At 69.6% G+C, this 115,343-nt stretch carries 98 protein-coding genes, 1 tRNA gene and 2 pseudogenes (2 of these 101 cut by a window edge); 75 read left to right on the top strand and 26 right to left on the bottom strand.

Annotated elements, in window-relative coordinates:
- Positions 1–25, bottom strand: the 5' portion of a protein-coding gene (locus tag JGR64_RS10925) for an ATP-binding protein (RefSeq protein ID WP_199373404.1). Its footprint begins 1,565 nt before the window's first position; the window shows 25 of its 1,590 coding nt (coding positions 1–25); it begins with the start codon at positions 23–25; its stop codon lies off the left edge, out of view.
- A gap of 174 nt (positions 26–199) precedes the next feature.
- Between JGR64_RS10925 and sucC the strand changes: the two genes are divergently transcribed.
- From sucC to JGR64_RS10900, 5 genes are all read left to right on the top strand, one after another.
- Positions 200–1,366, top strand: a complete 1,167-nt coding sequence (gene sucC / locus JGR64_RS10920; protein WP_199373403.1) for an ADP-forming succinate--CoA ligase subunit beta — start codon at positions 200–202, stop codon at positions 1,364–1,366.
- Between the two features lie 53 nt (positions 1,367–1,419).
- Complete coding sequence (gene sucD, locus JGR64_RS10915) at positions 1,420–2,298, top strand: succinate--CoA ligase subunit alpha (protein ID WP_199373402.1); 879 nt, start codon at positions 1,420–1,422, stop codon at positions 2,296–2,298.
- 201 nt (positions 2,299–2,499) lie between these two features.
- Complete coding sequence (locus JGR64_RS10910; protein WP_199373401.1) at positions 2,500–2,766, top strand: type II toxin-antitoxin system CcdA family antitoxin; 267 nt, start codon at positions 2,500–2,502, stop codon at positions 2,764–2,766.
- Complete coding sequence (locus JGR64_RS10905) at positions 2,763–3,077, top strand: CcdB family protein (protein ID WP_199373400.1); 315 nt, start codon at positions 2,763–2,765, stop codon at positions 3,075–3,077. The genes JGR64_RS10910 and JGR64_RS10905 overlap by 4 nt, the downstream gene beginning before the upstream one ends.
- Before the next feature lies 1 nt (position 3,078).
- Complete coding sequence (locus JGR64_RS10900; RefSeq protein ID WP_199373399.1) at positions 3,079–4,716, top strand: NAD+ synthase; 1,638 nt, start codon at positions 3,079–3,081, stop codon at positions 4,714–4,716.
- Positions 4,717–4,847: 131 nt separating this feature from the next.
- Here the strand turns inward: JGR64_RS10900 and JGR64_RS10895 are convergent, their stop codons facing one another.
- Positions 4,848–5,702, bottom strand: a complete 855-nt coding sequence (locus JGR64_RS10895; RefSeq protein WP_199373398.1) for an outer membrane protein assembly factor BamD — start codon at positions 5,700–5,702, stop codon at positions 4,848–4,850.
- A 91-nt stretch (positions 5,703–5,793) separates the two neighbouring features.
- On the opposite strand from JGR64_RS10895, the gene rluD reads away from it, so the two are divergent.
- The 6 genes from rluD (at position 5,794) to clpB (ending at position 14,864) form a co-directional block, all read left to right on the top strand.
- Positions 5,794–6,807 carry a 23S rRNA pseudouridine(1911/1915/1917) synthase RluD gene (rluD, locus tag JGR64_RS10890; RefSeq protein ID WP_199373397.1) on the top strand — a complete coding sequence of 338 codons (1,014 nt, stop codon included), beginning with the start codon at positions 5,794–5,796 and terminating at the stop codon, positions 6,805–6,807.
- Positions 6,804–7,601 (top strand): peptidoglycan editing factor PgeF, encoded by a 798-nt coding sequence (pgeF, locus tag JGR64_RS10885; RefSeq protein ID WP_199373396.1) that lies wholly within the window; start codon positions 6,804–6,806, stop codon positions 7,599–7,601. Before rluD ends, pgeF begins: the two co-directional genes overlap by 4 nt.
- A gap of 83 nt (positions 7,602–7,684) precedes the next feature.
- Positions 7,685–8,212: a lactoylglutathione lyase gene (gene gloA, locus JGR64_RS10880; RefSeq protein WP_199373395.1), complete on the top strand. Its 528-nt coding sequence runs from the start codon at positions 7,685–7,687 to the stop codon at positions 8,210–8,212.
- 75 nt (positions 8,213–8,287) lie between these two features.
- Positions 8,288–10,582 carry a TonB-dependent receptor gene (locus JGR64_RS10875; protein WP_199373394.1) on the top strand — a complete coding sequence of 765 codons (2,295 nt, stop codon included), beginning with the start codon at positions 8,288–8,290 and terminating at the stop codon, positions 10,580–10,582.
- A 7-nt stretch (positions 10,583–10,589) separates the two neighbouring features.
- A complete protein-coding gene (locus tag JGR64_RS10870; protein WP_199373393.1) occupies positions 10,590–12,203 on the top strand; it encodes a hypothetical protein in 1,614 nt (537 codons plus the stop codon).
- Positions 12,204–12,278: 75 nt separating this feature from the next.
- The gene (gene clpB / locus JGR64_RS10865; RefSeq protein WP_199373392.1) at positions 12,279–14,864 is read left to right on the top strand and encodes an ATP-dependent chaperone ClpB; all 2,586 of its coding nucleotides are present in this window, start codon (positions 12,279–12,281) and stop codon (positions 14,862–14,864) included.
- A gap of 28 nt (positions 14,865–14,892) precedes the next feature.
- Here clpB and ybaL read toward each other — a convergent pair whose 3' ends face one another.
- From ybaL to JGR64_RS10850, 3 genes are all read right to left on the bottom strand, one after another.
- A complete protein-coding gene (gene ybaL, locus JGR64_RS10860) occupies positions 14,893–16,605 on the bottom strand; it encodes a YbaL family putative K(+) efflux transporter (protein WP_199373391.1) in 1,713 nt (570 codons plus the stop codon).
- Positions 16,606–16,641: 36 nt separating this feature from the next.
- A complete protein-coding gene (locus JGR64_RS10855) occupies positions 16,642–19,047 on the bottom strand; it encodes a TonB-dependent receptor (RefSeq protein ID WP_199373390.1) in 2,406 nt (801 codons plus the stop codon).
- A 119-nt stretch (positions 19,048–19,166) separates the two neighbouring features.
- Positions 19,167–20,123 carry a 2OG-Fe(II) oxygenase gene (locus JGR64_RS10850; RefSeq protein WP_199373389.1) on the bottom strand — a complete coding sequence of 319 codons (957 nt, stop codon included), beginning with the start codon at positions 20,121–20,123 and terminating at the stop codon, positions 19,167–19,169.
- Positions 20,124–20,205: 82 nt separating this feature from the next.
- Here JGR64_RS10850 and JGR64_RS10845 point away from each other — a divergent pair, with 82 nt between their 5' ends.
- The 26 genes and pseudogenes from JGR64_RS10845 (at position 20,206) to JGR64_RS10725 (ending at position 44,794) form a co-directional block, all read left to right on the top strand.
- Complete coding sequence (locus JGR64_RS10845; RefSeq protein WP_199373388.1) at positions 20,206–22,068, top strand: ABC-F family ATP-binding cassette domain-containing protein; 1,863 nt, start codon at positions 20,206–20,208, stop codon at positions 22,066–22,068.
- An 88-nt stretch (positions 22,069–22,156) separates the two neighbouring features.
- Positions 22,157–22,609, top strand: a complete 453-nt coding sequence (locus tag JGR64_RS10840; RefSeq protein WP_199373387.1) for a universal stress protein — start codon at positions 22,157–22,159, stop codon at positions 22,607–22,609.
- A 113-nt stretch (positions 22,610–22,722) separates the two neighbouring features.
- Positions 22,723–24,120: an RHS repeat-associated core domain-containing protein gene (locus tag JGR64_RS10835; protein WP_234446945.1), complete on the top strand. Its 1,398-nt coding sequence runs from the start codon at positions 22,723–22,725 to the stop codon at positions 24,118–24,120.
- A 482-nt stretch (positions 24,121–24,602) separates the two neighbouring features.
- Positions 24,603–24,713, top strand: a pseudogene (locus JGR64_RS13965) (Rhs family protein); the annotation flags it as partial.
- A 15-nt stretch (positions 24,714–24,728) separates the two neighbouring features.
- On the top strand, positions 24,729–25,709 hold the full coding sequence (locus tag JGR64_RS10830; RefSeq protein ID WP_233348284.1) for a hypothetical protein: 981 nt from the start codon (positions 24,729–24,731) through the stop codon (positions 25,707–25,709).
- A gap of 607 nt (positions 25,710–26,316) precedes the next feature.
- The gene (locus JGR64_RS10825) at positions 26,317–26,991 is read left to right on the top strand and encodes a hypothetical protein (RefSeq protein WP_199373386.1); all 675 of its coding nucleotides are present in this window, start codon (positions 26,317–26,319) and stop codon (positions 26,989–26,991) included.
- A gap of 77 nt (positions 26,992–27,068) precedes the next feature.
- Positions 27,069–29,153 carry a hypothetical protein gene (locus tag JGR64_RS10820; RefSeq protein WP_199373385.1) on the top strand — a complete coding sequence of 695 codons (2,085 nt, stop codon included), beginning with the start codon at positions 27,069–27,071 and terminating at the stop codon, positions 29,151–29,153.
- 137 nt (positions 29,154–29,290) lie between these two features.
- Positions 29,291–29,623 carry a zinc ribbon domain-containing protein gene (locus JGR64_RS10815; protein WP_199373384.1) on the top strand — a complete coding sequence of 111 codons (333 nt, stop codon included), beginning with the start codon at positions 29,291–29,293 and terminating at the stop codon, positions 29,621–29,623.
- A 103-nt stretch (positions 29,624–29,726) separates the two neighbouring features.
- Positions 29,727–31,493, top strand: coding sequence for an aspartate--tRNA ligase (gene aspS, locus JGR64_RS10810; RefSeq protein ID WP_199373383.1), 1,767 nt, complete (start codon positions 29,727–29,729; stop codon positions 31,491–31,493).
- 25 nt (positions 31,494–31,518) lie between these two features.
- Positions 31,519–32,046 carry a GNAT family N-acetyltransferase gene (locus JGR64_RS10805; RefSeq protein WP_199373382.1) on the top strand — a complete coding sequence of 176 codons (528 nt, stop codon included), beginning with the start codon at positions 31,519–31,521 and terminating at the stop codon, positions 32,044–32,046.
- Position 32,047: 1 nt separating this feature from the next.
- Positions 32,048–32,671 carry an alpha/beta hydrolase gene (locus tag JGR64_RS10800; protein ID WP_199373381.1) on the top strand — a complete coding sequence of 208 codons (624 nt, stop codon included), beginning with the start codon at positions 32,048–32,050 and terminating at the stop codon, positions 32,669–32,671.
- Positions 32,672–32,745: 74 nt separating this feature from the next.
- Positions 32,746–33,477 (top strand): YebC/PmpR family DNA-binding transcriptional regulator, encoded by a 732-nt coding sequence (locus tag JGR64_RS10795; protein ID WP_199373380.1) that lies wholly within the window; start codon positions 32,746–32,748, stop codon positions 33,475–33,477.
- Positions 33,478–33,486: 9 nt separating this feature from the next.
- The gene (ruvC, locus tag JGR64_RS10790) at positions 33,487–34,023 is read left to right on the top strand and encodes a crossover junction endodeoxyribonuclease RuvC (RefSeq protein ID WP_199373379.1); all 537 of its coding nucleotides are present in this window, start codon (positions 33,487–33,489) and stop codon (positions 34,021–34,023) included.
- Entirely contained in the window at positions 34,020–34,610 is a 591-nt protein-coding gene (gene ruvA, locus JGR64_RS10785) for a Holliday junction branch migration protein RuvA (protein WP_199373378.1), read from the top strand. The genes ruvC and ruvA overlap by 4 nt, the downstream gene beginning before the upstream one ends.
- A gap of 21 nt (positions 34,611–34,631) precedes the next feature.
- A complete protein-coding gene (locus JGR64_RS10780; protein ID WP_199373377.1) occupies positions 34,632–36,557 on the top strand; it encodes a potassium transporter Kup in 1,926 nt (641 codons plus the stop codon).
- A gap of 55 nt (positions 36,558–36,612) precedes the next feature.
- Positions 36,613–37,635: a Holliday junction branch migration DNA helicase RuvB gene (gene ruvB, locus JGR64_RS10775; protein WP_199373376.1), complete on the top strand. Its 1,023-nt coding sequence runs from the start codon at positions 36,613–36,615 to the stop codon at positions 37,633–37,635.
- Positions 37,632–38,072 (top strand): tol-pal system-associated acyl-CoA thioesterase, encoded by a 441-nt coding sequence (gene ybgC / locus JGR64_RS10770; protein WP_199373375.1) that lies wholly within the window; start codon positions 37,632–37,634, stop codon positions 38,070–38,072. The genes ruvB and ybgC overlap by 4 nt, the downstream gene beginning before the upstream one ends.
- Positions 38,069–38,869, top strand: a complete 801-nt coding sequence (gene tolQ, locus JGR64_RS10765) for a protein TolQ (protein ID WP_199373374.1) — start codon at positions 38,069–38,071, stop codon at positions 38,867–38,869. The genes ybgC and tolQ overlap by 4 nt, the downstream gene beginning before the upstream one ends.
- A 3-nt stretch (positions 38,870–38,872) precedes the next feature.
- Entirely contained in the window at positions 38,873–39,313 is a 441-nt protein-coding gene (gene tolR, locus JGR64_RS10760; RefSeq protein WP_199373373.1) for a protein TolR, read from the top strand.
- Entirely contained in the window at positions 39,313–40,278 is a 966-nt protein-coding gene (locus JGR64_RS10755) for a cell envelope integrity protein TolA (protein WP_199373372.1), read from the top strand. Before tolR ends, JGR64_RS10755 begins: the two co-directional genes overlap by 1 nt.
- Before the next feature lie 88 nt (positions 40,279–40,366).
- Positions 40,367–41,704, top strand: a complete 1,338-nt coding sequence (tolB, locus tag JGR64_RS10750) for a Tol-Pal system beta propeller repeat protein TolB (RefSeq protein WP_199373371.1) — start codon at positions 40,367–40,369, stop codon at positions 41,702–41,704.
- Positions 41,705–41,768: 64 nt separating this feature from the next.
- Positions 41,769–42,281: a peptidoglycan-associated lipoprotein Pal gene (gene pal / locus JGR64_RS10745; protein WP_199373370.1), complete on the top strand. Its 513-nt coding sequence runs from the start codon at positions 41,769–41,771 to the stop codon at positions 42,279–42,281.
- A 92-nt stretch (positions 42,282–42,373) separates the two neighbouring features.
- Complete coding sequence (gene ybgF / locus JGR64_RS10740; protein WP_199373369.1) at positions 42,374–43,201, top strand: tol-pal system protein YbgF; 828 nt, start codon at positions 42,374–42,376, stop codon at positions 43,199–43,201.
- 60 nt (positions 43,202–43,261) lie between these two features.
- Positions 43,262–43,948, top strand: coding sequence for a 7-carboxy-7-deazaguanine synthase QueE (queE, locus tag JGR64_RS10735; RefSeq protein ID WP_199373368.1), 687 nt, complete (start codon positions 43,262–43,264; stop codon positions 43,946–43,948).
- Between the two features lie 34 nt (positions 43,949–43,982).
- Positions 43,983–44,705, top strand: coding sequence for a 7-cyano-7-deazaguanine synthase QueC (gene queC / locus JGR64_RS10730; protein WP_199373367.1), 723 nt, complete (start codon positions 43,983–43,985; stop codon positions 44,703–44,705).
- 13 nt (positions 44,706–44,718) lie between these two features.
- Positions 44,719–44,794: transfer RNA gene (locus JGR64_RS10725), tRNA-Lys, on the top strand.
- 279 nt (positions 44,795–45,073) lie between these two features.
- On the opposite strand, the gene JGR64_RS10720 is transcribed toward JGR64_RS10725, so the two are convergent.
- The 3 genes from JGR64_RS10720 to JGR64_RS10710 form a co-directional block, all read right to left on the bottom strand.
- On the bottom strand, positions 45,074–45,571 hold the full coding sequence (locus tag JGR64_RS10720) for a ferritin-like domain-containing protein (protein WP_199373366.1): 498 nt from the start codon (positions 45,569–45,571) through the stop codon (positions 45,074–45,076).
- A 110-nt stretch (positions 45,572–45,681) separates the two neighbouring features.
- Positions 45,682–46,845, bottom strand: coding sequence for a zinc-dependent alcohol dehydrogenase (locus tag JGR64_RS10715; protein WP_199373365.1), 1,164 nt, complete (start codon positions 46,843–46,845; stop codon positions 45,682–45,684).
- Between the two features lie 36 nt (positions 46,846–46,881).
- Positions 46,882–47,778: a manganese catalase family protein gene (locus tag JGR64_RS10710; protein ID WP_199373364.1), complete on the bottom strand. Its 897-nt coding sequence runs from the start codon at positions 47,776–47,778 to the stop codon at positions 46,882–46,884.
- A 329-nt stretch (positions 47,779–48,107) separates the two neighbouring features.
- On the opposite strand from JGR64_RS10710, the gene JGR64_RS10705 reads away from it, so the two are divergent.
- From JGR64_RS10705 to JGR64_RS10695, 3 genes are read left to right on the top strand one after another with little or no spacing between them, the layout of a single operon-like run.
- Positions 48,108–49,403 (top strand): glycosyltransferase, encoded by a 1,296-nt coding sequence (locus tag JGR64_RS10705; RefSeq protein ID WP_199373363.1) that lies wholly within the window; start codon positions 48,108–48,110, stop codon positions 49,401–49,403.
- Positions 49,400–50,566, top strand: a complete 1,167-nt coding sequence (gene glf, locus JGR64_RS10700; protein WP_234446944.1) for a UDP-galactopyranose mutase — start codon at positions 49,400–49,402, stop codon at positions 50,564–50,566. Before JGR64_RS10705 ends, glf begins: the two co-directional genes overlap by 4 nt.
- A gap of 4 nt (positions 50,567–50,570) precedes the next feature.
- Positions 50,571–52,790, top strand: a complete 2,220-nt coding sequence (locus tag JGR64_RS10695) for a sugar nucleotide-binding protein (protein ID WP_199373362.1) — start codon at positions 50,571–50,573, stop codon at positions 52,788–52,790.
- A gap of 89 nt (positions 52,791–52,879) precedes the next feature.
- Here the strand turns inward: JGR64_RS10695 and recQ are convergent, their stop codons facing one another.
- Positions 52,880–54,700, bottom strand: a complete 1,821-nt coding sequence (recQ, locus tag JGR64_RS10690; protein WP_199373361.1) for a DNA helicase RecQ — start codon at positions 54,698–54,700, stop codon at positions 52,880–52,882.
- Between the two features lie 106 nt (positions 54,701–54,806).
- A complete protein-coding gene (locus JGR64_RS10685; protein WP_199373360.1) occupies positions 54,807–55,379 on the bottom strand; it encodes a Dps family protein in 573 nt (190 codons plus the stop codon).
- Positions 55,380–55,505: 126 nt separating this feature from the next.
- On the opposite strand from JGR64_RS10685, the gene hrpA reads away from it, so the two are divergent.
- Positions 55,506–59,441 (top strand): ATP-dependent RNA helicase HrpA, encoded by a 3,936-nt coding sequence (gene hrpA, locus JGR64_RS10680; protein WP_233348191.1) that lies wholly within the window; start codon positions 55,506–55,508, stop codon positions 59,439–59,441.
- Here the strand turns inward: hrpA and JGR64_RS10675 are convergent.
- Entirely contained in the window at positions 59,434–59,916 is a 483-nt protein-coding gene (locus JGR64_RS10675) for a hypothetical protein (protein ID WP_199374292.1), read from the bottom strand. The two genes, hrpA and JGR64_RS10675, sit on opposite strands and share 8 nt — an antisense overlap.
- A 64-nt stretch (positions 59,917–59,980) precedes the next feature.
- On the opposite strand from JGR64_RS10675, the gene JGR64_RS10670 reads away from it, so the two are divergent.
- Entirely contained in the window at positions 59,981–62,164 is a 2,184-nt protein-coding gene (locus JGR64_RS10670) for a bifunctional (p)ppGpp synthetase/guanosine-3',5'-bis(diphosphate) 3'-pyrophosphohydrolase (protein ID WP_199373358.1), read from the top strand.
- A gap of 54 nt (positions 62,165–62,218) precedes the next feature.
- Positions 62,219–63,814 (top strand): hypothetical protein, encoded by a 1,596-nt coding sequence (locus JGR64_RS10665; protein WP_199373357.1) that lies wholly within the window; start codon positions 62,219–62,221, stop codon positions 63,812–63,814.
- A gap of 6 nt (positions 63,815–63,820) precedes the next feature.
- Here JGR64_RS10665 and JGR64_RS10660 read toward each other — a convergent pair whose 3' ends face one another.
- Positions 63,821–65,914, bottom strand: coding sequence for a glycosyltransferase (locus JGR64_RS10660; protein ID WP_199373356.1), 2,094 nt, complete (start codon positions 65,912–65,914; stop codon positions 63,821–63,823).
- A 147-nt stretch (positions 65,915–66,061) separates the two neighbouring features.
- Between JGR64_RS10660 and mrcB the strand changes: the two genes are divergently transcribed.
- The 5 genes from mrcB (at position 66,062) to lepB (ending at position 72,569) form a co-directional block, all read left to right on the top strand.
- Positions 66,062–68,473 (top strand): penicillin-binding protein 1B, encoded by a 2,412-nt coding sequence (gene mrcB / locus JGR64_RS10655; RefSeq protein ID WP_199373355.1) that lies wholly within the window; start codon positions 66,062–66,064, stop codon positions 68,471–68,473.
- 2 nt (positions 68,474–68,475) lie between these two features.
- Positions 68,476–69,018, top strand: a complete 543-nt coding sequence (locus JGR64_RS10650; RefSeq protein ID WP_199373354.1) for a hypothetical protein — start codon at positions 68,476–68,478, stop codon at positions 69,016–69,018.
- Positions 69,019–69,112: 94 nt separating this feature from the next.
- On the top strand, positions 69,113–71,095 hold the full coding sequence (locus JGR64_RS10645) for an ATP-dependent DNA helicase (protein ID WP_199373353.1): 1,983 nt from the start codon (positions 69,113–69,115) through the stop codon (positions 71,093–71,095).
- A 54-nt stretch (positions 71,096–71,149) separates the two neighbouring features.
- Complete coding sequence (gene tsaB, locus JGR64_RS10640) at positions 71,150–71,872, top strand: tRNA (adenosine(37)-N6)-threonylcarbamoyltransferase complex dimerization subunit type 1 TsaB (protein ID WP_199373352.1); 723 nt, start codon at positions 71,150–71,152, stop codon at positions 71,870–71,872.
- 70 nt (positions 71,873–71,942) lie between these two features.
- Complete coding sequence (gene lepB / locus JGR64_RS10635) at positions 71,943–72,569, top strand: signal peptidase I (protein ID WP_199373351.1); 627 nt, start codon at positions 71,943–71,945, stop codon at positions 72,567–72,569.
- Positions 72,570–72,599: 30 nt separating this feature from the next.
- Here the strand turns inward: lepB and JGR64_RS10630 are convergent, their stop codons facing one another.
- Complete coding sequence (locus JGR64_RS10630) at positions 72,600–73,388, bottom strand: energy transducer TonB (RefSeq protein WP_199374290.1); 789 nt, start codon at positions 73,386–73,388, stop codon at positions 72,600–72,602.
- 99 nt (positions 73,389–73,487) lie between these two features.
- The gene (gene gshB, locus JGR64_RS10625) at positions 73,488–74,426 is read right to left on the bottom strand and encodes a glutathione synthase (RefSeq protein ID WP_199373350.1); all 939 of its coding nucleotides are present in this window, start codon (positions 74,424–74,426) and stop codon (positions 73,488–73,490) included.
- A 180-nt stretch (positions 74,427–74,606) separates the two neighbouring features.
- On the opposite strand from gshB, the gene pilG reads away from it, so the two are divergent.
- From pilG to JGR64_RS10590, 7 genes are read left to right on the top strand one after another with little or no spacing between them, the layout of a single operon-like run.
- Positions 74,607–75,008, top strand: coding sequence for a twitching motility response regulator PilG (gene pilG, locus JGR64_RS10620; protein ID WP_182825315.1), 402 nt, complete (start codon positions 74,607–74,609; stop codon positions 75,006–75,008).
- 19 nt (positions 75,009–75,027) lie between these two features.
- Entirely contained in the window at positions 75,028–75,393 is a 366-nt protein-coding gene (locus tag JGR64_RS10615; protein ID WP_199373349.1) for a response regulator, read from the top strand.
- A gap of 31 nt (positions 75,394–75,424) precedes the next feature.
- Positions 75,425–75,952 (top strand): chemotaxis protein CheW, encoded by a 528-nt coding sequence (locus JGR64_RS10610; RefSeq protein WP_199374288.1) that lies wholly within the window; start codon positions 75,425–75,427, stop codon positions 75,950–75,952.
- 31 nt (positions 75,953–75,983) lie between these two features.
- Positions 75,984–78,005: a methyl-accepting chemotaxis protein gene (locus JGR64_RS10605; RefSeq protein WP_199373348.1), complete on the top strand. Its 2,022-nt coding sequence runs from the start codon at positions 75,984–75,986 to the stop codon at positions 78,003–78,005.
- An 11-nt stretch (positions 78,006–78,016) separates the two neighbouring features.
- On the top strand, positions 78,017–84,373 hold the full coding sequence (locus JGR64_RS10600; RefSeq protein ID WP_199373347.1) for an Hpt domain-containing protein: 6,357 nt from the start codon (positions 78,017–78,019) through the stop codon (positions 84,371–84,373).
- Positions 84,366–85,829 (top strand): chemotaxis protein CheB, encoded by a 1,464-nt coding sequence (locus tag JGR64_RS10595; RefSeq protein WP_199373346.1) that lies wholly within the window; start codon positions 84,366–84,368, stop codon positions 85,827–85,829. The genes JGR64_RS10600 and JGR64_RS10595 overlap by 8 nt, the downstream gene beginning before the upstream one ends.
- Before the next feature lie 8 nt (positions 85,830–85,837).
- Positions 85,838–86,317: a chemotaxis protein CheW gene (locus JGR64_RS10590; protein ID WP_199373345.1), complete on the top strand. Its 480-nt coding sequence runs from the start codon at positions 85,838–85,840 to the stop codon at positions 86,315–86,317.
- 35 nt (positions 86,318–86,352) lie between these two features.
- Here the strand turns inward: JGR64_RS10590 and JGR64_RS10585 are convergent, their stop codons facing one another.
- Together JGR64_RS10585 and bioA are read right to left on the bottom strand one after the other, a co-directional pair.
- Positions 86,353–87,090 carry a 16S rRNA (uracil(1498)-N(3))-methyltransferase gene (locus JGR64_RS10585; protein WP_199373344.1) on the bottom strand — a complete coding sequence of 246 codons (738 nt, stop codon included), beginning with the start codon at positions 87,088–87,090 and terminating at the stop codon, positions 86,353–86,355.
- Complete coding sequence (bioA, locus tag JGR64_RS10580; protein WP_199373343.1) at positions 87,081–88,475, bottom strand: adenosylmethionine--8-amino-7-oxononanoate transaminase; 1,395 nt, start codon at positions 88,473–88,475, stop codon at positions 87,081–87,083. The genes JGR64_RS10585 and bioA overlap by 10 nt, the downstream gene beginning before the upstream one ends.
- Positions 88,476–88,522: 47 nt before the next feature.
- Here bioA and nudE point away from each other — a divergent pair, with 47 nt between their 5' ends.
- The 11 genes from nudE (at position 88,523) to JGR64_RS10525 (ending at position 98,559) form a co-directional block, all read left to right on the top strand.
- The gene (nudE, locus tag JGR64_RS10575; RefSeq protein ID WP_199373342.1) at positions 88,523–89,077 is read left to right on the top strand and encodes an ADP compounds hydrolase NudE; all 555 of its coding nucleotides are present in this window, start codon (positions 88,523–88,525) and stop codon (positions 89,075–89,077) included.
- The gene (gene cysQ, locus JGR64_RS10570) at positions 89,064–89,855 is read left to right on the top strand and encodes a 3'(2'),5'-bisphosphate nucleotidase CysQ (RefSeq protein ID WP_199373341.1); all 792 of its coding nucleotides are present in this window, start codon (positions 89,064–89,066) and stop codon (positions 89,853–89,855) included. The genes nudE and cysQ overlap by 14 nt, the downstream gene beginning before the upstream one ends.
- Before the next feature lie 42 nt (positions 89,856–89,897).
- A complete protein-coding gene (mazG, locus tag JGR64_RS10565) occupies positions 89,898–90,701 on the top strand; it encodes a nucleoside triphosphate pyrophosphohydrolase (RefSeq protein ID WP_199374286.1) in 804 nt (267 codons plus the stop codon).
- 14 nt (positions 90,702–90,715) lie between these two features.
- On the top strand, positions 90,716–91,018 hold the full coding sequence (locus tag JGR64_RS10560) for a DUF962 domain-containing protein (protein WP_199373340.1): 303 nt from the start codon (positions 90,716–90,718) through the stop codon (positions 91,016–91,018).
- Positions 91,019–91,118: 100 nt separating this feature from the next.
- Positions 91,119–91,832 carry a response regulator transcription factor gene (locus JGR64_RS10555; RefSeq protein WP_199373339.1) on the top strand — a complete coding sequence of 238 codons (714 nt, stop codon included), beginning with the start codon at positions 91,119–91,121 and terminating at the stop codon, positions 91,830–91,832.
- Positions 91,833–91,845: 13 nt separating this feature from the next.
- Positions 91,846–93,141, top strand: coding sequence for a HAMP domain-containing sensor histidine kinase (locus JGR64_RS10550; protein ID WP_199373338.1), 1,296 nt, complete (start codon positions 91,846–91,848; stop codon positions 93,139–93,141).
- Between the two features lie 96 nt (positions 93,142–93,237).
- Positions 93,238–94,758 (top strand): efflux RND transporter periplasmic adaptor subunit, encoded by a 1,521-nt coding sequence (locus JGR64_RS10545; RefSeq protein WP_199373337.1) that lies wholly within the window; start codon positions 93,238–93,240, stop codon positions 94,756–94,758.
- Positions 94,755–95,459 carry an ABC transporter ATP-binding protein gene (locus tag JGR64_RS10540; RefSeq protein ID WP_199373336.1) on the top strand — a complete coding sequence of 235 codons (705 nt, stop codon included), beginning with the start codon at positions 94,755–94,757 and terminating at the stop codon, positions 95,457–95,459. Before JGR64_RS10545 ends, JGR64_RS10540 begins: the two co-directional genes overlap by 4 nt.
- Positions 95,456–96,691: an ABC transporter permease gene (locus JGR64_RS10535; protein WP_199373335.1), complete on the top strand. Its 1,236-nt coding sequence runs from the start codon at positions 95,456–95,458 to the stop codon at positions 96,689–96,691. Before JGR64_RS10540 ends, JGR64_RS10535 begins: the two co-directional genes overlap by 4 nt.
- Positions 96,692–96,778: 87 nt before the next feature.
- Positions 96,779–97,753, top strand: coding sequence for an isoaspartyl peptidase/L-asparaginase (locus JGR64_RS10530; protein WP_233348225.1), 975 nt, complete (start codon positions 96,779–96,781; stop codon positions 97,751–97,753).
- A 146-nt stretch (positions 97,754–97,899) separates the two neighbouring features.
- Positions 97,900–98,559, top strand: a complete 660-nt coding sequence (locus JGR64_RS10525) for a LysM peptidoglycan-binding domain-containing protein (protein ID WP_199373333.1) — start codon at positions 97,900–97,902, stop codon at positions 98,557–98,559.
- Positions 98,560–98,628: 69 nt separating this feature from the next.
- Here the strand turns inward: JGR64_RS10525 and JGR64_RS10520 are convergent, their stop codons facing one another.
- Positions 98,629–99,114 carry a hypothetical protein gene (locus JGR64_RS10520; RefSeq protein ID WP_199373332.1) on the bottom strand — a complete coding sequence of 162 codons (486 nt, stop codon included), beginning with the start codon at positions 99,112–99,114 and terminating at the stop codon, positions 98,629–98,631.
- 296 nt (positions 99,115–99,410) lie between these two features.
- Here JGR64_RS10520 and JGR64_RS10515 point away from each other — a divergent pair, with 296 nt between their 5' ends.
- The 7 genes from JGR64_RS10515 (at position 99,411) to JGR64_RS10485 (ending at position 104,340) form a co-directional block, all read left to right on the top strand.
- On the top strand, positions 99,411–99,791 hold the full coding sequence (locus tag JGR64_RS10515) for a diacylglycerol kinase (protein WP_199373331.1): 381 nt from the start codon (positions 99,411–99,413) through the stop codon (positions 99,789–99,791).
- Positions 99,792–99,828: 37 nt separating this feature from the next.
- The gene (locus JGR64_RS10510; protein ID WP_182825101.1) at positions 99,829–100,566 is read left to right on the top strand and encodes a TerC family protein; all 738 of its coding nucleotides are present in this window, start codon (positions 99,829–99,831) and stop codon (positions 100,564–100,566) included.
- A 7-nt stretch (positions 100,567–100,573) separates the two neighbouring features.
- A complete protein-coding gene (lgt, locus tag JGR64_RS10505; protein ID WP_199373330.1) occupies positions 100,574–101,497 on the top strand; it encodes a prolipoprotein diacylglyceryl transferase in 924 nt (307 codons plus the stop codon).
- A gap of 15 nt (positions 101,498–101,512) precedes the next feature.
- Positions 101,513–102,307, top strand: coding sequence for a thymidylate synthase (locus tag JGR64_RS10500; RefSeq protein WP_199373329.1), 795 nt, complete (start codon positions 101,513–101,515; stop codon positions 102,305–102,307).
- 10 nt (positions 102,308–102,317) lie between these two features.
- The gene (locus JGR64_RS10495) at positions 102,318–102,827 is read left to right on the top strand and encodes a dihydrofolate reductase (protein WP_233348190.1); all 510 of its coding nucleotides are present in this window, start codon (positions 102,318–102,320) and stop codon (positions 102,825–102,827) included.
- A 108-nt stretch (positions 102,828–102,935) separates the two neighbouring features.
- On the top strand, positions 102,936–103,637 hold the full coding sequence (locus JGR64_RS10490; protein ID WP_199373328.1) for a hypothetical protein: 702 nt from the start codon (positions 102,936–102,938) through the stop codon (positions 103,635–103,637).
- Positions 103,638–103,644: 7 nt separating this feature from the next.
- Positions 103,645–104,340, top strand: coding sequence for a hypothetical protein (locus tag JGR64_RS10485; RefSeq protein ID WP_199373327.1), 696 nt, complete (start codon positions 103,645–103,647; stop codon positions 104,338–104,340).
- Here JGR64_RS10485 and JGR64_RS10480 read toward each other — a convergent pair.
- The 9 genes and pseudogenes from JGR64_RS10480 to JGR64_RS10440 form a co-directional block, all read right to left on the bottom strand.
- Positions 104,261–105,097, bottom strand: a pseudogene (locus JGR64_RS10480) (symmetrical bis(5'-nucleosyl)-tetraphosphatase); the annotation flags it as partial. The gene JGR64_RS10485 and the pseudogene JGR64_RS10480 overlap by 80 nt on opposite strands.
- A complete protein-coding gene (apaG, locus tag JGR64_RS10475) occupies positions 105,097–105,480 on the bottom strand; it encodes a Co2+/Mg2+ efflux protein ApaG (protein WP_199373325.1) in 384 nt (127 codons plus the stop codon). The pseudogene JGR64_RS10480 and the gene apaG, both read right to left, overlap by 1 nt.
- A 35-nt stretch (positions 105,481–105,515) precedes the next feature.
- A complete protein-coding gene (rsmA, locus tag JGR64_RS10470; protein ID WP_199373324.1) occupies positions 105,516–106,325 on the bottom strand; it encodes a 16S rRNA (adenine(1518)-N(6)/adenine(1519)-N(6))-dimethyltransferase RsmA in 810 nt (269 codons plus the stop codon).
- Positions 106,322–107,329 (bottom strand): 4-hydroxythreonine-4-phosphate dehydrogenase PdxA, encoded by a 1,008-nt coding sequence (gene pdxA / locus JGR64_RS10465; protein ID WP_199373323.1) that lies wholly within the window; start codon positions 107,327–107,329, stop codon positions 106,322–106,324. The genes rsmA and pdxA overlap by 4 nt, the downstream gene beginning before the upstream one ends.
- 1 nt (position 107,330) lies before the next feature.
- A complete protein-coding gene (locus JGR64_RS10460; RefSeq protein WP_199373322.1) occupies positions 107,331–108,632 on the bottom strand; it encodes a peptidylprolyl isomerase in 1,302 nt (433 codons plus the stop codon).
- Positions 108,629–111,046, bottom strand: coding sequence for an LPS assembly protein LptD (lptD, locus tag JGR64_RS10455; protein WP_199373321.1), 2,418 nt, complete (start codon positions 111,044–111,046; stop codon positions 108,629–108,631). The genes JGR64_RS10460 and lptD overlap by 4 nt, the downstream gene beginning before the upstream one ends.
- A gap of 120 nt (positions 111,047–111,166) precedes the next feature.
- Positions 111,167–112,087, bottom strand: coding sequence for a histone deacetylase family protein (locus JGR64_RS10450; RefSeq protein WP_199374282.1), 921 nt, complete (start codon positions 112,085–112,087; stop codon positions 111,167–111,169).
- Between the two features lie 53 nt (positions 112,088–112,140).
- On the bottom strand, positions 112,141–112,695 hold the full coding sequence (locus tag JGR64_RS10445) for a cob(I)yrinic acid a,c-diamide adenosyltransferase (protein WP_199373320.1): 555 nt from the start codon (positions 112,693–112,695) through the stop codon (positions 112,141–112,143).
- Between the two features lie 4 nt (positions 112,696–112,699).
- The gene (locus tag JGR64_RS10440) at positions 112,700–113,302 is read right to left on the bottom strand and encodes a hypothetical protein (protein ID WP_199373319.1); all 603 of its coding nucleotides are present in this window, start codon (positions 113,300–113,302) and stop codon (positions 112,700–112,702) included.
- A gap of 81 nt (positions 113,303–113,383) precedes the next feature.
- Between JGR64_RS10440 and ubiH the strand changes: the two genes are divergently transcribed.
- A complete protein-coding gene (ubiH, locus tag JGR64_RS10435; RefSeq protein WP_199373318.1) occupies positions 113,384–114,601 on the top strand; it encodes a 2-octaprenyl-6-methoxyphenyl hydroxylase in 1,218 nt (405 codons plus the stop codon).
- Positions 114,601–115,343: the 5' portion of an FAD-dependent oxidoreductase gene (locus JGR64_RS10430; protein ID WP_199373317.1), read on the top strand. The gene runs 451 nt beyond the window's last position; 743 of the gene's 1,194 nt are visible here — the first part of the coding sequence; the start codon lies at positions 114,601–114,603; the stop codon falls past the right edge of the window. The genes ubiH and JGR64_RS10430 overlap by 1 nt, the downstream gene beginning before the upstream one ends.

Raw genomic sequence — 115,343 nt, 5'->3', positions numbered from 1 at the left:
CAAGCAGGTAGAGCTCGCGGCGCATGGCGCGATCGGCGGTTGGGCTTGGCAAGGACCGTGGCTCCCCCCTGGGTGTCCACGCACTATATAGGTGCCGGACGCAGTGTCCGCCGGGTCGGGGGGAGGAGTTTTTGGCGTGGGGCGGCCGGATCGGCGAGAATGGCGGGCGCTGTCCCATCCTCCCACCACGGATCCCCACATGAACTTCCACGAGTACCAGGCGAAGCAGTTGTTTGCCGATTACGGCATTGCAGTCCCGGCCGGGCGCGTTGCGCATACCGCCGAGGAGGCTGTTGACGCGGCCAAGGCCATCGGCGGCGACTTCTGGGTGGTCAAGGCCCAGATCCACGCGGGCGGCCGCGGCAAGGCCGGTGGCGTGAAGCTCGCCAAGACGCTCGAGCAGGTCAAGGAGTACGCCACGGCGATGCTCGGCACCAGGATGGAGACCTACCAGACGGCCGGCATCAAGCTGCCGATCGACGCGGTGCTGGTCACCCAGGCCACCGATATCGCCAAGGAGCTCTACCTCTCCGTGCTGGTGGACCGCAGCACGCAGTCGGTGACCTTCATCGCCTCCAGCGAAGGCGGCGTGGACATCGAGCAGGTGGCGGCGGAAACGCCGGAGAAGATCCAGTCGCTCAACGTGAACTTCGTGCAGGGCCTGCAGCCCTACCAGTGCCGCGACATGGGCTTCGGCCTGGGCCTGACCGCCAAGCAGGTCAACCAGCTCACCAAGATCATGATGGGGCTCTACAAGCTGTTCAACGAGAAGGACCTGGCGCTGGTGGAGCTCAATCCGCTCGCCATCCTCACCGACGGCAACCTCGCGGTGCTCGACGGCAAGGTCGACTCCGACGACAACGCCGGCTTCCGCCATCCCGAGCTGGTCGCCATGCGCGACATCCGCCAGGAAGACGAGACCGAGGTCAAGGCCAGCCAGCACGACCTCAACTACGTGACCATGGACGGCAACATCGGCTGCATGGTCAACGGCGCGGGCCTGGCCATGGCCACCATGGACGTGATCCAGCTCGAAGGCGGCTCGCCGGCCAACTTCCTGGACGTGGGCGGCGGCGCCACCAAGGCGCGCGTGACCGAGGCGTTCAAGCTGATCCTGTCGTCGGACGACGTGAAGGCGATCTTCGTCAACATCTTCGGCGGCATCGTGCGCTGCGACATGATTGCCGAGGGCATCATCGCCGCGGTCAAGGAAGTGGACGTCAAGGTGCCGGTGATCGTGCGCCTGGAGGGCACCAACGTGGAGGAAGGCAAGGCGCTGCTGAAGTCGAGCGGCCTGGCCATCACCCCGGCCGACGACATCAACGACGGCGCCCGCAAGGCCGTCCAAGCCGCCAAGGCCGCCTGACCCGCGCAGCGCGCGGCAGCCCCCACTTCCTACTTTTCCAGGATCCAATTCGAATGAGCGTTCTGATCAACAAGGACACCAAGGTCATCGTGCAGGGCTTCACCGGCACGCAGGGCACCTTCCACGCCGAGCAGATGCTCGACTACGGCACCAAGGTCGTCGGTGGCGTGACCCCCGGCAAGGGCGGCACCGAGCACCTGGGCCTGCCGGTGTTCAACACCGTGGCCGATGCCGTGGGCGAGACCGGCGCCAATGCGTCGGTGATCTACGTGCCGCCACCGTTCGCGGCCGACGCGATCCTCGAAGCCGCCGATGCCGGCATCAAGGTGATCGTGTGCATTACCGAGGGCATCCCGGTGCTCGACATGCTGCGCGTCAAGAAGACCCTGGTCGGCACCTATCCGGACACCGTGCTGGTGGGCCCGAACTGCCCCGGTGTGATCACCCCGGGCGAGTGCAAGATCGGCATCATGCCGGGCCACATCCACATGCCGGGCAAGATCGCGATCGTGTCGCGCTCGGGCACGCTGACCTATGAAGCGGTCAAGCAGACCACCGACGCCGGCCTCGGCCAGTCGACGGTGATCGGCATCGGCGGCGACCCGATCAACGGCCTGAACTTCATCGACTGCCTGAAGCTGTTCCAGGACGATGCGCAGACCGAGGGCATCATCATGGTCGGCGAGATCGGCGGTTCGGCCGAGGAAGAAGCGGCCGAGTTCATCGCCGAGTACGTGACCAAGCCGGTGGTCGGCTTCATCGCCGGTGCGAGCGCGCCGAAGGGCAAGCGCATGGGCCATGCCGGTGCGATCGCTTCGGGCGGTTCGGGCACGGCGGAAGGCAAGTTCGCGGCGATGGAGAAGGCCGGCGTGACCACGGTGAAGTCGCCGGGTGACCTCGGTGCCGCCATCGCCAAGCGCCTGGCTGGCTGAGTTTCGTCCGCTGCTTCGCGTTGAGAGGAACCCCGCATTCGTGCGGGGTTTTTTCTTTGTGCTGTCGGGTGCCGGGTACCAAGGCCCTAGAGGACTCATGTCCCCCGACGATGGCCTCCCGGCCACGCACCCGGGCCCCAGCTGATTGACTGCACAAGTCATCTATGCGCATCATTCATGCGCATATTTTGGAGAGCCGCAATGCGCATTCGCGACGACTACGCCGGCTTTGGCAAGCGCGCCACCAATGTCAGCATCAACCTGGGGCTGCTGGAGGCCGCCAAGGCCCTGGACATCAACCTGTCCGCCACGCTGGAGCGCGCGCTGGAGGCCGAGGTGCGGGCACGCAAGCGCGAGAAATGGCTGGATGAGAACCGCGCGGCGATCGAGGCCTACAACCTCCGCATCGAGCGCGACGGCATGTTGAGCGAGCACGTGAGCGCATTCACGGCCAGGGCGGGCGAATGAGCCAGTTCGTCGCGTATGCCAATGCCGATCCGGTTTCGGAGAAGTTGATTCCGTACTTTCTCGACGTACAGAGCAACCTGATCGAGACCATCGGCTCGCGCGTGGTCGTGCCGCTGGTGACGGTCGAGCGCGCCGGTGGCGTGATGGAGCGACTGATGCCCAGCCTGCTGGTGGGCGATCGACACATGGTGATGGATACGCCGCAGGTCATGGGCGTCCCCATGCGAATGCTGGGCAAGCAGGCGGCCGACCTGTCACACGAACGTGATGCCATCCTCGCCGCCATCGACATGCTGACGCATGGAATCTGACATGACCCCAACGCTCCGCATCGCACTCGCCCAGTTCGACTTCCCTGTGGGTGATGTCGAAGGCAACGCGACCCGCATTGCGGCGATGATCGCCGAGGCGCGCGACGAATACGGCGCCGACATCGTGCTGTTCCCCGAACTCGCCATCAGCGGCTATCCGCCCGAAGACCTGCTGTTGCGGCCGTCGTTCCTTGCGGACTGCGAGCGCGCGCTGCAGCGGGTGGCCGCGGCGGCGACCGGTATCGTGGCCGTCGTCGGCTGGCCGGAGTCGGCCGGCAGCATCCTCTACAACGCGGCGAGCGTGCTGCGCGACGGCCGCGTCGAGCGCACCTACCGCAAGCGCGAACTGCCCAACTACAACGTGTTCGACGAGCGCCGCTACTTCCACGTCGATCCGGATGGCGGGTCGTGCGTGTTCGACGTTCGGGGCGTGCCGGTGGGCCTGCTGGTCTGCGAGGACCTGTGGTTTCCCGAGCCGATTGCCGACACCGTGGCGCAGGGTGCGCAGCTGGTGCTCGTGCCCAACGCGTCGCCTTTCGAGCGCGGCAAGCACGCGCAGCGCGATGCCATGCTGGCCGCGCTCACGCGCGACAACGGCGCGGCCATCGCCTACCTCAACGTGGTGGGCGGCCAGGACGCGCTGGTGTTCGATGGCGCCTCGGTGGTGGCCGACGGCGACGGCACGGTGCATCCGGCCGCGGCCGCGTTCACCGACCAGTGGCTGGTGGTGGACTACGACGCCGCGAGTCGCGCGTTCACGCCCATCACGTGGATGGACGATGGTGACGAGAGCATGGACGCGCTGGCCTGGCGCGCCGTGGTGCGCGGCATCCGCGACTACTTCGCCAAGAACGGGTTCACGCGCGCATGGCTGGGGCTGTCGGGCGGGATCGACTCGTCGATCGTGCTGGCGATGGCGGTGGATGCGCTGGGTGCCGGCAACGTCACCGCCGTGCGCATGCCGTCGCGCTACACCGCCAACCTCAGCAACGACCTGGCCGACGAGCAGTGCCGCGCGCTGGGCGTGGAGCTGATGACGGTGCCGATCGAGGCACCGTTCGAAGGCTACCTGTCGGTGCTGCGCGAGGCCTTTGCCGGGCGCGAGGTGGATACCGCCGAGGAGAACCTGCAGTCGCGCGCGCGCGGCGCGATCCTGATGGCGCTGTCCAACAAGCTGGGTGGCCTGGTGCTGACCACCGGCAACAAGAGCGAGTACGCGGTGGGCTACGCCACCATCTACGGCGACATGTGCGGCGGCTACGCGCCCATCAAGGATCTCTACAAGACCGAGGTCTACGGCCTGTCGAAGTGGCGCAACACGGTTGGCGGCGCGCCGGTCATCCCGCCAGCGGTCATCGCGCGCGCGCCGTCGGCGGAGCTGCGCGACAACCAGCTCGACCAGGATTCATTGCCACCCTACGACGTGCTGGACGCCATCCTGCGCCGGTTCGTCGACCAGGAGCAGTCACGCGAGGAGATCACCGCCGCCGGGTTCGACGTGGCGGTGGTGGACCGCGTGGTGAAGCTGGTGCGCACCAGCGAGTGGAAGCGCCAGCAGTCGGCGCCAGGGCCGAAGATCTCGCGCCGCGCCTTCGGGCGCGAACGCCGCTACCCGATCAGCAACAAGTACACGCACTAGGCGAACAGCGGGCGGTGCGCCCCGAAGTGGCCGTGAGGCCTTCGCGGGGAAGTCAAGGAGGAGGCATCCGCCGCCAGGCGGATCCGGGGGACATGAGCCGCGAAGGCCTCACGGCCACCGCGGCCGCGCCATCAATCCAGCGCGGACTTTTCCGACGCGAACGGGTTGAGCTTGCGGATGGTCCAGGGGTAGTTCGGCCACTTGCCGGTCAGGTATGGATGCGCCGGCTCGTTGAGCTCCAGCACGCGCCGGGCGTCGGCGGCCAGGGTGGTGTTGCCCAGCTCGGTGTACGCGGCGGCCAGCACGGCGACGGCATCGTTCTGGTATTCGCTCTGCGGGTAGGTTTCCAGCAGGTAGGTGGCGCGCTCGCTGGCCGCCACCCAGGCCTCGCGGCGCATGTAATACAGCGCCGTCTCGATCTCGTGGCGCGCGAACAGGTTGCGCAGCGCCACCATGCGCAGGCGCGCGTCGGCGGCGTAGCGGCTGTTGGGGTAGCGGTCGGCGACGATGGACAGGTCGTTGAAGCCCTGCGTCGGCGTGGCCAGGTCGCGACGGCTGGCATCGAGCGACCAGACGCGCTGCAGGAAGACGGTGTCGCGGTTGGAGTTCACCAGGCCGCGCAGGTAGTACATGTACGCCACGTTGCGGTGCGTGGGGTAGGTGCGGATGAAGCGGTCGATGGACGAGATGGCTTCCTCGTTGTTGCCCATCTTGTAGTGCGCGTAGGCGGTTTCCATCATCGCCTGTTCGGTGTGCGTGCCGTAGGGGTATTGCGCCACCAGGCGCCTGAAGGTGTTGGCGGCGGCGCTCCAGTTGCCGCGGCGCATCATCCCGTGGCCCTTGTCATAGAGGGTCTCGACCGCGACGCCCTCGTTGGCATCTTCATCCTTGAACATGCCCTTCATGCGGGCACATCCGGAGGTGGTGAGCACCGCCAGCAGCACGAGCAGCAGGGCGCGGCGGAACAGGGTCGGGCGAGCGGTCATGGGCATCTGGGGCAGCTGAGGCGTGAACCGGGGATAATAGCAGCCAGTCCCGGCCTGCCGCCGGGCGCGCCTGAACCCGAGCCCCTCCCCCATGTCCGACCACGAATCCGCTGCCGGTGCCGCCGACGGCACCCCCGAAGCCCCGCTGACCGCGCGTGTTCCCGATGCGCTGTCCGGACGCCGCTTCGACGCGGTGCTGGCCGAGCTGTTTCCCGAATTCTCGCGCTCCAGGCTGACCACCTGGATCAAGTCCGGCGACGTGCTGCTCGATGGCGCAGTCGTGCGTCCGCGCGACCCCGTGCGCGGTGGCGAGGAAGTGGTGCTGGCCGCCACGTTCGACACCCAGGTGCGCGCCGAGCCCGAGGACATCCCGCTTTCCGTGCTGTACGAGGACGCCGACGTGCTGGTGGTCGACAAGCCCGCGGGCCTGGTCGTCCATCCCGGCGCCGGCAATCCCACCGGCACCATGGTCAACGCGTTGCTGTTCCGCGATCCGGCGCTGGCGCTGGTGCCGCGCGCGGGCATCGTGCACCGCCTGGACAAGGACACCTCGGGCGTCATGGTGATCGCACGTACCGTGCAGGCGCAGACCGCGCTGGTGGCGCAGCTGTCGGCGCGCGAGGTGCACCGCCAGTACCTGGCCGTGGTGGTCGGGGCGCTGGTGTCGGGCGGCACGGTGAACGCCGCGATCGACCGCCACCCGCGCGACCGCATCCGCATGGCGGTGCGCGAGGACGGCCGCGAGGCGACCACGCACTACCGCCTGCAGGAGCGCTTCCGCGCGCACACCGCGCTGGAGTGCCGCCTGGAAACCGGGCGCACGCACCAGATCCGCGTGCACATGATGCACATGAAGCACCCGATCCTCGGCGACCCGATGTATGGCGGCCCGCTCAAGCTCCCGCGCGGCGCGACCGACGAACTGGTCACGGCGCTGCGCGGGTTCCGCCGCCAGGCGCTGCATGCGCAGGTGCTGGAATTCGTGCACCCGACGACGGGCGAGTCCATCCGCTGCGAGGCGCCGCTGCCCGCCGACATGCAGGGGCTGCTGCGCGCCCTGCGCGACGACAGCCGCGCCCACGCGCACGCCCAGCCGCGGCGATGAGCGCCGCGCCGTGGCTGGATGCGGACTGGCCCGCGCCGCCCGGCGTGCGCGCGCTGGTGACACTGCGCCACGGCGCAGGCGCGTCGGAGGCGCCGTTCGACAGCTTCAACCTCGGCAATGCGCGCGCTGACGCCGGCGACGATCCGGCCACGGTGTCGGCCAATCGCGCCAGGCTGGTCTCGCTCATGGACCTGCCCTCCGCGCCGCGCTGGCTGCGCCAGGTGCATGGCACGCGCGTGCTGCGCGTGGACGCGGCCTTGCCACCGGGCGACGCGACCGCGGAGCGCGCGCGGATGGCCGCCGAGCCGGAAGCCGATGCCGCGGTGACCGCGCGCGTGGGCACCGTGCTCGCCATCCTCACCGCCGACTGCCTGCCCGTGGTGCTGGCCGCGCGCAATGGCGGCGAGGTGGGCGCGGCGCATGCGGGCTGGCGCGGACTGGCGGCGGGCGTGCTGGAGCGCGCGGTCGCTGCGATGCGCACGGCGCCGGGTGGTCTTGTCGCGTGGCTGGGTCCCGCCGCAGGGCCGCAGGCGTATGAAGTGGGTGCCGAGGTCCGCGAGGCCTTCGTGGCCACCGACGCCGACGCGGATGCGGCGTTCGCCGCCACCCGGCCCGGCCACTGGCGCGTTGACCTTTACGCCCTCGCACGCCGCCGGCTGCAGGCCGCCGGGCTTGCCGCGCACGACATCCACGGCGGCGGCCTGTGCACGATCAGCGAGCCGGCGCACTTCTATTCGCATCGTCGAGACGCGCGCACCGGTCGCATGGCGACGCTGGCGTGGCTGGAACGCTGAGACCCGGCCGCGTTCCCGCGTCGCACGGGGGCGCCAGCGCCGAGGCGCGATAATGACCGGCACTCCCCCACAGGATGCCGACCATGACCGACACCACTTCCGCGCCAGGCGTGGCCGCGACGCGCGACGCCGCGACCGCCGGCTTCGTCTTCAACCACACCATGCTGCGCGTCAAGGACGCGCGCGCCTCGCTGGACTTCTATACGCGCGTGCTCGGCTTCAGCCTGCTGCGCAGCAACGATTTCCCCGAGGCCGCGTTCTCGCTGTATTTCCTGGCGCTGGTCGATGACCTGTCGGCGATGCCCGAGGAGCCCGCGGCACGCCAGCACTGGATCGCCGGCCTGCAGGGCGTGCTGGAGCTGACCCACAACCACGGCACCGAGCTCCACGACGGGCCCGTGTATCACGACGGCAACAGCGAGCCGCGCGGCTTCGGCCACATCTGCCTGAGCGTGCCCGACCTGCGCGCCACCTGCGCGCGCCTGGAGGCGCTCGGCGTGCCGTTCCAGAAGCGGTTGCAGGACGGGCGCATGAAGCACCTCGCCTTCATCAAGGACCCGGACGGGTACTGGATCGAACTGATCCAGCAGTCGGCGCTGGTCGAGGCCTGACGCGCGGAGACTATCCCTTCATCCGGATGTGGAGATATAGTCGCCCGACCTGTTCCGCAGCCGAGGATTCCCCGCATGCCGTCGCCTGCTTTCCGTCAGTTCCCCCTTCGCCGCCACCGCCTCGCCGTGGCCCTGCTCACCGCACTTCCATTCGTGGCTGTCGCACAGGACGCGCCGACGGCGCAGCGCGAGTCCGCGACCACGCTCGACGCGATCCAGGTCACCGCGCAGCGTCGGGTGGAGAACATCCAGGACGTTCCGGTTTCGATCACCGCGGTTGGCGGCGAGAAGCTCGACGTGCTCGGATCGGGCGGTGGTGACGTGAGGTTCCTTTCGGGACGCGTGCCGAGCCTCAACATCGAATCGTCCTACGGCCGCGCCTTCCCGCGCTTCTATATCCGCGGCCTGGGCAACACCGACTTCGACCTCAATGCCTCGCAGCCGGTATCGCTGGTGTATGACGAGGTGGTGCAGGAAAGCCCGCTGCTGAAGGGCTTTCCGGTCTTCGACCTGGAGCGCGTGGAGGTGCTGCGCGGCCCGCAGGGCACGCTGTTCGGGCGCAACACGCCGGCCGGCGTGGTCAAGTTCGAGTCGGCCAAGCCCTCGCAGGATGCCGACGGCTACCTGCAGTTCGCGCTCGGCAACGACGGCATGTTCAATTTCGAGGGCGCGTACGGTGGCCCGCTGACCGAGCGCTGGTCGGCGCGTGCATCCGCGCTCTACCAGCGCCGCGAGGATTCGGTCGACAACGCCTTCCCCGGTCCCAACGACGGCTTCGAGGGTTATGACGAATCCGCCGCGCGCGTGCAGTTCCTGTACGAGGGCGACGAATTCGAGGCGCTGTTCAACCTGCACAAGCGGCACATGAACGGCACCGCGCGGCTGTTCCGCGCCAACATCATCCAGCCCGGCACCAACGACCTGGTGCCGGGCTTCGACCGCGACGTGGTTGCCAACGACGGCGTCAATTTCTCCGACCTCGAGACCTGGGGCGGAAGCGCGCGCCTGCGCTGGGACCTCGGCAGCGTGAGCCTGTACTCCATCACCGGCTACGAGACCGCGGAGTCGCTCAATCGCGGCGACATCGACGGCGGCTTCGGCGCGGCCTTCCTCGGCCCCGGCAACTCCGGCCCGGGCTTCATTCCGTTCGCGTCCGAGTCGGCAGACGGCCTGCCGGACCATCGGCAGATCACCCAGGAATTCCGCGTCGAGTCCAACGAATGGGGCCGCTTCGACTGGCAGGCAGGCCTGTTCTGGTACGACGAGGACATCGCGATCGACAGCTTCAACTACGACTCGCTGTCGCCGGGCAATCCACAGGCGGGCTATGCGATCCAGGCGCAGCGCAACAAGGCCTGGGCGGTGTTCGCTTCCGGCGAATACGACATCACCGACCGCTTCGCGCTGCGCGGCGGCGTGCGCTACACCCAGGACCAGAAGGACTTCTCGGCCAGCGTGCTGGAGGCCGCACCGTTCTCGGCCGCTCCCGTTGGCGGGCCGTACACCGTGCACACCGATGTCAACGACATCAGCTGGGACCTGTCCGGCACCTTCGCGCTCAACGACGACATCAACCTGTATGCGCGCGTCGCGAAGGGGTTCCGCGCGCCGTCGGTGCAGGGGCGATTGCTGTTCGCTTCGGCTGCGGCGGTCGCCGACAACGGCGGCGTGTCGACCGCGGGTTCGGAGGAGGTGCTGTCGTGGGAGGCCGGCATCAAGGCGGAGCTGTGGGACCGCCGCGCGCGCCTGGGCTTCAACGTGTTCCGCTACGACGTCGACGACCAGCAGATCATCGCGGTCGGCGGCGGCGGCAATACCGCGACGCTGCTCAACGCCGACAAGACCCGCGGCCAGGGCTTCGAGCTCGACCTCGAGGCCTACCTGGCGGAGAACCTGCTGGTGACGCTGGGCTCGAGCTACAACGACACCGAGATCCAGGACGCCGCTCTGGCCGTGCCGGGTTGCGGTGGCGGCTGCACTGTTACAGATCCGGAAACCGCGCCCGGTTCCGGCCTGTACCTGATCGACGGCAACCGCCTGCCGCAGGCGCCGAAGTGGGTGCATGCGGTCACCGCGCGCTACGCGATCCCGGTGGGCGACGGCGCCGAGTTCTACGTCTACACCGACTGGGCCTACCGCAGCGAAGTCGACTTCTTCCTGTACGACGCGGTGGAGTTCACCGGCAAGTCGATGGTCGAGGGTGGCCTGCGCCTGGGCTACCTGTGGAACCAGGGCGACTACGAAGTGGCGCTGTTCGGACGCAACATCACCGACACCACGCGCGTGGTCGGCGCCATCGACTTCAACAACCTGACCGGCTTCCTCAACGAACCGCGCACCTACGGGATCGAGTTCACGGCGCGGTTCTGAGGCCGTGATGCGCATCGACCACGCCGCGGGCGCGCGGCCACGGTGGTTCGTGGCCGGCGACCTCAACGGCTTCTTTGGCCTGGCGATCGACAACCTGTCGATCCTGGGCTTCATCGCCGCGGCGCTGGTCGGCATCTACGGCATGCCCGCGGACATCGTGTTCGCACGCATGTTCCCGGGCACGGCGCTCGGCGTGCTGGTCGGCAACCTGCTTTACACGTGGATGGGGCGGCGGCTGGCCGCGCGCACCGGGCGCGACGACGTCACCGCGATGCCGCTGGGCCTGGACGCTCCGACCAGCATCGGCATGGCGCTGCTGGTGCTGGGGCCGGCGTATGCCGGGCTGCGCGAGCAGGGCATGGCGCCCGAGGCCGCCGGCATCGCCACCTGGCAGTTGGGGATGGCATCGCTGGTGGTGATGGGCCTGCTGAAGCTGGTGCTGTCGTTCGCCGGCGATGCGGTCACCCGCGCGGTGCCGCGCGCGGCGCTGCTGGGCGCGATCGGTGGCGCCGCGCTGATGCTGCTGGGCTTCCTGCCGCTCTTGGAAACGCTGCGCCAGCCGATGGTGGGGCTGCCGGTGCTGGGCCTGCTGCTGTACGTGCTGGTGGGCAAGGGCAGGGTGCCGCTGCGCATCCCCGGCGTGCTGTTCGCGCTGCTGGTGGGCGTGGCGGCGTATTACGGGCTGGGCTTGTCGGGCGCACTCACCGGCTTCGCGCTGCCTCGGGCGGAATGGCCGGGTGTGGCGCTGCCCTGGCCAGGCCTCGGCTTCATCGAGGGACTGCCGGCCACCGTGCCCTACCTGTCGCTGCTGCTGCCGTTCGGCCTGCTGATGGTGGTGGGCGGCATCAACGTCGCCGAAAGCGCGCGCGCGGCCGGGGACGATTTCCGCACCCGCGACGTGCTGCTGGTCGAAGCGGTGGCCACGCTGGTGGCCGGCGTCTGCGGCGGCGTGGCGCAGACCACGCCCTACATCGGCCAGCCCGCGTACAAGCACATGGGCGCGCGCACCGGCTACACGCTGCTGACCGGATTGTTCATCGGACTGGGCGGCGTGCTGGGCCTGGTCTCGGGCCTGGTGCAGTGGCTGCCGATGGCGGTGCTCGCGCCGATCCTGGTGTTCGTCGGCATCGACATCGCCGTGCAGGCCTTCCAGAGCACGAAACGCGAGCACACCATCGCGGTGGCGCTGGCGTTCCTGCCGGCGATCGCCTACCTGCTGGCGATCCGCTTCGGCAATCCGCAGTGGATGGCGCCGCAGCGTTACGCGGAACTGTTCACCACGGTCGCGGTGCACGGACTGCCCGAGCTGGCGGTGATCGTGGCGCTGGGCAACGGCTTCATCATCATCGCCATGCTGTGGGCGACGATGCTGGTGGCGCTGGTCGACGGTCGGCCGGGGCGCGCGGCCGGCGTGCTGCTGCTGGCGGCGGCACTCACCCTGTTCGGCCTGATCCATTCGGTGCATCCGCAGGGCGCGGTGTACTGGACGTGGGCGCTGGATGGCCTGCGGCGGGCGATGGTGCTGCAGTTCGCCGGTGGCTACGCGCTGCTGGCGCTCGCGCTCGGGCTGCTGGCGCTGCAGCGGCCGGGCGCGCCGGCAGCCCCGGGGGCCGACCGCTGACTTGAATCACGTCCTGGGAACCTCATTTCCGGAGTATTGCCGGCAGCGCCGGCTCCCGATATCCGAGGCTTCCTCATGCGAATGGACAAGCTCACCTCGCGTTTCCAGCAGGCGCTGGCCGACGCGCAGTCGTTGGCCGTCGGCCGCGACCACAACCTCATCGAACCCGCGCACCTGATGCTGGCGCTCGTCGACCAGGCGGGCGGCGGCACGCGCCCGCTGCTGGCGCAGGCCGGCGTGAACGTGCCGGTGCTGCGCGAGCGCCTGGCGGAAGCGCTGGGCAAGCTGCCGGCCGTGTCGGGACAGGATGGCGCGGTGTCGGTCGGCAACGACCTGGGCCGCCTGCTCAACGTCACCGACAAGCTGGCGCAGCAGCGTGGCGACGGCTTCATCGCATCCGAACTGTTCGTGCTCGCCGCGCTCGACGACCGCGGCGACACCGGGCGCGCGTTGAAGGCCGCGGGCGCAGACAAGGCGCGCCTGGAGGCCGCCATCGACGCGATGCGCGGCGGCGAGACGGTCGCCGATGCCAGCGCCGAGGAAGCGCGACAGGCGCTGGAGAAGTACACGATCGACCTCACCGAGCGCGCCGAGCGCGGCAAGCTCGACCCGGTGATCGGCCGCGACGAGGAGATCCGCCGCACCATCCAGGTGCTGCAGCGGCGCACCAAGAACAACCCGGTGCTGATCGGCGAACCCGGCGTCGGCAAGACCGCGATCGTCGAAGGCCTCGCGCAGCGCATCATCAACAACGAGGTGCCGGAGGGCCTGCGCGGGCGGCGCGTGCTGTCGCTGGACATGGGCGCGCTGATCGCCGGCGCGAAGTTCCGCGGCGAGTTCGAAGAGCGGCTGAAAGCGGTGTTGAACGACCTCGCGAAGCAGGAAGGCAACGTCATCCTGTTCATCGACGAGCTGCACACCATGGTCGGCGCCGGCAAGGCGGAAGGCTCGATGGACGCCGGCAACATGCTCAAGCCGGCCCTTGCGCGCGGCGAGCTGCACTGCATCGGCGCCACCACGCTCGACGAGTACCGCAAGTACGTCGAGAAGGATGCCGCGCTGGAGCGGCGCTTCCAGAAGGTGTTCGTGGGCGAGCCCAGCGTCGAGGACACCATCGCCATCCTGCGCGGCCTGAAGGAGCGCTACGCCGTGCACCACGGCGTCGAGATCACCGACCCGGCGATCGTCGCCGCGGCCACGCTCTCGCACCGCTACATCGCCGACCGCCAGCTGCCCGACAAGGCGATCGACCTGATGGACGAAGCGGCGAGCCGCATCCGCATGGAGATCGACTCCAAGCCCGAGGAGCTCGACCGCAAGGAGCGCCGGCTGATCCAGCTCAAGATCCAGCGCGAGGCGCTGAAGAAGGAGAAGGACGCCGAATCGAAGAAGCGGCTGGCTGACCTGGAAGCCGAGATCGCCACGCTCGAGCGCGACTACAACGACCTCGAGGAAGTGTGGAAGGCCGAAAAGGCAATGCTGCAGGGCGCGACGAAGGTCAAGGAACAGATCGAGCAGGCGCGGCTTGAGCTCGAAGCCGCGCAGCGCAGGCAGGACTATGCGCGCATGAGCGAGATCCAGTACGGCCAGCTGCCGGAACTCGAGAAACAGCTCAAGGCCGCGCAGGAAGTCGAGACGCAGGGCTTCACCCTGCTGCAGGACAAGGTCACCGCCGAGGAGATCGCGCAGGTGGTCGCGCGCTGGACCGGCATCCCGGTCAGCAAGATGCTGGAAGGCGAGCGCGAGAAACTGCTGGCGATGGAGTCGCAGCTGCACACGCGCGTGGTCGGCCAGCATGAAGCGATCAAGGTGGTGTCGGATTCGATCCGGCGGTCGCGCGCGGGCCTGTCCGATCCCGGCCGTCCGACCGGATCGTTCCTGTTCCTCGGCCCCACCGGCGTGGGCAAGACCGAGCTGTGCAAGGCACTCGCGGAATTCCTGTTCGACTCCAGCGACGCCATGGTGCGCATCGACATGAGCGAGTTCATGGAGAAGCACTCGGTTGCGCGGCTGATCGGCGCGCCGCCGGGCTATGTCGGCTACGAGGAAGGCGGGTATCTCACCGAGGCGGTGCGCCGCCGCCCGTACAGCGTGATCCTGCTCGACGAGGTGGAGAAGGCGCACCCGGACGTGTTCAACATCCTGCTGCAGGTGCTCGATGACGGCCGCCTCACCGACGGCCAGGGGCGCACGGTCGACTTCCGCAATGCGGTGATCGTGATGACGTCGAACCTCGGCTCGCACCAGATCCAGGAGCTCGGCGGCGATGATTCGGCCGAGGCCTATACGCAGATGAAGGCCGGGGTGATGGCGGTGGTGCAGGCGCACTTCCGGCCCGAGTTCATCAACCGGCTCGACGACATCGTGGTCTTCCACGCGCTCGACAAGGTGCAGATCAAGGAGATCGCGCGCATCCAGATGCGTGGCCTGGAGAAGCGGCTGGCCGAACGCGGCATGCGCATCGAGGTGAGTGACAGGGCCTTCGACCTGCTGGCCAACGTGGGCTTCGATCCGGTCTACGGTGCGCGGCCGCTGAAGCGCGCCATCCAGCAGCAGCTGGAGAACCCGCTGGCGACGAAGATCCTTTCCGGCGACTTCGCCGGCGGCGACACCGTGCAGGTGGATGCCGAGGGCGGGCACCTGGAGTTCACGAAGGGCTGACCTCGCACGGCGGGCCGCGCGCCGCGCTTCAGGTGGCGACGCGCGCCGGCCGGTACGGCGGCGTGGACATCACCATCTCCGCCAGCGAGTAGGCAAGCTCGCGTTCGGCGAGCACCGCGCCATCGGCGCCGTGATGCAGCAGGTGTTTCACTTCCGCATCGCTGTGCGCGCGCGCGAGCACGGTGATGGCGGGGCTGAGTGCCTTGAGCCGCGCGATGGTTTCGCCGGCTTCGAGCGCATTGGGAATGGCGAATACGGCGAGCTTGGCGCGGTCGGGAGCGGCTTCGAGCATCACCGGTTCCGACGCCGCGTTGCCGCGCACCGCGTGCACGCCGGCCTCGCGTGCCAGCGCGACCAGGTCGGCATCGTCCTCGATCACGACCACCGGCACGCCGCGCTGCTGCAGCAGCGTGACGAGCTGGCGGCCGACGCGGCCGTAGCCGACCACGATGGTGTGGTCGGTGACCGATTCCGGAAGGTGGTGGCTCGCCGCATCCTCGGCCAATGCGCGCGCGGCGTGGTTCGCGGTTTCCGCCGCCTGCTTCGCGTCCTGGCGCGCCTGCCAGCGGTCGACCAGCCCGAACACCAGCGGGTTGAGCATGATCGACAGCAGCGCCGCGGCCAGCACCAGGTCCTTGCCCTGCTCGGGCAGGATGCCGAGCGTCACGCCGAGCGCGGCGATGATGAAGGCGAACTCGCCGATCTGCGCCAGGCTGGCGGAAATGGTCAGTGCGGTGGCCTTGGGCCGCCCGAATGCGCGCACGATCAGGTAGGCCGCGGCGGACTTGCCGAACATGACGATGAACGTGGTGGCCAGCACCAGCTGCGGCTGTTCGACCAGGATCGCCGGGTCGAACAGCATGCCCACCGAAACAAAGAACAGCACCGCGAACGCATCGCGCATCGGCAGCGAGTCCTGCGCCGCCTTCTGGCTGAGCTCCGACTCGTTGAGCAGCATGCCGGCGAAGAACGCGCCGAGCGCGAACGACACGCCGAACAGCTCCGCCGAGCCCAGCGCGATGCCGAGCGCGATCGACAGCACCGCCAGCGTGAACAGCTCGCGCGAGCCGGTGCCGGCGGTGCGCTCCAGCATCCACGGGATCACCCTCCGCCCGAGCACCAGCATCACCGCCACGAACAGGCCCACCTGCACCAGTGTCTTGCCGATCGCCACCGCCAGCGCGCCCAGGCTTATGTCGCCATCGCCGGCATTGACCATCAGCCTGGCCAGCACCGGCATCAGCACCAGCGCCAGCACGCAGGCCAGGTCCTCGACGATCAGCCAGCCGACGGCGATCCGGCCGCGCTGGGTTTCCAGCAGGCGGCGTTGCTCCATGGCGCGCAGCAGCACCACCGTGCTGGCCGTGGCCAGCGCGAAGCCGAACACCACGCCATGCAGCGTCGGCCAGCCCAGCATGGTCGCCAGCCCCCAGCCGAGCAGGGTGGCGACCGTGATCTGCACCACCGCGCCGGGGATGGCGATGGCCTTCACCGCCATCAGGTCCTTCAGCGAGAAATGCAGGCCCACGCCGAACATCAGCAGGATCACGCCGATCTCGGCGAGCTGCGGGGCCAGCGCCTGGTCGCCGACGAAGCCCGGCGTGAACGGTCCGGCGATGATGCCGGCGACCAGGTAACCCACCAGCGGCGACAGGCGCAGGCGATGCGCCGCCAGGCCCAGGACGTAGGCCAGCACGAATCCAACCGTCAGGATCGTGATGAGCTCGGTGTGGTGGGGCATGGGGGGATCCACCGCGCCATCAGCGCCGCTGGGTCGTTACCACCGGTAGTCGATCTTGCCGTACACGAACGCACCGTTGAACCCGAAGGGCGCCGCGGAACTGGCATACGGAAACTGGCCGCCGGTCGAGTTGGCGAACACGTTCTCGTCCGGATACTCGTTCAGCACGTTGTCGCCGCCCAGGGTGAAGCTCCAGCGGTCAAGCTTGAGCGTTGCGGCAAGCGCGAGCGTCCACTTGGGGTCGAAGGTCTGGTCCTGCGCCGGGTTGGCGTTGCGCACGGTGATCTCGCCGTAACGCACCGCATTGGCGGAAAAGCCCCAGCGATCGGAGCTCCAGTCGCCGCCGACCAGGAACTTGTCACGCGGCGCGCCCACCTCGAAGCGGCCGATCTCGACCCTGCCGAATCGCAGGGCGGTGGGATCGATGGCATTGAGCGACGCGGGATTGGGCGCGATCCGGTCGATGCTGGTCTTGTTGTGGTTGTAGCCCACGGTCACGTCCAGGTCGCCGTTGCCCACCTGCCAGCCGTACGTGCCGATCACGTCGATGCCGTCGGTGGTGGTGTCGATGGCATTGGTGAAGTAGCGGCCGCCGCCGACGCCCGGGAAGCCGTTGGCATTGAGGAAGTTGCGTACCGCGGCACTCGTCAGGTTCTCCGACAGGGTGATGCGGTCCTCAAGCTCGATCCGGTAGGCATCGATGGTGATGTACATGCGATCGATCGGCTGCAACACCAGGCCGACGCTGAAGTTGGTGGACTCCTCCGCCCGCAGTGGCTCCGCTCCCAGCGCAATGCCGGCGGGGTTGGTCACCCGGAAGGTGACGATGTCGAACGGGGTGTTGCCCTGGGGCGGCGGAAGAACGATGAAATTGGTGGCCGTCGACTGGAAATACTGCTGCTGCAGTGACGGCGCGTGGAAGCCGGTCGACAGCGTGCCGCGCAGCGCAACCCTTGGCGTGAAGTCGTAGCGTGCGGTCAGCTTGCCGGTCGAGGTATCGCCAAAGTCGCTGTAGTCCTCGTAGCGTGCGGCGACGCCCGCCGACAGCTTTTCCGTCACCTTGCCTTCGAGCGACACGTACAGCGAGATGTTGTCGCGCTTGAACTCTCCGCCGTCGCCGGGCTTGAAGCCGGCAAAGACCTGCGACCCGGGGATGTTCGCGAACGGGCCCAGTGCGTATGAATCCGGTTCGCCGGGCGACTGCTCGAACTCGTCCTCGCGGTACTCCGCGCCGTAGGCGAGGATCAGCGGCGAGGACAGTCCCAGGTCGAGCGGGGTGCTCATGTCGAGGTTCAGGATGTGCTGCCTGACTTCCAGCGCACCCGCGTAGAACTGCGTGGGCGAGGTCGGGCCCAGGCTGCGGTTGAGCGTGTTCTTGATGTCGAAGGTCAGCTCGTTCGAGCCGTAGGTGTAGCTGAGGTCGAGCGCCGTGGCGCCGGCGAACAGCTTGCGCAGCCCGCCCACGAAACTGTAGTCGGTCGAGTTGTTGTTGATCTGCGGCAGGAAGCCGTCGGGGTAGATCGACGGGATGTTGCGTGAATCACCCGCCGGCCGGAAAAAGCCGTTGGACAGGATGTCGCGCTTGGTGTGCAGGCCATGGGAGTAGAGCGTCAGGCTGTCGCTCGCGGCGAGCTCCGCGTTGTAGCTGCCCGAATAGCTGTCGATCTCCGGATCGCCCTGCCGCTGCACCACGCGGCCCAGCGGCGCGGAGGTCGGGGTCACGGGGCCGAGGAACGGCCGGGCGCGGTCGGTCTGGTCCTGCTTGTCGCCCTGGACGGCCAGGTGCACGAACCCGCCGTTGGCGCCCAGCGGGAAACCGGCATCTGCAAGCAGGTTGGTCTGCGCCCCGTCGCCCGCGCTGGTCTGGCCGTGGCGCAGGCTGACGTTGCCGCCTTCCGGGCTGCCCTTGAGCACGATATTGATGACGCCGGCGATGGCGTCGGAGCCGTACTGCGCCGACGCGCCATCACGCAGCACCTCGACCCGCGCGATGGCGGCGATGGGAATGGTGTTGAGGTCGACCGGCGAGGAACTGCGCCCCTGGGTTCCGTTGACGTTGACCAGGGCGCCGGTGTGGTACCGCTTGCCGTTGACCAGCACCAGGGTGTGGTCCGGGGAAAGTCCACGCAACTGGGCGGGGCGAACCGCATCGGTGCCATCGGAGACTGCAGGCCGGGGGAAGTTGAGCGAAGGCAGCAGCCGCCCGAGTGCGGTCGCGAGTTCGGTGGTGCCGGAGGACTGCAGCGCCTCCGGTGTGATGAGGTCGATCGGCGCCGTGGATTCAGCCGCGGTGCGGTCGCTGGCGCGCGTGCCGGTCACGATCAGCGTGTCCAGGCGGGTGGCCTTGCGCTCGGTGGGGGTGGTGGGGTCCTGCGCATGGGCGGGCAGGGCGGAGGCGGCCAATGCGGCGATCAGTGCGAGAGCGAGCGGGTGTGGCGTCATGGCAGGCGACCTCGTTGGATGGACGGCGGCGCAGCGGGTTCACGCTCAACCGCTTTAACATCCGCTGAACAACCGCGTCAATCGGCACGAATCCCTGCGCGCCGCGCATCCCCTGGCACTCAGGTGAAGGCGCGCTCGCGCATCCAGCGCGTGGCGATCCATTTTTCGCCGCGCAGCACCGGCGCACCGGCATGGAACGACAGTGGATCGCAGCGCGACTGCGCATCGGTGTAGGCGAAATACACCGCGCTGCCCTTGGCCGGCGCGACCGACAGGCCCACTTCCGGAAACACGGTTTCGCCGCCGGCCTCGACGTCGTTGAGGTAGATCACCAGGCTTGAGATGCGCTGACCCCCATTGGCCAGGTGCAGGGCCTGGCCCGGCCGGTCGAGGTTGAAGTAGTCGAAGTGCGGCGTGTATTCGGCACCCACGCCGTAGCGCATCACCTGCAGATCCTCGCCCTGCGCGACCGGCACGCCGGTGATGCGGGTGATGCGCGCGTCGATCCGCGCCAGCAGCGGAGTGGTCCCGCGCATGAGCACGGTCAGCTCGCTGGTGCGGCGGTCATCGACCTTGGAGCCGCCCCTTTCCGAATCGATCACCTTGGCGCGCTCAAGCGCGGGCTTCGCCTCGGCGATCAGCTGGTCGCACTCGTCATGGGTGAGCACGTTGTTAAACAGCACCACGTACGGCCGGACGCTGTGGAAGGCCACGCGCACGTCGCCATGCTCGCAGGTGATCGCGTGGCCGGCGGCCAGCGCGATCGGCGCCACCGGCACGAAGCTGCTGCCCGCGCGCGCCCCGGCACCGACTTCCGCCCGCGCCTGCGCGCGCTGGGCCTGGCTGTCGGGCGCCTTGGGTGCGGCGTGCGCAACCTTCGGCTGGCTCGGGCTCAGCCGCGAGAAGCCCGCCTTGAACCCGTCCGGGTCGCGCAGCGCGGCGTCGTAGATGCGCCGGATCTGGAACTCGTCATAGCCACGGCGGCCAAGCACCTCGTGGATTTCGCTGAACGGCGCCTGCGCCACCACGCGGGCATGCACCCAGGTGGCCGTTTCGAGATTGATCGAGATCGCCATCACGCCTCCAAGCCGTTCATTTCCCGGCTGCCGACACTACCGCAATCCCCGGCGCGGCGGCCGCGGCCCGGTACAATGGCGGATGATTTCCTTCCGCAATTTCGCCCTCCGGCGCGGCGAACGCCTGCTGCTGTCCGATCTCGACCTGTCCCTGCACGCCGGATGGCGGGTGGGCGTGGTGGGCCGCAACGGCACCGGCAAGTCCTCCCTGTTCGCCGCCGTGCGTGGCGAGGTGGAGGCCGACCGTGGCGACCTCGACCTGCCGTCGCGCCTGCGCATCGCCAGCATCGCCCAGGAAATGCCCTCGCTGCCCGATCCGGCGGTCGACTTCGTGCTCGCCGGCGATGCCGCCGTGCACGACGCCCTGCAGGCCGAGGCCAATGCCTTCGCCAACGAGGATTGGGAAGCGGTCGCCATGGCCCACCACCGGCTGGAAGAAGTGGGCGGCTACGACGGCGCCGCGCGCGCGGCCAAGCTGCTGCACGGCCTCGGGTTCCCGGCGGAAACCCAGCAGCGCCCGGTCGCGTCGTTTTCCGGCGGCTGGCGCGTGCGCCTGAACCTGGCGCGCGCGCTGATGACGCCATCCGACGTGCTGCTGCTCGACGAGCCCACCAACCACCTCGACCTCGACGCGGTGCTGTGGCTTGAGCAGTGGCTGCTGAAGTACGCCGGCACGCTGCTGCTGATCTCGCATGACCGCGAGTTCCTCGACAACGTCAACACCCACACCCTGCACCTGCACGGCGGCAAGGCCAAGCTGTACACCGGCAACTACACGGCGTTCGAGCGCCAGCGCTCCGAGCAGCTGCGCCTGCAGCAGATCACCCACGAGAAGGCGCAGGCCGAGCGCGCCCACCTGCAGAGCTTCATCGACCGCTTCAGCGCCAGCGCGGCCAAGGCCAAGCAGGCGCAGTCGCGGGTCAAGCGCCTGGCCAAGATGGCCAACACCGAAGCGGTGCGTGCCGAGCGCGAAGTGCGCATCGATTTCCCGGCGCCGCTGAAGCTGCCGCATGCGCTGCTGCGGCTCAACCACGCGGATTGCGGCTACGGCACCGCGACCATCCTGCACGACGCCAACTTCGGCCTGGAGGCCGGCGACCGCATCGGCCTGCTCGGCCCCAACGGCGCGGGCAAGTCGACGCTGGTGAAGAGCCTGGTCGGTGAACTGCCGCTGCTCACCGGCGAGCGCTATGCACACCCGGACCTGCGCATCGGCTACTTCGCCCAGCACACGGTGGAAGCACTGGTGGCCGGCACCTCGCCCATCGACCACCTGCGCGAGATCTCGCCGGAAGCGTCGGTGCAGGATTTCCGCAATTTCCTCGGCAAGTGGAGCTTCCCCGGCGACCGCGCGTTCGAATCGATCGACGGTTTTTCGGGCGGCGAGCGCGCGCGCCTGGCGCTGTCGCTGATCGCCTGGCGCCAGCCCAACGTGCTGCTGCTCGACGAACCCACCAACCACCTCGACCTCGAAATGCGCGAAGCGCTGGCCGAGGCGCTGAGCGATTTCCCGGGCGCGATCGTGCTGGTCTCGCACGACCGCCACCTGATCGGCCTGGTCAGCGACACCTTCTGGCGCGTCGCCGAAGGCGTGGTCACGCCGTTCGACGGCGACCTCGACGAATACGCGGCGTGGCTGCGTTCGCGGCCGCAGGACGTGCGGCCGGCGGCAGGGGCTGCAGCGGCACCGCCCGCACCGCCGGCGCCCCCGCCGGCGCAACCCAGGGCCAAGGTCAACCCGCACAAGCTGGCGCAGGCCGAAGCCCAGGTGGCGACGCTGGAAGCCGACATCGCGGCCATCGACGCCTGCCTGGCCGATCCCGGTTTCCACGCCGGCGCCGATGCGTCCAACCGCGTGGCCGACGCCGCCCAGCGCCGCGCCGCGCTGGCCGCCCGCCTGTCGGAGGCCGAGTCCGCGCTGCTGGCCCTCTACGAAGCGGCCTGACCGAACCGGCGCCACGACCTGGCTTGACCTGGGTCAACGTTTTCTCCTGTGGGGCGGAGCACGCTGGGACGACCACAGGAGAAATGCCATGTACAAGCGGATCCTGATCCCGACCGATGGTTCGGAACTCTCCCTTGCGGCAATCGAGCAGGGCCTGGCCTTTGCCAAGGGCATCGGCGCGTCGGTCACCTTCCTGACCGTGACCGAGCCGTTCCAGGTCTTCGCCATCAGTGGCGCCCAGCTGGTCGACAGCCGCGCCACGTATGCCGAGAGTGCGAAGGAGGAGGGCACGCGCCGCCTGCGCGAAGCCGAGACGCGTGCAAGCGCCCTCGGTGTGCCATGCCGGACGCGCCTGGTGGAAAACGACGCGCCGTACCGCGCGATCATCGAAGCCGCCAGTGACGATGGCTGCGACCTGATCGCGATGGCCTCCCACGGCCGCCGCGGCATCGGCGCGCTGATGCTCGGCAGCGAAACGCTCAAGGTACTGACGTACTCGACCATCCCGGTGCTGGTGTACCGCAAGCCGCCGGCCCGCTGACGCGGGGCAGAGCGGCTGGCGCGCGTCGCGGCCGGGGCGAGATCAGCGACCTGGCCGTCGGCCAAGGCGGCCGCACCACGCGCACCCTGGTCTACGACGACCTCGACCGGCTGGTGGGAGCCACCTCGCCGATGTACCCGGGCGGCGCCGCGTACGCCTACGACACCCTGGACAACCTGGTGCGGGTCAAGGCGCCCGGGCGCGACGACCTGTACTGCTACGACGCCAGCAACCGCCTGGCGTTCGTGCGCACCGGCGCGACCACCTGCAGCAACGGCGCGGCGACCACCGCCCTGGGCTACGACCTGCAGGGCAACGTGCAGTTCAAGAACGAGGCCAACTACGACTTCGACTACGGCAACCGCCTGCGCGAGGTGATGGGCGTGGAGCGCTACCGCTACGACGACCAAGGCCGGCGCATCCTGGCGATGAACTTCGCGACCGGCGTGGTGTTTTCGCAGTACGGGCAGAACGGACAACTGCTGTACCAGCAGAACACCCGCACCGGGCAGATGAAGGAGACCGACCACGTGTACCTGGCCGGCAGCCTGGTCGCGCAGCGTGAGGTGCCGATCGGGGGCGGTACGGCCGTGGTGAAGTACCAGCACACCGACGCGCTGGGCAGCCCCGTGGCGGTGACCAACGAGGCCGGTGGGCTGGTGGAGCGGACGGAGTACGAGCCCTATGGCAAGCAATTGAGCCCCTCGGCGAGCACCGGCAACGATCGCCCTGGCTACACGGGGCACGTCGAGGACCGGGCGACGGGGCTGACGTATATGCAGCAGCGCTATTACGATCCGGGGATCGGACTGTTCCTCAGCGTTGATCCCGTCACCGCGCACAGCGACCCGGTGGGGCAGTTCCATCGGTATCGGTATGCCAACAACAATCCGTACACCAATATCGATCCGGATGGTCGTAGGTGTGTCGTCGCGAACAGCGACAGCGTCTATTGCATGAGGCGCGACATATATAGGGCTTTCGATCGCGGTGCAGCAGGCTCAACGCGCTTCTTTGGAGCTGCGGCACTGACTGTTGAGTATCTAGCTAACAGGGACATCCCTGGAGTCAGGTTCGCCGGACGTATGGGTGGTGGCATCAATCCGGAGGCGAATCAGTTCCTGGATGGCGTTAGCAGCGCACTGTACTCCCTCAACGCCAAGACATACTCGCAGATTCGCAACGGCTCCCTGTCAGGGCCGGGACTCGATGCCAAGCTTGTAAGCATGGAGCAGACAGCTGTTCAAGCGGCGCTGGACGCACTGCCAACTGAGCAGCGAAATCGTATAACTGAATCCATCAACTCCAGTTTCGGTGCGCGATGGGTTGCTGGCAGTCATCCCGCAGACAGGGCGTATAACAGGGTTCTTGACGGAGTAGAGAAGGGCCTTGGGCGCGCGATTGACTTTGGCAATCAGTCTGACCGGGAGGCGATAGGAAACGCGCTGATTAAAGATCTTCGGAGTTCGGGTGCGTGCACGACAACGGGCACGAGGATTCGCTCATGCTAAGGCGGCTTACTTTGCTGGCATTTCCTTTGGTCTTCGTTCTCGCGCTGCTGATGCTTCTCGCACTTACGCTAGAGGCGCATAGGTTGGTGGACGGCTTAGGAACACCACGCTTTGAAGCGAATGCAGCTGTGAGGATCTGGCAGAGCGTCGTGTTTGCTGGGTATTTCCTTGTGATGTCGGGGTACTTGCTGACGTTCCTGGTGATCTACATACTTCTCACGAGAAAATGGCGGAGGCTTCAGCGAATGCTTGCTAGTGTGATGCTCTTCGTCGGGTGTTACATAGTTTTTTCTCTTATGATGGGTCACGACATCACGTTGACTTGGGGCGCATTGTTGGTCGCTGGGGTCATGAGTGTGGCGATCTCCGATGCGCTCGCTGACGCTGCCAAGCGAGTTGGCGACCGCAGGCCGCATGGCGCCTAGGATTGATCGCAGCAATAGGCGGAACCCGCGTCGGGTCAGAGTGTTCAGCGCTATTACGATCCCGCAATCGGAAAGTTCCTTAGCGTTGATCCGGTGGCGGCAGACGGAAGCACCGACGCGAACTTCAATCGGTACCGCTACGCCAATAGCAATCCGTACAAGTACACAGACCCTGACGGACGAATGGCTTACCTAGTCGACAATGAATTGGGGCGAGATGTACTCGTGATACCTGTCTTCTTCACAGGATCCGATGCGACGCGCGAAAACATCGCTCTAATCGCATCCGAGTTCAGCAAGCTTCGCGTCGAAGGCCAAGGCGGAATGCGCCTGCTGTTGCAAGTTCTGCCCGAACCCCGCGCAACTGGAACCTACAACACCATGGATCTATCTCCTGGCGACTGGGATCGATTGGGAGGGTTGACGTTAGAACACGGAGAAGGAGTTGCGGGGCACCTGGGACATATAAACACTTCGCGCCAAAACTGGATCGGCGCTACTGTCCGCGACATTCTTCACTTCCCCGGGATTCCAGATGGTTACACGGACTTGCCAGTCAGCAAACATGGTGCGCGTAGGACTGAGCCCTTAGCTGGTTACGACGGAAGTCATAACCTCTCGACCGTCGTAATCAATCCTAGGAGTCGCGTTGCCGGGCCAGGAGGCACGGCGTCTAGTCTCGGATTTGATGCCATTCTTGTGGCGTGCGTGCTGTCAGTTGCCGGGGCCGCGGGCGGCAACGTGCCTGTAACTCCGAATCGTTGCGTGGCAGGCTTGTGCCTGAGCCTCACCCAATACAAGTTCAAGCTCCGCGACATTCGCTACCGTGAATCCGCGGAAGGCAGGAGATTGTTGTTGATTTTCGACCGGGGGCTGGTCGTCGCCATAACGCGGCTCGAAGGGCGCCCATGCAAGTGGGTAGAAGGCGACCTCCATGTTTCAGTTCGTGACGATGCGTTGGTGACAAGTGGATGCCTTGAGGTGCCGGGAGATGCAACCGGAGCGAACGTCGGCATCGCGATCGCGCCCCTGGCCCAAGGCCGGGACTTCCTGAAGCTCGAAGGTGTTTGTCTCTGGCTCCAGGAGGACAGTCCCACGGGGAACATCGGTGGACGCTTCGCCCAGTTGATTGGTCGAGGCAGATGCGTCCAGCAGGAAGTCTAATCACTGAATCGCACCGGCATCGAATGAGGTGCATATAGGCAGCATGCGGTACACGGACGAATTCAAGGCCTAAGCGGCCAAGCAGGTGATCGCCAAGGGGATACGCAAAAAGCGATCTTTACTCGCTCATTGATCCAGACGGCAGGAGGCTTGTGGCAACGACACCACATGCCGGATCTCAAATGTGATGTCGACACGATCAATGGAACCAGGCGCGAACGGCAGCACGTTCGCCATGAATGGTGACATCAGGACTGACTGTGGTTCGAGTAGCGCTGCTGCGGCCGCAGCAGGTGCTTTGACGAAAGATGAACGTCTACATCGTCCGCTGGTGCGTATGCGCCAGATGCTTACGAGCAGAATCGGGAAGCAAACTGGCTCATCCTTGCACTTTCAGATGAGCTTCAAAGGAGCCAGGGTCACTGACGTGCTTTCCATCGGGCATGACCACTTGCGTGGTGATACGAAGTTCAGTACCTGGGACCAACATGCCGATCAGCTGGTGCTACCGGTGAGACGTCGGGCAAGGGTGTATAGGAAGCGGCGACGGGCTTGTGCGGCGCGATAGCGTTTGCGGTGGGCGGTGCGCGGCGGTTACGGTGACCGCATGACGATCATCCGACTCTCCGCTCTTTCAGCCGCGCTGGTGGCCATCGCCGCCTGCACTCCGTCCACTCCGCAGGCGACGGCCGACGTCGCCGCGGGCAACACATCCGCCCCTGCGTCCGACGCGCCGGCCACCGATGCCGCCCCCGCCGATGCCTTCCTTGCCGCGCTCGCCAGCCACTGCGGCCAGGCGTTTGCCGGGCGCATCGTCGCCAACGAGCCGGCCTCGGCCGAACCCGACGCCTTCGAGGGCAAGGCGCTGGTGATGCACGTCCGAGGCTGCGACGACCCGACCCGCGAGCTGCGCGTGCCGTTCCACGTTGGCGACGACCATTCGCGCACCTGGGTGCTCACCCGCACCGGCACCGGCCTGCGCCTGAAGCACGACCATCGCCACGAAGACGGCAGCTCCGACGTGCAGACCATGTACGGCGGCGAGAGCACCACCGCTGGCACCGCGGTGCGCCAGGAGTTCCCGGTAGACGCCGACTCGATCGCGCTGTTCGGCCGCACCGGTGCAGACGTCTCCACCACCAACACCTGGGCGATGGAGATCGAGCCCGGGAATCGCTTCCTCTACGAGCTGTCGCGTCCCGGTGGCCGCATGTTCCAGGTCGAGTTCGACCTGGCCACGCCGGTCGCGACGCCGCCGGCACCGTGGGGCAGCAGCGACTGACCTGAAGGTTGCCCTTCGCGTGCCGAGCTGAGAGCATCCCGCGCTGCCGCAGGGGGCGGTATCGAAAGGGGAAACAGATGAAGCTCGGATTCACGGTTGCCGTCGCGGCGCTTGTCGCGGGCGGTGCCCTGGCATGGGACGCTTCGACTGCATCGGCGTCGCGCACGCCGGCACGCGTCGTCCCGCCTGTGGTGTCTGCCACGCCGTCGGCGCGTCTGCGGTTGCCTGGCGCGGCGACGGGCCTGCGTATCGACGGCCAGGTCGCGATAGCGGGCGTGGACAGCGGGCCGGCAATGGTGACGCTGCGCGTCGGCGATGCCGTTGCCACATTGCCGGTCAGCCTGCCGGTGTTCTCCGTGCAGGTCCCGGGTGGTCGCCCCGAGGCGATGGTCTCGATCGAAATCGATTCCGACCATGGCAGGCACGCGGCCATCCTGGGCAGTTACGCGCGCCTGGCGCGCAACGCGGGCGCGGATGCCATCCTGACGCCGGGTGAACTCGACCGCGTCCGCATCACCGCGATGGGCACCTCGCTGCACCATCACGTCAGCCGCGTGCTCGGTGGCCGCCTGCCGCTGTCGGACCAGGAACACCAGCAGGCGATCCGCTCGATCGGCCTTGAAGCCGCGGTCGGCGGCAATGTGTTGCAGGCACTCGCCTCGGGTGCCGCGCCGCTGCCGGCCGGCTATGCGCACGGCTACGCGCTGCTGCAGGACGATGCCGGAGTGCGCACGTTCCTGGCAGCCCAGCCAGGCGTTGCCGCGTCGCTGGAAGCATTCGTCCAGCAGCCGACGGGAATTCCGCTGCCGCTCGCCGTGCTGGGAGCCCGGACCGCGATCCTGCCGCCCCTCGCCTATGGTGAGGCGACGCTCCAGAGCGCGGCCCACCTGCTCCTGCGTGGCAATGGCGGTTTCGAGTACCACGGCCGCAGCGGCACCGATCCGGCCGCCACCGTCACGGCGCTTGATGCAGGAACGCTGCGCATGACCCCGCGCGCGTCGGCGCCGGTCTTCTCCTACGACTTCGTGCAGCTTGCGCCGGGCCAGCCGCCGGTGCAGGTGCTGGCAAGGCGTGACACCGTGCACGAAACCTGGCGGCGCCACTTCGTCGGGGATCGCTACAGCCTGTGGTCGGTGACCGGGGCCGTGCGGGTTTCCTATCCCGACTATCCCCATCTCCCGCCGACTGACGCGAGCAGCACCCGGATCGCGCATGCCTTCAGCCTGGACGGAATGTCCCAGCGCATCTGGCCGGCCGACGTGAGCGGAAGGCGCGCGTTGCCGCACTTCTGCCTGGAGCCGGATGCGGTCAGCACGACGGACGTGCTCTCGGGTTGCGAATACGCGCAGACCACGTTCCTTCCCGATGGCAGCGGGCTCGTCCAGGACACCGGATCCAAGGTGGACTCGGACATGCAGCCGCGGGTGGGCGGGTTTGGCAGCGGATCATTCGAGTGGAAGCTCGGTCCGCGCGGCACCCTGCAGCTGCGGTATCCGCAGACGGAGGTCACCTACTGGCGCCTCGAAGGCGGTGAGTCGATGGCCGTGCCGGTGCTCTACCTGGCGCGCACGCAGGCGGCCGACGGCCTGACGCACAGCCTGGTGGGCACATCGGTGCTGATGGACGCGCGCGTCGGCGCGGCAGTGGATGCGTTGTCGGTGCTGGGGAGCTGGGAGTACGGCACGTTCACCCAGAACGCAAATGCCAGCCCGTGGCAGTCACCGCGTGCCGACACGACCTTCGTGCGCGACCCGGACGGCATTACCCGGCAGGTGACGCGCTATCCGGGGGCGGAGTACCCGACCTCGACCTCCCGCGCCTCCTGGCAGCTGTTTGGCACCGTCATTGGCGGCGAGCCGCATACCCGGCTGTACGAGAGTCGCTACCGAGGAAACATCGGCGGCCCGGTCCCGTCCTGTTCCGAGGCATACGCGATCGGCGCCACCGAATGCATGCCGCTGCAGGTCCGCTACTTCCGGCCGATGGGGCAGCGTGGCAACCGGATCTACGGCATCGACGAGCTGTACGTGAACGCTGCCTGGTTCGGCGAGGCACCGATCATCCAGCGCCACGTGCGCCCGACGTACCACGACCGCGTCGCGGACGGCATCGATGCGATGCCGCCGCGGGTGGGCGAGCGGAAAGTCTCCCGCGCGCGGTAACGGAATCCCGGCAATTCGCGGACTCGGGGCCTGGTGGTCGTGGGCTGTGGGCGTGGGACCGTGGGACCGGCGCTTGATTCGCCCGCCCGCGCCCCCAGAATGCCCGCAGCCCACGTCACCGAGTCAATGCCACCGCCATGCCGATCTACGCTTACCGCTGCGCCCAGTGCGAACACGATTTCGACCGCCTGCAGAAGCTCTCCGATCCCGATCCCGATGTCTGTCCGGAGTGCGGGGCGGTGGGCGAGGTGCGCCGGCAGCTGACGGCGCCATCCTTCCGCCTCGCGGGCAGCGGCTGGTACGAGACCGACTTCAAGAAGGACGGCGACAGGAAACGCAACCTGGCCGAAGGCGGCGAGGGCGCCGGCAAGCCCGATGCCAAGCCGGCGGCCGCCACCCCGGCGAAGAGCGAGCCCGCCACGCCGGCGGCGGCACCTGCACCCAAGGCGGAGCCCAAGCCGGTTGCCTGACGGCGCCCGGAAACAATCCGGACCGGGGCGGCATCGACGGCGGGACGCTTTAAACTAGCGGGCTCCGCCGCCCGGCGGCCCGTTTCCCGCGTCCGGAGTTTTCATGCGTACCCATTTCTGCGGCCTGATCGACGCCTCCCTGGTCGGCCAGACCGTCACCCTCTGCGGCTGGGCCGACGTGGCCCGCGACCTCGGCGGCCTGTGCTTCATCGACCTGCGCGACCATGAAGGCATCGTGCAGGTGGTCGCCGAGCCCGACGCCGCCACGGCGGGCAACGCCGAGGTGATCGCCACCGCCGCCAAGGTGGGGTACGAGGACTGCCTGCGCGTCACCGGCACCGTGCGCCGCCGCGAGAGCGTCAACGCCAAGATCGCCACCGGCCAGCTGGAAGTGGTGGCGACCGCGATCGAGGTGCTGAACAAGGCCGAGCCGCTGCCGTTCCACGCGCACGAGAACCCGGGCGAGGACATCCGCCTGAAGTACCGCTACCTGGACCTGCGCACGCCGGAGATGCAGCGCAAGATGCGCACGCGCTCGAAGCTGGTGGCCGCGCTGCGCCGCTGGCTGGACGCGCGCGATTTCCAGGACATCGAGACGCCGATCCTCACCAAGGCCACGCCCGAGGGCGCGCGCGATTTCCTGGTGCCGGCGCGCATGCACGCCGGCGAGTTCTACGCGCTGCCGCAGTCGCCGCAGCTGTTCAAGCAGCTGCTGATGATGGCGGGCTTCGACCGCTACTACCAGATCGCGCGCTGCTTCCGCGACGAGGCGCTGCGCGCCGACCGCCAGCTCGAATTCACCCAGCTGGACATGGAGTTCGCCTGGGTGGACGAGGCGATCGTGCAGGACACGGTGGAAGCGATGATGCGCGACGTGTTCCGCGAGGTGATCGACGTGGAACTGGGCGCATTCCCGCGCATGACCTGGGCCGAGGCCATGCGCCGCTACGGCTCCGACAAGCCCGACCTGCGCATCGCGCTGGAGCTGGTGGACGTCGATGCGCTGGTGAAGGACTCGCAGTTCAAGGTGTTCACCGACTTCGCCGGCGTGGACGGCGGCCGCGTCTGCGCGCTGCGCATCCCCGGCGGTGCGGCGCTCAGCCGCAAGCAGATCGACGAGTACGCCGCGCACGCCGCCAAGTACGGCGCCAAGGGCCTGGCCTACGCGAAGATCGGAGACGACGGCGCGGTGAACTCGCCGATCGCGAAGTTCTTCGACGAGCCGGCGTTCGCCGCGCTGCTGCAGCACGTGGGCGCCGGCAACGGCGACATGGTGTTCTTCGGTGCCGGTGCCTACAACACGGTCAGCGATTTCATGGGCGCGGTGCGGCTCAAGGCCGGCAAGGATTTCGACCTGGTCGCCGCGGGCTGGGCGCCGCTGTGGGTCACCGACTTCCCGATGTTCGAGTTCGACGACGAGGCGCAGCGCTACGTGGCGCTGCACCACCCGTTCACGGCGCCGGCAGTGGATGACGAGGCCGCGCTGCGCGCCAGTGCGCGCACCGCGACCAGCCGCGGCTACGACATGGTGCTCAACGGCAACGAGATCGGCGGCGGTTCGATCCGCATCCATCGGTCCTCGATGCAGTCGGCGGTGTTCGAACTGCTCGGCATCGGCGCGGAGGAGGCCGAGGCCAAGTTCGGCTTCCTGCTGGACGCGCTGAAGTACGGGGCGCCGCCGCACGGCGGCATCGCCTTCGGCATCGACCGCATCGCCGCGCTGATGGCCGGCAGCGATTCGATCCGCGACGTGATCGCGTTCCCCAAGACCACCGGCGCGCAGTGCCTGATGACCGGCGCGCCGTCGCCGATCCCGGACGTGCAGCTGGCCGAGGTGCACGTGGCGGTGCGGCCGAAGCCTGCTGCCTGATCGCGGCGCGCCTGGACGCGACTGCGTGACCGTCACCATCCGCCGCGCGACGCCCGACGATGCCGCGACCCTGTCGCGGCTGGCGGCGCGGACGTTCGTCGAAACCTTCGGCCACCTGTACCCGCCGGAGGATCTCGAGGCGTTCCTCGCCGACGCCTATGTGGTCGAAAAGCAACACGTGATCCTCTCGCACCCGGACTACGCGGTCTGGCTGCTCGAGGACGACGGTGAAGCCGTCGGCCACGCGGCGGTCGGGCCCTGCGGCCTGCCGCATCCGGATGTCGCCCCGGGTGACGGCGAACTCAAGCGCCTGTACCTGATGGCATCCCACCAGGGAGGCGGCTGGGGCGGGCGGCTGTTCGACACCGCCATGGGCTGGCTGGAACGCGACGGTCCGCGCACGCTGTGGATCGGCGTCTGGTCCGGGAATCTCGGCGCGCAGCGCTTCTATGCGCGCCGCGGCTTCGAGCCGGTGGGCGAATACCTGTTCCCGGTCGGCCGCGTGCGCGACCTGGAGTTCATCCTGCGCCGCCCGGCGCCTGGCGCAGCCTGACATGCCCGCCACCGCCCGCCGCGTACTGCTGCTGCACGGGCTGTGGATGCCGCCGCTGGCGATGCACCGCTTCGCTGCACGCCTGCGCGCAGCCGGCTTCACTACCGGGATCATCGGGTACCGCAGCATCCTGGGCAGCACCGGGGCCGCGGTCGACGCGCTGCGCGCGCGGCTGCGCGGCAGCGAGCCCACGCACCTCGTCGGCCACAGCCTTGGTGGGCTGGTCGCGCTGCAGGCGCTGCAGACCGAGCCGGGACTGCCGGTGGCGCGCGTGGTCTGCCTGGGCACGCCGCTGTGCGGCAGCGGCGCAGCCCACGCGCTGTCGCGTCGCGCATTGACCGCGCTCTACCTCGGGCGCAGCGCCGCGCTGCTGCGGCAGGGCTGCATCGCGCTGCCGCAGGGAGTGGAGGTCGGCATGGTCGCCGGGTCGCGGCCGCACGGGCTGGGCGCGCTGGTCGCGCGTTTCGAGGAGCCGCACGACGGCACCGTGGCCGTGGCCGAGACGCGCCTGCCGGGCCTGGCCGGCCACGTGGTCATCGACGCCTCGCACAGCGGCTTGCTGGTCTCCGCCGAGGCCGCGCGCCTGGCGATCACGTTCCTGCGCGACGGCCGCTTCGCCCGCTGACCGGCTGCGCCGGGGAGCGCATTCGCCGGAGCGGGTACCATCTCCTATCGCCACCAGGTTTGACGGGAATACGCATGGGCAGAGGCCCCTCCATCGAAGGCCGCAAGAACGCCGAAGACGCGCGTCGCGGCAAGATCTTCACCAAGCTGATCCGCGAGATCTCGGTTGCCGCGCGCGCCGGCGGGGGAGATCCCGGCAGCAATCCGCGCCTGCGCAGCGGCGTCGACAAGGCGCTCTCGGCCAACATGACCAAGGACGTCATCGAGCGCGCCATCAAGAAGGCGACCGGCGAACTGGAAGGCGTGGACTACGAGGAGATCCGCTACGAGGGCTACGCCCCGGGCGGGGTGGCGGTGATCGCCGACTGCCTGACCGACAACAAGGTGCGCACCGTGGCCGACGTGCGCCACGCGTTCGGCAAGTTCGGCGGCAACCTGGGCACCGACGGTTCCGTGGCCTTCATGTTCCACAAGCAGGGCGTGCTGCGTTACGCGCCGGGCGCCAGCGAGGACGCGGTGACCAATGCCGCCATCGAGGCCGGCGCCGACGACGTGGTGGTGTACCCGGAGGACGGCGCGATCGACGTGGTCACCTCGCCCGAGGATTTCGGCAGCGTGCGTGACGCGATGGCCGCCGCCGGCCTTCCCGCCGACCACGCCGAAATCACCATGCGCGCCGACAACGACATCGCCGTCGAAGGCGAGACCGCGCAGCAGGTGGTCAAGCTGCTGCGCTGGCTGGAGGACATCGACGACGTCCAGGCCGTGTATTCCAACGCCGAACTCGGCGACGACGCGTACGCGTAGCAGCACGACGTGACCAGGATCCTCGGCATCGACCCCGGCTCGCAGCGCACCGGCGTGGGCATCATCGATGTCGATGCCACCGGGCGGGTGAAGCACGTGTTCCACGCGCCGCTCAACCTGATGGCCGGCGTGGCCGCGTGCAAGGGCGACCTGCCGCAGCGCCTGCGCCGCCTGCTGGACGGCCTGCGCGCGATCGTCGAGGAGCACCGCCCGGACGAGGTCGCCATCGAGCAGGTGTTCATGGCCAAGAACGCCGACTCCGCGCTCAAGCTGGGCCAGGCGCGCGGCGCGGCGATCTGCGCGGTGGTCATGCACGACCTGCCGGTGCACGAATACGGCGCGCGCCAGGTGAAGCTGGCGCTGGTCGGCAAGGGCGCCGCGGACAAGGCCCAGGTGCAGCACATGGTCGGCGCGATGCTGGGGCTCAGCGGCCGCCTTCAAGCCGACGCCGCGGACGCGCTCGCCATTGCCATCACCCACGCCCACGTCAGCGCCAGCGCGCGGCGCCTGGGCATCGACGAACGCCTGGCCTGGAGCCGCAAATGATCGGACGCCTGCGCGGCAAGCTCGCGCACAAATCACCGCCGTGGCTTGTGATCGACGTCAACGGCGTCGGCTACGAGCTGGAAGCGCCGATGAGCACGTTCTACGAACTTCCCGTGCTCGGCGCCGAGGTCTCGCTGTTCACGCACTACGCGCAGAAGGAAGACTCGGTGTCGCTGTACGGCTTTGCCAGCGAGGTCGAGCGGCGCCTGTTCCGCGACGTGCAGCGGGTGACCGGCATCGGCGCGAAGATCGCGCTGGCGATCCTGTCCGGCGCCAGCGTCCAGGAGTTCGCGCGCCTGGTGTCGGGCGGCGACGTCACCGCGCTGACGCGCATCCCGGGCATCGGCAAGAAGACCGCCGAGCGCATCGTGGTGGAACTGCGCGACCGCGCCGAGGCAATCATGGGTGGTGCGACGGCGATGCCGATGGCGGGCACGCCCGCCGACCCGCTGTCGGAGGCGACCGAGGCCCTGCAGCAGCTGGGCTACAAGCCGGCCGAGGCGCAGCGCATGGCGCGCCAGGCGCACGTGGACGGCGATCCTGCGGAAACCATCATCCGAAAGGCGCTACAGTCCGCGCTTCGTTGACCGCAGGCACCCCGGAAACCCATGTCCGCAGGTACTCCACGGCGCGCTGCCGCGACCCACGGCGCGCCAGGCAAGGCCAAGTCCAGGACCGGCCTGCCCGCCCTCGTGGTGGGTGCGGTTGGCGTGGTGTTCGGCGACATCGGCACCAGCCCGCTGTACACGCTGCGCGAGGCGTTTTCGCCGCACTACGGCCTGGTCGCCAACCACGACACCGTGCTTGGCATCCTGTCGCTGGTGTTCTGGGCGCTGACCGTGGTGGTGACGCTGAAGTACGTCACCATCATCATGCGCGCCGACAACGAGGGCGAGGGCGGGATCATGGCGCTGATGGCGCTGGCCCAGCGCAGCCTGAAGCCCGGATCCAAGTCCGTGTACATGGTGGGGCTGCTCGGCGTGTTCGGCGCCTCGCTGTTCTTCGGCGACGGCGTGATCACCCCGGCGATCTCGGTGCTGTCGGCGGTCGAAGGCCTGGAGGTGGTGGCGCCGGGCCTGCGCCGCTGGATCGTGCCGGTCACGGTGCTGGTGCTGGCGGGGCTGTTCGCCACCCAGCGTTACGGCACCGAGAAGGTCGGGCGTGTGTTCGGGCCGATCACCATCCTCTGGTTCCTGTCGCTTGCGGTGCTGGGGGTGGTGAACATCCTCCACGAACCCGAAGTACTGCAGGCGATCAACCCCTGGTGGGGCGCCAAGTTCTTCATGGAGCACAGCTGGGGCGGTGTGTTCATCCTCGGGGCGGTGGTGCTGGCGGTGACCGGCGGCGAGGCGATCTATACCGACATGGGCCATTTCGGCCCGCGTCCGATCCGCCTGGGCTGGTACTGGTTCGTGCTGCCGGCGCTGATGCTCAACTACCTGGGCCAGGGCGCACTGGTGCTCGAGGACCCGACGGCGATCCGCAATCCGTTCTACATCGGCGTGCCGGAGTGGGGTCGCTGGCCGATGATCGTGCTGGCCACGGCGGCCACGGTGATCGCGTCGCAAGCGGTGATCACCGGCGGCTTCTCGGTGGCGCGCCAGGCCATGCAGCTGGGCTACATCCCGCGCATGCGCATCAAGCACACCTCGAGCGAGACCATCGGCCAGATCTACATCCCGGCGATCAACTGGTCGATGGCGATTGTGGTGATCGGGCTGGTGCTGGCGTTCGGCAGCTCGTCGCGGCTGGCGGTGGCCTATGGCGTGTCGGTGTCGATGACGATGCTGATCGACACCCTGCTGCTGGTGATCGTGGCGCGCGCGCTGTGGCTGCGGGCACGGCGCTGGGTGCTGCCGTGCTGCGTGGCGTTCGTGGCCATCGAAGTCGCGTTCGTGGTCGCCAACGGCGCCAAGATCCTGCAGGGCGGCTGGTTCCCGCTGGTGCTGGGCATCGTGCTGTTCACCATGTTGCGCACGTGGCGCCACGGCCGCGAGCTGCTGCGCCTGGCGGTGCAGAAGGAAGGCATCCGCCTGGACACCTTCATCCCCGGACTGATGCTGGCCCCGCCGGTGCGCGTACCGGGTACGGCGATCTTCCTGACCAGCGACCCCGGCGTGGTGCCGCACGCGCTGATGCACAACCTCAAGCACAACAAGGTGCTGCACGAGCGCAACGTGTTCCTGACCGCGGAGACCCTCAAGGTGCCGTACGCGCCGCGCGAGCGAAGGCTGGAAGTGAAGGAAATCGGCGACGACTTCTACCGGGTCACCGCGCGCTTCGGCTTCATGGAAACGCCCGACCTGCCGCTGGCGCTGATGCGCTCCTGCGACGTCGAAGGCATGGATTTCGATCCGATGGACACCACGTACTTCGTCAGCCGCGAGACCATCGTCGCCAGCCGCCACGTCGGCATGCCGGTGTGGCGCGACAAGCTGTTCGCCTTCATGCACCGCAACGCGGCGCCGGCCAACAACTTCTTCCGCATCCCGGGCAACCGCCTGGTGGAGCTGGGCGCGCAGGTCGAGATCTGAGCAGGGAAGGGCGGCTGGCGCGCCAGGGCCGCGGCGCCCATGCGAACATGTCGGCATGAGCGAAGACCGCATCATTGCCCCCTCCGCCTCGCGCGAGGACGCCGCCCTCGAGGCCTCCATCCGCCCGCAGCGGCTGGACGAATACCTGGGCCAGCAGCCCGTGCGCGAGCAGCTGTCGATCTACATCGAAGCGGCCAAGGGCCGCGGCGAGGCGCTCGACCACGTGCTGATATTCGGTCCGCCCGGCCTGGGCAAGACCACGCTCAGTCACGTGATCGCCAACGAGCTGGGCGTGAACCTGCGCGTGACCTCGGGCCCGGTGATCGAGAAGGCCGGCGACCTGGCGGCGCTGCTGACCAACCTGCAGCCGCACGACGTGCTGTTCATCGACGAGATCCACCGCCTCTCGCCCGTGGTCGAGGAGGTGCTGTACCCGGCGATGGAAGACTTCCAGATCGACATCATGATCGGCGAAGGTCCCGCCGCGCGCTCGATCAAGCTCGACCTGCCGCCGTTCACGCTGATCGGCGCCACCACCCGCGCGGGCCTGCTGACCGCGCCGCTGCGTGACCGCTTCGGCATCGTCCAGCGCCTGGAGTTCTACAACGTGGAGGAGCTGACGCGGATCGTGCGTCGCTCGGCACGGATCCTCGGCATCGACTGCGCGCCGGAAGGTGCCGACGAGATCGCGCGCCGCGCGCGCGGCACGCCGCGCATCGCCAACCGCCTGCTGCGCCGCGTGCGCGACTTCGCCCAGGTGCGCGCCGGCGGGCATATCGACCACGAGGTCGCCAAGGCCGCGATGCAGCTGCTGAAGGTCGACCCGGAAGGCTTCGACGACCTCGACCGGCGCCTGCTCAACCTGATCATCGGCAGCTTCGACGGTGGCCCGGTAGGCGTGGAGTCGCTGGCCGCCGCGCTCAGCGAAGAGCGCGGCACGCTGGAGGACGTGATCGAGCCATTCCTGATCCAGCAGGGCTTCCTGGTGCGCAGTGCGCGCGGGCGCATGGCCACCGACAAGGCCTACCGCCACCTCGGCCTGCAGCCGCGCGGCGCAGGCAGGGAATTGCTGCCATGACAAGCGCGGTTTGCCACCCGTTCAGCTTGGCGACAAGGGTGTATTGGGAAGATACCGACGCTGGCGGCGTGGTGTACCACGCGCGGTACGTGGCCTACTTCGAACGCGCACGCAGTGACTGGATGCGCGCCCTCGGGCACGGGCAACGTGGAATGCGCGACCAGCACGACCTGGTGTTCGCCGTCCGTGACATGCAGCTCGACTTCCATCGGCCTGCACGCCTGGACGACGCGCTGCAGGTCACCGTGGCAGTTGCCGAGCTCCGCCGCGCCAGCGTGGTGTTCACGCAGGAAGTGCGGCGCGACGGCGAACTGCTGGTGGCCGCGCGGGTGCGGGTCGCGGCGCTCGACGCCGGCGGCTTCCGGCCGCGCGCCATCCCGGACCACCTGTACCTGCAACTCAAACCCCTCGAATCGAACGCGGAGCAAGACCGATGAGTGTACTGGCCACCCTGCTGCAGGCGACCACGGCGGAACCGTTGCCCGACGAAGCCGCGGCGCAGTCCGTCGAGCTCGCGGCCGACGCCGCGCAGGCCGCGGCGGCACCGGCCGCCGGCGCCAACCTCGACCTGCTGCACCTGGTGCTGCACGCCTCCATCCCCGTGCAGCTGGTGATGCTGGTGCTGCTGTTAGCGTCGATCGCATCGTGGGTGATCATCTTCCGCAAGAAGCGCATGCTCGACCGCGCCGCGAAGGAAGCCGACCGCTTCGAAGAGAAGTTCTGGTCCGGCGTCGACCTCGGCAAGCTCTACAGCTCGGCCAGCGAGCGCAACCGCGAAGTCGAAGGCCTGGAGTCGATCTTCGAGGCCGGCTTCCGCGAATACTCGCGCGGCCGCCAGCGCATCGGTGGTGACGGACGCGCCCAGCTCGAAGGCGCGCAGCGCGGCATGCGCGTGGCCAGTTCGCGCGAGCTGGACGGACTCGAGCACAACCTCGAGTTCCTCGCCAACGTCGGTTCCATCGCGCCCTACGTGGGCCTGCTGGGCACGGTGTGGGGCATCATGATCGCCTTCCAGGGCCTGGCCAACGTCAAGGAAGCCACCATCGCCAGCGTCGCGCCGGGCATTTCCGAGGCGCTGATCGCCACCGCCATGGGCCTGTTCGCCGCGATCCCGGCGGTGTGGGCGTACAACCGCTTCGCGACCCGGGTCGAGCGCATCGCCGGCCGCTATGACGCGTTCTCCGACGAGTTCTCCTCGATCCTGGAGCGGCAGGCGACCACCGGGGAGGCCTGAGCCATGTCCGTCCGAAGCCGTCGCGCGCGCCGTCGCAAGCTCAAGAACGAGATCAACGTCGTGCCGTACATCGACGTGATGCTGGTGCTGCTGATCATCTTCATGGTGACCGCGCCGCTGATGAACCTCGGCGTCGACGTGCAGCTGCCGGAATCCAACGCCAAGTCGATCCAGGAGAAGAAGGACCCGGTGCTCGTCCAGGTCGACGCCGCAGGCAACTACTCGCTCATCGTCGCATCCGGCAGCAACGAGGCTGTGGACTCGGCCACGCTCACCGCGAAGATCCGTGCCCTTGTCGCCAACAACCCGGATATCGCGATATTCGTCGCGGCAGACGGTGCTGGTACCTATCAGCACGTCATGGACGCGATGGCGCTGCTGCAGAACGCCGGCGTGGAGCGCGTCGGCCTGATGAGCGACCCCAGGCAGGACGGTCCGCGCTGATGCGTGAAAGCCGCGCCGATACCGCGCGGGCGTTCGGGCTGGCGCTGCTGCTCCACGTCGCCCTGTTCGCCCTGATGTTCGCCGGCCTGTGGTGGACGCGCGCGGCTGCGCCGCAGTCGGCCGCCGGTTCGCCGATCAGCGCCGAGATGATGGATGTCGGCGACCTGTCGCCGGCCATGCAGCGCACGCTGCGCCAGCCTCCCGACCCGGTGCCGCGTGAGCCGGAGCCCGAGCCCCCGCTGCCCGAGCCCGTGGAAGACGCCGCCGTGCCGCCACCGCAGCCGCTGCCCGAACCGCGCCCGGAAGACTCGCCGGTCACGCCGCAACCGCAGGCCCAGGAGCAGGTGCCCGAGCCCGACACCGTCGACCAGGAGGCCGCGCGCCGCGATGCGATCTCGCGCGAGACCGCCGAGCGTGAGCAGGAGGCGCGGCGTCGCCAGGAACAGATCGACCTCACCGAACGCCTGCGCCAGGAGGAGGCCGAGAAACAGCGCCGCCTGGCCGCGCAGCAGCGCGAGCGCGACGAGAAGCTCGCCGAGCTGCGCAAGCAGCAGGCGCAGGCGCGGCGCGAGGCCGAGCTGGCCGAGCAGAAGCTCAAGCAGATCGCCGACACGCGCGCGCAGCAGGCGTCCGCGCAGCAGTCGGACAACAATCCGCCGCGCGGAAACGAGGGTGTCGATCCGGGTTTGGACGCGGGCTACAAGGCGGCGATCCAAGCGGCGATCCTGGGCAACTGGACTCGTCCGGAGAACGTGCCGCTGGGGCAGGAGTGCAGGATGACCATCACCCAGGTGCGTGGCGGAACCGTGGTGAGGGTGGAGTTTTCGTCTTCCTGCCCGTACGACGAGCTCGGACGCCGCTCGGTGGAAGCCGCTGTGCGCAAGGCCGAGCCGTTGCCGTATGCCGGCTTTGAGAGCGTCTTCAACCGCACCCTCAACCTCAATTTCAGGGCCAAGGACCGCTGACCTTCCGCGGGGAGGAATCCGTTCATCCTTGTGAGCGCCTTCACGGCCATCCTGTCACGTTAGCAAGCCCATCCCCCCGGAGCCCGGAATGACCCGAACCCAACGCCGCCTGGCTACGCCCAGCGCCTGGCTAGTCGCCTGCCTTGCATTGCTCCTGCCGTTCGCGGCCTCGGCGCAGCAGGCGCTCGAGATCGACATCGTGGGCGGCAACGCCCAGGCGCTGCCGATCACCGTCGTACCGATGCCCTACCAGGGTGGCGGCGCGGCGCCTGATACCGACGTCGCCCGCGTGGTCCGCGAGGACCTGGCGCGATCGGGGCAATTCCGCGGCCTGCCCGAGCAGGACATCACCGAGCGCCCGACACGTGGCAGCGAGGTGAACTACCCGACCTGGCGCCTGCTGAAGCAGGACTTCCTGGTCGTCGGCCGCGTAATCGATGCCGGCGGCGGCGCGTTCCGGGTGGAGTACGAACTGTTCGATGTCGCCAAGCAGGAGCGCCTGCTCGGCATGGCGATGACCGGCCGCGCCAACGCCATGCGCGACGTCGCCCATCAGATGGCGGATGCCATCTACGAGAAGATCCTCGGCGTGCGCGGCGCGTTCTGGACGCGCATCGCCTATGTCACCGCCACCGGCACCGGCACCAACACGCGCTACGCGCTGATGGTGGCCGACGCCGATGGCCACGCGCCGCAGGTGGTGGTGCGCTCGACCGAGCCGCTGATGTCGCCCAGCTGGAGCCCGGATGGCCGTCGCCTGGCCTATGTGTCGTTCGAGCACAACAACAACTCGGCGATCTACATCCAGGACCTGGGCACCGGCGCGCGCGAGCGCGTGGCGAGCTTCCGCGGCATCAACAGCTCGCCCGCGTTTTCGCCCGATGGCAATCGCCTGGCGCTCACGCTGTCGCGCAGCGGCAGCCCGGAAATCTACGTGATGGATCTCGGCAGCAAGGCCCTGACCCAGCTGACCAGCCAGATCGGCATCGACACCGAGCCCACCTGGAGCAGCGACGGCAACAGCGTCTACTTCACTTCCGACCGCGGCGGCAGGCCGCAGGTTTACCAGGTGCCGGCGTCCGGCGGCAGCGCCACGCGCGTGACGTTCCAGGGAAATTACAACGCCAGCCCGACGGTGTCGTTCGACGACAAGAAGATCGCCGTGGCACAAGGTTCAGGAAACGTATACCGTATCGCGTTGCTGGATCGCAGCCTCGGTTCGCCGCGGTGGTCCACGCTGTCGCCGGGGTCGCTCGATGAATCACCGAGCTTCGCTCCGAACGCCAGCATGGTCCTGTACGCGGCAAGGGAAGGCACCAGGGGAGTCCTGTATGCCGTCTCCGCCGATGGCCGGGTCCGGCAACGACTGGTGCTCGCCGACGGCAACGTCCGCGAACCCGCATGGGGACCGTTCCGGCAGCGCTGACGCTGCCTGCACATACCCGCCAGCAATCTGAATGCACAACCCCTTTGCAGAGGATCGACGAGAGATGAAGACCCCAACCCGCGTTCTGCTCACGGCCCTGCTCTGCATGGCCGCCGTTGCATGTACCAAGAAGGTCAAGGAAGAGGCCCCGGTAGACACCGGTCCGTCGTCCCCGACGACCACCCAGCCGGCCACCACCGCGGGCGCCTACGGTCCTGAGGACCTCGATACCGATGCATGCCTGCGCCAGCGCGTGGTGTACTTCGATCTCGACCAGGAAGCGCTGCGTCCGGAGTTCCAGGCCGCGATGGCGTGCCACGCCAAGTACCTGCGTGACCGTCCGTCCGCGCGCCTGACCCTCGAAGGCCATGCCGACGAGCGCGGCAGCCGCGACTACAACCTGGGCCTCGGCGAGCGCCGCGGCAATGCCGTGTCGTCGGCCCTCCAGGCCAACGGCGGCAACGGCAGCCAGGTCTCGGTGACCAGCTACGGCGAAGAGCGTCCGACCTGCACCGCCTCGAACGAGGATTGCTGGGCCAAGAACCGCCGCGCCGAGATCGTCTATACCGCCCGCTGAGCGGCGCACGCGTGACCCACGTCGGCAGCTGTCGGGGAACCCCGCCAGCTGCCGATTGTCTTTCCAGAGTCCGAACAACAGCAGCCGATGCCATGACCCGCAGCCACGTCCTGTCCAGCCTTGTCCTCGCCAGCGCGCTTGCCGCGGCGCTGTTCGCCCCGCCGGCTTCGGCGCAGCGTGCCAGCCTTGGCGAGCGCGTCTCCGCGCTCGAAGCGCAGGCCGCCAACAACCAGGGCAACGTCGACCTGCTCAACCAGCTCACCGCACTGCGCAATGAAGTGCAGGCGCTGCGTGGGCAGATCGAGGAACTGCAGCAGCAGAACGACCAGCTGCAGACCAGTGCCCGCAACCAGTACCTCGACCTCGACGACCGCATGAACCGCCTGGAAGGCGCCGGAGGTTCGGCGCCTGCTCCCGCTGCGTCGACGCCGCCAGCGGCCAAGCCGCCAGCTACCCCGGCACCGCGTTCGGCGGGCCCCGTGGACAGCGCTCCGGCCGTGTTCGGCGATGCCGGCCTGCTGGCCAACGCCGCCGACGAGCGCAGCGCCTACGAGCTGGCGTTTTCCGCCATGAAGGAAGGCCGCTACGCGGATTCCGCCAACCTGTTCCAGGCGTTCCTGCGCGCCTATCCGACCGGCTCCTACGCGCCGAACGCGCTGTACTGGCTGGGTGAGAGCTATTACGTCACCAGCAACTACGCGCTGGCCATGGAACAGTTCCAGGCGGTCCTGCAGCGCTATCCCACGCATGACAAGAGCGCGGGCGCATTGCTGAAGGTGGGCCTGTCGCAGTACGGCCTGCGCGACCTGCCCGCCGCCGAGGCCACGCTGGGCCAGGTGGTGGCGAAATACCCGGGTACCGACGCCGCGCGCACGGCCGACGACCGCCTGCGCTCGATCCAGCTCAACAGCCTGCGCTGAACCCTGCTTTCCGCCGCCCCGTACGGGGAGAGGCGCGGGGCGCGCGGTAGAATGACGCCCATGGACACCCTTTCCGCCGAGTCCGGCGTGGCCGCTGCCGCGGCCCCGGACCGGCTTCGCATCACTGAAATCTTCCTCTCGCTGCAGGGCGAGGCGCGCGACGCCGGCTGGCCCACGGTCTTCGTGCGCCTGACCGGCTGCCCGCTGCGCTGCCAGTACTGCGACACCGCCTACGCCTTCCACGGCGGCGAGTGGCGCGACATCGCCGCCATCGTCGACGAGGTCGCCAGCCACGGCGTGCGCCATGTCTGCGTCACCGGCGGCGAGCCACTGGCGCAGAAGCGCTGCATCGGCCTGCTGCGTGCGCTGTGCGACGCCGGATTCGCGGTGTCGCTGGAAACCTCGGGTGCGATCGACATCGCCGACGTCGACCCGCGCGTGTCGCGCGTGCTCGACATCAAGACGCCCGGCTCCGGCGAAGTTCACCGCAACCTCTGGTCCAACATTCCGCTGCTCACGGCGCACGACCAGGTCAAGTTCGTGATCTGCAATCGCGCCGATTACGAGTGGGCGCGCGCGACCCTGGCCGAGCAGGCCTTGCCGGAGCGCTGCGACGTGCTGTTCTCGCCCAGCAAATCGGAGCTTCAGCCGCGCGAACTGGCCGACTGGATCGTCGCCGACCGCTTGCCGGTGAAGTTCCAGCTGCAGCTGCACAAGATCCTCTGGAACGATGAGCCGGGCCGGTAACGTGCAGGCGAACCGTCAAGGAGCCTCGGCGGCCATGAAGAAAAACGCCGTCGTGCTGGTGTCCGGCGGGATGGATTCGGCAGTGGTGCTGGCCATCGCGCGCGAACAGGGATTCGCCGTGCATGCGCTGAGCGTCGCCTATGGCCAGCGCCACACCTCCGAGCTCGAGGCCGCGGCCGCGCTGGCCGCGTCCGCGGGCGTGGCCGCGCACAAGGTGGTGGGCGTGGACCTGCGCGCGATCGGTGGCTCGGCGCTGACCGCCGACATCGACGTGCCGGAGCCGGGCGGCACGGGCGTTCCGGTGACCTACGTGCCGGCGCGCAACACCATCATGCTGTCGGTGGCGCTCGGCTGGGCCGAAGTGGTGGGCGCGGCGGACATCTTCTGCGGCGTCAACGCCGTGGACTATTCCGGCTATCCGGACTGCCGGCCGGAGTTCATCGCAGCGTTCGAGCGCCTCGCCAACCTGGCCACCCAGGCCGGCGTGGACGGCGCGGGGATCCGCGTGCACGCGCCGCTGCAGCACATGTCCAAGGCCGACATCGTGCGCGAAGGCCTGCGCCTCGGGGTCGACTTCGCGCAGACCGTGTCCTGCTACAGCGCCGATGCCGAAGGCCGCGCCTGCGGCCGCTGTGATGCCTGCGCGCTGCGCGCCGAGGGTTTCGCGGGCGCCGGCGTGGCGGATCCGACCCGCTACGTGGGCTGTGGTATCGCGAGGCCGCGCGGGCCGCTGTGCGGCGAGGGGCGTGTGACATAATTCCGCCCCTGCCGGGCCGTTAGCTCAGTCGGTAGAGCATCGGACTTTTAATCCGCTGGTCGATGGTTCGAATCCATCACGGCCCACCAGCTTCACGTCCAACCTGGTCCAGTGAAGTCCAGGAAACAAAATCAAACCCGTTTTGAGCGGGTTTATTGTCCGTCTGCGTCCAGCATGGTCCACGTGAAGCCGGCCATGAAGTGAGTCAGCTTGGGAGTCAAGGTCGCGAGTCTCGCGCTCTGACTCACTTTCAGTTGACTTACACCTGCTGACGGACACGAAAGTACGGAACCTCAATCCACGAGCTATCCCGTGCGGGCCGGCGGCCCCGCAGATCTGCGCCTGCGGGGCGCTCTTCTACGAGGTGCTCAGGCTGCGCGCTTGGCCTTCTGGCTACCGCCGCCTTCCGCGATCATCGTCAGCTTCTCGTCGGTAGCCTTCTCTTCCTTCAGGGTGGCCTCCAGCAGCGGCAGCGCGTCGTTGTAGCCGAGCTGCCTGGCTAGCGCGCAGAGCGTGCCGTAGGCCGCGATCTCGTAATGTTCGGCCTTCTGCGCGCCGCCGATCAGCGCGGCGTCGCGCACCGGGCCCGCTTCTACCTCTTCAATCGTTTCCTTGCTCTCTTCCACCAGGCCTTCCATCGCCACGCACTTCATGCGCTTGAGCTTGATGCCCAGAGCTTCGACAACCTGGTCGATGCGCTCGATCTGGCCTAGCGTTTCCTCCAGATGAGTCTCGAAGGCAGCCACAAGCTTCTCCGACTGGGAGTTCTTCGCCAGCCGTGGCAGGGCTTTGCTCATCTGCTTTTCGGCGCTGTAAATGTCCGAAAGCTCATGGACAAACAGTTCTTCCATCGTTTTGACAGCCATGGGGACATACCTCGGTAGGGGGAATTGTCGAATCTACGCAGCGGGGCAGAAGCACCAGGTGAAAAAATCGCGGGGCAGAGGTACACCCGGCGTGAACTTTCGCGCGCACGTCAGGGCGTCAGCACCACCTTCCTGCAGTCATCTTCTTGGGCATCGAACATCTTGTAGCCCTGTGCCGCGTCGGCCAGCTTCATGCGATGCGAAATGATCACCTCGGGTGCCAGTCGTCCCTCGCCGATCGCCTCCAACAGCTCGGGCATGTACCGCTGCACATGGGTCTGGCCCATCTTGAAGGTAAGCCCTTTGTCGAACGCGTCGCCGAATAGGAAACCGTGGATGAAGCCGGCGTATACGCCCGGTACGCTCACGGTGCCGCCCCGCCGCGTCGCGGCGATGCACTGGCGGATCGCCTTGCCGCTGGAGCCCTCCAGCTTCAACGTGGTGAGCACGGTTTCAGTCGTACTGCCCTTGGCTTCGAAGCCCACGGCCTCGACGCTGGCGTCCACGCCGCGGCCAAGGGTCGCCTCCACGATCGCTTCGGCCGGGTCGTCCACCTTCGAGAAGTTGATGGGAAGGATCCCGTAGGTCGCGCGGGCGAACTCCAGGCGGTGCGCGTTGTCGTCCACCATGAACACGGATTCGGCGCCGAGCATGCGCGCGCAGGCTGCGGTCATCAGTCCCACCGGGCCAGCGCCAAAGATTGCCAGCGACGTACCCGGCACCACGCCGGCGTTCAGCGCCGCCTGGTAACCGGTGGGCAGGATGTCCGACAGGAACAGCACCTGCTCGTCGGCCAGCACGTCCGGCACCACCAGCGGCCCCACGTTGGCGTTGGGCACGCGCACCAGTTGGGCCTGGCCGCCAGGCACGCCGCCATACAGGCGGCTGTAGCCGAACAGCGCCGCCGGCGGCTTGATGCCCTTGGCATTCATGATGGCGCCGCGCCCGGTGTTGGTGGTCTCGCACGCCGCGAACTCGTCGAGCATGCAGTGGAAGCACTGACCGCAGGCGATCACGAACGGGATTACCACGCGGTCGCCCACCTTGACGCGGGTCACGCCGGCACCGGCGTCTTCCACGATGCCCATGAACTCATGTCCGAGGATGTCGCCGTCTTCCATCGTCGGGATCTTGCCGCGGTAGATGTGCAGGTCGGAGCCGCAGATCGCGGTGGCGGTGACGCGCAGGATGATGTCGTCCGCGGCGACAAGCACGGGATCGGGCATGGTCTCGACGCGCACGTCGCGCGAGCCCTGGTAGGTGAGTGCCTGCATGGAGTGGTTCCGGTGATCGAGGGCGGGTGGCGTGCTTCAGAGCTTCTTGCCCGACGTCGCACCCGCACCCGGGCCGGCTCCAAGGTCTGCGCCGGTAATCGGGTCCGCGGACGGGTCCGACAGCGTGCGCGCCGCAAGCTTGTCCAGCGTTGCCTGCTGTTTCTTGGTCACGCCGACGCTCGCGCTGCCGTCGCCGCCGTCCACCGCCGCCTGTGCATCGCGGTCTTCCACCCGCTCCCACATCTCGCCGCTGTTCCACGGGCCGAGTTCGTCGCCTACGCCTTGCGACATGTCGAAGTAAACGTCAGTGAAGGCCGGATCGCCCGGCAGCTTGCCCGGCGGGAAGTTCGGGGTGATCGCGTACAGCGCCTTCTCGAACGATTTCTGGTGCGCCACTTCGCGCGTCATGAGGAAAGTCAGCGCATCCTTGATGCCCGGATCGTCGGTGACATTGATCAGGCGTTCGTACACCAGCTTCGCGCGTGACTCCGCGGCGATGTTGGACCGCAGGTCGGCGGTGGGATCGCCGATGCTGTCGATGTACGCGGCAGTCCAGGGCACGCCGCTGCTGTTAACCAGAGCAGGGCCGTTGCCATACAGGATCGCTTCGGTCTGGCTCGTACTGTTGCCGGTCAGCACGCGCATCTCGGCCATTTCATCCACGCCCTCGGCCAACTCGCCTTTGGCGCCCTTGTTGAGCATGGCGATGATGGAGCCGATGATCTCGAGGTGGCTCAATTCCTCGGTCGCGATGTCGTACAGCATGTCCTTGCGCCCGGCGTCATCTTCGGCGAGTGCCTGGGTGAAATAGCGCATCGCCGCTGCCAATTCGCCCTGGGGCCCGCCGAACTGTTCCAGCATCAGCGTGGCAAGGATGGGATCGCCTTTCTCCACGCGGACTGTGTACTGAAGCCGCTTGTTGTGCATGAACATCGTGATCTCTCCGTCTGGACCGCCTTCGTCGCGAGAATGCGCCAATGGTGCGGAGGCCAGAAGCTAGACGGCGCACAGTGATGCACCCATGAAAAACAAAGCTGAATTCGTCTTCCACTTTACGCGCAGCTTTTATGCGCGAAGCGCCTGCATCCACGGCGCCCGCTGCAATCGGGAGATCTCGAATCCAATTTCAAACAGGCGTTGTCCAGAGATGAACAGGGTCTCTTCAGGAATAGTCATCGACCTGAACTTTCTCTCAGCAGATCTTCACTTTCCCGTCGACGCGTCAGGCGAAAAATCCACGTACCCACTCAGTTGGAGTTGACATGGCAAGTGAATTCGATGGATCGCGCAGCAGCGCGATCGACATGCAGGAGGAGCCAAATACCCTGCTCTCGCACGCGCACACGAGCAGCCGGAGAACGCATGCGCAATGCGCATCGCGCGATCGACAGATGACGACTTCGGACGACCGGCGTTTCCCCTTGATTGTCCATTGCCACCTGCGCTGGGATTTCGTGTGGCAACGGCCACAACAGCTGTTCACCCGCCTCGCCGCGCAACATCCGGTGCTGTTCATCGAAGATCCTCTCTCTGGCGATGGGCCAGCCTCGCTCGATCTGTCCGAGCCGTTCGCCAACGTGGTTCGACTGGTGCCGCGCCTGCCGCAGGGTGCGCCGGCCGACGTCGACGGCCAGTGGGCGCTGCTGCTGCCGCTCATCGAGCAGGCGCTGCGCAGCCATCCGCTGCTTGCCGGGCGTTTCAACGATGCGGTGCAGTGGTTCTACTCGCCTATGAGCGCGCCGGTGCTACTGGGGCAGCTCGGGACGCGTGGCACGGTATACGACTGCATGGACGAGCTGGCGAACTTCCGCTTTGCGCCCTCGGACATCGCCGAACGCGAGCGCTTCCTTCTTTCGCGTGCCGACGTGGTGTTCACCGGCGGCTACCAGCTTTATGAAGCGAAGGCGCGCCTGCACTCCACGGTGCACTTCCACGGCTGCGGCGTGGACGTGGGCCACTACGGCCGCGCGCGGCTGGCGTCGACCGAGGTGCCGGAGGCGGTGGCTTGCCTGCCGGGACCGGTGTTCGGCTACATCGGCGTGATTGACGAGCGGCTGGACTACGGATTGATCGAAGCACTGGCGCTGCAGTTCCCGGAAGGGTCGGTCGTGATGGCCGGGCCGCTTGCCAAGGTGGAGCGTTCCGAATTGCCAGACCTCGCGAACATCCACTGGCTGGGTCAGCAGGACTACATGGCGCTGCCAGCCCTCGTAAAAGGGTTCGACGTGTGCCTGATGCCGTTTGCGCTCAACGACGCGACGCGCTTCATCAACCCGACCAAGACGCTCGAGTACATGGCGGCCGGCAAGCCGGTGGTGTCCACCGCGATTGCCGACGTGGTGCGCAACTTCACCCCGGTTGTGGCCGTGGGTCATACGGCGGCGGACTTTCTGGATGCTGCGGCGCAGGCAGCGCACGCGCCGGATCCGCTGCTGCTTCGCCAAGGCATCGCGCGGGCGATGGACGCGTCATGGGATGCGACGGTGGCGTCGATGCGTGGTGAATTGCTCGACGCCGTGCTGCCGGTACGCGTCAGCGCGTCGGCGGGTGCAGCGTGACAACCGATGTGCTGGTGGTAGGCGCCGGCTTTTCGGGTGCCGTGGTGGCCAGGCAACTGGCCGACGAAGGCCTGCAGGTGCTGGTGATCGACAAGCGCGATCATGTCGGAGGCAACGCGCACGATCGCATGGACGCCCATGGCGTGCTCGTTCACCCCTATGGCCCACACATCTTCCACACCAACAGCGCGCGCATCTTCGATTACCTCTCGCAGTTCACCGAGTGGCGCCCCTACGAGCACCGCGTGCTGGCCAGCGTGGATGGCCAGCTGGTGCCGCTGCCGATCAATATCGACACAGTGAACCGGCTGTACGGGATGTCCCTGGACGAAAACACGATCCAGGCGTTCTATGACCACGTTCGCGAACCCCGAGAAACCATCGCCACCAGCGAGGACGTGGTGCTGGTTGCGGTAGGGCGTGACCTGTACGCCAAGTTTTTCCAAGGCTATACCCGCAAGCAGTGGGGATTGGATCCGTCGGAGCTGTCCGCATCCGTTGCCGCGCGCGTGCCGGCGCGGACGAACCACGACGACCGCTACTTCACCGACCGCTACCAGTCGATGCCGCGCGACGGCTACACGGCGATGTTCAAGCGCCTGCTCGATCACCCCGGAATCATCGTCGAGGTCGGCGTCGACTACTTCCAGCAGCGCGACCGCCTGGCGGCGAGGCACGTGGTGTACACCGGGCCTGTCGATGCGTACTTCGACCATTGCTACGGTCCGCTGCCATACCGCTCGCTCCGTTTCGAGCATCAGCATCTGGCCGGTACCACGCAGTACCAGGCGGTGGGCACGGTGAACTATCCCAACGACCATGCTTATACGCGCATCACCGAGTTCCGGCACCTGACCGGGCAGACGCATTCGGGCACGTCGATCGTGCGCGAGTACCCGCAGGGCGATGGCGAGCCGTATTACCCGGTACCGCGCCCCGAAAACGAGCGCCTGTTTAAACGTTACGAGGCGCTTGCGCAGGATGAAGCAGGCACTACGTTCGTCGGCCGGCTGGCGCAGTACCGCTACTACAACATGGACCAGTGCGTGGGCGCGGCCCTGAAGGCGGCCGAGTACGTTCTGGCCAAGCTTGACTATCGCTCCGCAGCGTCGGAGGCGACGACTGGCGCGCTGCTGCAGTCCGAATCCAGCCAGGGCGCCTGAAGCGATGAAGCGCAACCACGCAGTCGCCGTGCGCGATGGGTCGTTGCCGGCCCTGTGGGGCGGCGTGGAGTGCACTATAAATCGCGTGGGTGATCGCTGGTTCAGCCAGCTTGAACGCAGTGGCCACTTGGACCGCACGTCCGATCTCGTCGCCTTTGCCAAGCTCGGGTTGCGCGCGGTGCGACAGCCAGTGCTGTGGGAGCAGGTGGCGCCCGATGGGCTGGCAACGGCCGACTGGACATGGGCCGACCAGCAGTTGCGCAGGATTCACCAGCTCGGCATGGAACCCATCGTCGGCCTGCTGCACCACGGCAGCGGCCCGCGCCACACCAGCCTGGTTTCACCCTGCTTTGCAGGCAAGCTGGCCGCATATGCCGGCGCGGTGGCGGCACGTTATCCGTGGGTGACGGATTACACGCCGGTCAACGAGCCGCTGACCACGGCGCGTTTCAGTGGCCTTTACGGACACTGGTATCCGCATGGCTGCGACAGCGAGACATTCTGGCGCGCGCTGCATGCGCAGTGCCGCGCCACGGTGCTGGCGATGGCGGCGATCCGCGAGGTGCAGCCGGGCGCACGCTTGGTGCAGACCGACGACCTGGGCCGCACCTGGTCCACGCCGCGGCTCGTCTACCAGGCCAAGTTCAACAACGAACTGCGCTGGTTGGCCTGGGACCTGCTGTGCGGTCGCGTGGATGCGTCGCATGCGTTGTGGAGCTGGCTCCTCGACTGCTGCCACGCCGACCCCGCGGACATCCTCTGGTTTGCCGCCAACAGATGCCCTCCGGACATCATCGGCGTCAACCATTACGTCACCAGCGAGCGCTTCCTGGACGAGCGCGTGGAACGCTACCCGCCGCCCACGCACGGGGGGAACGGACGCGACCGGTACGCCGACGTCGAGGCCGTGCGCGTGTTGGCCGCGCCGACCGGCGGCATTGGTCCGCTGTTGCAGGAAGCTTGGGCGCGCTACGGTCTGCCGCTCGCAGTGACCGAAGTGCACCTGCACGCGCCGCGCGAGGACCAGCTGCGCTGGCTCGCGGAGACGTGGATTGCGGCCTGTCAGGCGCGGCATGCGGGCATTGATGTGCAAGCGGTCACGGTCTGGGCGCTGCTCGGCAGCCGTGACTGGGACTGCCTGCTGACGCGCTGCAGCGAACACTACGAACCCGGCGCGTTCGAGGTTCGCGGCGACACCCTGCGTCCGACCGCGATCGCACGGCTGGCGACGCAGCTGGCGACGGGTGTGATGCCGCAACACCCTGTGTTGTCGGGCGCGGGCTGGTGGCGGCGCCCGTCGCGGCTGTTGCATCCCCCGGTAACGCTGGCACAGCGTTTTCCCGAGCGTCCAGCCGTAGGCGAGGCCCGGGCCCCGATCCTGATCACCGGCGCCACCGGCACGCTCGGGCGCGCGTTCGCGCGGATCTGCGTGGAGCGCGGCCTGGACTATCGGTTGCTGGACCGCGCGCAGCTCGATATCGCCGATCCAACCGCAGTGCGCCGCGTTCTCGAGGACCATCTGCCGTGGGCGCTGGTGAACGCCGCCGGCTACGTGCGGGTGGACGACGCCGAAGCCGATGCGGCGCGCTGCTATCGCGAGAACACCGACGGTCCTGGCCACCTGGCGGCCGAATGCGCGCGCGCCGGCATCGCGCTGCTCACCTTCTCCACCGACCTGGTATTCGATGGCGCGCGCCGCGAGCCCTACATGGAGGATGCGCAGGTCGCACCGCTGAATGTGTACGGGCTGAGCAAGGCGCGTGCGGAGCGGCTGGTGCTGGAGCGGCATCCCGAAGCGCTGGTTGTCCGCACCAGCGCCTTCTTCGGCCCGTGGGATGGCCACAACTTCATCACCTCCGCGCTGCGCGCCCTCCGAGCCGGCCTGCCTTTCAACGCGGCGAGCGACCAGACCATTTCGCCGACGTACGTCCCCGACCTGGTCCACGCCTGCCTGGACCTGCTGGTGGACGGCGAGGCCGGCATCTGGCACCTCAGCAACGGGCACGCGCTCACCTGGGCTGATCTGGCACGACGTGCAGCCGCTGTTGTCCGTACCGACACCTCCAGCCTCCGCCCCTGCACCTCCGGGTACTTGGCACTGGCGGCGCGCAGGCCGCGCTACAGCGCCCTTGGCAGCCAGCGGGCCTGCAGCCTGCCGACGCTTGACGATGCCTTGACCCGCTGCCTGGCCGGCAGCGGCTACCACCTGCTGGATGCCGCCTAGCGGCGTGCAGGATCCCTCGAGGTTTGCGAGGCCCGAATACGGACCGCACCGTTTCGGGCTGAATCACGCCGCAGCCCGCGCCAGTCGGCTCAGGCCGCCTCGACCTCGGCGACCGCGTCGAGCACCTCGTCGCCGTAGCGCTCGATCTTGCCCGCGCCGATGCCGCCGATCAGCGCGAGGTCACCGGGCGTGCGCGGGCGCAGGCGCGCGATCTCGCGCAGGGTGGCGTCGTGGAAGATCACATAGGGCGGCACGCCCTGTTCGCGTGACAGCCGCGTACGCAGCGCGCGCAGCGCGTCGAACAGCGGCTGGTCGGCGCGCGCCACTTCCACCGCCGCGGGGCGGTCGCGCCGTTCGCTGCCGCGGCTGCGCGGCGCCTCCTTGCGCAGCAGCACTTGGCGCTTGCCCTGCAGTACATCCCGGCTGTCGGCGGTGAGTCGCAGGCCGCCGAAGCCCGCACTGTCGACCTCCAGCAGGCCGGCGGCGACCAACTGCCGGAACACGCCGCGCCAGCTGCGCGCGTCGAGGTCGGCGCCGATGCCATGGGTGCTGAGCGCGTCGTGGCCGAACTGGCGGATCTTTTCCGAGTCGGAGCCGCGCAGGATGTCGATCAGGTGCGCGGCGCCGAAACGCTGACCGCTGCGGTACACGCAGGACAGCGCCTTCTGCGCCGCGACGGTCGCGTCCCAGGACTCGGCCGGGTGCAGGCAGTTGTCGCAGTTGCCACAGGGCTCGCCCGGGCCGTTGCCGGCGTAGTCCTCGCCGAAGTTGGCCAGCAGCACCTGCCGCCGGCAGCGCATGGACTCGCAGTAGCCGACCAGCGCATCGAGCTTGCGGTGCTCCAGGCGCTTGCGCTCGTCGCCGGATTCGGACTGGTCGATCATCTGCCGCAGCAGCACCACGTCGCCCAGGCCGTGGCACATCCAGGCGTCGGCCGGGTCGCCGTCGCGGCCGGCGCGCCCGGTTTCCTGGTAGTAGCCCTCGATCGACTTGGGCAGGTCCATGTGCGCCACGAAGCGCACGTCGGGCTTGTCGATGCCCATGCCGAAGGCGATGGTGGCCACCATCACCACGCCGTCCTCGAGCAGGAAGCGGCGCTGGTTGGCGGCGCGCACCGCGGCGTCCAGGCCCGCGTGGTAGGGCAGGGCGTCGATACCCGCCTCCTGCAGCAGCTCGGCGGTCTTGCCGACCTTGTTGCGCGACAGGCAGTACACGATGCCGGCCTCGCCGCGATGGCCGGCCATGAAGTCGAGCAACTGGCGGCGGCCGTTGTCCTTGTTGACCACGGTGTAGCGGATGTTCGGCCGGTCGAAGGAGCTGGTGAAGTGGCGCGCATCCTCGAGCTGCAGGCGCTCGGCGATCTCGCGCTGGGTGGGCGGATCGGCGGTGGCGGTGAGCGCGATGCGCGGCACCTGCGGCCAGCGCTCGTGGAGCACGGTCAGTTCGCGGTATTCGCGACGGAAGTCGTGGCCCCACTGCGAGACGCAATGCGCCTCGTCGATCGCGAACAGCGCGATGCGGCTGGCGTCGAGCAATGCCATGAAGCGCGGGGTCAGCAGGCGCTCCGGCGCGACATACAGCAGGTCCAGCGTGCCCTCGCGCAGCTGGCGCTCGACGGCGGCCGCTTCGGCGCCATCGAGGGTGGAATTGAGGAACGCCGCGTTGACGCCCAGCTGGCGCAGCGCCTCCACTTGGTCCTGCATCAGCGCGATCAGCGGCGAAATCACCACCGCAGTGCCCTCGCGCAGCAGCGCCGGCACCTGGTAGCACAGCGACTTGCCGCCGCCGGTGGGCATCAGGACCAGCGCATCGCCGCCGCCGGCGACGTGCTCGATGATGGCGGCCTGCTGGCCGCGGAAGGCGTCGTGGCCGAAAACCCCGCGCAGCACCTGGTGGGCGTTGTCACTCATGCGACAAGGATACGCGCCCGCCGTCCCGCGACCCGGTGCGAAGACGCCCGACACGGGGGTCGGGCGTCTCCATTGGCGGCCACCGGAAGGATCCGGCGCGGCGGGCCTACTGCAGCAGCGAGCGCAACATCCAGGCGTTCTTTTCGTGGACCACCAGGCGCTGGGTGAGCAGGTCCACGGTGGGGTCGTCGCCGGCATCGTCGGCGTGCGACAGGGCGCGGCGCGCGGTGCGACACACGGCCTCGTTGCCGACCACCAGCTGGCGCACCATCTCGCGCCAGTCCGGGGCTTCGGTCAGGCCCGGCTCTTCGGTGATCGAGCTCAGTCGGATGAACTCCGCGTACGAGCCGGGGGCGTTGTAGCCCAGCGCACGGATGCGCTCGGCGGTCTCGTCCAGCGCATTCCACTGCTCGGTGTACTGGTCCATGAACATCGCATGCAGCGAATTGAACATCGCGCCGGTGACGTTCCAATGGAAGTTGTGGGTCTTCAGGTACAGCGTGAAGCTGTCGGACAGGAACTGCGACAGGTCCTGGGAGATCGTCTTGCGGTCCTTGTCGGAGATGCCGATGTCGACGTTGGGCGCCATCGAGGTTGGGCCAGGAGACGCGGCCGGGTCGGCGGCCCTTGCGCGGGTGGCGGCGGTTTTGTTGGTGGTCTTCGTCTTGGTCTTGGCCATCGGGGTTTCCTCTCGTTGATTGCACGCGACAATGGGCACGATGGACACACGTGATCGGCCCGGGCCGCGTATCGGATCTGCATGAAACAGAAGGAGTCTAGCCACGCGGCTGCAAGCACCGCGTCAATGCGCGGTGCGCGTGCCGCGGTGGACGGCGCGCTGACCCGCGACCGTGGCCGCCTGCTCGGGCTGCTGGCGCGCTGGCGTGCAATGCCGGCGGATGCCGCCCGCGAGGCCGCGTTTGCCGAGGCCCTGGCGCGTTCGGTGGCGACACGCGAGGCGCGCGCGAAAGCGCTGCCGCAGGCCGAGGTCGATCCGGACCTGCCGATCGCGGCCGAAGGCGACACCATCGTCGCCCTGCTGCGCAGCCACCAGGTGGTGGTGGTGGCCGGCGAGACCGGCTCCGGCAAGACCACCCAGCTGCCCAAGCTGTGCCTGGCCGCGGGGCGCGGCGCGGCCGGGATGATCGGCTGCACCCAGCCGCGGCGGATCGCCGCGCGCGCCGTGGCGCGCCGCGTAGCCGAGGAGCTGCAGGTGCCGCTGGGCGGCGCGGTCGGCTACCAGGTGCGCTTCACCGAGAACGTCGGCGAGCAGACCGCGATCAAGTTCATGACCGACGGCATCCTGCTGGCCGAGATCCAGTCCGACCGCTGGCTGTCGCGCTACGACACGCTGATCATCGACGAGGCGCACGAGCGCAGCCTCAACATCGACTTCCTGCTCGGCTACCTGAAGCAGCTGCTCGCCAAACGCCCCGACCTGAAACTGGTGGTGACCTCGGCCACCATCGACACCGCGCGCTTCTCGGCGCACTTCAACGAAGCGCCGGTGGTCAACGTGGAAGGCCGCGGCTATCCGGTCGAGGTGCGCTACCGGCCCGACGCGCCCACGGTGACCGACGGCATCGTGGCCGCCTGCGACGAGATCCTGCAGGGCGGCCGCGGCATGGGCGGCGACGTGCTGGTGTTCCTGCCCGGCGAGCGCGAGATCCGCGACGCCCACCGCGCGTTGGAAGGCCGCAAGTACCGCCACACCGAAGTGCTGCCGCTGTACGCGCGGCTGTCGGTGCGCGACCAGGACCGGGTGTTCAACCCGGGCCCGCAGCGGCGCATCGTGCTGGCGACCAACGTCGCCGAGACCTCGCTCACCGTGCCGCGCACGCACTACGTGGTCGATCCGGGTCTGGCGCGCGTCAAGCGCTACAGCCCGCGGCAGAAGCTCGACCGCCTGCACATCGAACCGGTCAGCCAGGCCAGCGCCAACCAGCGCGCCGGCCGCTGCGGCCGCATCGCGCCCGGCACCTGCTACCGGCTGTACGCCGAGGAGGATTTCGCGGCGCGGCCGGCATTCACCGACCCGGAGATCCGCCGCGCGGCGCTGGCCGGGGTGATCCTGCGCATGCTGTCGCTGGGCCTGGGCACGATCGAGGAGTTCCCGTTCCTGGAGCCGCCCGATCCGCGCGCCATCGCCGACGGCTGGCAGCAGCTGACCGAGCTCGGCGCGGTGGATGCGCGTCGCGAGCTCACCGCCATCGGCAAGCTGATGGCGCGGCTGCCGGTCGACGTGAAGCTGGCGCGCATGCTGGTCGCCGCGCACGGCCACGGCTGCCTGCGCGAGATGCTGGCGATCACCAGCTTCCTCGGCATCCAGGACCCGCGCGAACGCCCGGCCGACCAGCGCGCGGCGGCCGACACCGCGCACGCGCTGTTCCGCGACCCGAAGTCCGAGTTCGTCGCCATCCTCAACCTCTGGCGTGCCTATCGCGACGCGCACGAAGAGATGACCCAGTCGCAGCTGCGCAAGTGGTGCGAGCGTCATTTCCTCGGCTTCCTGCGCATGCGCGAATGGCGCGAGCTGCACCGCCAGCTGAAGCTGCAGTGCGAAGGCCTCGGCTGGGAGGAGGAAGCCGACACCGGCGAGAGTCCCGCGCCTTCGGAAAGCGCGGGTGGACGTGCACCCTCCGCGAAGGACCAACCCGACCGCTTCGTGCTGCTGCACCGCTCGCTGCTGGCGGGGCTGCCGACACAGGTCGGGCACGCGCTGCCGGAGCGCGACAAGCGCCGCGCGGCGACCTACGAAGGCCCGCGCGGGCGCCGCTTCCAGCTGTTTCCGGGATCGGCGCTGGCCTCGAAGCCGCCGCCGTGGGTGTTGTCGGCCACGCTTCTGGATACCGAGAAGGTCTGGTCGTTGACCAACGCCGCGATCGAGCCGGACTGGGTGGTGGCCGAACTCGATCACCTGCTGTCGCGGCGGCACTTCGACCCGCGCTGGTCGCGCCGACAGGGTCGCGTCACGGGCAGCGAGCAGCTCGGCCTGTTCGGCCTGGTGCTGGTCGCCGCCCGGCCCATCCACTACGGCGCGCTGTATCCGGAGGAGTCGCGCGAGCTGTTCCTGCGCGACGGCCTGGTGGCGGGCGAGATCAACCTGCGCGCCGACTTTGTCACCCGCAACCGCCGCGCGCTGGCCGCCGCCGAGGAAGAGGAAGCCAAGCAGCGCCGCTCCGGCCTGGTGGTGGATGACGACTGGATGCTGCGCTGGTACCGCGACCGCATTCCCGCGGAGATCACCAGCGCGCAGGCGCTCGACGCCTGGTACGCGCGGCTGTCGCGCGAGGAGCGGCGCGCGCTGCAGTGGTCGAGCGAGGACCTGCTGGTCGGCGATGGCAGTGATGCCGACCGCTATCCGGCGTTCCTGGCGCTCGGCGACGCGCGCCTGGCCGTGCACTACCGCTTCGAGCCGGGCGCCGTGGACGACGGCATGACGGTCGTCGTGCCGCTGCACCTGCTGAACGCCCTCGACGCGCCGCGGCTGACATGGCTGGCGCCGGGCTTCGTGCTGGAAAAGGCGACCGCACTGCTGCGTGGCCTGCCCAAGGCGCTGCGCCGCAACTTCGTGCCGGCACCGGACTTCGCGCGCGCATTCGCCGAGGCGCACGGCAGCGCCGATGCCGCCACCGACACGCTGCACGGCGCGCTCGCACGCTTCCTGAAGCGCATGACCGGCGTCGACATCGCCCCGACCGACTTCGACGATGCCGCGCTCGAGCCGCACCTGCGCGCCAACCTGCGCCTGCTCGATGCCGACGCCCGCAGCGTGCTGGCCGAGGCGCGCGATCTCGACGCGCTGCGCGCGCGCTTTGGCGGTCGCGCCGCGGATGCCTTCGCCGCGCAGGCGTCCGAGGGACTCGCGCGCGAGGCCTTGACCGCGTTCCCCGACACGGCGATCCCCGAATCGGTGCCCGGCGCCGGCGGCGTGCCTGCCTACCCCGCGCTGCACGACCAGGGCGACAGCGCGTCGCTGGAGGTCCACGCCGACCGCGCCGAAGCGCTCCGCCAGCATCCCGGAGGCGTGCGCCGCCTGCTCGCGATCGCGCTTGCCGAGCGCATGCGCCAGGCGCGCAGGCAGCTGCCGGTGTCGCCGAAGACCGGCCTGCTGTACGCCGCCATCGAATCCGCCGCGCCGCGTGCCAACGGCGGCCGGCCGGCCGAATACCTGCGCAACGACCTCGTCGACGGCGCGTTCGCGGCACTTGCGGCCGACGGGCTCGAATCGATCCGCGACCCGGCGGTCTTCGCCACGCGCAGCGAGGCGCTGGGCAGGGAGCTGTTCGGTGAAGCCATGCGCCGCCTGCAGCTGGCCGAGCAGATCCTCGGCCTGGTGGCCGATGTCCGCGCCGCGCTCGACAGCCGCCTGGTCGGCTGGGCGCGTGGCAACCTCGACGACATGCAGGCGCAGCTCGCGGCGCTGGTGCCGCCGGGGTTCCTGCGCGACGTGCCGGGAACGGCGCTGGCCGAGTACCCGCGCTACCTGAAGGCGCTGGCCACGCGCGCGGCGCGCGCGCTCAACGATCCCACCCGCGACCAGCAGCGCATGCTCGAGCTGAAGCCGTTTGCGGACGCGCTGGCGCAGGCGGTGCAGGCCGGGCGCGCGGGTGCTCCGGGCTGGCAGGCGCTGCGCTGGGACCTGGAAGAGCTGCGCGTGCAGCTCTTCGCGCAGGAACTCGGCACCCGCGGCGGCGTGTCGCCAAAGAAGCTGGCGGCACGGCTGGCTGCGCTTACTTGATGCGCTGGACCTTGGCGCGGGTGTTGTACGTGCCCACCTGCATGTACCAGGTCGAGCCGACCAGGCTCGGGGTGATGGTGACCTGGGCATCGGTCAGGCGCGCGCCGACGAGGCTCGCGCCGTCAACCTGCCGCCACACCTGGCCATTGTCGAGGGTGTAGTCGCGGCCTTGCCGGAAACCGCGGAACTCGCCCGGTATCCGGGCGGTGATTGGCTCGTCGGTTCCGAACGACGCGAAGCCGCGATGCTCCTTGATCACCCGATCCTTGGCGACGTCCGCGGCCTTGGCGGTTTCGTCGACGATGGTGCGGTTGAGCCACGCGTCAAGCCGCGCGAGCTCCGCGGCGCTGAGCTTGTCGAGGCCGGCGGCCTTGAATTCATCGGCGCTCATCTGCGCCTGGATCGACTGCTGCGCGAACGCGGGCGATGCGACGAGGAGCAGGGCGGCGAGGAAGATACTGCGTACCGGCATCATGTCTGTTCCAAGTGGCGTGGTGCGGCTAGTGTAGACCGTCCCCCGCCGTGGATCGCCGCCCGCCATGGCCCAAGCCGTGGACATCGAAACCCTGCTGGCGCGGCCCGCGCTCGCCACCCTCGCCGAGCCCCTGCGCGCACTGCTGCGCGAGGCGGCCGCGGTCGGTCCCTGCACGGGCGGCGACCCGCCGCGGGTGCTGGCCGACACGCTGGATGCGCTGGCCCTGCTCGACGCCGATGGCGAGGTGCTGGCCGCTGCCGTCCTGCACGCCTGCCCGGACTGGGCCGAACGCCACGCCGCGCACGCAGCGCCCGCCGGCGCGGCGATCGCGGCACTGCTCGAGGGCCAGCGCGCCGCCAGCCAGGTCTGGGCGCTGCACGCCGAACAGGAGCGCGGACGCAGCCATGAAGGCCTGCGCCGCCTGCTGCTGGCGATCGTCCGCGACCTGCGCGTGGTGCCGATCCTGCTCGCGCGCCAGCTCGCGCGGATGCGCGCCGCCGCCGCGCTGCCCGACGCCGAACGCCTGGCGCTGGCGCGGCTGACCCGCGACATCCACGCGCCTCTGGCGAACCGGCTCGGCATCTGGCAGCTGAAGTGGGAGCTCGAGGACCTGGCGTTCCGCCATCTCGAGCCGGCTACCTACCGGCAGATCGCCACCCTGCTGGACGACAAGCGCGCGGGGCGCGAGCGCTACATCGAGGACGTCAAGGCGCGCCTGGGCGAAGCGCTGGCCGCGGCGGGCATCGGCGCCGAGATCGCCGGCCGGCCCAAGCACATCTACAGCATCTGGAAGAAGATGCAGAAGAAGAACGCGCCGATCGGCGAGCTCTACGACCTGCGCGCGGTGCGCGTGCTGGTCGACGACGTGCAGGCCTGTTACGCGGCGCTGGGCGCGGTGCATGCGCTGTGGGCGCCGGTGCCGGGCGAGTTCGACGACTACATCGCCCGCCCCAAGCACAACGACTACCGATCCCTGCACACCGCCGTGGTCGGGCCCGAGGGCAAGACGCTCGAGGTGCAGATCCGCACCCGCGAGATGCACGACCAGGCCGAGCTCGGCGTGGCCGCGCACTGGCGCTACAAGGAACACGCCTACCAGGGGCGCGGCGGCGCGCAGCGTTCGGCGGCCGGCGAGGCCGCGGTGAACCGCAAGATCGAGTGGATGCGACGGCTGCTCGACGCGCCGGCGGAGGCCGGTGACGGCGCGCTCGCGGGCGCCTTCGACACCGAGCTTGTCGAGGACCGGATCTACGCGCTGACGCCCAAGGGCGAGGTGGTCGACCTGCCGCTTGGCGCCACACCGCTGGACTTCGCATACCGCGTGCACACCGAGGTCGGCCACCGCTGCCGCGGTGCCAAGGTGGACGGCCGCATCGTGACGCTCGACCACGTGCTGCACACCGGCGACCGCGTCGAGATCCTGACCGGCAAGGTCTCGGAGCCGCGCCGCGACTGGCTGCTGGCGTCCAACGGATTCCTCGCCAGCGCGCGCTCGCGCGAGAAGGTGCGCAGCTGGTTCCACAAGCTCGACCGCGCGCGCAACCTGCAGGCCGGCCGCGAGCTGCTGGACCGCGAGTTGAAGCGCGTCGGCATGCAGCACGCGGACCTCGCGCCGGCGTTGCGCAGGTTCAACGTCGATACCGCGGACGACCTGCAGGTGCTGGTCGCGCTGGGCGACGTGGGGCCGCACCAGGTGGTGCGCGCGCTGGCCGACCACGAGCGCGAGCAGCGCGAGGCCGAGGCCGCCGGCGAAGACGCGGACGTGATCGCGCTGCGCGCTCCGAAGCGGCTGCGCCCCGGCGGCAAGCCGGCGTTCACCGTGGTCGGCGTGGACAACCTGCTGGTGCAGGTGGCGCGCTGCTGCCAGCCGCTGCCGGGCGAGTCTGTCGCCGGTTACCTGACGCGTGCGCGCGGGGTGAGCGTGCACCGCAGCGACTGCGCGTCGTTCCTGCGCCTGGCCGCGCGTGAGCCGCAGCGCGTCCTGCCGGTGGAGTGGGGCGCCTCCGGCGGCGCCCACCAGGCCGAACTGATGCTGCAGGCGATCGACCGCAAGCACCTGCTCAAGGACGTCACCAACCTGATCGCGCAGGAGGATGCGCACGTACTCGCCATCGACGGCGATGCCGGCGGCGGTCGTGGCCGCGTGCAGCTGCGGCTGTCGCTGCGCGTCGCGGATTTCGGGCAGCTGTCGCGCCTGCTCGGCAAGCTCGAGGCGCTGCCTGGCGTGGAGCGCGCCTACCGCACCTGAGCGCGGCGGCTGCGACGCAGGCCCGGTCGCCGGCGTCGCGCGCGCATTCACCCGGTGCCGCTTATGCTCCCGGGCGTGATTCCCTCATCGCATCCCGACGCCGCCCGCGATTCCACCGCCGCCGCCGCGCGCTCCCGCCTGCATGGCGGCACGCGGCTGCGTGGCGGCGTGGTCGAACGCCTCGGGCTTGCGCGCCGTTGGCAGTGGTGGCTGATCGGTTCGATGCTGGTGGTCGTGCTGCTGGCGGTGCTGCGTGCGCCGCTCGGTGGGCTGCTGTGGCCCGAGACCCGCAGCCAGGCGTTGCGCGCCGAAGCCGCGCGCGCACTCGCCGAAGGCCGTCTCAGCGCCGCCGATGGCACGGGGGCGCGCGAGCTGTTCGAAGCCGCGTTGGCCATGGATCCCGACCGTCGCGAGGCGAGCCAGGGCCTGGCGCAGGTGGCGGCGGCGGCGCTTGCGCAGGCGCGCGTGGCGCTTGCCGAGGATCGACTGGACGACGCCCGCGCCGGGCTGGCGCTGGCGCGTGAGCTTTCGGTGCCGAAGGCGGAGGCCGAGCAGTTGGAGGAAGCGCTGCGCCGCCGCGAGGCCGGCCATGCCGGCCTGGATTCGCTGCTGGCTGCGGCCGAAGCTGCGCGTCTGCGCGGACACCTCGACGGCGATGACAGCGCCGCGCTGCCGCTGTACGCGCGCGTGCTGGCGATCGAGCCCGCGCATGCGGACGCGCTGCGCGGTCGCGAAGATGCATTGGCGGAGCTGCTGGGGCAGGCGCGCGAGGCGCTGCGGCGCGGCGAGCTGGGCGCGGCCGCGCAGCGCATCGATGCGGCGCGACGTTTCGACGGCGGCCACATCGACCTCCCGGACACGCTGGCACGCCTGACCGAAGAGACCGATGCCGTGCGTCGCCGTGCCGACAACGCCCTGGCGCGCGGTCGGCTCGACCGCGCCCTCGAGGGTTACAACGCGCTGCTGGCGCTGGATGCCAGCGACGCCTCGGCGCAGGACGGCGTGGCGGCGGTGGCCAGCGCGCACGCCGCGGAGGCATCGCGCCTGGCCGCGGATTTCGCGTTCGTGGCTGCCGAGGCCGCGCTGGCGAGGGCGCAGGCCATCGCGCCCGATGCCGCGGGCGTCGCCGAGGCCGAAGCGCGGCTCGAACGCGCGCGCCAGAACAGTGCCCAGCTCGCGACGCGGCTGCCTGCAGCCGAGCGCGACCGCCGTGTGCGCCAGCTGCTGGACGCGGCCGAGGCCGCGCGTGCGCGCGGCAACCTGCTGTCGCCGCCGGGCGAGAGCGCCTTCGACAAGATCGCCCGTGCCCGCGCGCTGGCACCACAGTCACGCGCGGTGCGCGCCGCCAGCGCGCGCCTGCTGCCGGCCGCGCGCGACTGCTACGAGCGCGAACTGCGTGGCAACAGCCTGGGCCAGGCGCGCGCCTGCCTGGACGCCCGCGCGGCCCTGGGCGAGGACGCGGGCGAGCTCGCGGCCGCGCGCACGCGGCTCGCGCAGCGCTGGCTGGCGGTGGGCAACGAGCGCCTGGGTGCCGGCGAAGTGGAGCGCGCGCAGCGCGCGCTGGCGCTGGCGCGCGCCATCGATCCCGGCGTGCCGGGGCTGGACGATTTCAGGCAGCGCCTGCGCGCCGCGGGTGCTCCCGCAGACTGAGCCGGTTCAGGCCATGAACACGCGATGCACGACCGCACGCGCGGCGTCGGCGGAAAAATGCCGGGCCACGTTTTCGAGCCCGTGCGTCGCCAATGCCTGCCACAGCGCGGCGTCGCCGCAGGCGCGTACCACCGCCGCCGCGAATGCTTCGGCCTCGTCGGCCACCAGCACGTCGCGCCCGTCGACCAGGTGCATGCCCTCGACCGCGCACGACGTGGCGACCACCGGCTGGCCGTGCGCCATGCTGAGGTTGATCTTGCCCTTGACCCCGGCGCCGAAGCGCAGCGGCGCTATGGCGACCAGTCCGCCATCCATGTACGGCGCGATATCCGGCACGTGGCCATGCACCACCACGCCCGGCAGCGCGGCGAGCGCGGCGACCTCGGGGGTGACGTCATCGCCGATCACGTGGAACGCGATATCCGGCAGCTGCCGGCGGACATGCGGGAAGACATCGGCGGCGAACCAGCGCACGGCATCGACGTTCGGCGGGTGGCGGAAGCCGCCCACGAACACCAGGTCGCGGCGCTCGGCGAATGGCCTGCCGGGCCCGGCCACGCTGTGCAGGTTGGACAACACCTCGACGGTGGCCTGCGGCGCATCGCGCTGCAGGACCACGCGCTCGGCCTCGCTGACCACCAGGGTGATGTCGCTCGCGGCGATGACTGCGAGTTCGCGCGCGCGCGTGCGCAGCGCGGCCCTCGCGATCGCGGCGTCGCCGGTGACCTCCGCGGCGCGCTGCTCGCGCAGGTAGTGCAGGTCGATGCTGTCGAACACCAGCCGCGCCTGCGGCGCATGACGGCGCAGCAGCGGGATGAACTCGCTGGCCACGTAATGGCGGCAGGCCACCACCACGTCGAAGCGCGGTCCGTGCTCGGCCAGCCAAGCCGGCGCGCGCGCGGCGTGTGGCGCGCACCAGGCTTCCACGCCCAGCTGGCGCAGGGCGTCGGTGTAGCGGCCGTCGTAGCTGCGGTTGGCGGGCAGGAACACCACATGCGCGCCTTCCTCGCGCAGCAGGCGCATCAGGTTGACCAGCCGCAGCGAGCCGGAGTCGCGGTCGGGCTGCGGGGTGAGCGCGTCGATCACCAGCACCTGGCGCTGGCCGGCATGCAGCGTGGCCGGCGTCGGCTCGTGCGGCGCGCGGTGGTGCGCGAGTGCCGCGGCGCGATGGGCGAGGAAGACCTCGCGGTTGCGCAGCTGGTGCGCCTTGGGGCCGGTGCCGGTATCGGTGCCGGACGTGGCGCCTTCGTCGTGCACCACCTTTGCCGCGGGCTGGTACAGCACGCGGCGCCCGGCGGCGCGCACGGCGAAGGCGAGGTCGGTGTCTTCATAATAAGCCGGCGCGTAGCGGGTGTCGAAGCCGCCGAGCTCCTGGAACAGCGCGCGCGGGATCGCGATCGCCGCGCCGCTGACGTAGTCGGCATCGCGCAGATAGGCATGGCGCGGATGCGAGGGATCACCGAGGCGGCCGTAGTTCCAGGCATTGCCGTCGTTGAACACCACCCCGCCGGCCTCCTGCAGGCGGCCGTCGGGGTAGAGCAGCTGCGCGCCGACCAGGCCGGCGTCGGGCACCGCGTCGAAGGTGGCCAGCAGTGCGTCCAGCCAGCCCGGCTGCGGCACCGTGTCATTGTTGAGGAACACCAGCACCTCGCCGCGGGCGAGCGCCGCGCCGTCGTTGCAGGCGGCGATGAAGCCGCCGTTCACGGCGCGGCGGTGATAGCGCAGGCCCGCGACCCGCGGCAGCGCGTCGGCGGTCTCGTCAGCCGAGCCGTCGTCGACCACGATCACCTCGAACGCCGCCGCCGGCGGATGCGCCGCCAGCGCGCGCAGGCAGGCCAGGGTATGCGCGAACTGGCCATAGACCGGGATCACCAAGCTCGCCCGCGGCATGTCGCTCGTCGGCAGCGTGAACGGTGCGAACGGCGCGCGTGCCGGCAGGTACAGCGCTGCGCGCAGTGCCGGCGGCGCGGGCCGCAGCTGCGCGCACACGCGCGTCCAGCTCGAGGCCACGCCGCGGGTGCGCAGGCTCAGCAGGCCACGGTGCAGCAGGCCGGAGGCACGGGCGACGAAAAAGCGCGCGTCGGCGATCGAGAACGACATCCAGCGACAACTCCGGCTGACTGGGGGGTGGCGGCGTGACCGGGAGCGCGCTGGCGCTGGGCTAGACTCGGCACGCTTTTTTTCCATTCTCGCATCCCTTCAACGCGCCCACCCGGCGCCACCTGGCCCGCGGGCCGCCGAGCCCACATGGCACGCATCGATTACGACGAAGACGACCACGACATCGACAGCCCGCGGCTTGACTGGCGCCGCCGGCTGCTGACCTGGGCGCTGGCCGCCGTCGGCCTCGGCCTCGGCTTCCTCATTCCGTACACGCTGTACCTGAACCACCAGGTCGGGAAGAGCTTCGGGCAACTGCAGTGGCAGATCCCGACCCGCGTCTACGCGCGGCCGCTGGCGCTGGCACCGGGCCTGGCGATGGATGCCGGCACGCTCAAGACGGAACTTGCCGCGGCCGGCTATCGCGAAGGCGACGGCCGCAAGGCGGGCACCTGGGCGGCGGGCGAAGGCGGGCGTTTCACCATCGCCAGCCGCGGTTTCCAGGACGTCGGCGGCGACGTGGCGCCGAGCCGCGTCGAAGTGCGCCTGGCCTCGGGCCGGGTCTCGAAGGTCCGCGACCTGGTGGCCGACCGCGACGCCAAGGCCGCGCGCCTGGATCCGGCGCGCATCGCCACGCTGTACGGCAAGCAGCAGGAAGAGCGCCGGCTGGTGCGCGTGCAGGACGTGCCGCAGCAGCTCACCGATGCGCTGCAGGCGGTCGAGGACCGCGACTTCGCGCACCACCACGGCATCGACCTGGGCGGCATGCTGCGCGCGGCGTTCGTGAACCTGAAGGCCGGTGACACCAGGCAGGGCGCCAGCACGCTGACCCAGCAGCTCGCGCGCAGCGGCCTGCTCGGCATCGGCCGCGAGCAGACCTGGAGCCGCAAGTTCAACGAGATCATCTACGCGCTGCTGATCGAAGCGCGCTACGACAAGGGCCTGATCCTCGAGGCCTACCTCAACCAGGTGTACCTGGGCCAGCGCGGCGCGCAGGCGATCCGCGGCGTGGCTGCGGGCTCCGAGCACTGGTTCGGCCGCCACCTCGACGATCTCTCCACCGAGCAGGTGGCGCTGCTGGTCGGCATCATCCGCGGGCCGTCGGACTACGATCCGCGCCGCCATCCCGAGCGCGCGCGCGCGCGCCGCGATTTCGTGCTCGGCAAGATGCTCGAGACCGGGCTGATCAACCAGGCCGAGCACGACCGCGCCGTCGCCGCGCCTTTGGGCGTGAGCGAGCGCCCGGGCAGCGCCGCCGCCAACCGCTTCCCGGCATACGTGGACCTGGTGCGCCGGCACCTCGCCGCCGATTACTCGGCTGCGGAGCTGCAGGGCGCCGGGCTGGCGGTCATGACCAGCATGTCGCCCTCGGCGCAGGCGTATGCCGAAGCCGCGGTCAAGCGCACCATGAAATCGCTCGACAACGCGCGCCGCCCGGCGCTCGAGACCGGCCTCGTGGTCACCGACGTGCACAACGGCGAAGTGCTCGCGGTGATCGGCAGCCGCGACGTGTCGACGCCGGGCTTCAACCGCGCGGTCGAGGCACAGCGGCCGGTCGGCTCGCTGCTGAAGCCGTTCGTATACCTGCTGGCGCTGGCCCTGCCGGACCGCTGGTCGCTGGCGACCTGGGTGGACGATTCGCCGGTGACCGTGACGCTCGACACCGGCAAGCGCTGGAACCCCGGCAATTCCGACGGCAGGAGCCACGGCAGCGTGCGCCTGGTGGATGCGCTGGCGCGCTCCTACAACCAGGCGACGGTGCGGGTGGGCATGGCGGTGCGCCCGGAGCGCCTGGCCAACCTGATCAAGCAGCTCGCAGGCATCGAGGCGGCGGCCAATCCCGCGCTCATCCTCGGCTCCGTCGACCAGAGCCCGTATGCCATGGCGCAGCTTTACCAGTTCCTGGCGTCCGACGGCGAGATCCAGCCGCTGTACACCGTGCGCGGGGTGCTGGGCGACGACGGCCGCGTGCTCAAGCGCTACGACAAGGCGCCGCCGCAGCCCGATGACGGCGACCGCACTGCGGCGCGCCTGGTGACGCTGGCCCTGCAGCACGCGGTGTCGTCAGGCACCGGCCGGCAGCTGGTCAACGACGGCCTGGGCAAGCTCAACGCCGCCGGCAAGACCGGCACCAGCAACGACGGCCGCGACAGCTGGTTTGCCGGCTACACCGGCGACCATCTCGCGGTCGTCTGGGTGGGCAACGACAAGAACGAGCAGACCGGCCTGTATGGCGCCACCGGCGCGATGCGGATCTGGTCGGGCCTGTTCAAGGCGCTGCCCACCGCGCCGCTCAAGGTCGGCGACAAGGGCCTCGACTGGCAGTGGGTGGTCGGCGGCACCAGCACCGATGCCGGCTGCCCGGAGGCGCGCCGGTTCGCGTTCGCCGACGGCTTCGCGCCGCCCTGGCAACCCTGCGCGCCGCCTGCCTATGTCGAGGAGAGCGGGCAGGGCGGTGGAGGCTGGCGCGAGTGGCTCGGCTTCGGTCGCGACCGCGAAAGCGCGGCAGAGCCCCAGGATTCGCCGCCACCCCCACCGCCTTCGGAACCGCAGCACTGACCATGACGTCCCCCACGTTCCGCGCGCCGTCGCTGCGCATCGCACTGGCGTGCGTGCTGTTTGCCGCGCTGGTGGCCTGCGCCTCGGCTCCGACCATCGCCCCGTCCACGTCGCTTACTTCGGCCACGCCGGCGGAAATGGTCGCTGCGATCCGCGCCTCCGCCGGCGATGGCGAAGGCGAACTCTCGGTGCAGCCGCTGCGCGACAACGAGGTCGAGGACCTGCGCGACCAGGCGCATCGCCTCGAAGCCCAAGGCCATGTGGCCGACGCCGCCAAGGCGCTGGACCACGCGATCAGCATCGTGCCCGGCGATCCCGCGCTGCTGCAGGAGCGCGCCGAGCTGGCCCTGCTGCTGGGCGACCGCGCCGCGGCCGCCAGCCTGGCGGAGCGCGCGTTCGCGCTCGGTTCGCAGGTCGGTCCGCTGTGCCGCCGCCACTGGGCGACCCTCGAACAGGTGCGCCTGCTTGAGGGCGATGCCGCCGGTGCGGCCGCGGCCAAGGCCGCCATCGACGCCTGCCGGATCGGTCCGCCGGCGCGCTACTGAGAACGCGATCGCGTCGCGCGCGTACTCCGCCGACGCCGCCACCGGTCGACGGATGACGACCAGGCCCGCGGTTTGCGGCGATCATGGCGACCAGATGAGTCATTCCGAATCCCATGTCGCCGCGCCGCAGGTCGAGGGCGAGCTGGCGGCGCGCAGCCGCGCCGCGCTGGTCGAAGGCGGCCTGCTGGCCGACCGCCTGTCCGGGTTCCGGCCGCGACCGGCGCAGCAGGACCTGGCCGCTGCAGTGGCCGAGGCCTTCGACAGTCGCGACGTGCTGCTGGCCGAAGCCGGCACCGGCACCGGCAAGACCTTCGCCTACCTGGTGCCCGCCATCCTGTCGCGGCGCAAGACCATCATCTCCACCGGGACGCGCGCACTGCAGGACCAGCTCTACCACCGCGACCTGCCGCGGGTGCGCGATGCGCTCGGCATCGGCCTGCGCACCGCGCTGCTGAAGGGCCGCGCCAACTACCTGTGCCGCCATCGCGTGGAGCGCGCGCGCGGTGAGGCGCGCTTCACCAGCGCGGCGCAGGCGTCGCAGTTCGAGCGCATCGTCGCCTGGGGCGGGCGCACGCGCATGGGCGACCTGGCCGAACTGGAATCGCTGGCCGAAGACTCGCCGCTGCTGCCGATGGTCACCTCCACCGCCGACAACTGCCTGGGCAACGAATGCCCGTTCTGGGGCGAGTGCTTCGTGGTGCAGGCGCGCCAGCGCGCGCAGGATGCCGACATCGTGGTGGTCAACCACCACCTGCTGCTGGCCGACCTGGCGCTGAAGCAGGAGGGCTTCGGCGAGATCCTGCCCGGCGCCGAGGCGTTCGTGGTCGACGAAGCGCACCAGCTTCCCGAGCTCGCCGCGCAGTTCTTCGGCGAAGGCCTGTCGGCGCGCCCGCTGGTCGAGTTGGCGCGCGATGCGATCGCCGAATGCCGCGACGTCGACGGCGCGCTGGCGGTGCTGCAGTCGCCGGCGAGCGCGCTGGAGCAGGCGACCCGCGGCCTGCGCGCGGAACTGGAGGTCTTGCCGGTGCGCGGCACGCAGGCGCAGGCGCTGCTGTACGCCAACGTCGCCACGGCGCTGGACGCGCTGTCGGCGGCGCTGCACGCGTTGGCCGAGGCGCTGGCGCCGCTGCGCGATGCCGCGCCCGGGCTCGAGGCCTGCCACGTGCGCACGCTCGACCAGCAGGGGCGTCTCGCGCGCTGGTGCGTGCCGCGTGGCCTCGACGACGGCATGGCCGAGGCCGACGACGACATCCGCTGGTACGAACTGTCACCGCGCGGCTTCCGCCTGCAGCGCACGCCGCTGGACGTGTCCGGGCCGCTGCGCGCGCATCGCGAACGCTCGGGCGCGGCCTGGGTGTTCACGTCGGCCACGCTGGCGGTGGACGGCCGCTTCGACCATATCGCCAACCGGCTCGGGCTGGTCGAGCCGCGCACGCTGCTGGCGCCAAGCCCGTTCGACTGGGGCACCCAGGCGCTCGCCTACCTGCCGCCGTCGCTGCCCGAGCCGTCGTCGCGTGATTACACCTCGGCGGTCACCGCCGCGGTGCGCCCGGTGCTGGAGGCCTCGGGCGGGCGCGCGTTCCTGCTGTTCGCTTCGCACCGCGCGCTGCGTGAGACCGCGGAGGGTCTGCGCGACGGGCCCTGGCCGCTGTTCGTGCAGGGCGAGGCGCCGCGGCACGTCCTGCTGCAGAGGTTCCGCGAGTCAGGCAACGGCGTGCTGCTGGGTGCCGCCAGCTTCCGCGAGGGCGTCGACGTGGCCGGCGGCGCGCTGAGCGTGGTGGTGATCGACAAGCTGCCGTTCGCCGCGCCCGACGATCCGGTGTTCGAGGCGCGGCTGGACGCCATCCGCCGCGCCGGCGGCAATCCGTTCCGCGACGAACAGGTGCCGCAGGCGGTGATCGCGCTGAAACAGGGCGTGGGCCGGCTGATCCGTTCGGAAACCGATCGCGGCGTGCTGGTGCTGTGCGATCCGCGCCTGCTCGGCAAGGGCTACGGCAAGCGCTTCCTGAAGTCGCTGCCACCGTTCCCGCACACCCGCGACATCGCCGACGTGGCGGCGTTCTTCGCCCGGGGCTGAGCCTGGCGCTGGCGCGGGTTACGCTGTCGCGCCCCGCCGTCCGGTCCGCCGTCCATGCGCCTGCTTGCCATTGAAACCTCCACCGAGGCCTGCTCGGTCGCGCTCTGGCTCGACGGCGAGGTGCGCGAGCGCTTCGAGGTCGCGCCGCGGCGCCACGCCGAGCTGGTGTTGCCCTGGGCGGACGCGCTGCTGGCCGAGGCCGGCATTGCCCGCGCCAGCCTCGACGGCATCGCCGTCAGCCGCGGGCCGGGTGCGTTCACCGGGGTGCGGCTGGGGATTTCGCTGACGCAGGGCATCGCGCTCGCGCTCGACCTGCCGGCGCTGGCGGTGTCCACGCTGGCGGTGCTGGCGCAGGGCGCGCGCATCCCGGAAGCAGGCCCTGCGGATGCCCGGGTGCTGGCGGCGATCGACGCGCGCATGGGTGAGGTCTACCTCGGCGGCTTCGCGCGCGAGCACGACGCGTGGCGCGTACTGGCGCCGGAGGCGGTCATGGCACCGGATGCGGCCGCGCTGCCGGGTGAAGCCGGGGAGGGCGGCTGGCTCGGCGTCGGCACCGGGTTCTCGGCGCTCGACGGCGCGCTGCGCACGCGTTTCGGTGCACGGCTGGTCGCGGTCGACGACGCGGCGCTGCCGCGCGCCGGCGACCTGGCTCGGCTGGCCGCGGCGGCATTCGCGCGCGGTGAGGCGGTGGCTCCCGAGCTGCTGGAACCCGCCTACCTGCGCAACAACGTGGCGCTCACCCTGGCCGAGCAGGCGGCATCGCGCCAGCGCGGCTGAGGCCCGGGAACCTTCGCGCAGCCGGCAGGGTCGGTGGAGGTCCACGCCTCCACACCGCCAAGGCTCCGCCATGACGCAATCCACCACCGCGCAGGGTGCACACGCGCGCCTTGCCCGCCTGTTCCGCGAATCGGCACCGCTGCTGGTCATGCTGGCGCTGCTGCTGGTGGCGCGCAGTTCGTTCGCCAACCACTACGTGGTGCCCAGCGGCTCCATGCAGCCGACGCTGCGGCCGGGCGATCGCGTGGTGGTCGACATGAGTGCGTACGGCGTGCGCGTGCCGTTCACCGCCGTCACTTTGATCGAGCGCGATGTGCCGCGCGCCGGTGATGTCGCGGTGTTCAAGTCGCCGCATGACGGCACGCGCCTGATCAAGCGCGTGGTGGCCGTGGCGGGTGACCAGGTGGCGCTGCTTGATGGTCGCCTCAGCATCAATGGCCGGCCGCTGGCGCGTGGCGCCGATGCCGGCATCGAGTCCTTCGGCGGGCGGCAGGTGGCGCTCGACCTCGATGATGGCGGCGGGCCGGACATCGCCTCGCTGCGCGTGCCGCCGGGCAAGCTGCTGGTGCTCGGCGACCATCGCGGCGCCAGCGCCGACGGCCGCATGTTCGGACTGGTCAGTGCCGATTCGGTGTATGCCCGTGCGCGGGGCGTGTACTACCGGCGCGGCGAGGGCCTGCGCTGGCAGGCGCTGTAACCCTGCGGTCGCGGCACACGTGCCGCGCCGTCAGTCGTCGACCAGCTCGCCGCCCGGCAGGAAGTTCCAGGTGCGGGTGACGTGGAGGACATCGATCTCCTCCTCGGTACGCGGCAGGGGCGGGTAAGGCTCGGCGAGGCGGGCGATGCGCAGCGCGGCGTCGTCGAGCAGGCGCACGCCGCTGGACTGGATCACCTCCGCGCGCTCCACCGAGCCGTCGCGGCGGATCGCCACGCTGATCACCAGCGTGCCGGACAGCTGCCTGCGGCGCGCCTCGTCCGGATAGTTCAGGTTGCCGACCCGCTCGACGCGGTCCACCCAGCTGCGCAGGTAGGTCGCGTACGCCCACTCCTGGGTGCTTGCCGACACGAACTTGCGCTTCGGTCGCTTGGCGTAGCGCTCCGACTGCAGGTGGATCTCCGCGGCCAGTCGTGCCATCGCCAGGTCGCGCTCGATGCGCTCCTCGCCGCGCGGCAGGGGCGTGTCGTCGGCAAGCGGCGTGTCCTCCGGCGCGGCGACGCGCGTCTCGCCGTTGCGGCTGGCGACCACCCGCGTTTCCGGCGGCACGCTGGCGTCGGGTGACTGCGCGCGCATCGCCTGCTGTGCCACGCCGGCCTCGTCCTGCGGCAGCTGGCCGACCTGGGCGTCGCGCGGGCGCTTGCTGAGCTCGTCCTCGCCGCCGCCCTGGTTGCTGGCCTGGGCGAGGAAATCGGCCTGCGACTGCGTCAGCGGGCTGGTGGTTTCGGTGAGGATGACATCCAGCGTGGGCAGCACCGGCGCCGCGTCGTCGAGCGCGAAGCCGACGCCCAGCACCAGCATGCCGTGCACCAGCAGCGACAGCACCAGCGTTGCGCCGAGCCGGTCGCGCTCGCCGATCACCGATTGCGCAGGCAATGCCGCCACGTCAGCCGCCGCTCCTCACTGCTCGATGGCGTCGAACAGCAGGCCGGCGATGTTGAGGCCGAACTGGGCGTCGAGCTCGCGGATGCAGGTCGGGCTGGTGACGTTGACCTCGGTGAGGTAATCACCGATCACGTCCAGGCCGACGAAGCGCATGCCGCGGCGGACCATCTCGGGGCCGACCTGCGCCGCGATCCAGCGGTCGCGCTCGCTCAGCGGACGGCCTTCGCCGCGGCCGCCGGCGGCCAGGTTGCCGCGGAACTCGTCGCCTTGCGGGATGCGCGCCAGGCAGTAGTCCACCGGCACGCCGTCGACCAGCAGGATGCGCTTGTCGCCCTCGGTGATCTCCGGCAGGTAGCGCTGCGCCATGGCCAGGTGCCGGCCGCTGTCGGTGAGCGTCTCGAGGATGACGTTGAGGTTGGGATCGCCAGCGCTGGCGCGGAAGATCGAGCGGCCGCCCATGCCATCCAGCGGCTTCAGCACCGCCTGGTCATGGTGGCCGACGAACGCCTTCAGCGCGGCGGCATTGCGGCTGACCAGGGTCGGCGGGCAGCACTGCGGGAAGAGCAGGGCGGCGAGCTTCTCGTTGAGGTCGCGCAGTCCACGCGGATCGTTGACCACGTTGGCGCCGGCCATGCGCGCGGCGTCGAGGATCAACGTGTCGTGCAGGTAGTCTGAATCGACCGGCGGGTCGCGGCGCATCAGCACCACGTCGCGCGCCTGGAACGCGCGTTGTGACGTAGTTCCCAGTTCGAACCAGCCCGCGGCGTCGTCAGCGACCTGCAGCGGCGCGACGAGCGCCTGCGCCACGCCACCTTCCATCGACAGGCCACCCGGCACCACGTAGTGAAGGCGATGGCCACGCCGCTGCGCCTCGAGGAGCATGGCGAAGGTCGAATCCTTGGCGATGGTGATCGACCCGATCGGGTCCATCACGACGATGACTTCGAGTGGCATATGGGCCTTCCACGGCAGTAACTGACAAATGTTAGCAGCTGCGCGCGGCACCACTGCCGCGATTGCTGATCGCGCACGCACAACGCCATATTCTCGCTTGACAGTGTGGCGTCCGACTGGGATATAAGACTGCTTGCAGCGACGCCGGCGTTTACGAGCGACGCGCACCGGGGAGACATGATGACGCAGGACGAAAACCGCGCCGGCAGCCTTGATGGCCTGCGCGTGATGGTGATCGACGATTCGAAGACCATCCGCCGCACGGCAGAGACACTGCTGCGCCGCGAGGGTGCGGACGTGGTGACTGCGACCGACGGGTTCGAGGCGCTGGCCAAGATCGCCGACCAGCGGCCGCAGATCATCTTCGTGGACATCATGATGCCGCGCCTGGACGGCTACCAGACCTGCGCACTGATCAAGAACAACCAGCTTTTCAAGCACACGCCGGTGATCATGCTGTCTTCCAAGGACGGCCTGTTCGACAAGGCCCGAGGTCGCATCGTGGGCTCCGAGCAGTACGTCACCAAGCCTTTTACGCGCGAGGAACTCCTCGACGCCATCCGCAAACACGTCAACGCCTGACCGGGGGGACAGGCACACCATGGCAAAGATCCTGTTGATCGAGGACTCGCCGACCGATACCGCGGTCCTCACCCAGTTGCTTGAACGCAACGGCCACCAGGTGCTGGCTGCGGCCAACGCCGAGGACGGCATCGAAGTCTGCAAGCGCGAGCTGCCGGCACTGGTCCTGATGGACCTGGTGCTGCCCGGCATGAATGGTTTCCAGGCCACGCGCGCGCTGTCGCGCGATGCGGTGACCAGCGCCATCCCGGTGCTGATCGTCAGCACCAAGGGCATGGAGACCGACAAGGCCTGGGGCATGCGCCAGGGCGCGAAGGGCTACATCGTCAAGCCGCCGGTCGAAAGCGACCTGGTCGAGCAAATCAACAGCCTGCTCGGTGGCTGAAGTGGCCAATGCCCACGCCCAACCGGTGGCGATGGATCCGTTCGAGATCCTCGCCAGCTACGAGCAGCGCAGCCTGGCGCACATCGCCGGCCTGCCTGAGCAGCTGGATGCGCCTGGCCTGTGGCGCGGTGTGGGCTATCGCGTTGGCCGACGCTCGCTGGCTTCCGGCTTCGATGAGGTGGTCGAGATCCTGCCGATGCCGCAGCTGACGCCGGTGCCCGGGGCGCAGCCCTGGATGCTTGGCGTCGCCAATATCCGCGGCAACCTGCTGCCGGTGGTCGACCTGCGCATGTTCCTGGAAGGCGAGCGCACCGTGCTCCACGAAGGCCAGCGCGTGCTGCTGGTGCGCCAGCCCGGCGGCGACGTGGCGGTGACGATCGACGAGCTGTACGGCCAGCGCAGCTTCCTGGTCGAGCAGGAGACGGACGCCGCCGGCCTTGCCGACGGCCGCTACGCGAATTTCATCGACCGCGCCTACGACGTGGGCGGTCATGCATGGGCGGTTTTCAGCCTCGACAGGCTGTCCCGCACTCCCGAATTCAGACACGCCGCGGCATGACCGCCGCCCCAGCAAGGTCAGAGGTAACTCCATGAGCAATGTCATCGACAGCGTAGCCGGCAAGGGTCGCAACATCGGCACCAACGTCTGGATCTGGTTGCTCGTGGTCTCGTTGCTGGTATTCGCCGGCAACACCATCTATGCGATGACCAAGGCCGCGCGCCTCGGCGGCGCCAGTACGGCGGCCTCCAGCCTGCAGGTGAACTCGCAGCGCCTGGCCAACCAGGGCCGCGAGGCGGTGGAAGGCAATGCCGCGTCGTTCGCGACGTTCCGCGCCACCAAGGCCGCGATCGACGGCGACATTTCCCGCCTCGACAGCAACTTCGGCACCACCACCGGCGTCAGCGGCCCGATCCGCGCGGTCGGCGAAACCTGGGCGCCACTGGCGATGAACGCCGACCAGGTGCTGGCCAGCGAGGCCGCCGTGGTCGCCTTCGCCGGCAACGCCGAGCGCTTCAGCCAGGCGGTGCCGCAGCTGCAGGCGCAGCTCGACGAAGTGGTGCGCGCGATGTCGGCCAGCGGCTCGCCGTCGTCGCAGATCTACATCGCGCTGCGCGAGGTGGTGCTGGCGTCCACGATGGCGCGCCGCGTCACCGAGATCCGCGCCGGCGGCGCCGGTGCCTCCAACGCGGGTGATGCGCTGGCCCGCGACGCGGGCGTCTTCGACCAGGTGCTCACGGGCCTGCGCTCCGGCGACGATGCGATGAACGTGCAGCCGCTGTCGAACGCCGCCGCGCTGGCCGCGCTGGCGCAGGCGACGACGCAGTGGGGGGAAATGAAGAAGGACCTCGACGCGATCCTCGCGAGCTCCGAGGACCTGTTCACCGCGCAGAACGCGGCCGCCGCGCTGACCACCGGATCGGACAAGCTGCTCGGCAACAGCGAATCGCTGTTCCAGGCGCTGACCGCGTTCGGTTCGCTGCGCGACACCAGCCTGCTGGGCAACATCTGGATCTCGATCATCTTCGGTGGCCTGGCGCTGGCCGCGCTGGTCGGCCTGCTGTGGTCGTCCGGCCGCGAGCGCCGCGAGCGCTTCGAGAACACCATGGAGCTCAACAACCGCAACCAGGAGGCGATCATGCGCCTGCTGGACGAAATGGGTTCGCTCGCCGAAGGCGACCTGACGGTCAAGGCCACCGTCACCGAGGACATGACCGGCGCCATCGCCGACTCCATCAACTTCGCCGTCGAGCAGCTGCGCAGCCTGGTGCAGACGATCAACGACACCTCGGTGCAGGTGGCGTCCAGTGCGCAGGAGACGCAGGCCACCGCCATGCACCTGGCCGAGGCCGCCGAGCACCAGGCGCAGGAGATCAACTCCGCGTCCGACCGCATCAACGAGATCGCGCAGAGCATCAACCAGGTGTCGCGCAACTCCGCCGAGTCCGCCGACGTGGCGCAGCGCTCGGTGCAGATCGCCACCAAGGGCGCGGGCGTGGTCCGCGAGACGATCGCCGGCATGGACTCGATCCGCGACCAGATCCAGGAAACCTCCAAGCGCATCAAGCGCCTCGGCGAAAGCTCGCAGGAGATCGGCTCGATCGTCGAACTGATCAACGACATCTCCGAGCAGACCAACATCCTGGCGCTGAACGCGGCCATCCAGGCGGCGTCCGCCGGTGAGGCGGGTCGTGGCTTCGCGGTCGTGGCCGACGAAGTGCAGCGCCTCGCCGAACGCGCATCCAACGCCACCAAGCGCATCGAGACGCTGGTGCAGACCATTCAGAGCGATACCAACGAGGCCGTCAGCTCGATGGAACAGACGACGTCCGAGGTGGTCGCCGGTGCGCGCCTGGCCGAGGACGCCGGTACCGCGCTGGGTGAGATCGAAAACGTGTCGACCAGCCTGGCATCGCTCATCGAAGGCATCTCCAGCGCCTCGCAGCAGCAGTCCGCGGCCGCGACCAACATCACCGCGACCATGAACACGATCCAGTCGATCACCGCGCAGACTTCGCAAGGCGCCAACCAGACCGCCGAGTCGATTGGCAACCTGGCCCAGCTCGCGGCCGACCTGCGCCGCTCGGTCGCCGACTTCAAGCTGCCGGCCTGAAGCGCAGACCGATGACCGCCCTGCGCGACGCGATCGACTACACCACGCTCGGCTGGGTCAAGCCGGAGCTCGACGAGACCCTGCGCCAGGCGCGGATCGAGATCGAGGACTTCGCCGCCGACCCCGCCGACACCAGCCGCATGCGCTTCTGTGCCAGCTACCTGCACCAGGTGCAGGGCACGCTGCGCATGGTCGAGCTGTACGCGCCGGCGATGGTGGCCGAGGAGATGGAGCGCCTGGCCCAGGCGCTGCAGGACGGTCGCACCACCGACCGCGATGGCGCCTGCGCCACCCTGATGCGTGGCGTTGTGCTGCTCCCGGATTACCTCGAGCGCCTGCAGAGCGGCCACAAGGACATCCCGATCGTGCTGCTGCCGCTGCTCAACGAGCTGCGCGCGGCACGCGGCGAAGCGGGGTTGTCGGAGAGCGTGCTGTTCGCGCCCGACCTGCAGCGTCCGTTGCCCGGCGGGATCGCGCCGGCACCGACCACGGTCGAGCCGGCGCCGGTGCGCAATGCGCGCGTCCAGCCCCTGCTTTCCGGGCTGCGCGACGCCATGGCCGCCTGGCCGGAATCCGGCGCGCCGGACAATGCCGGCGTGCTTGCCGGATCGCTCGACGAGCTGCTGGCACAGACCCGGCAGGAGCCCGCGAGGCGGATGCTGTGGGTGGCGTCGTCGGTGGCCAAGGCCATGTCCGATGGCGCGCTGCAGGCAGGCCCGGGCCTGCGCCAGGCGTTCGCCAGCGTCGAGCGCGAATCGCGGCGCATGTTCGAGGACGACGGCTTCGGCATTCCGCGCGCCGAGGCCGTACTCGAGCCGACCCGCCAGCTGCTGTACCACGTGGCCCACGGCAGCGGCGACCATGAGCAGCTGCGCGCGCTGCACGAAACGTTCGAACTGGGCGGCCAGCTGCCCACCGATTCCGAGATCAGCCACGCGCAAGGCAGCCTGAGCGGCCGCAACCGCGCGCTGCTCGACACCGTGTCCGCCGCCGTCAAGGAAGACCTGCTGCGCGTCAAGGATGCGCTCGACCTGCACCTGCGCACCGGCGAAGGCGAGCTCTCGCGCCTGGCGCCGCAGGTCGAGGCACTCGGCGGCGTCGCCGACACCCTCGGCATGCTCGGCCTGGGCGTCGCGCGCGGCGTGATCCAGCAGCAGCGCGATGCCATGGCGGCCATCGTCCGCGGCGACCGTGCCGCCGACGAGGGCGCGCTGCTCGACGTCGCCGGCGCACTGCTCTATGTCGAAGCCACGCTCGACGACCAGGTTTCGCGCCTTGGTGCGGGCGACGAGGAGGGCGGCGACCAGGACGACCTGTTCTCCACCGAGTCGCGCAAGGTGCTGGAGGTGCTGGTCCGCGAGGCCATCGCCAACTTCGCCGATGCGCGCCAGGCCTTCGTTGCGTTCATCGAGACCAGCTGGGACCACGCCGAGCTGGCCGAGGTGCCCCGGCTGCTGCAGGAGGTCTCGGGCGCACTGCAGATGCTCGAGCTGCCAGTGCCCGCCGCCTACCTCACCGGTGTGCGCCGCTACACCGAAACCGAATTGATCGGCTGCCGCCGCGTGCCCAACGGCCGCCAGCTGGACACCTTCGCCGACGCACTGGCGAGCCTGGAGTACTACCTCGAGGCGCTGCGCGAGAACCGCTTCAACCGCGACGAGATCCTCGATGTCACCCGCCAGAGCCTGGAAACGCTGGGCTACTGGCCGCTGCCGGCGGAACTGGATACCGGAGCTGCCGCGTCGCCTGCCGGTTCCGGCACGGAGCCGCAGGCGGTCTTCAGCGAGGCGGACATCGAGCGCACGGTTGCTGCGCTGATCGACCGCGATGCCGACGGCGCGCGTGCGGCACTGCCTGCGCCCGCAGCTGCATCGGAACCGGCACCCGCACCTGCACCCGCGCCCGCGATCGCGCGCGCCGCGGGTGGCTTCGAGGCCACCGGCGACGAGATCGACGACGAGATCCGCGAGGTGTTCCTCGAGGAATTCGCGGAAGAGATCGACAACCTCGACCAGCTGCTGCCGCTGTGGCGTGCGCAGCCCGATGATCTCGAGCGCCTGCGCCCGATCCGCCGCGTGTTCCACACCCTCAAGGGCAGCGGGCGCTTGGTCGGCGCGCGCACGCTGGGTGAATTCAGCTGGAAGGTCGAGCACATGCTCAACCGCGTGCTCGACGGCACGCGCGTCGCGAGCCCGGCGGTGGTGGCGATGGTCGACCAGGCCTTCTACACCCTGCCGCAGCTGCAGGCTGCGCTGCGCGGCGACGGTCCGGTGCAGGTCGACCTCGAGCGCATGCAGGCCTCCGCCGAGCGTATCGCCAGCGGCGACGAAGGCATGCCCGAGCATGCGGTGCCGTCTGCTGCGGCGGTTGATGGTGCGTCCGCGGCCGGTGACGCTGCGACGAGCGCGCTGTCGGGGATCGACGCCGATGCGCGCGCGGACTTCGACACCGCAGCCGCTACGCCGGACGACGAGGCCGTGGCCGAAGAGACGTCCGGCGGCGCCCCCATCGAGATGATGCCGGCGTCGGTCGACGCGCTCCTGCTCGAAATCCTCGACGCCGAGGTCGCCGGTCACTTGGTGACGGTCGACGCGTGGGTGGCCCGTGCGGCCGAGGCGCCGACCCCGGCCAGCGAGGAGCTGCTGCGCGCCCTGCACACCATGAACGGCGCCTTCGCGATGACCGAAGTGCCGTCGGTCGCGCAGGTGGTGGCGCCCGCCGAGGGGTATATCCGTCGCCTGCTCGCTGGCGGTGCCCCGGCATCCGCGGAAGGCGTGGCCGCCATCGGCGAACTCACCGAGGTGGCACGCGCCGCCCTGGTCGGCCTGCATGCGCCCGCGCCGCAGGTGCCGGTAGCCATCGCACTTGCCGCACGCCTGGTGAGCCTGCGTGACGCGCTGCCCGATATCAGGATGGCCCCGCAGGATGGCCAGGCCGGAGAGCGCGACGCCGACGCGGACGCGGCGGCGGACGACAGCATTGCCGGTGCGATGCAGGCCTTGATTGGCCAGTCCCCGGAGCTGGTCGATCTCGATTTGAGCAAATACGCGAACTTCCAGCCGACCTCCGAAGATGCCGTCGCACCCGACAGCGTCGCCGCGGACGCGGAGCGCATTGAAACGGAGCGCCTTGAAGCGGAGCGCCTCGAAGCGGAGCGCATTGAAGCGGAGCGCATTGAAGCGGAGCGAATTGAAGCGGAGCGCTTCGAAGCGGAGCGCCTTGAGGCGGCGCGCGTCGAGGCCGAGCGCGTGGAAATCGAACGCGGCGAAGCCGAACGCGTCGAAGCCGAGCGGCTCGAAGCGGAGCGCGTCGAGGCAGAACGAGTCGAAGCCGAACGAATCGAAGCGGAGCGAGTCGAAGCGGAGCGCCTCGAAGCGGAACGCCTTGAACTCGAGCGTCTCGATGCCGAACGCATCGAGAGCGAACGGCTTGAAGCCGAACGGGCCGAAGCAGCGCAGTCGATGGTGGCGTCGCTCGATGCCGGAGACGCAGACGCCGGGATGCTGGCCGAAGACCTGGATGCATCCGATGCCGGGCGCCTTGAGGCCGAGCGCGCGGCACTGGATGCGCTGGAAGCCGGACTGCTCGACGCCGAGCGCATCGAAGCCGAGCGCCTGGAGGCGGAACGCGTAGAGCTCGAACAGCTGGAAGCCGAAATCGCCGCAGAGGAGCGTGCCGAGGCCGAGCGGGTCGAGGCAGAGCGTCTTGAAGCAGCCCGCGTCGAGGCAGAGAGCGCCGAGGCGGAGCGGGCCGAAGCCGAACGGGCAGACGCCGAACGCGTCGCAGCAGAACGCGCGGAAGCGGAACGCCTCGAACTCGAGCAGCTGGAAGCCGAGATCGCCGCCGCCGATCAGGCCGAAGCCGAACGCCTCGATGCCGAACGTGCCGAGGCCGAGCGCCTCGAAGCCGAGCGCCTCGACGCCGAAGCCTTCGAAGCCGAAGAACTCGAAGCCGCCAACGACGGCCGGCACGACGTCGACCCGGCGGTGGCAGCGCTGCTGGCGGCGATCGCGCTGGACCATGACCCGGATGCGGCGTTCGACTTCACCGGCCTGGATCCAGAGCTCATCGACATCTTCGTCGAGGAGAGCCGCGACCTGCTCGACCATTCCGACGGCCTGCTTGCGCGCCTGCGCGAAGCGCCGGGCGACCGCGATCCGGTGGTCGGCATGCAGCGCGACCTGCATACCCTCAAGGGTGGCGCGCGCATGGCGGGCGTGTTCGCCATCGGCGAGCTGGGCCACGCGATGGAATCCCTGCTGGAAGCCGTGGCGGAGCAGCGCTTCGACCTCGGTCGCGGTGACGTGCCGCTGCTCGAGCGCGGCTTCGACCGACTGCATGCGATGGTCCTGCGCGTGGGCGAAGGCCGCGCGATCAGCGCGTCGCAGGCGCTGATCGACGCGTTCGACGCGCGTGCCCGCGGCGATGACCTGGCGACGCACACGGCGGCTGCCGATGCGGTCCGCGTCCCCGCGCCGAAGGTCGAGCTCAGGCCGCTGTCGGCACCGATCAGCAACTCGCCGCTTGGGGGCGACGACGACGACATCGCCGTCCGCGCGCCGCAGGAGCAGGTGCGCATCCGCGCCGACCTGCTCGACCGCCTGGTCAACTACGCCGGCGAGGTGGCGATCTACCGCGCGCGCCTCGAACAGCAGCTGGGCGCGTTCCGCGGCGCGATGGGCGAGATGGAGCAGACCAACATGCGTCTGCGCGACCAGCTGCGTCGCCTCGACATCGAGACCGAAGCGCAGATCGTCGCCCGGTACCAGCGCGAGCAGGACACCGGCGACGCGACCTTCGATCCGCTCGAACTCGACCGCTTCTCGACCCTGCAGCAGCTGTCGCGCGCGCTTGGCGAGTCCGCGGCCGACCTGACCAGCCTGCAGGGCACGCTGGACGACCTGACGCGCCAGTACGAAACCCTGCTGCTGCAGCAGTCGCGCGTGAGCTCGGAGCTGCAGGAAGGCCTCATGCGCACGCGCATGGTGCCGTTCGACGGGCTGGTGCCGCGCCTGCGTCGCGTGGTCCGCCAGGCCGCCGGCGATACCGGCAAGCACGTGCAGCTGAAGCTCGACGGCGCGCATGGCGAGCTCGACCGCAACGTGCTGGAGCGCATGACCGCGCCGCTGGAGCACATGCTGCGCAACGCCGTGGCCCACGGCCTCGAGTCGCCCAAGCAGCGCCGCAAGGCGCGCAAGGCGGAAGAGGGCACCGTGCGCATCGCGGTTCGCCGCGAGGGTTCGGAAGTGGTGCTCGAGGTCGGAGACGACGGTGACGGCCTGGACCGCGCCGCGATCCGCCGGCGTGGCGAGGAGCGCGGCCTGCTGCGTCCCGACGCCGTGATCGCCGATGCCGACCTCGACATGCTGATCTTCGAGCCCGGCTTCTCCACGGTCGACGAGGTCAGCCGCCTGGCCGGCCGCGGCGTCGGCATGGACGTCGTGGCCAGCGAGGTCCGCCAGCTCGGCGGCACGCTCGACATCAGGACCCGCAAGGGTGAAGGCACGACCTTCATCCTGCGCCTGCCGCAGACGCTGGCGGTGACCCAGGCGGTGTTCGTCAAGATCGGCGACACCAGCTTCGCGGTGCCCATCGCCTCGGTGCGCGGCGTCGGCCGCATTGCCCGCGACGAGTTCGAAAAGCCGGGCGCCAGCTATTCCTACGGTGGCGAGGACTACATCGTCCACGACCTCGGCGGACTGGTCGGTCATGGCGCGGCGAAGGCCGAAGGCCAGATGCAGATGCCGGTGCTGCTGGTCCGCTCGGGCGAGCTGCGCGCGGCGGTGGCGGTGGACCAGATCATCGGCAGCCGCGAAATCGTGGTGAAGCCGGTGGGACCGCAGGTCGCCTCGATCCCGGGCATCTTCGGCGCCACCATCATGGGCGACGGCGGCGTGGTGGTGATCCTCGACGTCGCGCCGCTGGTGCGCCGCCAGGTCACGATGCCGCGCGACGCCGAGCCGGTGGTCGCGCAGGAGCAGCGCCCGGTACCGCTGGTGATGGTGGTCGACGACTCGATCACCATGCGCAAGGTCACCGGCCGCATCCTGGAGCGCCACAACTTCGAGGTCGCGACCGCGAAGGACGGCCTGGATGCCCTGGAGCGGATGGCCGAGCGCGTGCCGGACCTGATGCTGCTCGACATCGAGATGCCGCGCATGGACGGCTACGAGCTTGCCACCGAGATGAAGGCCGACCCGCGCCTGCGCAATGTGCCGATCGTGATGATCACCTCGCGTACCAGCGAGAAGCATCGCCAGCGCGCGTTCGAGATCGGTGTCGACCGCTATCTCGGCAAGCCGTACCAGGAGAACGAGCTGGTGCGCAACGTCTACGACCTGCTGAAGCTGAAGCGCGAAGATGCCTGACGCGAGCGACAAGATCCGCGTGCTGCTGCTCGCGCGCCCCGGTGAGGCGCGCGTGCGCCTGGAGGCCGCGATTGCCGATGCCGGCGCGGAGCTCGCGCTGGCAGCCGATCCGGTCTCGGCCGATCCCGCCGAGGCCGTGGCGCTTGCGCCGCAGGCGGTGCTGGTCGCGCTGGAGCCGGCGATCGAGGACGCGCTGGAGGGCTACGACGCCCTGCTCATGGATCCCGCGATCGTGGTGGTGTTCGACGAGGCCGAGCTGGCCGCGCAGCGCGAAGGCTGGGACGCGGCGCGCTGGGTCCGCCACCTCGCCGCCAAGCTCAACCGGCACCACGACGTGCTGCCGCCCGGAGCCGAGGACGAACACGCCCTCCATCCCCGACCGGGTGCATTGCCGGCGCGCGAGTTCGACGGCAGCACACTCGATCTGGTCGCGCTGGCGGACACGGCGCTTGAGCTTGCCGCCGAGGTGCCACGCGCGGACGCGTTCGATGATCCCGTGCCGGGCTCCGGCTTGTCGGGGCTGGTGTCGGCCGAAGACATGGACTGGTCCTCTTCGGCGCCGACCGGCGATTACGCTGCGTCGCTGGCCGACGACCCGGGGCTCGCCGCGCTGCTGGCGGAGCAGGCGCAAGCCGCGCCGGGCGACCAGGCATCGCTGGTGGCCGCCGATCACGATTTCGGATTCAGCCTGGTCGACCCGCAGGCGCCAGCCGCGGATGTCGTCGAGGCGGGTGAAGGCGAGGCCGACGACAGCGCCGACAGCAGCAGGGCCGACATGCTCGCGCTGGGCGATGGCCTGTCGCTGGCCGAAGACGACGCGCCGCTGGCCAGCCGGCCATCCGCGCCCTCCGTCGATCTCGATGCCCTGGAAAGCCGCCTCGGCGGGCTGTCGCTGGCCGAGTTCGACAGCTATGGCCACGGCACACTGCGCGGCGCGGTGCTGGTGGAAGGCGGGCTGGGTGGGCCGGATGCGGTGCGCCAGCTGCTCGGCACGCTGCCCGAGGGTTTCCCGCGCGCGGTGCTGGTGCGCCTGCAGCTCGACGGCGGGCGCTACGACCGGCTGGTGAAGCAGATGGAACGCGCGACGCCGCTGCCGGTGGCGCTCGCCGAAGCCGGCCAGGCCGCCGAGGCCGCCACGATCTATTTCCTGCCGCCGGAGCTGGTGGTCGTCGCCGACCGCGCGCGCCTGGTGTTCGAGGCGGTTGGAGAGGACGACGCGCGGGATCCCGTCGCAGCGCTTCCGGCAGGCGACAGTGCGCTGCTGTTCCTGAGCGGCAGCGATCCGGTGCGCGCAGAGCGCGCCATGGCGCTGGCGATGAACGGTGCGCTGGTGATGGCCCAGTCGCCGGAGACCTGCTACGACGCTGCCGCCGCCGACGCGCTGATCGCGCGTGGTGCCGCGTCGGCCGATCCTTCCGACCTCGCGCAGCATCTGTGCGACCGCTGGCCAAGTTGAGAACCCACATGAACACCCCTGCCAGCACCGAGATCCGCGGCGTCCTGATCCAGGTCGCAGGCGCGCGCCTGCTGCTGCCCAACGCCACGATCGCCGAGGTCCTGTCCTTCGCCGAACCGGAGCCGGTGGACGGTGCCCCGCACTGGCTGCTGGGCCGCATCCGCTGGCGTGGCTGGCAACTGCCGCTGGTGTCGTTCTCGCGCCTGTCCGGCCTGGCTGACGAGGCCGGCGGCCTTGGCAGCAAGGTCGTGGTGCTGAAGGCGCTGGGCGAGGACGCCAAGCTTCCGCACCTGGCGCTCCTGACCCAGGGCTTCCCGCGCCTGGTGACGGTGGCGCGTGACGCGCTGGTGGAGGACACCGGTGACGGCGATGGCGACCAGGCGCTGCCGACCGCGGTGCGCATGCGCGTGCTGCTCAACAATGAGCCGGCGCTGCTGCCCGACGTGGACGCGGTCGAGCGCGCGATCCACGGCGCCCTGGCCGCCTGACGCCATGCCTTCGGCGCCCGCACACCGGGCGTCGCCTAGCGCAGGTCCCCGAACGCCGCCTGCAGCACGCTGATCGCCGCGATGCCGGCGGTTTCGGTGCGCAGGATCCGCGGCCCCAACCGCACGCCGCTGAACCCCGCCGCGACCAGCTGCTCGCGGTCGCGCGGCGACCAGCCGCCCTCCGGACCCACGCCGACGACCACCGTGGCCGACGCCGGCATCGCCAGCGCGTGGATGCCGGCCACCGCGCCCGGGTCGAGCGTCACCCGCAGGGCGTCTCCCGGCAGCGACGCCATCGCCTCGGCCAGGCCGAGCGGAGCGGCCACCGACGGCAGTCGCGCGCGGCCGCTCTGGCCACAGGCGGACGCCACCACGCCCTGCCAGTGCTGCACGCGTTTTGCGGACCGCGCGGCGTCCAGCCGCACCTCGCTGCGCTCGCTGTTGACCGGCACGAACCCGGCGACGCCGAGCTCGGTGGCCTTCTGCAGGATCCAGTCCATCTTCTCGCCGCGCGCCACGCCCTGCAGCAGGATGATGCGCAGCGGCGATTCGGCATCCACCACGCGCGCGGCCAGCACTTCGACCTCGCCGCCGCGCTTGCCGGCCGCGACCACGCGCGCGTCGTAGTCGTGGCCGTCGCCGTTGAACAGCACGCAGCTGTCACCCACGTCGAGTCGCAGTGCGCGGAGCAGATGGGCCGCCGCATCCTCGGGCAGCGCCAGACGCATGCCGGGCGCCAGCACCGCATCGACCCAGGCGCGGGTCAGGCGCATGTGCCCGCCGCGATCGCCGCGGCCGTGGTCTCGGCGAGCAGCGCCAACTGGTCGTCATCGATGCAGTAGGGCGGCATCCAGTACAGGATGTCGCCGAGCGGACGCAGCAGAACGCCGCGTTCGATGGCTTCGCGATGGGCGCGCAGGCCGACCTTGTCGGAGGCCGCGAATGGTGTCGCGCGGTTGCCATCGCGGGCCAGTTCGAACGCCACCACCATGCCGGCCTGGCGGACGTCGGCGACGTGCGGCAGTGACGCGAACGGCGCGGCGAGCGCGGCCATCTTCGCCGCCGTGACCCGGTTGCGGGCGACGACATCGTCGCTGGCGAAGATGTCGAGCGAGGCCAGCGCCGCGGCGCAGGCCAGCGGATTGCCGGTGTAGCTGTGCGAATGCAGGAACGCACGTTCACGCGTGTCGTCGAGGAAGCCGTCGTAGATCGCCTCCGTGGCGAGCACGGCCGCCAGCGGCAGGAAGCCGCCGGTCAGGCCCTTCGACAGGCACATCAGGTCGGGCATGATGCCGGCCTGCTCGCAGGCGAACATGGTGCCGGTGCGGCCGAAGCCGGTGGCGATCTCGTCCGCGATCAGGAACACGCCGTGCACGTCGCACAGCTCGCGCGCGCGCTTCAGGTACACCGGGTCGTGCATGCGCATGCCGCCGGCGCACTGCAGGCGCGGCTCGAGGATCAACGCGCAGAACTCGCCCGGATGGTCGTCGAACAGGCGCGCCAGCGCGTCCGCGGCATCCTCCGCGCAGGCCGCCGCAGACTGGCCGGGAGCGGCCAGGTAGGCATCGGGCGAGGGCGTGAACATCGCCTCCAGCAGCAGCGGCGCGTACACGCGGCGGTACAGCGGGATGTCGCCCACCGAGAGCGCGCCGATCGTTTCGCCGTGGTACCCGTTGGACAGCGCGGCGAACTTCGTGCGCCGCGGCTCGTCGCCGCGGTTGCGGAACCACTGGAACGCCATCTTCAGCGCGACTTCCACGCCGGCCGAGCCGTTGTCGGCATAGAACACCTTGGTCAGCGGCGCGCGGCCGGGCTGGCGCGGCGCCAGGGCGAGCAGGCGCTCGGCGAGCTCCACCGCGCCCGGGTGCGTGGCGCCGGCGAGGATCACGTGTTCGAGGGTCCGTGCCTGACGCGCCACCGCCTCGGCGATGCGCGGCTCGGCGTGGCCGTGGATGTTGGTCCACCAGCTGCTGACGGCGTCCAGCGTGCGGCGGCCGTCGTGACCGACCAGCCAGGCGCCGTCGCCGCGCGCGACTTCGAGCATCGGCAGCTCGCCGGCCTGCTCCCTCATCTGCGTGCACGGGTGCCAGACCACGGCCAGGTCGCGGGAACGCCAGCTGCCGGGCTCGGCTAGAATGGCGGGATCGTGGATCGTCATGTCGGACATCGCTGCATTATCGCCCGAGCGGCCGCGTGGACGTCGCGATGAGCCGCCGGCTGCCGATCATCCACGGCATCACCGAGAGCGATGCCGGCCCGTACCGCCTCGAGCACATGGACATCGAGTTCGGCAACGGCGAGCGCCGCCGCTACGAGCGCCTGCATGGCCGCGGCCATGGCGCGGTGGTGGTGGTGCCGATGCTCGACGCCGACACCGTGCTGCTGGTGCGCGAGTACGCCGCCGGCGTGCACCGCTACGAACTGGGCCTGGTCAAGGGCCGGATCGACGCCGGTGAAACGCCCGTCGAGGCCGCCAACCGCGAGCTCAAGGAGGAAGCCGGCTACGGCGCGGAGCGCATCGACGTATTGCGTGCGCTGACCCTGGCGCCGACCTACATGAGCCACCAGACGCACCTCGTGCTGGCGCGCGACCTGTATCCCGAGCGCCTGCCCGGCGACGAGCCCGAGGAGCTCGAGGTCGTGCCGTGGCGCTTCGACCGCCTGCACGAGCTGATCCTGCGCGAGGACTTCTCCGAAGGCCGCTCGATCGCCGCGCTGTTCATCGTCCGCGACTGGCTGGCGCACCATGCCGCTGGCTGAGGGCGTGCGCGCCGGCGTGCTGGCCGTCGCGCGCGATGCCGCGGCCGCGATCATGGCGGTGTACGCCGGCGAGTTCGCGGTCGAGCACAAGGCCGACGCCAGCCCGCTGACCGCCGCCGACATGGCCGCGCACCGCTGCATCGTCGCGGGCCTTGCCGCGTTGACGCCCGACATTCCCGTGCTGTCGGAAGAGTCGGCGCAGGTGCCGCCGGCCACCCGCCACGGCTGGCGCACGTTCTGGCTGGTCGATCCGCTCGACGGCACGCGCGAGTTCATCAAGCGCAATGGCGAGTTCACCGTCAACATCGCGCTGGTCGATGACGGCGTGCCGGTGTTCGGCGTGATCCAGGCACCGGTGACCGGCGTGCTCTGGCACGGCACGCCTGGCGTGGGCGCGTGGCGTTGCGACGCCGACGGCGAGCGCGCGATCCAGACGCGGCGCCCGGCCACGATGCCGTTGACGGTCGCCGCCAGCCGCTCGCACCTCGACACGCGCACCGCCGCGCTGATGGCGCGCATCGGCGAACACGCCACCATCGGCCTCGGCTCGTCGCTGAAGTTCTGCCTGCTGGCCGAAGGCGGCATGGATGCGTATCCGCGCTTCGGCCCGACCAGCGAGTGGGATACCGCAGCAGGCCAGGCCATCCTCGAAGCCGCCGGCGGCTGCGTGCTCGATCCGCGCGGCCGTCCTTTCCGCTACAACCAGCGCGACACCCTGCTCAACGGCGACTTCATCGCGCTCGGCGATCCGCAGCTGCCCTGGCGCGACTGGATCTAGGCGCGTGCCCAGGAGCAACACGTGAACGGACAACTCGACCCCATGCAGCGGTTGCTGGCGATCATGGCGCGGCTGCGCGATCCCGATGGCGGCTGTCCGTGGGACCTGGAGCAGGACTTCGCGAGCATCGCGCCGTACACGATCGAGGAGGCGTACGAGGTCGCCGACGCGATCGACCGCGGCGACCTGCCAGCGCTGTGCGAGGAGCTCGGTGACCTGCTGCTGCAGGTGGTGTTCCATGCGCAGATGGCGGCGGAGCAGGGTGCGTTCGCCTTCGGCGACGTCGCCAACGCGATCGCCGACAAGATGGAGCGCCGCCACCCGCACGTGTTCGGCGATGCCAGCCAGGACGATGCCGAAGGCGTGCTGCGCGAGTGGGACGCCATCAAGCGCGCCGAGCGCGCGGCCGCCGGCGATGCCGACACCTCGGCGCTCGCCGGCATAGCCCGCGGCCTGCCGGAGTGGCAGCGCGCAACCAAGCTGCAGCACCGCGCGGCGCGGGTCGGTTTCGATTGGCCCGGGCCGGCACCGGTGTTCGCCAAGCTCGAGGAAGAGCTTGCGGAAGTGCGCGTCGAGTTCGACGCGGTGGCGGGCGATGCGGATGACGCCGCGGCCCGCGATCGCCTGGAAGCGGAGATCGGCGACCTGCTGTTCGTCGCGGCCAATCTCGCCCGCCACGCAAAGGTCGATGTCGGATCCGCGCTGCGCCGCGCCAACCACAAGTTCGAGCGCCGCTTCCGCAGCATGGAGGCGATGGCCGCATCGGACGGCACCGGCTTGCAGTGCCTGTCGCTGGAAGAGCAGGATCGCTACTGGGATCTCGCCAAGGCGCGCGAGAGCAACTGAGGACGGGGGCCGGAATGTCGCGCTTCACCAGTTTCCGCGAGTTCTATCCGTTCTACCTGTCCGAGCACGCCAACCGCACCTCGCGACGGCTCCACTTCGCGGGCAGCTGCGGTGCGCTGGCCTGTGTCGCCATGGCGATGGTCCGTGGCAACGCCTGGTGGGTACTGGCCGCCCTGGCCTGCGGCTACGGGTTCGCCTGGGTGGGGCACTATGTCTTCGAGAAGAACCGCCCGGCCACATTCCGCCACCCGCTGTACTCGTTCGCCGGCGACTGGGTGATGTTCAAGGACATCCTGACCGGCCGGATTCCGTTCTGACCCGGCTTTTTTACGATATTTCTCCGGGCCTTCACGGCGCGTAGACCTGCCACACGGCAGCCTTTCACAAAGCTGAAGACTGCCTTGGAGTGGAGCACATATGCGCGGATCGCAGGAGCCGGGTGGACTTGTCCTGATCGTCGAGGACAACCGCAATATTTCGGAAATGGTCGGTGAGTACCTGGAGGGGAAGGGGTTCGAGGTCGATTACGCCGCCGATGGCCTGGACGGTTACCGCTTGGCCGCGGAGAACAACTACGACGTGGTGGTGCTGGACCTGATGCTGCCGCGGCTTGACGGCATCGAAGTCTGCAAGCGCCTGCGCGAGGAAGCCCGCAAGTCCACGCCGGTGCTGATGCTGACCGCGCGCGACACGCTGGACGAAAAGCTCACCGGCCTGGGTGCCGGCGCCGACGACTACCTCACCAAGCCGTTCGCGATCCAGGAGCTCGAGGCGCGCCTGCGTGCCCTGATCCGTCGCGAGCGGCGCCAGGTGGGGTCGGAGGTGCTGAAGGTCGCCGACCTGGTCCTCGACCCGGCGAGCCTCCGCGCCACGCGCGGCGGCAGCGAACTGCAGCTGTCGCCGATCGGGCTGAAGCTCCTCACCATCCTGATGCGTGAGTCGCCGCGGGTGGTCAACCGCCAGGAGATCGAGCGCGAGATCTGGGGCAACAGCCTGCCCGATTCGGACACGCTGCGCAGCCATCTCTACAACCTGCGCAAGACCATCGACAAGCCGTTCGACAAGCCGCTGCTGCATACCGTGCAGAGCGCCGGCTATCGCATCGCGGACATCGAACAGCCCCCGGCCTGACGGTTCCACGTTGATGCCACAGGGGTTGCCGCACAAGCTGCGTCGCGTGTTCATCGTCCAGGCGGTACTCGCGGTGTTCGCGGTCGTGGTCGTGCTGTACGGGTCGGGGTCGCTGGCGCGGGACTGGATGACCGCCGAGCGCATCCGCGCCGAGGCGCGCGCGTTCTGGGACGGGCGCGCCAACGATCCCGCGCACCCGGTCCCCGGTACGGCGACGGTGCATGCGTGGTTCGTGCCGGCTTCCGGGGGCGGGAGTCGGGCGGTGCCCGACAGTTACGCCAGTCTGGCGCCGGGTCTGCACGACCTGCGCATCGCCGGCGTGCGCCAACGCCTGTTGATCGATGAACGCCGCGACGGTCGGCTGTACATCACCATGTCGTTCGCGCTCGTCGACCGGGTGGCCACCTGGACGCTTTTCATCGCGGTGCTGCTGGCATCGCTGGCGATTGCCGCGGTGAGCTGGCTGAGCTACCGCATCGCCAGGCAGATGGTGCTGCCGGTCACACAGATGGCGGGCGAGGTGGCGCGATGGGATCCGCGCGCGCCGGATCTCGACGCCATCGATCCCGGCCAACTCACGGGCGAGGCCGGGCGCGAGGTGCGGCTGCTCGGCGATGCGCTGCGCGGCCTGACGGAGCGCACCCAGGCGTTCATGCGCCGCGAGCGTGACTTCACGCGCGAGGCGAGCCACGAACTGCGCACGCCGTTGGCGGTGGTCCGCGTTGCCGCCGACATGCTGCGCGGCGATCCGGAAACGCCCCCGCGCATGCAGCGTTCGCTCAACCGGATCCAGCTTGCCGCGCGCGAGATGGAAGGCGTGCTTGATGCGTTCCTGATCCTGGCGCGGGAAGACGTGCCGGGCCCCGACGAGGAGTTCGAGTTGCTCCCGATGGTTTCCCTTGCGGTCGAGGGTGCGCGGGAAATGCTCACCGACAAGCCCGGCGTGGTGATGTCGCTGCACGAAGAGGCCGCGCCGCGACTGCGCGGATCGTCGCGCGCGATGGCGGTGATGGTTGGCAACCTGCTGCGCAACGCCTGCTTCTTCACCGAATCCGGGCGCATCGACGTGGTCGTGCGGCGCAATCGCCTCGAGATCACCGACACCGGTATCGGCATGGATGACGAGGTGCTGGAGCGCGTGTTCGAGCCCTTCTACCGCGCCGACCAGTACGTCGGCGGCAAGGGCATGGGCCTGGCGATCGCGCGCCAGCTGAGCGAGCGCGCAGGCTGGCCGATGCGCATCGACAGCGTTGCGGGGCAGGGCACCACGGTGACTATCGAATTCGCGGCGGCGCGGGCGAAACACTGATCCGGTTGCGTGCGTTGCGTGCGTTGCGCGCACGCGGTCAACGCAGGTCGCGATGATGCGTTAGCCTCCCGACCCCAGCCAGCAGCCACAGACCGCATGAGCACACGATCCAAGCCCGCCAGGCGTCGCGCCCGGCCGTACATCCTTGTCGCCGTTGCGATCGCTGCGCTTGCCGCGGCTGGCGCGTGGTGGAGCGGCACGCGCGGTGCCAGCGAGGAAGGCGCGTACCGCACCACCGAGGTCCAGCGTGGCGACATCCGCATGGCGATTTCCGCCACCGGCACGCTCAGCGCCATTTCCACCGTGGTGGTGGGCAGCCAGATCTCCGGCCAGGTGACCGAAGTGCTGGTCGACTTCAACGACAAGGTGGAAAGCGGGCAGGTGCTCGCGCGCATCGATCCAAGCAGCTACCAGGCGCAGATCGAACAGGGGTCGGCGCAGATCGCCAGCGCCCGCGCGTCGCTCAGCCAGGCGCAGGCGACGCTGCGCAACGCCGAACTCGACTATCGCCGCAAGGCGGAACTTGGCGACCGCCAGCTGGTGGCGCGCAGCGACATCGATCTTGCGCGCGCGGCGCGCGAGCAGGCGCAGGCGCAGGTGCGCTCGGCACAGGCGCAGATCCAGCAGCAAACCGCCGCCACCCGCACCACGCGCATCAACCTCGACCGCACGGTGATCCGTTCGCCGGTCGACGGCGTGGTGCTGACGCGCACCATCGAGGCCGGCCAGACCGTGGCCGCCAGCCTGCAGGCACCGGAGCTGTTCACCATCGCCGAGGACCTGTCGAAGATGAAGATCGAGCTGGCGGTCGACGAGGCAGATATCGGCCAGGTCAAGGCCGGCCAAGGCGTGAGTTTCACCGCTGACGCATTCGCCGATCGCCAGTTCCGCGGCGTTGTGGAGCAGGTGCGCCTGGCCGCGACCAACACCAGCAACGTGGTGACCTATCCGGTGGTGGTGACCGTGGACAACAGCGACGGCACCCTGCTGCCGGGCCTGACCGTCAACGCCGAGATCGAGGTCAACCGCCGCGATGACGTGCTCAAGGTGTCCAACGCCGCGCTGCGCTACAAGCCCACCGGCGCCGAGGGTGCAGCAGCCGCCATGCCGCCGGGCGGGGCACGCAACGGTGTCTCCGCGGACCTCGCGCGGGTAACTGCTGACCTGGGCCTGGCCCCGGCGCAGCAGGCGGCATTCGACCAAGCGCTTGCGGCGGTTCAGGCGCGCCAGGTCGCACGCCAGGCCGCGCCGCGGCCCGGTGCCGCCGGCGCGGGTGGTGGCCAGGGGGGCGGCCAGGGCGGCGGCCCGCGGATGGTCGTGATGTCCGCCGGCGGCGCCGCGGGTGCGGCCTCGCAGATGCGCCAGCGCATGCTGCAGCGCTTCCGCGAGGATTTCGCAGGCTTCCGTGGCAGCCTCGATGAAAGCCAGGCGGCCAGGTGGGATGCCGCGCTCTCCTCGCTGGTCGGCGCCACGCGCGCCACCGTATACAAGCTCGTCGACGGCAGCCCGCAGCCCGTGCTGGTGCGCGTCGGCGCCAGCGACGGCACCGACACCGAGCTGTCGGGTGCGCTCGAAGCCGGCGACCTGCTGGTGACCGGCGAGCGCCCCGCGAAATGACCACCCGCGTCCCGGTGATCGAGACCCGCGGCCTGGGCAAGGTGTACTCGCCCGGCAGCGAAGCCGAGGTGGTCGCGCTCAAGGCGGTCGACCTGCGCATCGAGCGCGGCGACTTCATCGCGATCATGGGGCCGTCCGGCTCGGGGAAGTCGACGCTGATGAACCTGATCGGTTGCCTGGACAAGCCCAGCGCCGGCAGCTACCTCTGCGACGGCGTGGACGTGTCCGCGCTGGACGCCGAGGAGCTCGCGATCCTGCGCCGCGACAAAATCGGCTTCGTGTTCCAGGGCTTCCACCTGCTGCCGCGCATGACCGCGCTGGAGAACGTGGAAATGCCGCTCGGCTACGCCCGCATCCCGCCGGCGGAGCGACAGGAGAGAGCCCGCGAGGCGCTGGCCGCGGTGGGGCTTGGCGAACGCGGCGGGCATCGCCCGAATGAACTCTCCGGCGGCCAGCAGCAGCGCGTGGCGATCGCGCGCGCGCTGATCAACCGGCCGCCGATCCTGCTGGCCGACGAACCCACCGGTGCGCTCGACTCGAAGACCGGCGAGGAGATCCTGACGCTGTTCAAGCGCCTGCGCGACGACGGCCACACCGTGATCCTGATCACCCACGACGCCGAAGTCGCCGCCCATGCCGATCGCATCTGCGTGATGCGCGACGGCGAGCTGCACCCGGAACACGCCGAGGCGACGCCATGAAGTTCAGCGACATCCTGCGCACCGCCATCCACGCGCTGCGCGGCAACTGGATGCGCAGCGTGCTGACCTCGCTGGGCGTGATCATCGGCATCGCGGCGGTGATCGTGATGGTGTCGGTCGGCCAGGGCACGCAGGCCGAGATCGACAAGATGGTCTCCGGCCTTGGTTCGCAACGGCTGGACATCTCGCCGGGGGCGGGCCGTGGCCAAGGCGGCGCACGCATGAGCGCCAGCAGTTTCTACACGCTCACCGAAGGCGACGTGGACGCGATCCGCCAGGAAATTCCCGAGGTGCAGTACGTCGCTGGCGCGCTGCGCGGCGGCACCCAGGTGGTGTATGCCGAGAACAACTGGTCGACCAGCTGGCAGGGCGTGCAGCCGGACTTCTTCGACATCAACGGCTGGACCATCGCCGAGGGCGAGGCCTTCGACGCCCAGGACTACAGCGCCGCCGCCAAGGGCGTGATCCTCGGCGATACCGTGCGGCGCGAACTGTTCGGCGAGGACTCCGGCGTCGGCCAGACCATCCGCATCGGCCGTGTGCCGTTCGTGGTCACCGGCACCCTGGCGCCGAAGGGGCAGGGCGGCTTCGGCCAGGACCAGGACGACGTGATGATGGTGCCGCTGCAGACCGCGCGGCGCCGCCTGCTTGGCGCCATGGGCCTGCCACCGGGAGCGGTGATGCAGGTCGCGCTCACCGTGGCCGACGCCGACGACCTCGGCTACGCGCAGGGCGAGGTGGAAGCCCTGCTGCGCCAGCGCCATCGCATAGGCCCCGGCAAGGACGATGATTTCAGCGTGCGCAACATCAGCGAGATCGTCGCCACGCGCACCGCCACCACGCGGCTGATGTCGCTGTTGCTGGGTGCGGTGGCCAGCATCTCGCTGATCGTCGGCGGCATCGGGATCATGAACATCATGCTGGTGTCGGTGACCGAGCGCATCCGCGAGATAGGCCTGCGCATGGCGGTCGGCGCCGGGCCCACCGACGTGCGCCGGCAGTTCCTCGCCGAGGCGATGCTGCTGTCGCTGATCGGCGGTGCGCTCGGCATCGTGATCGGCATCGCGGGCGCGCTGCTGGTGGCCCGGTTCGGCGACCTGCCGGTGGCGCTCAACGGCCAGGTGATCGCGCTGGCCGCGGGGTTCTCGATCGCGACCGGCCTGTTCTTCGGTTATTACCCGGCGCGCAAGGCATCGCAGCTGGACCCGATCGAGGCGTTGCGCTCGCAGTAGCGCGCGCTGTCGTCGGCTATCCTTGTGGCCCGCCCACGGGGATCCGCCATGCGCCTGATCGCCCTCCTGCTGACGACCACGCTCGCCATGACCAGCCCTGCCCATGCCAACGACCGCCCCACCGCCCTGGTGATCCACGGTGGTGCCGGCGTCATCGAACGCGATGCGCTGGATGCCGGCGAGGAGCGGGCGATCCGCGCCGATCTGGATCGTGCGCTCGACGCCGGACACGCCGTGCTCGCCCGCGGTGGCAGCGCGCTCGACGCGGCCGAGGCCGCCGTGCGCGCGCTGGAGGAATCGCCTCGCTTCAACGCCGGCAAGGGTGCGGTGTTCAACGCCGAGGAACGCCATGAGCTGGACGCTTCGGTGATGGAAGGCCACACCCGCCGTGCGGGCGCGGTGGCCGGCGTGACCACGGTGCGCAACCCCGTGCGCCTTGCGCGCGCGGTGATGGAACATTCGCCGCACGTCATGCTCATCGGCGACGGCGCGGAAGCGTTCGCCGATACCCGGCCTGAACTCGACCGGGTCGACAACCGATGGTTCGATACCGACCACCGCCGCGAGCAGCTCGAGCAGGCGCAGGCGCGCGAGGCGGCGGCACGCCAGTCCGGCGCCGCCGATCCGGCGGACCTGAAGGGCACGTACTTCGGCACGGTCGGCGCGGTGGCGCTCGATGCGCACGGCCACATCGCCGCCGCCACCTCGACCGGTGGCATGACCAACAAACGCTGGGGCCGCGTCGGCGATTCGCCGGTGATCGGCGCGGGCACCTGGGCCGACGATCGCTGCGGCGTGTCCGGCACCGGTTGGGGCGAGTTCTTCATCCGCGCTGCCGTGGCGCACGACATCTGCGCGCGCGTCGCCTACCGCGGCGACAGCCTGCAGGCGGCGGCCGACGAAGTGCTGATGAACGTGGTGCCTGGCCTCGGCGGCGACGGTGGGGCGATCGCGCTCGATGCCGACGGCAACATCGCCATGCCGTTCAACACGTCAGGCATGTATCGGGGCTGGGTCAAGCCCGACGGTTCGCGCGGCACGGCGATCTTCCGCGAGGAGTAGGCCGCGGCGCCGGGCAGCCGGTAGCCGTGCGTGCTACCTCGGGTAAACCCGATAGGGGCCGCCCCCGGGTTGTGGCTGGTGGTCCCCGCACCGAGACTCCGTTGCGTAGACCACGCAGCCGCGCAGACCGCGGAACGGAGACGCCAATGACCGCCATCGGCAGCAGCCACCACATCGTCAGCGGCGACACGCTGTCGCATATCGCGCAGCGCTACGGCACCAGCGTCGACGCGCTGATGGCGAGCAACGCGCAGATCAAGGATGCCGACCTGATCTACGCCGGCGATACGCTGAACATTCCGGGCGCGGGGGGCAATGGGGGAGGGAGCGGCGGCTCGGGCGGGGTGGCCGGTACTCAGGACGTGGGCGGGTCGTCCAGGGTGGGCGGCAACAATGCCGCGGCGATCGCCGAGCAGTTCATCGGTCGCAACGCCGGCGAGCTCAAGCACAGCAGCGAGCTGCCGATGCAGAGCTGGGTGCCGAACAACGTCAACTGCGCGAATTTCGTGTCCGCCTGCCTGCAGAAGGCCGGGCTGATCGATGCCAGCCAGGCCAGTGCGTCGGTCAACACGCTGGCGAACAACCTGAAGTCCGATGGTTGGCAGACGGTGTCGCTGGCCAATGCGCGTCCGGGCGACGTGGTGCTGATGCAGCGCAACGGCCAGTCGCACGTGGTGTTGTTTGCAGGCATGGAGAACGGCAGGCCGACCTTCATCGGCTCGAACAACGTCAATGCAGACGGCTCGCAGCGCATCAGCTGGGGCGGAGCCTCCGGCAACTACGAGATCATCAGCCCGAGGGGCTGATTCGGGCCGCGGTACGGGAAAGCAAAAGGCCGGGCATTGCCCGGCCTTTCCGTCATTGCCGGCGTCGGCTCAGAAGCCGAACAGCGCGCGCGGGGCGGCGTGTTCCTGCGGCCAGTCGAGCCAGACGACGTCACCCGGGCCGATCGCGTAATCGAGCACCGTCCAGCTGCCGGCGGGGAAACCAGCGTCATCGTCGCCATCACCGGCCTGGTCGCGCGCCGCTGCCGCGGCGGGCGCTGCCGCCGCGGCCTGGTTGGCGCCATCCGCATCCGGTTCGCGGCGCAGCAGCGCGACGTAGACATCGGACATGCCACCCTGCGCTGCGGCTTCCGCGAACGGCGTGCCCTGGTAATCAACGCGCCCGCCGCCCGCGGCGCGCATGGTGCCGAGCACGAACGCCCAGTTGCCGAGGCGGTCGAGGCGCTCGACCTGCAAGGACACGCCGTCGCCCAGGCGGGCGTGCAACGGCGCACTGGCGGCTTCGAGCAACAGCGCATAGCCGGTGTCACCGGAGTGCATCTGCCGGGGCGCGGCCTGTGCGAAAGCTGGGTTCATGGTGGCTCCCATTGCGAGTGCGATGAACGGTCCGAGGATAGCAGCGTGCCGGTGCATGCGTGTTCCCGATACGGTGAGTGCGGATGCTCTCAGCCCAGGCCTGCGCGCGGAGTGAACGCGCACGCATTTCCATGGGCAAACAGACGGCCACGGCGGGCGCGCTGCCGGGGGCCGGAGTTGCCGCGCCGCGGCCCCGACGCGCCAACCTGAAGCCGATCAGGCCCCGGAACCGCCCTTGTGGCAAAATTGCCACCTTCTGGTCGGACGCGGCAGCGAATCAGCATGCAGTTCCTGTGATGGCCGACGAAACCGGACACATGCCCAGGGGGCCTGCGCGGATGCTCAAGGCCGCGGGCTGGTCGATGCAGGGCCTGCGCGCGGCGTGGCTGCACGAGTCTTCGTTCCGGCTCGAGGTGTTGCTGTTCGTCGTGCTGGCACCGCTGGGCCTGTGGCTGGGCGAGGGTGGCGTGGAGCGCGCCCTGCTGGTCGGCTCGTTGCTGCTGGTGCTGTCGGCTGAGCTGCTGAATTCCGCGATCGAAGCGGTCATCGCCCGCTATGGCGATGAACACCATGAACTGGCCGGACGCGCCAAGGACATGGGCTCCGCCGCGGTGTTCGTGCTGATGCTCAACGTGCTGCTGGTCTGGGGCGCACTGCTGTTGCCGCGCCTGGCGTGACGCAGCTCCAAATGAATTTCCCAAGGATATGCAAGCAATGATGGAATTGATCTCCGACCCGCAGGTCTGGATCCTGCTGGTCACGCTGGCCACGATCGAGATCGTGCTCGGCATCGACAACCTGGTGTTCATCTCGATCGCCGTGAGCCGCCTGCCGGCCGAGAAACGCGAGTTCGCCCGCAAGTTCGGCATCGCCGTGGCCTGCATCACCCGCATCGGCCTGCTGCTCACGCTGGCGTGGCTGGCGGGACTGACCAGTGACCTGTTCACGGTGTTCGGTCAGGGCGTTTCAGTGCGCGACCTGGTACTGATCCTTGGCGGCCTGTTCCTCATCGTGAAGGGCGCGATGGAGATCCGCGAGCTGGTCGCCGGTGCGCACGAGGACGCCAGCGGCGCCGGCAAGGCGGCGACGTCGTTCGCGATGGTGATCGCGCAGATCGCGGTCATCGACATCGTGTTCTCGCTGGACTCGGTGATCGCGGCGGTCGGCATGGCCGGCGACTACGTGCCGGTGATGGTGATCGCGATCCTGATCGCGGTAGGCGTGATGCTGCTTGCGGCGCGCCCGCTGGGCACGTTCATCGACAACAACCCGACCATCAAGATGCTGGCGCTGGCGTTCATCGTGCTGATCGGTGCGTACCTGGTCGCCGAGGGCTTCGAGCTGCACATTCCGCGTGGCTACATCTACGGCGCGATGGGCTTCTCCGCGTTCGTGGAGCTGCTGAACCTGTGGGCCAAGCGCCGCGCGCTGCGCCACGTGGCTCCGGACTGACCACGGCATGACCTACCTGCACCTGATCGATCCGATCGCGCTCCAGTCCCCGGCGTTCGCGCTGTTCGGGCGGACGTTCCAGCCGGCGGTGCACTGGTACGGGGTGATGTACCTGCTGGCGTTCGCCAGCGCGTGGTGGCTGGGGCGTTCGCGCATCCGTGCCGGGCGCCTGCCCGGCGTGGACGACGCCGGCTTCGGCGACCTGATGTTCTACGGCATGCTCGGCGTGGTGCTGGGTGGCCGCATCGGCTACGTGCTGTTCTATGCGTTCGGCGACCTGCTGGCCGACCCGCTGATGCTGTTCAAGGTCTGGGATGGCGGCATGAGCTTCCACGGCGGCCTGCTCGGCGTGCTGGTGGCGATCTGGCTGTGGTCGCGGGCGCGCCGCCTGCATGTGTTCGACAGCATGGACTTCGTGGCGCCGCTGGTGCCGCTGGGCCTGGGCTTCGGCCGTATCGGCAACTGGATCGGTGGCGAGCTCTGGGGCAAGCCGACCGAAGCCGGCTGGGGCGTCGTGTTCCGCAATGCGCTGCCGCCGGACCTGGCCGGCCTGCCGGAGGCCGCGCTGCGCGCACAGTTCCAGGCGGGCGAACTGGCGCAATACGCGCGCCATCCTTCGCAGCTCTACCAGGCATTCCTCGAGGGCGTGGTGATGTTCGCGGCGCTGTGGTGGTTCTCGCGCCGGCCGCGCCCGCGCTACGCGGTTGCCGGCATGTTCGCGCTGCTCTACGGCGCGTTCCGCTTCCTGGTGGAGTTCGTGCGCGAGCCCGACGCCCACCTCGGCTATCTCGCCTTCGGCTGGCTGACCATGGGCCAGGTGCTGAGCCTGCCGCTGGTCCTGGTGGGCCTGTACTGGCTGTGGCTGGCGCGGCGCTCGCCGACCCTGCAGCCCGTGCCCCCGACCGCTTCCGGCCCCAGCACCACCGACTGACGAGCTCGCGACGCCATGCGCCAGTACCTCGACCTCCTGCGCCACGTCCTCGAACACGGCACCGACAAGGCCGACCGCACCGGCACGGGCACGCGCAGCGTGTTCGGCTGGCAGATGCGCTTCGACCTCAATGACGGCTTTCCGCTGGTCACCACCAAGAAGCTGCACCTGCGCTCGATCATCCACGAGCTGCTCTGGTTCCTGCGCGGCGAGACCAACATCGCCTACCTGCGCGAGCACAAGGTCGGCATCTGGGACGAATGGGCCGACGCCGACGGCGAGCTGGGCCCGGTGTACGGCAAGCAGTGGCGGCACTGGGCGGGTGCCGACGGCGTGGAGATCGACCAGATCCGCTGGGTCATCGACGAGATCCGCCGCAACCCGGATTCGCGGCGCCTGGTGGTGTCGGCGTGGAACGTGGCCGAGCTGCCGGCGATGGCGCTGCAGCCCTGCCATGCGCTGTTCCAGTTCTACGTGGTCGACGGCCGGCTGAGCTGCCAGCTGTACCAGCGCAGCGGCGACATCTTCCTCGGCGTGCCGTTCAACATCGCCAGCTACGCGCTGCTGACGCACATGGTGGCGCAGGCCTGCGGGCTCGGCGTGGGCGATTTCGTGCACACGCTGGGCGATGCGCACCTGTACAGCAACCATTTCGGGCAGGCGCGCGAACAGCTGGAACGCGCGCCGCGCGCGCTGCCGCGGCTGGTTCTCGATCCATCGATCCGTGATGTCTTCGCCTTCACCCACGAGCACATCGCCATCGAAGGCTACGATCCGCTGCCGGCCATCAAGGCCCCGGTCGCGGTCTGAGCGCGACGCGATGATGCAGCCGCCGTTCGCCCCTGCGTTGTCCCTCGTGGCCGCCCTCGACCGCCAGCGCGCGATCGGCCGCGACAACGGCCTGCCGTGGCACCTGCCGGCGGATCTCGCGCATTTCAAGGCGCTGACGCTCGGCAAGCCGGTGCTGATGGGGCGCAGGACGGCCGAGTCGCTGGGCCGCGCGCTGCCGAAGCGGCGCAACCTGGTGCTGACGCGCAGCGGGCAGGTGCCGTTCGCCGGCATGGACGCCGTGGCGTCGCTGGATGAGGCCTGCGCGCTGGCATCGGGAGCCGCCGAGCTGTGCGTCATCGGCGGCGCCGAGGTCTATGCCCTGGCGCTGCCGCGCGCCGCGGTGCTGTACCTGACGCATGTCGACACCGCGGTCGAAGGCGGCGACGCGTTCTTCCCGGCCTTCGACGGGGACGGCTGGCGGGAGGTGTCGCGCGAGCACCATACAGCCGACGGGCGGCACGCCTTCGCCTTTGATTTTGTCGAATACCGGCGCGCCTGATCGCCTCCAGGCGCCATCTGGCGCCTTTACACATGGCACCATGGCAAATCGCGCCACGCGGCGCATGATGCCCCGGTCGCACCCCGCGATGCCTCCCGGAGTCCTTCCATGTCGATTCCACTTAATCCCCTTGTCGCAGCCATGGCGCTGGCGCTGGCCCTGGCCGGCTGCGACCGGGCCGTGCCGCCGGACACTCCGGCCACCGCGCCCGAGGCCACCGCTCCGACAGCCGTGGCCACGGCGCCAGCGCCAATGCCCGAGTCCGGCGCTGTCGCCGCACCACAGCTCCACGCCGCCATGCGCGAGCTTTGGCACGGCCACATCGTGCATGCCCGCGACTACGCGCTCGCCGTGCATGCCGGCGGTACCGCCGACGCCCAGGCCGCGGCCGACGCGGTGGTCGAGAACGCCACGCAGATCAGCACCGCGGTGGCGGGCTTCTATGGCGAGGCCGGCGGCAAGCAGATGCTGGCCCTGCTCGGTGGCCACTGGGGCGCGGTGAAGGCGCTCACCGATGCCCGCGCCGCTGGCGGGGGAGCCGCCGCCGAGGCTGCCATGGCCGACCTCACCGCCAATGCCGGCGAGATCGCGAAGTTCCTGGCGGGTGCCAATCCCAACCTGCCCGAAGACACCGTGCACGGCCTGATGCTGGCCCACGGCGCGCACCATTCGCGGCAGGTCGACCTGATCCTGGCGGACGACACCGCCGGTGAAGCCGCCGAATGGAGCGCGATGCAGACGCACATGGACATGATCGCCGACGCGCTCGCGGGAGCCATCGCCAAACAGTTCCCGGACAAGGCCACCTAGGCCCGCGATGACGCCAGGGCTGGCGCACTTCGGGGATACCCGGCAGCGGCTGCTCAGGCAGCTGCTGTCGGCCGTCGATGGCCTCGGCGTCGAGGAGATGTGCGAGCGGCTGCGCATCAGCCACAACGCGGTGCGCCAGCACATCACCGCGCTGGCCGCGCGCGGGCTGGTGCAGAGTGGACAGTCGCGCGCCACCGGTGGCCGCCCGCAGGCGCGCTACGTGCTGACCGCCGAGGGGCGCGCCCTGTTCCCGCGCAACTACGGCGCCATCGCAGCCGCGCTGCTCACGCAGCTGCATGCGCGCATGGGCGAGGACGAGGTCGGGGCGCTGCTGCGGGAGCTGGGCCGCACCATCGCGGCGACGCAGCCACCGCTCGACGTCGAAAGCGGCGAAGGACTGGCGCGTGCGCTGGCGCAGCGGCTGGATGCGCTGGGCTACGAGGCGGTGCCCGCGCGCCACGGCGAAGACTGGCAGGTCGAAGCCTTCAACTGCGTGTTCCACGACCTCGCGCGCCAGCACCCGCAGGTGTGCAGGTTCGACCTTGCCTACATGGAAGCGACCACCGGGCGCCGCGTCCACCACGTCGAGTGCATCGTCCGCGGCGGGCACGCCTGCCGTTTCAGGCTGGGGGCTGGGAAGGCAGCGACCGACCCGGAACCTGCACCACCTGCAGCTCCTCGCAGTCCAGCCGCAGCGCGGTGAGTTTGCCGCCCCAGACGGCGCCGGTATCGATCGCGTGCACGCCGTGGCCGATGAACAGGCCGAGTGACGACCAGTGCCCGCAGACCACCTTCAGGCCGCGCTCGACGCGACCGGGGACGGCGTACCAGGGATACAGGCCCGGCAGCTGGGTGCCTGGCGCACCCTTCTCCTCGAACGCGATGCGGCCGCGCGGGCTGCAATAGCGCATGCGCGTGAAGATGTTGATGATCGCGCGCTCGCGGTCGGTGCCGCGCAGGCCCGGCGACCACGCCGGCCGGTCGCCATACATCTGCTTGAACAGGCGCCGGCGGTCCTTGCCCTGGATGCTGGCCTCGACCTCGCGCGCCAAGGCTTCGGCGTCGGCGGCGGTCCACCTCGGGGCCAGGCCGGCGTGCACCATCATCCAGCCGAGCTCGTGGTCGGCATGCACCAGTGGCTGCACGCGCAGCCAGTCGAGCAGCTCGTCGCGGTCGGGCGCGAACAGCACGCGCTGCAGGTCCGGATTGACCTTGCGCTGCTCGTCCTCGCGGCGATCGGCGATCGCCAGCAGCGACAGGTCGTGGTTGCCGAGCACGGTGACCGCGTTCGCGCGCAACGAATGCACCAGGCGCAGCGTCTCCAGCGATTCGCCGCCGCGGTTGACCAGGTCGCCGCAGAACCAGATGCGGTCGCGCGCGGGATCGAAGCGGATCCGATCGAGCAGGCGCTCGGTCGGACCCAGGCAGCCCTGGAGGTCGCCAATCGCCCAGACGGCCATCAGTGCAGCGTTCGCGGTACGGCGAGCGTGAACGGCGGGATCGGCGCATCGAACTGCGTGCCGTCATCGCCGAGCATGCCGTAACTGCCTTCCATCGTGCCCACGGCGGTCTGCAGCACCGCGCCGGAGGTGTAGGTGAACTGTTCGCCCGGTTCGAGCCTGGGCTGTTCGCCCACCACGCCTTCGCCGCGCACTTCCTCGACACGGCCGTTGCCGTCGGTGATCACCCAGTGCCGGTCCAGCAGCTGCGCCGCACGCTTGCCCAGGTTGCGGATGCGGATCGTGTACGCGAACACGTAGCGATCGTCCTCCGGCGCCGACTCGTCGGCGAGGAATCGCGTCGCGATCTGTATTTCCAGCGTGTAGTCCGGCGTGTCGTCCATGCCGGCAGTTTAAGCCGTCGGTGTGAATCCGGGGACTACGTGGCCGCCGGAAGATTGGCGATGCGGATGAAATCCGCGACATCCAGCTGCTCCGCGCGCTGCGACGGGTCGACGCCGGCGGCGCTGATCTCGTCTGCGGAACACAGTGGTTGCAAGGCATTGCGCAGTGTCTTGCGGCGCTGCCCGAACGCCGCGCGCACGATCGCGGCGAACCGCGCCCGGTTGTCGATGCCGATCTCCTCCGGCGGCCGCGGCACCAGCCTGACGACGGCGGAGTCGACCTTCGGCGGCGGCTTGAACGCGCCCGGGCCCACGGTGAACAGCGCGGTCACCCTGCAGTAGGCCTGCAGCATGACGCTGAGCCGCCCGTACACCTTGCTGCCCGGTCCTGCGGCCATGCGGTCGACGACTTCCTTCTGCAGCATGAAGTGCATGTCGCGCACGACCGCGGCGTGGTCGAGCGCATGGAACAGGATCGGCGACGACAGGTTGTAGGGCAGGTTGCCGACCAGGCGGATCGGCGTGCCCGCGGCCAGCGCGGTGAAATCGACGTCGAGCACGTTGGCGTGCACCAAATCGAGTTCGCCATGCGCGCGTGCGCGCGCCGCCAGCGGTGCCAGCAGGTCGCGGTCGAATTCGATCGCCGTGAGGCGACCGTGGCGGTCAAGCAGTGGATACGTCATCGCGCCCTGGCCCGGGCCGATCTCGACGATGTGGTCGCCCGGGCGCGGGTCCACCGCGAGCACGATCTTGTCGACCACGCCGCGCTCGTGCAGGAAGTGCTGGCCGAGCGATTTCTTCGCCGGATCGCGGAACGTGCCGTCGTGGCTTGTGGTGGTGCTCATGCCAGCCTGTCCGCGTGCAGGGCGTCGTGCGTGGCCCGGCGCGCACTCGCCAGCCGCGTACAGGCTTCGATCGCCGCAAACAGGCTGGAAGGGTCGGCGCGGCCGCTGCCGGCAAGGTCGAACGCGGTGCCATGGTCCACCGCGACGCGCGGGTAGGGCAGGCCCAGGCTGATGTTCACCGCCTGCTCGAAACCACTGTATTTAAGCACCGGAAGCCCCTGGTCGTGATACATGGCCAGCACGGCGTCGACGCCGGCCAGTTTGCGCGGCAGGAAGGCGGTGTCCGCCGGCAGCGGGCCTTCGAGCCGCAGGCCTTCGCTGCGCAGGCGCGTGAGCACCGGGATGATGACGTCGAGCTCCTCGCGGCCCAGGTGGCCCTCCTCCCCGGCATGCGGGTTGAGCCCGAGTACCGCGATCACCGGGTCGGCAATGGCGAAGTCGTCGCGCAGCGCGGCATGGACGATGCGCAGGCTGCGTTCGAGCAGCGTCGGGGTGAGCGCATCGGCAACGGCGCGCAGCGGCAGGTGCACCGTGGCCAGCGCGACGCGCATGTGGTCATTGGCCAGCATCATCACCACCTCGCATCCGGCGTGGGCGGCCAGCAGGCCGGTGGTGCCGGTGTAGGCGATGCCGCCGTGGTTGATGGTGGCCTTGTGCACCGGGCCGGTGACCATGCCGTCGCAGTCGCCGCGAAGGCAGGCATCGGCGGCACTGGACAGCGCGGCGACCACGGCAGGTGCATTGGCCGCCACGGGCCTGCCGGGCGCGACCACGCAGGCGCCAGGGACGTCGATCAGGCGGAAGCGGCCGCCGGCGGCGACGAGGGTGTCGTGCGCAGGGCGTTCGAGCGTGATCCCGAGCCGTTCAGCGGCAGTGAGCAGGGCGTCGCCGTCGCCGTGCACGACGAGTTCGGCATCCCACGCGCGCTGCAGGGCGCGTGCGCAGAGCTCCGGCCCGACGCCGGCCGGTTCACCCGGGACCAGCGCGAGCCGTGGGCGCTGCAAATCAGTCGCCGTTGGCGCCGGAGACGCCGGCCGTGCGGATGTCGACGTAGGCTTCGCCGCGCAGCTCGCGCAGGTAGCGGTTCCATTCGTCTTCGAGCTTGCGCTGGCCGATGGTCTCTCGGACCTGGGCGCGGCGGTTTTCCTCGCCGACGTTGGCCTGGCGCGTACCCTGGCGCTGCACCACATGCCAGCCCGCCTGGGTACGGAACGGCGCGGAAACCTCGCCATCGGCCAGTCCAGCCACCTGGGCGCCGAAGTCAGGACCGAACTGGTCCTGCATGAACCAGCCGAGGTCGCCACCCTTGTCACCGGTGAAGCGGTCTTCGGAGTCCTCGCGGGCCACCGTCGCGAAATCGGCGCCACCCGCGATGCGCGCGCGCAGAGTGTCGATGCGGGCTTTGCCGGCGGCGTCGCTGCTGCGCACCAGGATGTGGCGCGCCTGGTACTGGGTCACGGTCTGCGCGTCAGCGGCGGCGGCGCTGCGGGTGTCGACCAGCTGCAGCAGCTGGAAGCCGCTCGGTCCGCGGAACGGCCCAAGCACCTGGCCGCGCTGCATGGTGCTGATGGAGCCGCTGAACGCGGTCGGGATCTCATCGCTGCTGCGCCAGCCCAGGTCACCGCCCTCGAGGGCGTTGGGGCTGTCCGAATAACGCACCGCCGCGGCCTGGAAATCCATTTCGCCGCGGTCCAGCAGGCCCTTCACGCCGTCCGCCTTCTGCTGCGCGGTGGCGATCTGTTCCGGGGTGGCGCCGTTGGGCAGTGCGACCAGGATGTGGGCCAGGCGGTACTGGGTGCCGCTGGCCTGGGTGGCCAGCGCGGCGTCGACTTCGCCTTCGCTGACGGTGATCCGGCTCTGCGCGAAACGCTGGCGCATGCGCTGGATCATCAGCTCCTCGCCGAGCGAGCGACGGAAGTCGCTGAAGCTCAGGCCGTCGCCCGCCAGCTGCTGTCGCAGCTGGTCCGGTGTCAGGTTGTTCTGCTTCGCGATACCACCGATCGCGGCGTCGATTTCCTCATCGGACACGCGCACGCCGCTCTCCTGGGCGCGAGCGGTCTGCAGGCGCACCAGGATCAGGCGCTCCAGCACCTGGCGCCGCAGCACTTCCGCCGGCGGCAGTTGCTCGGGGCGGTCGCCGTACTGGGACAGGATGTTGGCTGTCGCCAGCGCGAGTTCGCTCTCGAGAATCACGTCCTCGTTGACGACCGCGGCGATGCCGTCAAGCGGCTGGATGTCCTGCGCCATGGAAGGCAGGCCAAAGGCGGCCAAGGCGAGGGCGAGGCTCGGAATCAGGATGTTTTTCATGGGGTCGCGTCGAGGGATGGGTCGTTGCCTGGGCCACTGCGGACTTCGGCAGGAGGCACCAGGTACAGGTCCTCGCGGTAGTAACCGAGGATAGCACGGCGCAGACGGCTGGCCGTGTCGGGGCCGGCGGAGCCGAGGCCCTTGAATTCGAGTTCGAACTGGATCGCGTCGTTCATCTCGCCGACGCGGTTGCGGACATAGCGGCGCGCGACCAGGCGCGCGGCCATGCAGCAGCTGTCCCACTGCACGCCGGCGATGCCCTCGAGCAGCTGCTTGTCGAGCAGGGAATAGTAGTAGCGGCCCACCAGGCTCCACGACTTGTTGATCGGGTACAGGAACGACATGTCGACCTGCTCGAGCAGGTCGAGCTGGTTGGCGGCGTTTCGGCGGTAGCGATAGGCCAGGTTGACCACGCCGTCGTCGCCCATCAGGTAGCGGGTGCGTACGCTGGCCAGGTCCTCCTGCCGGGTGGCCGGGTTCCAGTGGTAGGTGGCGCCGATGCTCCAGCGGTCGTTGATGGCGTAGTTGCCATCGGCGATCCAGGCCGACTTGCCCTCGCGGATGACCGGCGAGGTCGCCTCGAGGCCGACCCGCGAGTCCTCGAAGTAGCGGATCTGGCCGATGCTGGCCGAGAGCTTCTCAACGCCCGATTCGGACTCGATCAGGCGGGTGGTCAGCGCCAGGGTGAGCTGGTTGGAATCGGCCTGGCGGTCGGCGCCGGTGAAGCGGTTGTCGCGGAACAGCTGGCCCCAGCCGAACGACGTGAACTGGGTATCGAACAGCGGCAGGTTGGACTGGTCGCGGTAGGGCGCGTTGACGTAATAGAGGCGCGGTTCGAGGGTCTGCAGGTAGGTGTCGCCGCGGAACAGCGTCTCGCGGTCGAAGAACATGCCCGCGTCAACGGTGGTGATCGGCAGGTTGCGCGAGGGCGAGGCGTCGGGGCTCCTGCCATTTACGCGGGCGAGCTCCTGCGCCAACGCATCCTCGAGCGCATAGGCGGTATAGCGCCAGGCGACGGTCGGCTTGATGAACCAGCTGGCGCCCTCGAGCGGCATGGAGAGGTAGGGCCGCACGTCGATGCGGCTTCCGCCCGGCCGGGCGGTGCTGTCCGCGTGCGCGAAGCGCGTGGCGTCGGCGGTGAGCCCGGCGACCAGCCAGTCGCCGAAGGAGTCTTCCCAGTTGACGTACGCGCGCGGCAGGCGGTGGTAGGGAAGGTTGGCTTCGGCCAGCGTCCAGTCACCCAGTTGCCAGTAGTCGGCCATCACCCCGGCATCCCACGAGCGGCCTCGGCCATAGACGCCGACGTCGCTCTTGACGGAGAAGTTGGTCATGCCGTTCAACGCGTTGCTGGAGTCTTCCAGGTAGCGCGGATCGCTGGCCCACGCCAGGTTGGTCCGCGCCTGCCAGTGCGGGCCCATGTTCTGGTAGCCGTTGAACCGGAACATGCCGCGGTCTTCCTTGCGGAAGTTCTCTTCGGGGTAGGGCGACGCGATCTCGTCGGCGCGCCCGTCCCTGGTCAGCTTGTCGGAAGGCAGAACGTCGAGCTCCAGCACGCCGCCGCCGCCATTGATGAGGTAGCGGAACTCGGTGCCGAGCTGCAGTCCGCGATTGGTCATCAGCCGCGGCTCGAGCGTCATGTCGTAGTTGGGCGCGAGGTTCAGGTAGATCGGCTGCCGCCAGTCGAAGCCGTTGCGGCTGGAATAGGAAATGGCGGGGTAGAGCAGGCCGGTGTGGCGGCGGTTGTCGGTGGGGAAGGCGAAGATCGGCACGTACAGCACGGGCACTTTGCCCACGCGCAGCGTGGCGTTGCGTGCGATGCCCTGGCCTTTCTCGTTGTCGATGTCGATGCGGCCGGCGCGCAGCTCCCACCACCGGTCGTCCGGTGGACAGGTCGAATAGGTGGAGCCGTACAGCGAGCCCTGCGAGCCTTTCATCTCGATGCGCTCGGCGCCGCCGTTGCCGCGGCGGTCGGTCAGCTGGTAACGGACATCGTCGACGCGGTGGGTGTCGGCTTCCTGGTCGCCCTCGAGGCGCTCGGCGACCATCCGCATGCCGGAGTCCTGGTAGCGCACGCTGCCGGTGGCGACATAGGTCGATGTCTCGTTTTCAAACTGCAGGCCGTCCGCCCCGAGGAACTGGTCGCCGCGGCGCAGCGTGACGTTGCCCTTGCAGGCGACGTTCTCGCCGTCGATGCCGCTCATGTCGTCGCAGGCGATGTCGGTCGGCTGCGAGGCACGGTCTTCGATCGAGCCGACCGCGGGTTGCGCATCGGCGAACGCCGGCACCGAATCGTCGACCGGACACAGGCCCCAATCGGGTTCGGGTTCATCCGCTGCCCGCGCATCCGGGATGTGCGTCGCCAGTGCGCAGGCAATGCACAGCGACAACGGGAGCAGTCGGAGGGGTTTGTGCACGCGTTCATCCGGGCGAAAGGGCGGCGGCTAGCTTGCCGCATCGCCCGTGCAGCGGCAATGCGCGCCGGGTGAACGCAGGACGGCCCGCGTGCAGGGCGGCGCCCGGCGTGAACGCGGCGTTCAGCGGGGCGACGCTGCCGCCAGCGCCGCGACGTGGGCGACGCTGCACTCGGCGAGCGCCGCCAGGTCGTAGCCGCCTTCCAGCACCGAGACCATGCGGCCGTCGGCATGGCGCCCGGCGATCGCGCCAAGCTCGCCGGTGATCCAGGCGAAGTCGTCGGCTTCGAGCTCGATGTGTGCCATCGGGTCGGCGCGATGGCCGTCGAAGCCTGCGGACAGCAGCAGCAGTTGCGGCGCGAAGGCATCGATCGCCGGCAACAGCTGCTCGCGCCAGGCCTCGCGGAAGCGGTGGCTGCCGGTGCCGGCCCGCAACGCCGCGTTGCGCACGTTGCCGGCGCCGCGTTCACGCGGGTCGCCGGTCTCGGGGAACAGCGGCATCTCGTGCGAGCTGCTGTAGTGCACGCGCGGCTCCTCCGCGAAGATCGCCTGCGTGCCATTGCCGTGGTGCACGTCGAAATCGACGATCGCGACGCGCGACAGGCCGTGCCGCTCCAGCGCGTGCGCGGCGCCGACGGCGACGTTGTTGAACAGGCAGAAGCCCATCGCATGCAGTTCGGTGGCGTGGTGGCCGGGAGGGCGTACCGCGCAGAATGCGCTGTGCGAGATGCCGGCCATCACGTGGTCCACGGCCGCGACCACGGCACCGGCGGCGCGCAGCGCGGCCTCGGGCGAACCCGGCGACAGCACGGTGTCGGGATCCAGCTGCACCAGCCGGTCGGGCACCTCGAGGACCGCCTGCAGCAGGATCGGGTCGTGCACGCGCAGCAGCTGCCCGCGCGTGGCGCGGGGCGCTTCCAGCCAGTCCAGACCGGGGACGTGGTCGCGCAGCGCGGTGATCACGGCCCCCAGCCGCTGCGGGCTTTCGGCGTGGCCGGGGCCGGTGTCGTGCGCGAAGCACGCGGCGTGGGTAAAGACCGGCAGGCCGGTCGCGCTCAAGGCGCGGACTCCAGCGCGGGTGCGCGGCCAGCCATCGCTCAGGCGTTGCGGCGCTCGTGCCGCCAGATGACCTCGCCATGGCCGCTCCCGCGCGCCAGCACGCGCGCCAGCACGAACAGCAGGTCGGAGAGGCGGTTGAGGTAGCGCACCGGCTGCGCCCGGATGTCCTCGACCCGCGACAGCGCCACCGTGCAGCGTTCCGCGCGGCGCACCACGGTGCGTGCGATGTGGCAGCGTGCCGCCGCATCGCCGCCGCCGGGCAGGATGAAATCCTTGAGCGGCGGCAAGGGCGCGTTGTACTGGTCGAGGTGCTGCTCGAGGCGGGTGACGTCGTCATCGCTGATGGCCGCGTGCCCCGGGATGCAGAGCTCGCCGCCGAGGTCGAACAGCTGGTGCTGCACCGACGTCAACAGCTCGCGCATCGGCTCCGGGATCTCGCTGGCCAGCAGCAGCCCGATCGTGGAGTTGGCCTCGTCGACCGTGCCATAGGCCTCGACGCGGAGCGAATCCTTGCCGGTGCGGCTGCCGTCGCCGAGTCCCGTGCTGCCGTCGTCGCCGGTACGGGTGTAGATCTTCGACAGGCGGTTGCCCATGGCGTCAGCGGCGCTTGTCGCGCGCCGGCGCGCTCACGGCACCGTGGCGCGAGATGGCTTCGGCCACCACCTGCGCGATCGCCGCAAGCGCGACGAACATCGCCGTGGCGCTCAGGTAGGGCAGGAACCAGTGGCCGTAGTTGAGTGCCCAGCCGGCGAACGTCGGCTCGGCAACCGCGTTGGACAGCCAGTAGAAACCGCCCTGCGCCAGCAGGTGGCAGGTTGCGGTGGCCAGCACCACGGCGGCGGCGAGGCGGCCGAGCGCGGCCACGCTGGCACCACCGTAGCCGCGGCGCAGCCATGCACCGGCAGCCCAGATGGCCGCGTGCGCCGGCAGCAGCATCCAGTAGCCGGCCGACACGCAGTAGTGGCTCCAGAACGACATGCCCTGGCCGGTGATCACCGCCCAGTCGATCGCCACGGCGAGGGCCAGCAGGCCCGGCAGCACCAGGCGCGACCAGCTGCGCAGGTAGAAGCCGGCGATCAGGAACACCGCCCAGGACGCATCCGGCACCGGAGTGAAGTGGTTGAACACATGGCTGCGGGTCGCCGCCATCAGCAGCACGAGCAGTGACAGGATGATGGCGCGTTGCAGGGTGGTGTTCATGGCGCTGGGAGCTCCGGCACGGACTTCGAGGTGGCGGCCATTCTAGCGAACTGGCGGCACGAGGGGCCGTATCATGCCCGCATGAGCGCAACCCACGACGTGGTGATCATCGGCGGCGGCCTGGTCGGCGCCAGCCTTGCAATCGCACTGGAAACCACCGGGCTCGATGTCGCGCTGGTCGAGGCGGCGCCCTCGGCGGCAATGCCGGCGGTGTTCGACGAGCGCAACCTGAGCTTTGCCGAGGCGACTGTGAACGCCCTGGCGCACCTTGGCGTGATGACGCGCCTGCGCGCGCCCACCGGCGCCATCGAGCGCATCCATGTCAGCCGCCGCGGCGATTTCGGCCGCATTCGCCTCGCCGCGGCCGATTACGGCCGCGCGTGTTTCGGCCGGGTGGTCGTGGCCCGGGACTTCGGCGAGGCGCTGGAAGCGCGGCTGGGCGACGTGGCCGGGCTCACGCGCCATCGCGGCACGCGCTTCACTGCGCTGGGCGTTGCCGCCGACGGCGTGCGCGAAGTGCATGTGGAGGGCGGTGCCGCGTCCGTGCTGCGCGCGCGCCTGGTGGTCGCCGCCGATGGCATGCGCAGCGGCGTGCGCGCCGCGCTCGGGATCGACGCCGGTGAGCATGACTATGGCCAGGTGCTGCTGGTGGCGCGGCTGCGCGCGTCGCGCGCGCCGGACGGCACCGCCTACGAGCGCCTCGGCGACGACGGCCCGACGGCCCTGCTGCCGCGCGGCGATCGCGCCTGGGGCCTGGTGCACGGCGTGGCGATTGCGGACGCCGCGCGCGTGCAGGCACTGGATGAGCGCGCGTTCCTCGCCCACGTCCAGGCTGCGTTCGGCTGGCGGGTCGGCCGCCTGCTCGAGGCCGGACCGCGCAGCGCCTACCCGGCGGTCGCGGTCACCGCCGCGGAAACCGTGGCGGCACGCGCGGTGCTGGTCGGCAACGCCGCACAGAGCCTGCACCCGATCGGTGCGCAGGGATTCAACCTCGGCCTGCGCGATGCCATGACGCTGGCCGAGCTGCTGGCAACGCAGGCCGCCGCGGGCGCCGATCCGGGCGACCCCGCGCTGCTGGCCGCCTACGCGGCGCGCCGCGCCGAGGACCGCAGCCGCACGCTGGCGTTCTCGCACGGATTCGCGCGGTTGACGTCCAATCCCGCGCCCGGCGTGACGCTGCTGCGCAGCCTGGGCCTGATGGCACTCGATGCCGTGCCGGCGCTGCAGGCGGGACTGGTCGGCGGCGCCATGGGCTATCGCGGCGACGTGCCTGCCGCGTGCCGCGCGGAGGCGGGCTGATGCGCCGCGGCCAGGTCGATGCCGTGGTGGTCGGCGGCGGCGTCGTCGGTGCCGCGACCGCGCTTGCGCTGGCGCAACAGGATCTTTCAGTGGTGCTGGTCGAGGGCCACGCGCCCGCGCCCTGGTCCGCCGACGCCCCGGACCTGCGCGTCTACGCGTTCGCGCCCGACAACGCCGCGCTGTTCGAGACGCTCGGCGCCTGGGACGCGGTCGCCGGCCGCAACGGTGCGCCCTCGACGCGCCTGCAGCCGTACCGGCGCATGCGGGTGTGGGACGCCGCCGGCGGCGGCGAGCTGATGTTCGACGCCGACGCCTACGGGCGCCGCGAGCTGGGCTGGATCGTCGAGAACGCGCTGCTGGTCGACCGCCTGTGGGCGCGCCTGGCAGCCGCGGGCGTGGAACTGCGCTGTCCTGCCCGCGTCGAGAGCCTCGAGCAGGACGACGCTGGCGTGCAGCTGCGCCTTGACGACGGCCGCCGCGTTTCCGCGCGCGTCGCGATCGCGGCCGACGGCGCCGCATCTACCCTGCGCGGGCTGGCCGGCATCGCCGTCGACGGCCGTGATTACGGACAATCCGGAGTGGTCGGCTACGTGCGCACGGAAGAGGCGCATGAAGCGACCGCCTGGCAGCGCTTCCTGCCGGGCGGGCCGCTGGCGTTCCTGCCCTGCGCCGACGGCAGCTCTTCGATTGTCTGGTCGCAGCCTACCGCCGCGGCGCAGGCTGCGCTGGCGATGGATGACGC

Source organism: Luteimonas sp. MC1572 (genome assembly GCF_016615815.1).
Classification (GTDB): domain Bacteria; phylum Pseudomonadota; class Gammaproteobacteria; order Xanthomonadales; family Xanthomonadaceae; genus Luteimonas.
The sequence above is the reverse complement of the archived record's forward strand: the minus strand, read 5'-3'. Positions and strand labels throughout refer to the sequence as shown.

Coding starts and splice junctions, on each gene's coding strand:
- sucC (WP_199373403.1), top strand. CDS start 200: ATGAACTTCCACGAGTACCAGGCGAAGCAGTTGTTTGCCGATTACGGC.
- sucD (WP_199373402.1), top strand. CDS start 1,420: ATGAGCGTTCTGATCAACAAGGACACCAAGGTCATCGTGCAGGGCTTC.
- JGR64_RS10910 (WP_199373401.1), top strand. CDS start 2,500: ATGCGCATTCGCGACGACTACGCCGGCTTTGGCAAGCGCGCCACCAAT.
- JGR64_RS10905 (WP_199373400.1), top strand. CDS start 2,763: ATGAGCCAGTTCGTCGCGTATGCCAATGCCGATCCGGTTTCGGAGAAG.
- JGR64_RS10900 (WP_199373399.1), top strand. CDS start 3,079: ATGACCCCAACGCTCCGCATCGCACTCGCCCAGTTCGACTTCCCTGTG.
- JGR64_RS10895 (WP_199373398.1), bottom strand. CDS start 5,702: ATGACCGCTCGCCCGACCCTGTTCCGCCGCGCCCTGCTGCTCGTGCTG.
- rluD (WP_199373397.1), top strand. CDS start 5,794: ATGTCCGACCACGAATCCGCTGCCGGTGCCGCCGACGGCACCCCCGAA.
- pgeF (WP_199373396.1), top strand. CDS start 6,804: ATGAGCGCCGCGCCGTGGCTGGATGCGGACTGGCCCGCGCCGCCCGGC.
- gloA (WP_199373395.1), top strand. CDS start 7,685: ATGACCGACACCACTTCCGCGCCAGGCGTGGCCGCGACGCGCGACGCC.
- JGR64_RS10875 (WP_199373394.1), top strand. CDS start 8,288: ATGCCGTCGCCTGCTTTCCGTCAGTTCCCCCTTCGCCGCCACCGCCTC.
- JGR64_RS10870 (WP_199373393.1), top strand. CDS start 10,590: ATGCGCATCGACCACGCCGCGGGCGCGCGGCCACGGTGGTTCGTGGCC.
- clpB (WP_199373392.1), top strand. CDS start 12,279: ATGCGAATGGACAAGCTCACCTCGCGTTTCCAGCAGGCGCTGGCCGAC.
- ybaL (WP_199373391.1), bottom strand. CDS start 16,605: ATGCCCCACCACACCGAGCTCATCACGATCCTGACGGTTGGATTCGTG.
- JGR64_RS10855 (WP_199373390.1), bottom strand. CDS start 19,047: ATGACGCCACACCCGCTCGCTCTCGCACTGATCGCCGCATTGGCCGCC.
- JGR64_RS10850 (WP_199373389.1), bottom strand. CDS start 20,123: ATGGCGATCTCGATCAATCTCGAAACGGCCACCTGGGTGCATGCCCGC.
- JGR64_RS10845 (WP_199373388.1), top strand. CDS start 20,206: ATGATTTCCTTCCGCAATTTCGCCCTCCGGCGCGGCGAACGCCTGCTG.
- JGR64_RS10840 (WP_199373387.1), top strand. CDS start 22,157: ATGTACAAGCGGATCCTGATCCCGACCGATGGTTCGGAACTCTCCCTT.
- JGR64_RS10830 (WP_233348284.1), top strand. CDS start 24,729: ATGGCTTACCTAGTCGACAATGAATTGGGGCGAGATGTACTCGTGATA.
- JGR64_RS10825 (WP_199373386.1), top strand. CDS start 26,317: ATGACGATCATCCGACTCTCCGCTCTTTCAGCCGCGCTGGTGGCCATC.
- JGR64_RS10820 (WP_199373385.1), top strand. CDS start 27,069: ATGAAGCTCGGATTCACGGTTGCCGTCGCGGCGCTTGTCGCGGGCGGT.
- JGR64_RS10815 (WP_199373384.1), top strand. CDS start 29,291: ATGCCGATCTACGCTTACCGCTGCGCCCAGTGCGAACACGATTTCGAC.
- aspS (WP_199373383.1), top strand. CDS start 29,727: ATGCGTACCCATTTCTGCGGCCTGATCGACGCCTCCCTGGTCGGCCAG.
- JGR64_RS10800 (WP_199373381.1), top strand. CDS start 32,048: ATGCCCGCCACCGCCCGCCGCGTACTGCTGCTGCACGGGCTGTGGATG.
- JGR64_RS10795 (WP_199373380.1), top strand. CDS start 32,746: ATGGGCAGAGGCCCCTCCATCGAAGGCCGCAAGAACGCCGAAGACGCG.
- ruvA (WP_199373378.1), top strand. CDS start 34,020: ATGATCGGACGCCTGCGCGGCAAGCTCGCGCACAAATCACCGCCGTGG.
- JGR64_RS10780 (WP_199373377.1), top strand. CDS start 34,632: ATGTCCGCAGGTACTCCACGGCGCGCTGCCGCGACCCACGGCGCGCCA.
- ruvB (WP_199373376.1), top strand. CDS start 36,613: ATGAGCGAAGACCGCATCATTGCCCCCTCCGCCTCGCGCGAGGACGCC.
- ybgC (WP_199373375.1), top strand. CDS start 37,632: ATGACAAGCGCGGTTTGCCACCCGTTCAGCTTGGCGACAAGGGTGTAT.
- tolQ (WP_199373374.1), top strand. CDS start 38,069: ATGAGTGTACTGGCCACCCTGCTGCAGGCGACCACGGCGGAACCGTTG.
- tolR (WP_199373373.1), top strand. CDS start 38,873: ATGTCCGTCCGAAGCCGTCGCGCGCGCCGTCGCAAGCTCAAGAACGAG.
- JGR64_RS10755 (WP_199373372.1), top strand. CDS start 39,313: ATGCGTGAAAGCCGCGCCGATACCGCGCGGGCGTTCGGGCTGGCGCTG.
- tolB (WP_199373371.1), top strand. CDS start 40,367: ATGACCCGAACCCAACGCCGCCTGGCTACGCCCAGCGCCTGGCTAGTC.
- pal (WP_199373370.1), top strand. CDS start 41,769: ATGAAGACCCCAACCCGCGTTCTGCTCACGGCCCTGCTCTGCATGGCC.
- ybgF (WP_199373369.1), top strand. CDS start 42,374: ATGACCCGCAGCCACGTCCTGTCCAGCCTTGTCCTCGCCAGCGCGCTT.
- queE (WP_199373368.1), top strand. CDS start 43,262: ATGGACACCCTTTCCGCCGAGTCCGGCGTGGCCGCTGCCGCGGCCCCG.
- queC (WP_199373367.1), top strand. CDS start 43,983: ATGAAGAAAAACGCCGTCGTGCTGGTGTCCGGCGGGATGGATTCGGCA.
- JGR64_RS10720 (WP_199373366.1), bottom strand. CDS start 45,571: ATGGCTGTCAAAACGATGGAAGAACTGTTTGTCCATGAGCTTTCGGAC.
- JGR64_RS10715 (WP_199373365.1), bottom strand. CDS start 46,845: ATGCAGGCACTCACCTACCAGGGCTCGCGCGACGTGCGCGTCGAGACC.
- JGR64_RS10710 (WP_199373364.1), bottom strand. CDS start 47,778: ATGTTCATGCACAACAAGCGGCTTCAGTACACAGTCCGCGTGGAGAAA.
- JGR64_RS10705 (WP_199373363.1), top strand. CDS start 48,108: ATGGCAAGTGAATTCGATGGATCGCGCAGCAGCGCGATCGACATGCAG.
- JGR64_RS10695 (WP_199373362.1), top strand. CDS start 50,571: ATGAAGCGCAACCACGCAGTCGCCGTGCGCGATGGGTCGTTGCCGGCC.
- recQ (WP_199373361.1), bottom strand. CDS start 54,700: ATGAGTGACAACGCCCACCAGGTGCTGCGCGGGGTTTTCGGCCACGAC.
- JGR64_RS10685 (WP_199373360.1), bottom strand. CDS start 55,379: ATGGCCAAGACCAAGACGAAGACCACCAACAAAACCGCCGCCACCCGC.
- hrpA (WP_233348191.1), top strand. CDS start 55,506: ATGCGCGGTGCGCGTGCCGCGGTGGACGGCGCGCTGACCCGCGACCGT.
- JGR64_RS10675 (WP_199374292.1), bottom strand. CDS start 59,916: ATGATGCCGGTACGCAGTATCTTCCTCGCCGCCCTGCTCCTCGTCGCA.
- JGR64_RS10670 (WP_199373358.1), top strand. CDS start 59,981: ATGGCCCAAGCCGTGGACATCGAAACCCTGCTGGCGCGGCCCGCGCTC.
- JGR64_RS10660 (WP_199373356.1), bottom strand. CDS start 65,914: ATGTCGTTCTCGATCGCCGACGCGCGCTTTTTCGTCGCCCGTGCCTCC.
- mrcB (WP_199373355.1), top strand. CDS start 66,062: ATGGCACGCATCGATTACGACGAAGACGACCACGACATCGACAGCCCG.
- JGR64_RS10650 (WP_199373354.1), top strand. CDS start 68,476: ATGACGTCCCCCACGTTCCGCGCGCCGTCGCTGCGCATCGCACTGGCG.
- JGR64_RS10645 (WP_199373353.1), top strand. CDS start 69,113: ATGAGTCATTCCGAATCCCATGTCGCCGCGCCGCAGGTCGAGGGCGAG.
- tsaB (WP_199373352.1), top strand. CDS start 71,150: ATGCGCCTGCTTGCCATTGAAACCTCCACCGAGGCCTGCTCGGTCGCG.
- lepB (WP_199373351.1), top strand. CDS start 71,943: ATGACGCAATCCACCACCGCGCAGGGTGCACACGCGCGCCTTGCCCGC.
- JGR64_RS10630 (WP_199374290.1), bottom strand. CDS start 73,388: ATGCTGGTGCTGGGCGTCGGCTTCGCGCTCGACGACGCGGCGCCGGTG.
- gshB (WP_199373350.1), bottom strand. CDS start 74,426: ATGCCACTCGAAGTCATCGTCGTGATGGACCCGATCGGGTCGATCACC.
- pilG (WP_182825315.1), top strand. CDS start 74,607: ATGACGCAGGACGAAAACCGCGCCGGCAGCCTTGATGGCCTGCGCGTG.
- JGR64_RS10615 (WP_199373349.1), top strand. CDS start 75,028: ATGGCAAAGATCCTGTTGATCGAGGACTCGCCGACCGATACCGCGGTC.
- JGR64_RS10610 (WP_199374288.1), top strand. CDS start 75,425: ATGGATCCGTTCGAGATCCTCGCCAGCTACGAGCAGCGCAGCCTGGCG.
- JGR64_RS10605 (WP_199373348.1), top strand. CDS start 75,984: ATGAGCAATGTCATCGACAGCGTAGCCGGCAAGGGTCGCAACATCGGC.
- JGR64_RS10600 (WP_199373347.1), top strand. CDS start 78,017: ATGACCGCCCTGCGCGACGCGATCGACTACACCACGCTCGGCTGGGTC.
- JGR64_RS10595 (WP_199373346.1), top strand. CDS start 84,366: ATGCCTGACGCGAGCGACAAGATCCGCGTGCTGCTGCTCGCGCGCCCC.
- JGR64_RS10590 (WP_199373345.1), top strand. CDS start 85,838: ATGAACACCCCTGCCAGCACCGAGATCCGCGGCGTCCTGATCCAGGTC.
- JGR64_RS10585 (WP_199373344.1), bottom strand. CDS start 87,090: ATGCGCCTGACCCGCGCCTGGGTCGATGCGGTGCTGGCGCCCGGCATG.
- bioA (WP_199373343.1), bottom strand. CDS start 88,475: ATGACGATCCACGATCCCGCCATTCTAGCCGAGCCCGGCAGCTGGCGT.
- nudE (WP_199373342.1), top strand. CDS start 88,523: ATGAGCCGCCGGCTGCCGATCATCCACGGCATCACCGAGAGCGATGCC.
- cysQ (WP_199373341.1), top strand. CDS start 89,064: ATGCCGCTGGCTGAGGGCGTGCGCGCCGGCGTGCTGGCCGTCGCGCGC.
- mazG (WP_199374286.1), top strand. CDS start 89,898: ATGCAGCGGTTGCTGGCGATCATGGCGCGGCTGCGCGATCCCGATGGC.
- JGR64_RS10560 (WP_199373340.1), top strand. CDS start 90,716: ATGTCGCGCTTCACCAGTTTCCGCGAGTTCTATCCGTTCTACCTGTCC.
- JGR64_RS10555 (WP_199373339.1), top strand. CDS start 91,119: ATGCGCGGATCGCAGGAGCCGGGTGGACTTGTCCTGATCGTCGAGGAC.
- JGR64_RS10550 (WP_199373338.1), top strand. CDS start 91,846: ATGCCACAGGGGTTGCCGCACAAGCTGCGTCGCGTGTTCATCGTCCAG.
- JGR64_RS10545 (WP_199373337.1), top strand. CDS start 93,238: ATGAGCACACGATCCAAGCCCGCCAGGCGTCGCGCCCGGCCGTACATC.
- JGR64_RS10540 (WP_199373336.1), top strand. CDS start 94,755: ATGACCACCCGCGTCCCGGTGATCGAGACCCGCGGCCTGGGCAAGGTG.
- JGR64_RS10535 (WP_199373335.1), top strand. CDS start 95,456: ATGAAGTTCAGCGACATCCTGCGCACCGCCATCCACGCGCTGCGCGGC.
- JGR64_RS10530 (WP_233348225.1), top strand. CDS start 96,779: ATGACCAGCCCTGCCCATGCCAACGACCGCCCCACCGCCCTGGTGATC.
- JGR64_RS10525 (WP_199373333.1), top strand. CDS start 97,900: ATGACCGCCATCGGCAGCAGCCACCACATCGTCAGCGGCGACACGCTG.
- JGR64_RS10520 (WP_199373332.1), bottom strand. CDS start 99,114: ATGAACCCAGCTTTCGCACAGGCCGCGCCCCGGCAGATGCACTCCGGT.
- JGR64_RS10515 (WP_199373331.1), top strand. CDS start 99,411: ATGGCCGACGAAACCGGACACATGCCCAGGGGGCCTGCGCGGATGCTC.
- JGR64_RS10510 (WP_182825101.1), top strand. CDS start 99,829: ATGATGGAATTGATCTCCGACCCGCAGGTCTGGATCCTGCTGGTCACG.
- lgt (WP_199373330.1), top strand. CDS start 100,574: ATGACCTACCTGCACCTGATCGATCCGATCGCGCTCCAGTCCCCGGCG.
- JGR64_RS10500 (WP_199373329.1), top strand. CDS start 101,513: ATGCGCCAGTACCTCGACCTCCTGCGCCACGTCCTCGAACACGGCACC.
- JGR64_RS10495 (WP_233348190.1), top strand. CDS start 102,318: ATGATGCAGCCGCCGTTCGCCCCTGCGTTGTCCCTCGTGGCCGCCCTC.
- JGR64_RS10490 (WP_199373328.1), top strand. CDS start 102,936: ATGTCGATTCCACTTAATCCCCTTGTCGCAGCCATGGCGCTGGCGCTG.
- JGR64_RS10485 (WP_199373327.1), top strand. CDS start 103,645: ATGACGCCAGGGCTGGCGCACTTCGGGGATACCCGGCAGCGGCTGCTC.
- apaG (WP_199373325.1), bottom strand. CDS start 105,480: ATGGACGACACGCCGGACTACACGCTGGAAATACAGATCGCGACGCGA.
- rsmA (WP_199373324.1), bottom strand. CDS start 106,325: ATGAGCACCACCACAAGCCACGACGGCACGTTCCGCGATCCGGCGAAG.
- JGR64_RS10460 (WP_199373322.1), bottom strand. CDS start 108,632: ATGAAAAACATCCTGATTCCGAGCCTCGCCCTCGCCTTGGCCGCCTTT.
- JGR64_RS10445 (WP_199373320.1), bottom strand. CDS start 112,695: ATGGGCAACCGCCTGTCGAAGATCTACACCCGTACCGGCGACGACGGC.
- JGR64_RS10440 (WP_199373319.1), bottom strand. CDS start 113,302: ATGAACACCACCCTGCAACGCGCCATCATCCTGTCACTGCTCGTGCTG.
- ubiH (WP_199373318.1), top strand. CDS start 113,384: ATGAGCGCAACCCACGACGTGGTGATCATCGGCGGCGGCCTGGTCGGC.